The organism is Nonomuraea muscovyensis, assembly GCF_014207745.1.
Lineage (GTDB): Bacteria > Actinomycetota > Actinomycetes > Streptosporangiales > Streptosporangiaceae > Nonomuraea > Nonomuraea muscovyensis.
The window spans coordinates 1918817-2030057 of the sequence record NZ_JACHJB010000002.1 but is presented as its reverse complement, the minus strand read 5'-3'; the positions used below and the strand labels follow the sequence as shown (position 1 = coordinate 2030057).

Below are 111241 nucleotides of genomic sequence, written 5' to 3'. Positions count from 1 at the left end.
CAGCGCCCGCACGCTGTCCAGCCCGGCCCCCGACACGAGCATCGCGCCGGCCGCCACCGCCCACACCACCAGCACGGCGGCGACCGGCCGGAACAGCCGCACGGTCCGGTCGCGCAGCCACCGCCCGTACGTCTGGCCCCCGGCCCGGGCGGCGGCCTGCCCGCGCGCCCCCACCCAGCCGCCCACCAGGAAGAACACGGCCAGCGTCTGGAACACCCACGAGACGGGGGCGAGCTGCGGCAGGTGGCGCAGCGGGCTGGCGGCCCGCACCGTGCCGCTGTCGGCGACCAGCGCGGTCACCAGCCAGTGCCCCAGCACCACCCCGCCGATCGCCAGCGCGCGCAGCGCGTCCAGCCCCCGGTCCCGGTCCGCCGGGGTGGCCGCCTCGATCCGCCGGACGGCGTCCCGGCCGAGCGCCCGGAGCGCGCCGGCGTCCCGGCGCGTCCTCTCCCCGCGCGCGCCGGGGATCGCGCGCGGGTCAGCCACGGTGGCCTGCCGCGACGGGCGGTGCTTCCAGGATGATCCGGGCGACGTTCTCCAGCGCCACGGAACCGGGCCTCAGGTAGTCGCTGTGGCCGCCGTCGCCCGCCGCGAACACCCGGGCACCGAACTCCGGGGACACCGGGTCCGTCCCGAACCCCAAGGTGGTGAAGGGCAGCCGCACCCGCGTGTGCGGCACGGCCGAGACCCAGTCGCCCGTGGCCCGGCCCGTCCACACGGTGGCCCGGGTCCCCAGCCCGGCGACGTGGTCCACGCCGGTGCCCGGGCTGCCGTACAGGACGACGTCCGAGACCCCCGGCTCCGACGCCACCCGGGCGCACACCACGGACCCGTAGGAGTGGCACACGAGGGAGATCCGGGCGGCCGGCCGCAGCGCGCGAAGCTCACGCACGAAACGGCGCAGCCCCGGCGCGGCCTCGGCGGCGCGTCCCGAGGTCAGCACCTCCGGACCGAACAGGCTCGGCGTCCGGTACCCCAGCCACGCGACGACGACGGACGCGCCGTCCCCGCCGCGCTCCCGTAACTCCCGCTGGAGCGAGGCCGCGCCCCCGTGCAGGCGGCCGTACCGGTCGAGATCGGTGTCCGTGCCGGGGACCAGGACGGCGATCCGCCCGGCCCGCGCCAGGTCGCCGAACACCTCGACGGTACGGCCCCCGTCGCGGCCGTCGAAGGACAGCAAGGCGCGCGACGGGCCGGCCATGGCGCGCAGAGAGCCGGCCCGCCGCAGGTGACCGTGTTCGGCGGCCATCCGCTCCGCGTCCGCGATGGCCGCGCGGGAGGCGGCGTACCGCTCGGCGAGCGCGGCCTGCGTGGCGGTACGCAGCGGCCTCACGGGGGCCGGAACGGGGGCGGGCACGGCCGGGGGCTTGGCCGCCCCCGACACCGGCACGACCACCGACGCGGTGACGAGCACGCACAGCAGCGCCCGCCGCAGCCGCCCCGGCCGCGCCGCTCCCCGCCTCGGTTCACCGCCCCGCGACCGGCCTCGCTCGGCAGGGCCGCCCGGGGGCTGTTCGCCGGTCGTGCGACCCTCCTGCGACGGGCCTTCGGGGGCCGTGGGGTGAGCCGTGGGAGGGAGGGGAGCGCGGGAGGCGTCGCGCGGCCGGGGCGCCATCGGTGGGGTCCTTCCGTACCGGAGGTGGTCGTGATGGCCAAGCTAGGGATCACGCCTTGTCACCGGCGTCCCGCCGCGGGCCCCACCTGCGGCCTGGCTCTCAGGTACTACGCGGTCGGGTTAATCGATTGACGCGCGGCCACCCGGACACCCACGATGATCGGCGGCATACGAGGGACGAAGGGGCGCCAGTGACGGAAGAGACACGCACCGACCAACCGGCCCAGAGTCCCCCACCCGAGAACCCGCCGGAGGACCCGGGCACTTCGCCCACCGACACCCCGCCCACCGACACCCCGCCCACCGACACCCCGCCCACCGACACCCCGCCCGGCAGCGCCCGTTCGCTGTGGCGCGACCGCAACTTCTCGATCTTCTGGGCGGCGCAGACCCTCTCGGTGGCCGGCGACTCGTTCGCGCTCATCGCCGTCCCCCTGCTCATCCTCCACACCACGGGCTCCGTCGCCCAGATGGGCCTGCTCACCGGCGTGTCCGGCGCGGCGTCGGTGGCCGCGGGCGTCTTCGCCGGGGTGCTCGTCGACAGGTTCGACCGGCGCCGGCTGCTCATCGGCTGCGACCTCGCCCGGTGCGTCCTCTACGCGCTGATCCCGCTGGCCTGGCTCACCGGCCCGCACATCTGGCTGCTGTACGCGGTGCTGCCGCTCGCCGCGGCCGTCGGCATGCTCTTCCAGGTCACCTACGTCTCCACGGTCCGCAGCCTCGTCGGTGACCGGCACGTCACCGAGGCCAACGGCCGGCTCTACGCGACCGCCGCCGCGGCGGGCATCCTCGGCCCGATGCTGGCCGGCGTGGTCGCGGGCGTGTGGGGGGCGAGCGCGGCGATCGCCGTCAACGCCGGCAGCTTCGCGGTGTCCGCGATCGGCGTCTACCTGGTCCGCATTCCCCGCCACGCGCCCGCCGCCGGGCAGGCGGGGGAGCGGTCCTGGCGCGACCTGGTGGCCGGGGCCGTGTTCCTGTGGCGGCACCCGGTGCTGCGCGTGCTGACGGTCCTGCTGTCGTTCTTCATCTTCCTGACGCTCGGGCTCACCGACATCGTGATCTTCCGGCTCAAGCACGACCTGGGCCAGTCCGACGCGGTCATCGGCGGGGTCCTCGGCGGCGCCGCCGTCGGCACGATGATCGGCTCGCTCGTGGTGGCGCGGGTGCGCAAGCGGGCCGGGTTCGGGCCCACCTGGATCGGCGCCCAGACCGTGGGCGGGCTCGCCATCATCGCCATCGGCTTCACCGGCGGCGTGTGGGGGGTGGCCGTGGCGATGGCCGGCTACCTCGCCTGCGTCAGCGTCGCCGGGATCTGCTCGATGTCGCTGCGCCAGCAGGTGACCCCCGACCACCTGCTCGGCCGGGTCACCTCGGCGTTCTGGACCATCCACTTCTCGCTCGGCCCGGTCGGCGCCGCGGCCCTGGGATGGGGCGCGGCGCGGTTCGGCACGAGTGCGGTGTTCGTGTTCGCGGGCTGCTGCTGCCTGCTCCTCGCGGCCGCCGCCCTGTGCACGCCGGTACGCCTCAGGCACCCGGAGGCCGCCGGAGCGGCTGTCAGCGGCCCGAGATGAGGTCGGCCAGGCGGGCGTAGGCCGAGGTCGTCGTGCCCCGGTCGTTCTCGTGCCGGTCGGCCGCCCGGTACAGCGTGTAGATGAGCCGCACCCCGGCCCACCGCAGCGGCTCCGGCTCCCACTGGCGCACCTGGCGGCCCACCCATGGCAGCGCGGTCAGCGCGGTGTCGCGCCGCAGCACCAGGTCGCGCAGGGTGCGCCCGGCCAGGTTGGTGGTGGTCACGCCGCTGCCCACGTAGCCGCCCGCCCAGCCGAGCCCGGTGGCGTGGTCGAGGTGCACGGTCGAGCACCAGTCGCGCGGCACTCCGAGCACCCCGCACCACGAGTGCTGCACCCGCGCGTCCGCCGCCGCCGGGAACAGCTTGACCAGCATCCGCCACAGCAGCGCGACCGTGGACGCCTGGGTGGCGCCCCGGCGGTCGGTCCGCGAGCCGAACCGGTACGGCACGCCGCGCCCGCCGATCGCGATGCGGTCGTCGGCGGTGCGCTGGGCGTAGACGTAGGCGTGGGCGGTGTCGCCGAGCAGTTCGCTCTGCGCCCAGCCGATGTGCTTCCACACCTCGGCGGGCAGCGGCTCGGTGACGATCATGGAGCTGTTCATCGGCAGCCACTGGCGGCGCTGCCCGGCCAGGCCCGCGGTGAACCCCTCGGTGGCCCGGATGACGTACTCGGCCGACACGACGCCCCGCGTGGTGACGGCCTCGGCGGGCCGGCCGTTCCCGCGCGGGCGGATCTCGGTCACGGTGGTGTCCTCGAAGACGTCCACCCCCAGTCCGGCCACGACCCGGGCCAGCCCGACGGCGAGCTTGGCCGGCTGGACGCGGGCGCAGTGCGGGGAGTAGGCGGCCTCCAGCGCGCCCGCGACCTGCAGGCGCTCCCGCTGCTCGTCGCGGCCCAGGAGCCGCATGTCGTCCTCGCCGTAGCCCCAGGCGCGCAGGTCGGCCACCTCGGCGCGCAGCCGGCGGCGCTGCGCCGGGTTGGTGGCGACGTGCAGCACGCCGCCCTTGTGCACGTCGGCGTCGACGCCCTCCTGCCGGACGACGTCGATGACCTCGTCCACCGCGCCGAACATCGCGTGCTGCAGGTCGATCATGGCCTGCCGGCCGCGCGCCTTGGCGTGCCGCTCGCGCGAGCCGGCGAACTCGGCCGAAAGCCAGCCGCCGTTGCGGCCCGACGCCCCGAACCCGGCGAACTCCTTCTCCAGCACCGCCACGCGCAGGCCGGGGTCGGCCTTCTTCAGGTAGTAGGCCGTCCACAGGCCGGTGTAGCCGCCGCCGACGATGGCCACGTCGTACGCGCGGGAGCCCGGAAGCGCCGGCCGCCGGTCCGGCAGGCCGATCTGCCGGTACCAGAAGGAGACCCCGCCATTGGCGAAGTCCCCGCTCAGCGGGATGCCTCGTGTCACGTCAGGAACCTTCCCCATCCGGTTCATCGGAAAAGCGTACGAAATAGGACAAAAGACTAAGGTGTCGGCGGGCTGACCACCCACAGCACCTCGGCTGTCTCGTCGCCGTCGTTGACCGCCCGGTGGGGGACGGAGGTGCGGTACTCGACGCTGTCTCCCGGCCCCAGCGCGTGCGGCTCGGCCTCGCCGGGCGGGCCGAGCCAGACCGCGACCCTGCCGCGCAGCACCAGGAAGATCTCCTGGGAGTCGCCGTGCGTGTACGGCTCGTCTCCGGTGGAGGCGCCAGGATCGAGCTCGCCGGCGTACACCTCCACGTCGCGCAGCGGGCGCTGGGAGACGAGGAACTTGCGCGCGCCGGGTCCGGCGGGCAGGGCGGGACGCTCAGCGCGGCGCACCACCCGGTGGCCCACCTCGGCGTCGTCGCTGAACAGCTCGGCCACCGTCAGGCCGAGTGCCTGCGCGATCCGGCGCAGCATCCCCACGCTCGCGCTGGTCTGCCCGCGTTCGAGCTGGCTGATGAAGCTGGGACTGGCCTGGGCCGCGCCGGCGAGCGCGCGCACGGTCAGCCGGCGCATGGTCCGGTATGCCCGGATGCGGGCGCCCAGACGTGCGGTCTCCGACTCGGCCATCGAACCCCTTGATCGCCTCTACTGAACAGCTTGTTCAGTGACAACGAGGGGACCGTACACCCATTCGATAACGGCGCGATAACGTGCCTGGCAGGCGGCCTCGGCCGCTCAGGCGGGCTGCCACCCGGGGGTGTCGCCGTGCAGGCTGCGGTAGAACGGGTCACCCGGCCCGATCTCGCCCGCGCGGACCGTCCGGCCGGTCAGCGCCGCCTTGTACATCGCGGTGACCAGCTCCAGCGAGCGCCGCCCGTCCTCGCCGCTGCCCCGCGGTCGCCGGCCGGCCCGCAGGTCGTCGAGCAGGCCGCGCAACTGGGCCGCGTGCGAGCTGGGCACGTCCTCCGGCGGCGGCCAGGCGATCTCGGCCGCGTCCCGGGCCGGGGTGTAGGTCCAGTCGGCGTTGGAGTAGCCGTACAGGTGGGTCAGCTCCAGCGTCGCGCCGGCCAGGTCGATGCGCAGGTGGCTCACCTGGCGCGGCGACAGGGCGCTGTTGACCACAGTGGCCAGCGCGCCCGAGGAGAAGCGGACCAGGGCCGTGGTGACGTCGTCGGTCTCCACGTCGCGGGCCAGCCGGGCCGCCATCGCCCGCACCTCGCTCCAGTCGCCGAGCAGCTCCAGCATCAGGTCCATCTGGTGGATGCCGAGCCCCATCGCCGGCCCGCCGCCCTCGCTCTCCCAGCGCCCGCGCCACGGCACGGCGTAGTAGGCGTCGTCGCGGAACCAGGTCGTCTGGCAGTGCGCCACGTACGGGTCGCCGAGCGCGCCCTCGGCGATCAGCCGCCGCAGGTGCTGGGAGCTGGAGCCGAACCGCTGCTGGAAGACGATCGCCGCGAACGGCCCGCCCTCCCGCTCGGCGGCGAGCATCGCGTCGTACTCGGCCAGCGACAGGCACGGCGGCTTCTCGCACCACACCCACGCGCCGGCCCGCAGCGCGGCCACCGCCTGCGCGCTGTGCAGCGCGGGCGGGCTGGTGATGACGACCAGGCCCGGCCGCACCTCGGCGAGCGTCCGGTCGAGGTCGGCCGAGGCGTGCGCCAGCCCGAACTCGTCGGCGAACGCCCGGGCCAGCTCCTCCGTCGCGTCCACGACGGCCACCACCTCCACCTCCTCGGCCAGCTCGCGGAAGAGGGGCAGGTGGGCGTGTCGGGCGATCTGCCCGCCGCCGACGACGGCGACGCGGAGCGGGGACGGCACGGGACGGAGCCTCCAATGGAAAGCGCTTGCCGAAGCACCGTAACGTGCCCTGACGACCCCGGCAAGCGACCTCACTGCCGGGCCACCGGCTCCACCCCCTCGCGGGCGGCCCGCGCGATCTGCTCCGCCGCCCCGCGCAGCGGCTCGACCAGCCGGTGCAGCTCGCGGGCCCGCCGGGAGGCGATCACGATGCCCAGCGCGGCGACCGGCCGCCCGTCCACCAGCACCGGCGCGGCGGCCGAGCAGCTCCCGAGCGTCATCTCCTCGTACGTCAGCGCGTAGCCCTGGGCCCGCACGGCGGCCAGCTCGCGCGCCAGCCGGCCCGGCTCGGTGATCGTGTGCGGGGTCGGCCGTTCCAGCTTGCGCGCCAGATACGCCTGCACGAACCAGTCGGGCTCGTAGGCCAGCAGCGCCTTGCCCACCCCGGTCGGGTGCATCGGCAGCCGCCCGCCGGTCCGGGACACGATCGGCACGGCCCGCCGGCCGTGCACCTTGTCCACGTACAGCACCTCCAGGCCGTCGCGGACGGCCAGATGGACGTTCTCCCCGGTGCTCGCGAACACCTCCTGCAGCCATGGATGGGCCACGTCCTGCAGCCGGGCGGGCGCGAGCTGGCCCAGCTCCCACAGCCGCATCCCGATCCGCAGCCGGCCGTCGGGCGTGCGGCTGAGCGCCTGCCACCCCTCCAGCTCCGCCACCAGCCGGTGCGCCGTGCTCAGCGCCACCCCGCTGCGGCGCGCCAGGTCGCTCAGCGTGAGCTGCTGATGGGCGGAGTCGAACGCGCCCAGGATGGCGAGCACCTTGGACGTCACCGAACGCCCGCCCTCCCGCGCTCCACCGGCCATGCGCCCCATCCTGCCCCCTGTCTTCCACTCAGCGGAAGAGGCGCCTCGGCGCGGCCGCCGCCGGGCGGGATGCTGGCCCCATGCGAACTCAGGTCGGGATCATCGGGGCGGGCCCAGCGGGCCTGCTCCTGTCTCACCTGCTCCACCAGCGCGGCATCTCCTCCGTGGTCCTGGAGAAACACAGCCGGGAGCACGTCGAACGGCGCGTGCGCGCCGGCGTCCTGGAGCAGGGCACGGTCGACACGCTGGTGCGGGCGGGCGTCGGCGACAGGCTGCTGCGCGAGGGGCTGCCGCACCAGGGCATCGAGCTCCGGTACGGCGCCGAGAGCCACCGCATCGCGTTCGACAAGCTCGTACCGGGCAGGTCCATCACCGTGTACGGGCAGCAGGAGGTCGTCAAGGACCTCATCGCCGCCAGGATCGAGGCGGGCGGCGACATCCGGTTCGAGGTCGACGACGTGGCGCTGCACTCGCTGCGGGAGCGCCCCTACCTGACCTTCGGCGACGGCGAGCGGCTCGACTGCGACGTCATCGCCGGCTGTGACGGCTTCCACGGCGTGTCACGGCCGTCCGTCCCCGACGGCGTGCTGACCGTCTACGAGCGCGCCTACCCCTTCGCCTGGCTCGGCGTCCTCGCCCGGGTCGCGCCCTCGGCGGACGAACTCGTCTACGCCAGGAGCGAGCGCGGCTTCGCCCTGCACAGCATGCGCTCGCCCGAGATCAGCCGCTTCTACCTGCAGGTGCCGCCCGGCACCGACCCCGGCGACTGGCCGGACGAGCGGATCTGGGCCGAGCTGAAGACCCGGCTGGAGACCGTGCCCGGCTTCACCCTGGCCACCGGCGAGATCTTCGAGAAGAGCGTCACGCCGATGCGCGGGTTCGTCACCGAACCCATGCAGTACGGCAGGCTCTACCTCGCCGGCGACGCCGCCCACATCGTGCCGCCCACCGGCGCCAAGGGGCTCAACCTGGCCGTCGCCGACGTGCGCGTGCTGACCGAGGCGCTCGACAGCTTCTTCGCGACGGGCTCGGCCGACCTGCTCGACGGCTACTCGCGGGCGTGCCTGAAGCGGGTGTGGCGGGCGCAGCACTTCTCCTGGTGGATGACGACCCTGCTGCACACCTTCGACACCGACGACGACTACGGCCGGCGGCTGCAGGTGTCCCACCTCGACCACGTCACCTCCTCGGAGGCGGCGGCGACGACCCTGGCGGAGAACTACGTGGGCCTGCCGTGACGACCCTGACCCCCGTCCCATCACGCCACCACCGAGGACCGACATGACCGCCCCGCACCCGCCCTACCTGAGCCCCGGCTACCGCAGCACGATCCTGCGGGCCCCCTCCCAGCCGCCGGTGCCGTTCCGGGCCGACCCCGACACGATCGAGCTGACCAGCCCCGTCTTCGGGCACGAGGAGGTCGGCGAGCTCGACGCCGACCTGACCCGCGGGCACGCGGGCGAGCCGATCGGCGAGCGCATCATCGTCACCGGCCGCGTCCTCGACGACACCGGCCGGCCGCTGCGCGGCACGCTGCTGGAGCTGTGGCAGGCCAACTCGGCCGGCCGGTACGCGCACGACCTCGACCGGCACCCGGCCCCGCTGGATCCCAACTTCACCGGCGCCGGCCGCTGCCTCACCGACGACGAGGGCCGCTACCGGTTCGTCAGCGTCAAGCCCGGCGCCTACCCCTGGCGCAACCACCCCAACGCCTGGCGGCCCGCCCACCTTCACTTCTCCGTGTTCGGGACGGCGTTCACCCAGCGGCTCGTCACCCAGATGTACTTCCCGGGCGACCCCCTCATTCCGTTCGACCCGGTCATGCAGTCCATCCCCGACGCCGCCGCCCGCGAACGGCTCGTCTCGTCCTTCTCACTCGACGTGACCGAGCCGGAGTGGGCGCTGGGGTACACCTTCGACATCGTGCTCGGCCGTACGCCCGTGGAGAACCCATGACCATCACACCGTCGCAGACCGTCGGGCCGTTCTTCGCCCACGCGCTGCCGTACCCGCATGACTGGGAACTCGTGCCGCCCGGTCACCCCGGCGCCATCACCCTGGAGGGGCGGGTGCTCGACGGGGCGGGCGACCCGGTGCCCGACGCGCTGCTGGAGCTGTGGCTCGGCCGGACCGGCGACCGGGGCGCGCTGCGGCGCGGCGACGGCGGGGTCTCGGGGTTCGGCCGGTGCGCCACGGCGCCCGACGGCACGTACCGGTTCCGCACGGCGCCGCCTGCCGGGCCGTACCTGTCGCTGCAGATCTTCGCCCGCGGGCTGCTGCGGTCGGTGCTCACCCGCGTCTACCTGGCCGACGTGCCCGACCCGCTGCTCGACGGCCTCGACCCCGCGCGGCGCGCCACCCTGCTCGCCACCCCGCTCGACACCCGCTCGGGCGACGCCTACCAATTCGACGTGCGGCTGCAGGGGGAGGGGGAGACGGTCTTCCTTGACTTCTGACCACACTCCGGCCGGAACGCCCGGCGGCGTGTCCGGTGAGGCGTTCGGCGGGGCCGCCGACGATCGCGCCCCGGACGGCGGGCTGCTCGCCCCGGTGCGCGCGGGCACCCGCGTGGAGCGGCTCACGTCCGACGCGGCGTGGGTGCGCGCCATGCTGGACGCCGAGGCGGCCCTCGCCCGCGCCGAGGCCCGCGCCGGCCTCATCCCCGAACGGGCCGCGACGCTCATCACCCGGGCGGCGGCGGACCTCACCGTGGACCCCTCGGGCCTGGCCCGCCGCGCCCGTGACTCGGCCACCCCGGTGGTCCCCCTGGTCGCCGACCTGCGCGCCGCCCTGCGAGCCACGGCACCCGAGGCCGCCGCCCACGTGCACAAGGGCGCGACCAGCCAGGACATCGTCGACAGCGCCGCCATGCTGGTCGCCTCCCGCGCGGTGACCGCGATCACGGCCTTTCTGGAGGCGGCGATGCGCCCGCTGGCCGCGCTCGCGGACCGGCACCGCGACACCGTGATGGCCGCCCGCACCCTCGGGCAGCAGGCCGCCCCCACGACGTTCGGCCTGAAGGCGGCCGGCTGGCTGGCCGGACTGCTGCACGCCCGAGACCGGCTGCTGGCCCTCCGGCTGCCCGCCCAGCTCGGCGGCGCAGCCGGCACGCTCGCAGCCCTCGTCGAGACAGCCGGCACCGAAACAGTCAGCACCGAAACAGTCAGCACCGGGACCGGCGGCACCGAGACCAGTGGGACCGGGGCGGGTGGGACCGGGGCGGGTGGCGTGCGCGTGCCGCAGGCGCTGGCCCTCGCCCTCGTGGACCTGTACGCCCAGGAACTGGGGCTGGCCGCACCGCTGGTGCCCTGGCACACCGACCGGGCGGTGGTCGGCGAGCTGGGAGCCGCCCTCGCGGGCACCGCCGAAGCGCTCGGCAAGGTGGCGACGGACGTCATCCTGCTGGCCCAGACGGAGGTGGGCGAGGTCGCCGAGGCCACCCCCGGTGCTTCGTCGGCCATGCCGCACAAGCGCAACCCCGCCCGGTCCGTGCTGATCCGCTCGGCCGCGATCCAGGTGCCGGTGTACGCCCAGTTGCTGGGCCGCGCCGGCGAGCACGAGCGCGCCGCCGGGGCGTGGCAGGCGGAATGGGCGCCCCTGCGCGAGTGCCTGCGGCTGACCGGCGGCGCCGCCGAAACGGCCGCCGAGCTGCTGGCGGGCCTGCGGGTGTTCCCCGAGCGGATGCGCGCGAACCTCGCCCTCACCGGCGGTCGCGTCGTCTCCGAACGCCTGGCCGCACACCTGCCGAAAGACGAACTGGCCGAAATGCTGCGCGGCGATGACCCGCTCCGAGCCCCGGACGAACTGCTCGACCCGTCCGCCTACCTCGGCGCCGCCCGCGAACTCGTCGACCGCGTCCTCGCCGCCTACCACGACCGGTGCCCGTGACACCCACTCCGACACCGCGCACGGGGCGCTACCGACGCCTGTCCGGCACCGAGCACCGGAGACCCCGACGCCGCTCAGCACCGCACCACCAGGACGGACCATGACAACACCGCTCACCCTGCACCACCGCGTCGACGGCCCCGCCGACGGGCCGCTGCTCGTCCTCGGGCCGTCGCTCGGCACCACGATGGACGTCTGGCTGCCCCAGCTCCCCGTGCTGACCGCGTCCTGGCGGGTGCTCAGGTACGACCTGCCCGGCCACGGCGGCTCCCCGGCCGCGTCCGCCGGGTTCACGATCGACACCCTGGCCCGGGCCGTCCTGGAGCTCGTGCCGGACGAGCCCTTCGTCGTCGGAGGCGTCTCCCTCGGCGGCGCCATCGCCACCGCCATCGCCGGCGCGCTCGGCGCCACAGATGGTGACGCGGACGGCGGCACGACCAGTGGCACGGACGGCGGCACGACCAGTGGCACGGACGGCGGCAGGGCCAGTGGCACGGGCGGTGGCACGGACGGCGGCAGGACCAGCGGCACGGGCGGTGGCACCGGCGGTACGGGTGCCGCGCGGGGACACCGCCGGGTACGCGGCCTGGTGCTCTGCTGCACCGCCGCCCGCTTCGGCGATCCCGGGCCCTGGCGGGAACGGGCCGCCGCCGTCCGCGCCGGAGGGGTGGCGGCCCTCGCCCCGGTGCTCGGGCCCCGCTGGTTCACCCCGGGTTTCGACGGCGGCTGGGTGCTGGACATGCCGGCCGGGGTGGACGCCGAGTCGTACGCGGCCTGCTGCGAGGCGCTCGCCGCCTGCGACCTCACCCGCAGCCTGCCCGCGATCACCGTCCCCACCCTGGTCGTGGCCGGAGCGGAGGACCCCGCGACCACGCTGGAGCAGGCCCTCGTCCTCGCCGGCGGCATCCCGGACGCCCAACTCACGGTCGTCCCGCACGCCGCCCACCTGGCCAACGTGGAACGCGCGGACGCCGTCACCCTGGCGATCACCGGCCACCTGCGCCGCCTTGAGCCCGGGGACCGCCCAGAGAGCGACCCTCGGGACCGCGACCGTCCGGACCGCGACCGTCCGGACCGCGACCGTCCGGACCGCGACCGTCCGGCCCGCAACCGTCCGGCCCGCGACCGGGAGGAGCAGGACCGGGAGGAGCAGGGCCGGGAGAATCGCCGCCGGGAGGATCGGAGCCGGGAGGAGAGCTGGGCGGCCGGGATGAAGACGCGGCGCCAGGTGCTGGGCGACGACCACGTGGACCGGGCGGTCGCCACCACCACCGGCTTCACCCACGACTTCCAGCACCTCATCACCCGCTACGCCTGGGACGAGATCTGGAACCGCCCCGGCCTCGACCGCCGCACCCGCAGCTGCGTCACCCTCACCGCCCTCGCCGCCCGCGGTCACCTGGACGAGCTGGCCATGCACGTCCGGGCGGCGCTGCGCAACGGCCTCACCCCGGACGAGATCGGTGAGGTGTTGCTGCAGACGGCGATCTACTGCGGGGTCCCGGCCGCCAACGCCGCCTTCGCCGTCGCCCAGCGCGTCCTCGCCGACGACTGATCCCGAACCGGGTTGCGCCTGCGCGGGAACGCGGGAGGATGCCTGGCATGGCGAGAGTCGTGGTGAGTGAGGAGCTGATCCGGCACTGCGCGGACGGGCGTTCGTTCGACCGTGGCAAGGCCTACTTCGCGCAAGGGGTGGTGCGAAGGATGGCCGTCGACGGCACGTCGGTGACGGCGACGGTGGACGGCACCCGTCCCTACCGGGTGCGGCTGCGCGTGACAGCGGCGGGTCTGGAGGGGGAGTGCAGCTGCCCGTACGGCGCCGACGGGATGTTCTGCAAGCACTGCGTCGCGGCCGGGCTGGCCTGGCTGGCGAGCGAGGAGCCGACGCCCGCGCCGGCCGGTGTCCCGGCGAAGGTCACCGACGCGGCGCTGCGTGACTTCCTCCACCGGCAGGACACGCGCTGGCTGGCCGCCGAGCTGCTGCGTGTCGCGCGGGCCGATCCGCTGCTGCGGGCACGGTTGGAGGTGGCGGCGGGCGCCGACCCCCGCCATGCCTTCGACGACCGGGTCCTGCGCCGCCGGCTGGAGGACGCGATCGAGCTCGACGAGCACGTCCCCTACGGTGGCCTCGGCCGCATCGAGGACGTGCTGGGCGAGGTGGCCGAGCTGATCGGTGAAGGCTTCGCCGATCAGGCGGTGACCCTGGCCGAGTACGCGATGGGGCTGATCGAGGACGCGGCGGGCTACGTGGACGACTCCGACGGAGAGTTGGGCGACGCGCTCGCCGCGGCGGAACGCGTCCATCTCGACGCCTGCAGGGCCGGCCGCCCCGACCCGGAGGCTCTCGCGGACCGGCTGGTGGACACGGCGCTGGCCAGCGAGTACGAGGTGTTCCTCGACGCCATGCCCGACTACGCCGAGGTCCTCGGCGAGGCGGGCATGGCCCGCTACCGGCAGCGGGTGGAGGCGGCCTGGCAGGCGCTGCCGCCCAAGCGGCCGGGCAGATACGACAGCAACCGCTTCACCGTCACTCATCTGATGGAGAGGCTGGCCGCCTGCGAGGGTGGCACCGACGCGCTGGTCGAGGTCCTCGCGCGGGACGCCGGATCCGCCTACGACATGCTGCGGGTGGCGCAGACGCTGGCCGCCGACGCCAGGCCCGAGGAGGCGCTGCACTGGATCCGGCGCGGCCTGGACGACACCGGCGACGACGACTGGCCGGGCGGCAGGCACGGCGAAGGGCTGCGCGCCCTGGGCGCCGAGTGCCTGCTGCGTCTCGGTCGCCGCGCCGAGGCGGCCGAGCTGCTGTGGGCGAACTTCGAGGCGGCTCCGACGTTGACGGCCTACCAGGCGTTACGCGCCGCCACCGCCGAGGACTCCACCATGTGGCGGGACCGGGCGCTGGACCTGCTGACCGACCGGCCCGCCGCCGAGGCCCGCGACGGCGTCGGACGCCCGCGGGGTGCCGGGCCCTCGGCCCTGGTGGAGATCCTGCTGTGGGAGGGGGACGCCGACGGCGCATGGCAGGCCGCGCGGCAGGGGGACTGCCGCCAGGACCTGTTGCTCCGGGTGGCCAGGGCCCGCGCGGCGACACATCCGGCCGACGCCCTGCCGGTCCTGTGGCAGGTCGCCGAACGACTGATCGAGCAGCGGAACCGGTCGGCCTACCGGGAGGCGGCGGGCCTGCTGGCCGAGTCCGAGTCCGTGGCCGGCAGGTGCGGGCGCACCGACGACTTCCAGGCGCACCTGACGACACTGCGCGCCGCGCACAGGGCCAAGCGGGCCCTTCGCGACGAACTCGACCGAGCCCGTCTCCCCGGCGGGTAGGGCGTTCGCCCCCGTCTCCGGTCACGTCACAGATGCGGTGTGTGGGTCGTCCGGCGCGTCCTGCCCGACGGATGATCCGGCTCCACCACAGGCTCCACCGGCCCGGGCCGCGAGGCGTGCCAGGGCCGGCGGTGTCAGGAGCCGGGTGGGGTCCGGAAGTGGTGGTCGGCCTGGTGCCGGTCGTCGTACACGGTGAACGGGGTGGGGCTCAGGGCGTCCAGTCGCTGCCGGAACCCGGCGGTGAGCCCGGTGAGGACCAGCGCCCCGGAGGCGGCCTCGACCCGCTGCTTCGCCGTGATCAGCGCGGCGACGCCCACCGCGTCCCAGAACGTCACCCCGCTCAGGTCGAGCACCAGCCGCGGCCGTGCCCGGTCGCCGGCCACGATGTCGCCCACCACGGTGGTGACCTGCTCGGCGGCCTGCTCGCTCAGGGTGCCGGTGAGTTCGAGCAGGACGTACGAGCCGCGTTCGTGCCGTCCGAGAGCGAACGGCGAGTCGCCCGCCGGGCCGGCGGGCACGGTGAAGTCGACGGTGGCGACGGTCCCGTCGGGCCCGGTGGCGAGCGTGAACCCGTCGGTCAGGTAGCGCGCGATCCACAGCCCGTGCCCGTGCCGGACCGGCCACCGGTCACCCGCGCCGCCGCCGGTGCCTTCACCCGCGCTGTCGATCGAGCCGGGGTCCGCGCCATCGCGTGGGCCGCCGCCCACGATGTGGCCGGTGCCGTCGTCCGTGCCCGTGCCGGCGCGCGGGTCGGCCGCGGACGGGCCCGCGTCGCGGACCTCGCAGCGCAGCGTGCCGCCCACGCGCCAGAGCCGCACCGTCCCGCGTCCCGCGCCGTGCAGGACCGCGTTCGTGGCCAGTTCGTGCACGGTCATGACCAGGTCCATGACCCGCCCGTCGGGGAACCCGGCCTGCGAGGCGTGCGCCTCCAGCGTGGCCCGCAGCGCGTACAGCGAGTCGCCGTCGAAGGGCTGCTCCAGCAGTGGTTCGGCCGGTGCCGGGCCGGAACGGGCCGGCACTCCCGAGGCGGTCGGCGGGCCGCCCACGGGCCCCTCACCCGCCATGACCGGTCACCAGTCTGACTCCGGGAACGCCACCGGCGCCCAGCAGGACGAACCTGGAGGCGATCGGGGGGCCGCACCGTAGCGCCACCGAACGGTCGGCAGCCATGCTGCGCGCCGCGTCCAGGATCATCCGCGTGCACGACAGGTCGATGAAGGAAAGCTCGGACATGTTGATCGTGATGTCGCCGTCCACCCGGATCGCCTCGGACAGGGCCAGCGCCAGGGAGTCCTCGGCCGTCCGGTCGAGTTGGCCGGCCAGCCGGACCCCCGGTGGCGCGTACTGACGGCAGATGCGCAACAGCGGATCGCTGTGGTAGGTCGCCGCGGTCACCGAACGGGTGTGGAAGGAGGCCACCGACGCCAGCGTGACCGGGTCGAACCGATCACGGTCGTACTGGCACAACACCGACACACCGGTGTCCGACAACGCCGTCGCGATCTCCTCCTCGAATGCCGGCAACTGCTCGATCCCGCTGATCGGCCGCAGCGCCCACCCCATGTCGAGCGCCACCCGCAGGCCGGCGTAGCCCCCGCGCGAGGTCAGCTCCCGCTGCCGGTGCAGCCACTCCATCGCGTGCGCCACCGTGAACGACGGCCCGGACAGCAGCCCGTCCTGGGAGGCCACCACGTCCATGCTCCCCGCCGCGGTGGCGGACCGCACGGCCACCCCCCGGCGGTCGAGCTCGGTCAGCGCCCCCTGCGGCTCCTCACACAGCCACACTACCCGCAGCCCGCCGGACAGTCCGTCACGGACGTACGCCGCGGTCAGGTCGAGCAGCTCTTCCGGCTCGCCGAAGGTCAGACACGCGTGATCATTGAGCTTCAAGTCAGTGATCTGCACCTCAGCGTTGATCGTCACCGCGTCACCCGTCCCACCCGAGAGTCCTCCACAGGACCACCCAGAGTAGTGATCGCCCGTGATCGCGCCCACCTCCTTTCTCGACCTTCGCCGCCCGGACCGGCCCTCAGGCCGGAGCGCAGGCTCCTTGCCGGTGGACGGCTCGCCCGCCCGCGAACCTCGCCCGCCGAACCCACCCGCATTCCTGTGCCCCGGCGACGGGCGGGCTCACCTCGGCGGCGACACGAACTTCCCGATCGCGGTTCGGGCCCCGGCAACACGAAAGCCCAGCCGCGCGGGGTTGCCGCGAGCTGGGCCTGGGTGATGGTGGACGATACTGGGATTGAACCAGTGACCTCTTCCGTGTCAGGGAAGCGCTCTCCCGCTGAGCTAATCGTCCTTGTTGAGTTGTCACTCAGAGCGGAAGACGGGATTCGAACCCGCGACCCTCACCTTGGCAAGGTGATGCTCTACCACTGAGCCACTTCCGCGTGGCGCCGCACTTTACTTTAGCGGATCCTGGAAGGGCCCGCCGACAAGCCGAGGTGGAGACGGGATTTGAACCCGTGTGGACGGCTTTGCAGGCCGCTGCCTCGCCTCTCGGCCACTCCACCATGGAGTCTCGCGCTCCGAGCGGAAGACGGGATTCGAACCCGCGACCCTCACCTTGGCAAGGTGATGCTCTACCACTGAGCCACTTCCGCGTGCTCCCGGCGATCGCCGGGCCACGGGAAAACCATATCGTCTCCGCGGAGTGCCCGTGCGCAGCAAACGGGGGGTGGGCGGAAATTCGTGACCCGAATCGTCAGCGGATCACCCGGACGTCCTTGGCCTTGACGTACACGACCCGGTGGCCGAGCTGGATCTGGTGGTAGCGCTGCTCGCCGGTGACCGTGACGTGCCGGTCCGGGTCGAACGAGCCGGCCGACAGGTAGGAACTGCGCACCGTGTGCCCGAGCGCGTACGCCTGACCGGAGCGGATGACGTACGGCAGGGGCACCCGCTCCTGGAAGTCGACCCCGGTGCCGCGGTAGGCGGGCCGGCCGGGGAAGGCGCGGCCGTACACCTTGACGTCGTCGCGCAGCGGCATGACCACCGGCCCTCCGGCCGGCACGGCGGCGGGGCCCTCCGGCGGGTTGTGGAACCACGCCCGGCGGCCGAGGTACCAGATGGCGGTCCAGTCGCCACGGGCGCCGGCCACGGCGAACCGCTGCCCGGTGGAGACCCGCGCGCTGTGGTCGTACACGCTGGACGTGCTCGGCTTGCCCACCCGCTTGCCGACGTCGTCGACCAGCGGGGCGTCCTCGCGCGGCTCCGTGCGCAGCCACACCGTCGAGGCGCCGTGCGGCTCGCACGCCCTGGCCGGGTGCGCCTTGACGCAGCCGGTGAACCGTGGCTGGTTCGCCCCGTAGTCGGGCAGGATGACGACCGACGCGGGGGTGTCCCCGTCGTCGCGTCCGGTCCGCACGGCGGTCCGTCGCGCCGCCCGTGCCTTGCCGGGGCCCGGGGGAGCGGCGTACCGGCGCGCGAGGTCCCGGCCGTCCTGTGCGGGGCCGTCCTGCGCAGGGTCGCCGTCGCCGCGCAGGGGGCTGCCCATCAGGTCGAAGTAGTGGGCCCAGTCCCAGTAGGGGCCGGGGTCGTCGTGCATGCCCGGCAGCGTCTGCGGCGTGGTGCCCGGCACGTTGTCGTGCCCGAGGATGTGCGCCCGGTCGAGCGGGATGTCGTGGAGGTCGGCGAGGTGTCGCACGAGCCGGGCCGAGGCCCGGTACATCGCCTCGGTGTACCAGGTGCCGCCCCTGGCGAGGTAGCCCTCGTGCTCGACGCCGATCGAGCGGGTGTTGACGTCCCAGTTGCCGGCGTGCCAGGCGACGTCCTTCGTGCGCACGTGCTGGGCGACGTGGCCGTCGCGGGAGCGGACCGTGTAGTGCCAGCTCACGTAGTCGGGGTCGGCCACCATCGACTTGATGCCGTCGTAGCCGCCCTCGGTGTCGTGGATGACGATGTAGTCCACGCGCCGCTCGCCCGCGATCCGGTCGTGGTTGCCGTAGTCGCCCGGGCCGGTCCGCTTGTAGGCGGCGGGCATCCACTCGCACGCCAGCGTGGCCGGGCACTCGGCGCCCTGTGCCCTGCGCAGCGGGGGCGCGGCCGGTGGGCGCAGGCCGGGGGCCGGGGTGAGCCGCACCGCGAAGCCGTCGTCGGTCCGGCGGGCGGCGCCCTCCCGGATCACCGCGAACACCTCGTCGGCGAAGCTTCTGGCGGTGAACGGGTCGCGCGCGCCCGAGTAGCGGGCGACCGCCTGGTACCAGCCGGCCGGATCGCCGGTGGGGTGCGCCTGGTAGGCGGCGAGGAGCGCGGCCCCGCCCCGGATGTTCGCGGCCGGGTCGGTGCGCAGCCGTTCGGCGGGAAGCCCGCTCAGCCGCGCCGCGCGCCCGAGTGACGGCCCCGTGACGTCGGCCTCCCACGGCGCGGGCGCCCCGGCGGTGCCGCCCCGGTGGCCGGCGGACGGGTCGGAGGCCGCCTCCGGCCGCTCCGCCTCCGGCCGCTCCGGCGTCGGCCTGGCGCCGTCCCCCCGGGCGTCCCCGCCGTGTCCCTCGTGCCCGTCGTGGCCCTTGTGCCCGTCGTGCCCGCCGCCGTGGCGCCGGGGCTGTGGGTGCGCGGCCGTCTCCAGGTCCACGAGGTGCATCGGGCCGTACCCGCCGTCCGTGCTGGGCCGGCCGTCGTGGGTGTCCCAGCGCGACTGCAGGTAGGACACGCCGAGCAGGACGCTCACCGGAACCCCGTACTCCCGCGCCGCCTCGGCGAAGTCTCCCTGGCGGCCGTGGTCCTGGACCGGCCCCACCAGAGCACCGGCGGCGAGACCGGCGACGACCCACTGCAGCATGGCAACCCCCCCACGGATCGGTTCCGTCAGACTACTGTCCGTAGTCAGGTCGAGAAGGGAAGGGCGGTGCGCCGGTGCGTCGGCCGCCGTCCGACGCGGCGAAGTGGGTCCACCGCGCGATTCCTGCCCGATTGCGGGCAGGATGTTGGCGTGTCCAGTCACTTGTGCGTAGTGTCCTCGTCTGTGTCCACGACGCGGCATCCCCATGAGGAGCTCATCGCGCACCTCACCAGGACCAGCGGGTTAGGTCCCGGCGAGGCGGCCCGTGTGGTGGCCGACGTGCTGTCGTACTTCTCGGAGCCGGTCGAGGAGTTCGTCCGGCGGCGCCACGCCGAGCTGAAGGGCCGTGGCCTCACCAACGACGAGATCTTCCCCCGGGTCGCCGCCGAGCTCCGGGCCCGCCGGGTGGCGGCGCCCGACCTGTCCCTGCGCCAGTTGCGTCGCATCGTCTACGGATGAGCGACCTGCGGTCCCCTGCCACCTGTCCCATGTCCCGTGTCGCGGACATCACCATCGTTCACGGAAGAGGAGAACCCCGGATGTGCGGAATCGTCGCCTATATCGGGCCCAAGGACGCTGCCCCGATCCTGCTGGAGGGGCTGCAGCGGCTGGAGTACCGCGGCTATGACTCGGCCGGAGTCGTGGTGTCCAGCAAGGGGCTGAAGGTACGCAAGGTCAAGGGCCGGGTGGCCGACCTGGCCAAGGTCATGCCGGCCCGGTTCAAGGGCGGCCTCGGCATCGGCCACACGCGGTGGGCCACCCACGGCGTGCCCAGTGACGTCAACGCCCACCCGCACCTGTCGGCGGACGAGCGCATCGCCGTCGTGCACAACGGCATCATCGAGAACGCCGACGAGCTGCGCGCCAAGCTGACCGCCGACGGCGCCGTCTTCCTCTCCGAGACCGACACCGAGGTGCTCGCCCACCTGATCGCCCGCACCGTCCAGGAGACCGAGTCGCTGGAGGAGGCCGTGCGCAAGGCGCTCAAGAGCGTCGTCGGCACGTACGGCATCGCCGTCATCGACGCCGAGCGGTCCGGCGAGGTCGTCGTGGCGCGCAACGGCAGCCCGATCGTGCTCGGCATCGGCGAGAAGGAGATGTTCGCCGCCTCCGACGTGTCGGCGCTGGTCCGCTACACCCGCCAGGTGGTGCACCTGGAGGACGGCGAGCTGGCCGTGCTCAAGGCCGACGGCTTCCACACCTTCGCCAGCGACGCCCGCGAGACCGCCAAGGAGCCGCTGACCGTCGACTGGGACGCCGGCCACTACGACACGGGCGGCTACGAGCACTACCTGCTCAAGGAGATCTCCGAGCAGCCCGAGACGGTCTCGCGCACGCTGCGCGGCCGTCTGGACGAGCGCTTCCACATCGCCCACCTCGGCGGCCTGAACATGGACGCCCGGGAGACCCGCTCCTTCCGCCGGGTGAAGATCATCGGCTGTGGTTCGGCCTACTACTCCGGCCAGATCGGCGCCCAGCTCATCGAGGAGCTGGCCCGCATCCCGGCCGACGCCGAGCCGGCCAGCGAGTTCCGCTACCGCAACCCGGTGGTCGACCCCGACACGCTGTACGTGGCGATCAGCCAGTCGGGCGAGACGTACGACACCCTGGCCGCGGTGCAGGAGCTCAAGCGCAAGGGCGGCCGGGTGATCGGCATCGTCAACGCCGTCGGCAGCGCCATCGCCCGCGAGGTCGACGGCGGCGTCTACCTGCACGCCGGGCCCGAGGTGTCGGTGGCCTCGACCAAGGCGTTCACCTCCACGTCGCTGGCGTTCGCGCTGCTCGCGGTGCACTTCGGCCGCGTGCACGACCTGTCGCCCGCCGACGGCCGCCGCATCTGCGAGGGCCTGCGCCGGCTGCCCGGCCAGATCGAGGAGATCCTGGCCCAGGGCGACAAGATCGCCGAGCTGGCGAAGAAGTACGCCCACCACCCGAGCATGATGTTCGTCGGCCGGGTGCGCGGCTACCCGGTGGCCCGCGAGGGCGCGCAGAAGCTCAAGGAGATCTCGTACGTGCACGCCGAGGCGTACCCGGCCAGCGAGCTCAAGCACGGGCCGCTCGCGCTGATCGGCCCCGAGATGCCCACGGTCGCGATCGTCCCCGACGACGAGTTGCTCGACAAGAACCTCACCACGCTCGGCGAGATCCGCGCCCGCGGCGGGCAGGTGCTCATGGTCGGCCACCGCGAGCCCGACGCCAAGCTGGCCGACGACGTGATCGTGGTGCCGAAGAACGAGATCGAGCTGGACCCGATCCTGCTGACGATCCCGCTCCAGCTCTTCGCCTACCACGCGGCGGTCGCCCTCGGCCGCGATGTGGACAAGCCTCGCAATCTGGCCAAGAGTGTCACAGTCGAATGAGTCCAGGCTGCACTATGGCCACAATCGCACAGAGCTCGTGTAATTAGCGCAATCTCGACCTAAGATCCGTTTGTGGTCGAGTTCGATCCGCGCACGCCCAACCTCGCACGCATGTACGACTACATGCTCGGCGGTGTGACGAACTACGCCGTCGATCGCGAGGCCACCGACCGGCTCGCCGAGCTGGTCCCGCACACCGTGCCGCTGGCACGGGTCAACCGGGGCTTCCAGCAGCGGGCGGTGCGCCACCTGGCGGGTTCGGGCGTGCGCCAGTTCCTCGACCTCGGCAGCGGGCTGCCGACCCAGGGCAGCGTTCACCAGATCGTCCCCGGTGCCCGGGTGGTCTACGTGGACCGCGATCCCGTGGTCGCCGCGCACGCCACGGCCCTGCTCCGCGACGAGAGCAGGGCCGCTTTCGTCCGGGCGGATCTGCTCGACGCCGCCGGGGTGCTGGAGCGCGCCGCGGCCTTCCTCGACCTGGACCGGCCGGTCGGCGTGCTGCTGATCTCGATCCTGCACTTCATCCCCGACGCCGGCACGGACGACGCGGGCGGCCCGCACGCCGCCGTGGCCGCGCTGCGGGAGGCACTGGCGCCCGGCAGTCATCTGGTGCTCACGCACTCCACCACTCCGGGCCCCTCTCCGGGGCGGGCGAAGCCGGCCGCCCGCCGCGGCGCCGCCCGGACGCCCGCCCGGATCAGGGCGTTCTTCGGTGACTTCACGCTGGTCGAGCCCGGCCTGGTGCACGCCGCCGACTGGCGGCCCGACCGGCCCCGGCTGGCCGCCGAACCGTCCACGGCCTCGTACCTGATGGCCGGAGTCGGATGGAAGGCACCCGATCCACAGGTGTAACCGACGGTGATGTGTCAATAACCTCAGGTAGTGGGAGGTACCCGCGCGCCCGGGGGAGGCACGCATGCGGCGACGGCAGTTCTTCGCGCTGGGACTCGGCATGGCGGGGCTCGGCATGGCGGCGGCCGCGTGCGGCGCCGACAAGGGCACCACCGCGGGAGCGGTGCGGCTGCCGTTCGCCATCGCGCCGGGCGCCGAGCGGTGGGCGGGGGTGACGCGGGCGCTCACCCGGGCCGCGTGGCAGTCGGGGTTCATGCTGGCCGGCCACCGGCAGGCCACCACGATCACCGTCACCGGACTGCCGGCCCTGGCCGCCGCCGAGATCGACGCCGGGCCCAGGCTGCTCGAGACCGCGACGCCGCTGGCGAGGCTGGCCGGGGAGATCGAGGTCGTGGTCGTGCCGGCTGCTTCGCCGTTCAGGGACTTCGAGGACTTCGGCGCCCAGTTGCTCGCCAGGCCCGAGGAGACGCCGCTCGCCGGGGGGCCGCAGGGCGAGCCCGACCACCTGCTGTTCGGGCTGGTCGCGCGGGGGCTCGGCGCCGACGCCCGCCGGATCGCCTACACCGGCCACCCGACCACGGCGGAGGCCACCGACGCCCTGCGAGGCGGCCGGGCGGTGGCCGCCGCCGGTCCCCTGCGCGCCTGGCGGGCCGACCTGCGCAAGGGACGGGTCAGGGCGCTGGCCGTCTCCAGCGCCCGCCGCGTCGACGGGCTCGACGTGCCCAGCCTCCTGGAGTCGGGCGTGCGCATCGACTTCGCCGACTGGTGCGCGGCGGTCGGCCCGCAGGACATGGCCGAGGACCTGCGCGCCACGGCCGTCGAGATGTGCGAGCGGGTCGCCGGCTCCGCGCCGTGGCACAAGGCCTGCCGCGCCGGGGGCTGGCAGCCGATCCCGCTCAGCGGCGGCGACTTCGAGCAGTGGCTCGCCTCGGAGACCGCGCGCACCCGCGCCGTGCTCCGCGACCTCGGACTGGTCGACACGCCCGGCACAACATGATGGGGCGAGTTGCGGCCGTGGCCACTAGATGTAGGATCCTGCTCGTCGCTGGTTCGCCCCTCGGGGCGGAGTGAAAGGGAACCCGGTGCGATTCCGGGGCTGCCCCGCAGCGGTGAGCGGGAACGACCGCCGTCACGAGCACTGGAGAGATCCGGGAAGCGACGGCCAGTAGGACCGGCCTGACCGTCATGGTCAGGCGCGCCCGCGAGCCCGAAGACCTGCCAGTGACGCCGGGGTCCCGGCCGGAGCGCGCACGACCACGCGGGCCGGCCCGGCACGCCCGGCTGACCTGTCCAGGGCCTCGAGGGAGGGCCCGGGGGCCGACGCGGCCGGGCACGCCCCGCGCCGCCGTGCTCTCGCGCGCCCTCACGGGGCAGAGCTCGCGAGGAGAGCACGTGACGCAGATCGTTGAGGTTGACCGGCGGCTGGCCATCGAGGAGGCCGCCGCCCGGGTGATCGCCGATCCGGCCAACTCCCGGGTCGCCGCCCGGCTGCTGGCCGAGGAGATCGCCGACGAGGCGGCCGGGCACGGCGTGCGGACCTTCTCCGAGTCGGTCGCGGCCACCCACGCGGCCGGGCTGGTCCAGGACTCCCTCGCGGCGTTCGTCGCGGCCCACGCCGCCGAGCTGGACGCGCTCGTCCACGACGAGGCCGACGACCGGTTCGAGTACTTCGGCCTGCGCACCGTCTACGACCGCTACCTGCTGCGCCACCCGCAGACGCGGGCGGTGCTGGAGCGCCCGCAGCACTTCTTCCTGCGGGTGGCCTGCGGACTGTCGTCCTCGGTGGCCGAGGCCGCCGAGCTGTACGGGCTGATGTCCGCGCTGGCCTACCTGCCCAGCTCGCCGACGCTGTTCAACTCCGGCGCGCGCCGCCCGCAGCTCTCGTCGTGCTTTCTGCTCGACTCGCCGCGCGACGAGCTGGAGGCCATCTACGACAGGTACGGCCAGGTGGCCCGGCTGTCGAAGTACGCCGGAGGCATCGGCATCTCCTGGACCCGGGTCCGCTCGCGCGGCTCGCTCATCCGCGGCACCAACGGGCACTCCAACGGCATCGTCCCGTGGCTGCGCACCCTCGACTCCTCGGTCGCCGCGGTGAACCAGGGCGGCCGTCGCAAGGGAGCGGCCTGCGTCTACCTGGAGACCTGGCACGCCGACATCGAGGAGTTCCTGGAGCTGCGCGACAACACGGGCGAGGACGCCCGCCGCACGCACAACCTGAACCTGGCCAACTGGGTGCCGGACGAGTTCATGCGGCGGGTCGAGGCCGACGGGACGTGGTCGCTGTTCGACCCCAAGGACGTCCCCGACCTCACCGACCTGTACGGCGACGCCTTCGACCGCGCCTACCGCGCCTACGAGGCGCAGGGCCGCTTCGTCCGCCAGATCCCGGCCCGCACCCTGTACGGCCGGATGATGCGCACGCTCGCGCAGACCGGCAACGGCTGGATGACGTTCAAGGACGCGGCCAACCGGACCTCCAACCAGACGGCCCGCCCGGAGAACGTCATCCACCTGTCCAACCTGTGCACCGAGATCCTGGAGGTCACCAGCGACGCCGAGACCGCGGTGTGCAACCTCGGCTCGGTCAACCTGGCCGCCCACCTGCGCGACGGCGCGGACCTCGACTGGGACCGGCTGCGCGCCACCGTGCGGACCGCCGTGCGCTTCCTCGACCGGACCATCGACCTGGGCTTCTACCCGACACCCGAGGCCGAGGCGGCCAACCGGCGCTGGCGGCCGATCGGGCTCGGCGTGATGGGGCTGGCCGACGTGTTCTTCGCGCTGCGCCTGCCGTTCGACTCGCCCGAGGCGCGGGAGCTGTCCACGCGGATCGCCGAGGAGATCGCGCTGGCCGCCTACGACACCTCCGCCGACCTGGCCGCCGAGCGCGGCCGGCACCCGTCGTACGGCGACACCCGCGCCGCCCTCGGGATGCTGCACCCCGACCACTACGCCGGGGCGGCCGGCTCGCCGCGCTGGGAGGCGCTGCGTGCCAAGGTCGCCGCCACCGGGCTGCGCAACTCCCTCATGATCGCCATCGCGCCGACGGCCACCATCGCCTCCATCGCCGGCTGCTACGAGTGCATCGAGCCGCAGGTGTCCAACGTCTTCAAGCGCGAGACCCTGTCCGGCGAGTTCCTTCAGGTCAACCGCTACCTGGTGGCCGACCTGCAGGCGCGCGGGCTGTGGACGCAGACCATGCGCGACGCGATCAAGCGGGCCGACGGCTCGGTCCAGGACGTCCCCGGCATCCCGGCCGACCTCAAGACGCTCTACCGCACCGCGTGGGAACTGCCGCAGAAGGCGCTGATCGACCTGGCCGCGGCCCGCCAGCCGTACATCGACCAGTCGCAGTCGCTCAACCTCTTCATGGCCAGCCCCACCATCGGCAAGCTCTCCTCGATGTACGCCTACGCCTGGAAGCGCGGCCTGAAGACCACGTACTACCTGCGCTCCCGCCCCGCCACCCGGATCGCCCAGACCACCGTGACGGCGGCGCCCGCCCCTTCGGCCGCGGAGGCCGTCGCCTGCTCGCTGGAGAACCCGGAAGTCTGCGAAGCCTGCCAGTAATCCGCCCCACCACGTACGGAGACATCCCCAGACATGCTGCTCGACCCTGGAATGGACCTGACCCTGCGGCCCATGCGCTACCCGGACTTCTACGAGCGCTACCGGGCGGCCATCCGCAACACCTGGACCGTCGAGGAGGTGGACCTGCACACCGACCTCGCCGACCTGGCCAGGATGACCGCGCAGGAACGCCACCTGATCAACCGGCTGGTCGCCTTCTTCGCCACCGGCGACTCGATCGTCGCCAACAACCTGGTGCTCAACCTCTACCAGCACGTCAACGCCCCCGAGGCGCGCCTGTACCTCAGCAGGCAGCTCTTCGAGGAGGCCGTGCACGTGCAGTTCTACCTGACGCTGCTCGACACGTACCTGCCCGACCCGGACGAACGTGTCAAGGCGTTCGCCGCGATCGAGCACATCCCGTCGATCCGCGACAAGGCCGAGTTCTGCTTCCGGTGGATCGACTCGATCAACGGGCTGCGGCAACTGGAGACGGCCGACCAGCGGCGGCAGTTCCTGCTGAACCTCATCTGCTTCGCCGCCTGCATCGAGGGGCTGTTCTTCTACGGGGCCTTCGCCTACGTCTACTGGTTCCGCTCGCGCGGGCTGCTCAGCGGCCTCGCCACGGGGACGAACTGGGTCTTCCGTGACGAGTCCATGCACATGGAGTTCGCCTTCAGCGTGGTGGACACCGTGCGGGCCGAGGAGCCGGAACTGTTCGACGACAAGCTGGGCGCGCAGGTCACCGCGATGCTGGAGGAGGCCGTGGCGGCCGAGCTGGCCTTCGCCCGCGACCTGTGCGGCGACGGCATGCCCGGGATGAGCGCCGAGCAGATGCGCGAGTACCTTGAGTACGTGGCCGACCAGCGGCTGGCCAGGCTCGGCCTGCCGGCGAGGTACGGCACGGCCAACCCGTTCGCGTTCATGGAGTTGCAGGACGTGCAGGAGCTCGCGAACTTCTTCGAGCGGCGGGTGTCGGCTTATCAGGTGGCTGTTGAGGGCAATGTGACGTTCGATGAGACGTTCTAGGCTTATTTGATAGGACATTTGGGGGCATTACTCGTGCAGACGCCAGCCGGCTGGCTCGTCCTCGCCATCGCGGTGGCCGGGGCCGTTCTCTGCGTGGAGATCTTCCGACGGCTGCTGTCCAGGGCCGGTCGCAAGTGGGCGCTCGCCCGGCACCTGGTCGAGCACTGCACCTGGGCCGGGTTCACGGTGGCGGCCGTGGTGGCCTTCAACCTGGTGTTCGGGCCCGGGATGTTCGGCCAGAGCCCGGGGGAGCTGGCCCTCGCCCAGACGGTGGAGCGGGCGCTGGGGCTGGTCACCATCGGCGCGGTGACCTGGCTGATCGTCCAGGCCACCTACGCGCTGACGGACGTGGTGCTCGACCGGCTGGTGAAGGTCGAGGGGGAGCGCAACCGGCGGGCCCGGCGCATCATGACCCAGATCGGGCTGGTCCGCCGGATCGCCGCCGCGGTCATCATCGTGATCGCGGTGGGCGCGATGCTCTTCTCCTTCCCCCAGGTGCGGGCGCTGGGCGCGGGTCTGCTCGCCTCCGCCGGCATCGCGGGCGCGATCGTCGGCATCGCCGCCCAGCCGACGATCGGCAACGCCCTGGCGGGCCTCCAGCTCGCCTTCAGCGACGCGCTGCGGCTGGACGACGTGGTCGTGGTGGACAACGAGTGGGGCAGGATCGAGGAGCTGACGCTGACCTACGTGGTGGTGCGCCTGTGGGACGAGCGCCGCCTCGTCCTGCCCGTCTCCTACTTCACCCAGAACCCGTTCGAGAACTGGACCCGGCACGGCAGCCGGGTCATCGCCGTGGTGCTCCTGCGGGTCGACTGGTCGGTGCCGGTCGACAAGCTGCGCGACGAGCTCTACACCTTCATCCAGTCCAACCCGCTGTGGGACCAGAAGGACTGGACCCTCCAGGTGACCGACGTGCTGCCGAACGGGCTGATCGAGCTGCGGGCCCTGATGAGCGCCGCCGACTCGCCGTCCGCCTGGGACCTCAAGTGCGACGTCCGCGAGCACCTGGTCACCTTCATCAGGACGAACTTCCCCGACGCGCTGCCGCGCTTCCGCGTGGAGACCCCGGAGACCCGGGCCGGGGTGCCGTGGACGGCCGACCTGGGCGCCGATCCCGGCCCGCCGCCCGGCTCGTCGTCGGGCCCCTCCTTCTCGTCCGGTCCCCCGGCCGGCCCTTCGTTCGGCCCCTCGTCCGGCCCCGGGCGGGCCTGACGGCGCGCGGCCGTTCCGGCTGTCAGCGGCGGGTCGCCAGGAGGACCCCTGCCCCGCCGACCGCCAGCCCCGCCACCGCGAGCGGGTGCAGCGACTGGCCGGCGAGCAGCCAGGCCATGACGGCCGTCACGGCCGGCGTCAGGAAGAACAGCGTGCTCACCCGGCTCGCCGGCGCGTCCCGCAGCATGGTGTTGAGCAGCAGGAACGCCCCGATCGAGTTCACCAGGACGAGCCAGCCCACGGCCCCGGCGAACGCCGCCCCGTCGGTCACCCGCGGCGTCTCCAGCAGCAGCGAGGCCAGGCCCACGAGCGGCGCGCTGACCAGGAACTGCACGGCCGTGCCCGATCGCACGTCCATGTCGCCGGCGAAACGCTTCTGGTAGACCGTGCCCAGGCTCAGCGCGAGCAGCCCCACCACGGCGAGCGCGATTCCGGCCGAGGAGAAGCTCAGCCGGTCGGCCACGGCCAGCCCGACACCGGCCGCGCCCAGGGCGAAGCCGAGCCACTGCCGCGGGGTCAGCCGCTCGCCGAGCGCCCGCCCGGCCACCAGCGCGACGACCACCGGGTTCAGCCCCTGCACCAGCGCCAGCACCGCCGCGGGCACGTGCATGCCGAGCGCCGTGTAGAAGGCGCCGAACTGCACCGCCTGCACCAGCACCCCCGCCACCGCCACGTGCGCGAGCCGCCGGCCCCGCGGCCAGGAGGACCGGGCCGCCAGCGCGATGCCGGTGAGCAGCACTCCGGCGAAGGCGAACCTCGCGAACGTCAGCAACAGCGGCGGCGCGGCGCCCACCCCGATCACCCCGGCCACGAAGGCGCTGCTCCACATCACCACGAACAGGGGCGGCAGCAGCGCCGGCCCCTTCGCCTGCTCCCGGCTCCCCGCCGGCCGGACCACCTGGACCGCCATGCCACCCTCCACATAACCACTCAAATCGGTTACTTCACTGTTCCGTGATCCCGCCTAACCTGTCAAGGCGGTTAGGTATGCTGGGGGCGTGTTCGCCTTCGTCAGCGGGAACCTCGCCCTCGACCTGGCCGGTACGGTCCAGCACCGCACGACCGACCGGCGTGACGTGCTGCGCGAGCCGGATGACATGGCCCGCTGGATGGTCGAGGCGGGCGTCCTCGACACGCCGTGCGAGGTCACGCCCGCCGGGCTGGAGGCGGCCAAGGAACTGCGGGAGGCCCTCTACCGGCTGGCCTCCGCCGCGGCCGAGCCGCACCCCCACGAGCCGCACCCCCACGAGTCGCACCTCACCGGGCCGCGGCCCGCCGAGTCGCAGGCCGATCGCGAGGTCGTCAACAGGTTCGCCGCCGCCCCGCCCGTAGGGGTGCGGCTGGACGCGGCCGGCCGGGTCGAGCGCGCCGGAGACCTGGCCGCCGCCCTGTCCACCGTCGCCCGTCAGGCGGTCGAACTCCTCGGCGGGACGCAGGCCGTACGGATCAAGGAGTGCGGCGCCGAGGCCTGCACCCGGCTGTACGTCGACACCTCGCGCGGGGGCGCCCGGCGCTGGTGCGACATGCAGGAGTGCGGCAACCGCGCCAAGGCGGCGGGCTTCCGGGCCCGCCACCGCGCGCTTTAATCGCTGGCATCGGCGTCGATCGTCCGGCTACCGTGGACAGCGTCCAGCACGACCAGGAAGGCCTGCCACGTGACCACCCCGATCTCCCGCGGACCGCGCGCCATGCGACTCGCGGCCGGTGAGGCTCCCGGATAGTCCCGCCACGGACTCCAGGAGCCGCCCGGGGATGTCGCCCAGGCGGCTTTCTTCTTGCCGTGCCACACGACGACGGCCCTGACAGGGGATCAGGGCCGCGGGCCATGGTCTAGCCGACGGGAGTGGCGCCCCTCGGCCGGACACAGCCCTCGCCCCGGGCGGCGCCCACGCCAGCCCGTCCCGGGGCCCACATCCCACCTCTCCCCGGGCACGCCCCGGGGGGCGCGGCCGGGACGAGCGGCATCGCGGTGGTGGCCGCCCAGCCGGGCGTCAGCGCTCGACGATCTCGTTCTTGCCGACGACGACCACGCCGCCGCGGGTGATGGCGAAGCGGGTGCGGTCGTGGTCGAGGTCGAAGCCGATCCGCGCGCCGTCGGGGATCACGACGTTCTTGTCGATGATCGCCTTGCGCACGATCGCGCCGCGGCCGATCTTGACGTTGTCCATCAGCACCGAGTCCTCCACCAGCGAGTGCGAGTGGAGCATCACCCTCGGCGACAGGATCGACCGGATGGCGGTGCCGCCCGAGACGATCACGCCGGGGGAGACCAGTGAGTCGATCGCCCGGCCCACCCGGTCGCCGTCGTTGTGCACGAACTTGGCCGGCGGCAACGGGTCGTGGCCGGTGTGGATGGGCCACTTGTCGTTGTAGAGGTTGAAGACGGGGTGCGCCGAGATGAGGTCCATGTGGGCCTCGTAGTAGGCGTCCAGGGTTCCCACGTCGCGCCAGTAGCCACGGTCGCGCTCGGTGGAGCCAGGCACGACGTTGTTCGCGAAGTCGTAGACGTCGGCGCCGCCCGACTTGACCAGCATGGGGATGATGTTGCCGCCGAGGTCGTGCTTGCTCGTGGGGTCGAGGGCGTCCTCGCGCAGGGCGTCGATCATCGCCTGCGTCCTGAACACGTAGTTGCCCATCGAGGCGTAGATCTCGTCGGGTGAGTCGGCCAGGCCGACGGCGTCCTTCGGCTTCTCCCGGAAGGCCACGATGCGCCGCCCCTGCGGGTCGGTCTCGATCACCCCGAACTGGTCGGCGAGCGCCAGCGGCTGCCTGATCGCCGCGACCGTCACGTCGGCGCCCGACTCCTCGTGCTGGGCGACCATCTGCCGGGGGTCCATGCGGTAGATGTGGTCGGCGCCGAACACGATGACGTGCTCGGGCATCTCGTCGTAGATCAGGTTCAGGTTCTGGAAGAGGGCGTCGGCGGACCCGGAGAACCACCGGGGCCCCAGCCGCTGCTGCGCGGGCACCGGCGTCACGTAGTTGCCCAGCATGGCCGACAACCGCCAGGTGCGCGACACGTGCCGGTCGAGGCTGTGGTTCTTGTACTGCGTCAGCACGACGATCTGCAGGTAGTTGCCGTTGGCCAGATTGGACAGCACGAAGTCGATAAGCCGATATATCCCGCCGAACGGCACGGCAGGTTTGGCCCTGTCCGCCGTCAGAGGCATGAGCCTCTTGCCCTCGCCACCTGCCAGCACGACCGCAAGCACCCTCTGGGACCTCATGTCCAGACGCTACCCCCATTTGGCCGATCTATCGACGAAAGCCCGCATGATGCCCCTGCGAAAGTCGCCGGTTCCTTATTGTTCGTCCGGATCGGCGCAAGACGGCTTGTCGAGGTGTCCCCGACGGGCCGGTTGCTCGTAAGGTCGTCTCATGCGTGTCGATCTGCTCAGCCGGGAGTATCCGCCCGAGGTGTACGGCGGTGCCGGGGTTCACATGGAGTACCTGGCCAGCCGCCTGCGACGGCTGGCCGACGTCCGGGTGCGCTGCTTCGGCGCGGACCGCGACGAGCCGGGGGTGTCCGCCTACCGGGTCCCCGGCGGGCTGGAGTCGGCCAACGCGGCGCTGCAGGTGCTCGGGGTGGACCTGGAGATGGCCGCCGCCTGCGAGGGCGCCGACGTGGTCCACTCGCACACCTGGTACGCCAACTTCGCCGGACACGTCGCGAAGATGCTCCACGGTGTCCCGCACGTGGTCACCACGCACAGCCTCGAACCGCTGCGCCCCTGGAAGGCCGAGCAGCTCGGCGGCGGCTACACGATCTCCTCCTGGGCCGAGCGGACCGCCCTGGCCGCCGCCGACGCCGTGATCGCGGTGTCGGAGGGCATGCGGCGCGACGTGCTCGCCGCCTACCCCGAGATCGCGCCGGAGCGGGTCAGCGTCATCCACAACGGCATCGACACCGCCGAGTACACCCCCGACCGCGGCGACGACGTGCTGAAGAGGCACGGGGTCGACCCCGGCAGGCCGTACGTGATCTTCGTCGGGCGCATCACCCGGCAGAAGGGGCTGGTCCACCTCCTGCACGCGGCACGGGCCTTCGACCGTGACGCCCAGCTCGTGCTCTGCGCGGGCGCGCCCGACACGCCGGAGATCGCCGCCGAGGTGACCGGCCTGGTGCGCGAGCTGGAGCGCGAGCGCGAGGGCGTGTTGTGGATCTCCGAGATGCTGCCCAAGCCCGAGGTCATCCAGTTGCTCACGCACGCGAGCGTCTTCGTGTGCCCGTCGGTGTACGAGCCGATGGGCATCGTCAACCTGGAGGCGATGGCCTGCGAGACGGCCGTGGTCGCCACGGCCACGGGCGGCATCCCCGAGGTGGTCGCCGACCGCGAGACGGGCCTGCTGGTGCCGATCGACCAGGGCGCCGACGGCACTCCGCACGACCCCGGCCGCTTCGCCGCCGACCTGGCCGAGCGGGTCAACACCCTGCTGGGCGATCCCGCCAGGGCTCGCGCGATGGGGCAGGCGGGCCGGGTCAGGGCCGTCGAGCACTTCTCCTGGGAGCGCATCGCCGACCGCACCCTCGACCTCTACACCTCGCTCCGCGGCTGACCGGTTTTGCTGCTCTTGAGGTGCTTTTCCCCTGCTCAGGGGAATGCTAGGTCCTGACGGGGGAACGGCGGGCCGTCGCTCCCCGGCCGATTGGGTCTTGTGGTCCCCAGTGACGTGGATCACATTGAGCGTCAGGAGGCCAGACATGACGCACCCGCTTGGAGTAAGCCGCCCCGACCTGGTCGTCACCGACCTGCCCACGCCCGAAGAGGTGTTCAAGATCTCGCGGATCGGACCGCGGGAGCTGGTCAAGTACGTCGTCGGCCCGAGCCTCATCGCGCTCGGCATCTCCATCGGCAGCGGTGAGTGGCTGCTCGGCCCGCTCAGCGTCGGTCAGTACGGCTTCGTCGGCGTCGGCTGGGTCATCCTGATCTCCGCGCTGCTCCAGACGTTCTACAACGTCGAGTGCGCCCGCTACGTCGTCGCCACCGGCGAGGTCCCGGTCGTCGGCTGGGGCCGTGTCCCGCCGGGGTGGCGGTTGTGGGTGCCGCTCTCCGTGCTCGTCGTCATCTTCGCGTTCATCGCGGGCGGCTGGGCGGCCTCGGCCGGCCAGGGCGTGTACGCGCTCGTGCACGGCACCATCGCGCCCGCCGGGGCCGAGGAGCCGCGCCTGTGGGCGATCGCGCTGCTCGTCGTCGTCTTCCTGATCACGGCCGGCGCGCGGCGGATCAGCCGGGCGCTGGAGCTGGCCAACTGGATGCTCGTCGGGTCCATCCTCGTCACGCTGCTGCTGCTGTGCGTCTTCGTGGTGCCGTGGAGCATGTGGTGGGAGGGCTTGCGCGGCTTCGTCACGCCGGCCGCCCCGCCGAAGGGCATCACCGCCACCCAGCTCGGCGGCCTGGCCGGGTTCACCGCTCTCGCCTCCGGCCTCAACTGGTACGTGATGGGGCACTACCGGGACAAGGGCTACGGCATGGGCTACCGGGCCGGGTTCATCTCGGGCATGCGCGGCGAGCGCCGGGAGATCCTGGCCAGCGGCGTCACCTTCCCCGACGACGACCTCAACAGGGGGCTGTGGCGCCGGTGGTACCGGCTGTTGCTGACGGACATGTGGGGCGTGTTCTTCGTCGGCGCCATGCTGGGCATGCTGCTGCCGACGATCCTCATGTCGCAGGCCGTCGCCATGTCCGGCGAGCGGCCGACGCGCGCCGACGTGCCGACCTTCATCGCCAGCGTGCTGGGCCAGGAGTACGGGCCGGCCCTGTTCTACGTGGCTCTGGTGCTCGGCGTGCTGATCCTGTTCTCCACGCAGCTCGGCATCTTCGAGGCCATGGTCCGGGTGACCACGGACGCCGCGCACGGCACCAGCCCGCGACTGCGCGCGCTGATCGAGGGCGACCCGCGCCGGTTCTACTACCCGTTCATGATCGTGCTGCTGGTCGTCATCTCGGTCGTCATCCACCTGAGCCTGCCGGTGGCGCTCGTCGAGTGGTCGGCCAACATGTCCAACCTGGGCGCGCTGCTCTACCCGTTCCTGCTCATCTACCTCAACAGCAGGCTGCCGCGGCCCGCCCGGCCGCGGCCGTGGCACTACGTCATCCTGGTGCTCAACTTCCTGTTCTTCGGCTTCTTCTTCGTCAACTTCATCGCCGACTTCCTCGGCGACCCGCTGGTGACGTTCTAGCCGTCGGCGGAAGCGGAGGCCGGGACGGGCTGGAGCACGACCACCGGGATCTCCCGGTCGGTCTGCGTCTGGTAGTCGTCGTACTGGGGCCAGGCGCGCGTCATCAGCTTCCACAGCTCCGGCTTCTCCTCCTCGATCGCCGTGTGCGCGAGGGCCTTGAACCGGTCGCCCTTGACCTGCACCCCGACCTCGGGATCGGCTTCGAGGTTCTTGTACCAGTCGGGATGGTCGGGATCGCCGCCCTTGGAGGCGACCACCACGTAGGCGTCGCCGTGCCGCTGGTAGATGAGCGGCGTCGTGTACGGCCGGCCGGACCTGCGGCCTTTCGTGGTCAGCAGGAGCACGGTGGTGTTGTTCCAGTCGTGCCCCTCCTCGCCGTCGGTCTGCTGGTAGCGCTGTACGTGTTCCTTGCCGAAGAGCATGAGTGCACGAATACCCCGGATGGGCGCCACGTCACCGCCCCGCCGGGGCCTGTACGAGATGTTGACCCGCGGGCGGGACGGCCGCGGGCTAGAGGTAGGAGCGGGTGACCGTGACCAGCTCCGGCATCGCGTCGCGGGTGTCGACGTAGACGGCCGTCTCGGGGGTGCGCTCGCGGACGTCGCGGTCGCGGATGGCGAACACCGCCGGCGCCGCCCCCACGTCGCCGTAGCGGGCCGTGACGGCCGCGGAGATCGCCCGCCGCACGTCGGCCACGACGCCGCGGGTGGTGTGGCCGGGCCCCCGGGCGGCTAGGTAGCCCAGCATGCCCGCGAACCGCAGCTCCGCCTCCGACGGCCCCGCCGCCGGCCGCTGCCGGGCGGGGGCCGGCCGGTCGAGCCAGAACACCTTGCCGGCCAGGAACGCCTCGTAGCTCTCGCCGCCATGGTCGAGCGTGCGCGCCGTCTCGGCGAGCAGCCCCCCGAACTCGGCCAGGTCCGCCCGGGGCGGCAGGTCCGTCGTGACGAACAGGGGCACGATCAGAGAGTCGAGCATGAGTGAGATCCCTCCACGTGAGGAGCCTCATCGTAGGGGGCGCCACCGACAATCTCCGGAGAAGACGCACCGGGACCTCCGGCCGGGCCGGGCTTCGCGGCGCAGCGGCCCCCGACGCCCGTGGCCGAGACGGTCAGCGGTCGGTCCACTCGTCCTGGAGGGCTGAGTGGACGATCGAGTCGCGCCAGCCCTCCGGTGTGTGCACGTGGTGGCGGATGCGCCCCTCCTCGACCATGCCGGCCGTCAGCATCGCGAGCTGCGCCGGCAGGTTGTCGGGGGAGCGGGCGCCCCAGATGCGGTGCAGCCCGAGCTGCTTGAAGCCGAACGCCAGCAGCAGCCGGATCAGGTCGGTGCCCATGCCCCGGCCCCACTGGTCGGGGCGCAGCCCCACGCCGATCTCGGCGCTGTGCGGGTGGTCGGCCTCGATGTGCAGGCGCGCCACCCCGATCACGTCGCGGTGGTCGGTGTCGACCACCGCGAGCATGTAGAGGCGGCGCGGCTCGGCGGTGGCCGCCGCCAGCGCCTCCTGGACGAGATCGGCCACCTGCTCGTTGGTGCGGGGACCGAACGGCATGTACTGGGTGGCCGTCCGGTCGCCGTAGACGGCGTGCAGAGCCGCCACGTCGGCCTCCGTCACGTCACGGAGGGACAGACGGGCACCATTGCATTGCACGCGGCGCATGCGCAGAAGTAAACGCGACTTTTGTGATCTCCACAAGTGCTTGTCAAGTGGCGAGTTGACTTCCGTAAGCTCGTGCGACAAGTTCGGCGATCGAGCCGTGGGCGCCGAGCGGCTCGGCATACCCCGCGTCGATGCCGGCGGCGGCCCGTTCGACCAGGTCGGCGGGCGCCTCGTGGCCGATCAGGCAGGGCGCGACGGCCAGCCGCTCGGCCCCGGCGGCGCGCAGCCGCTCGGCGGCCATCGGCACGCCGGGCTCGCTGTCGAGTGAGGCGGCCACCACGGGCAGGGTCAGGCGGGAGGCGAGCAGCACCGCCGTGGGCTGCACGGCCTGCACGGCCCGCGTGCCGCCCACGGTGGCGAGGATGACGGCGTCCACGGGGCTGGAGACGTTCAGCAGGCGCACCCGGTCGGCCCGGGCGAGGCCGCGCTCGGCCAGCCTGATGTGCAGGGCCTCGGCGAGCAACGGGTGCGGGCCGAGCGCCTCCGTGACGACCGCGCCCGTGCCGGCGGCCTCGACCGTCTTGGCGATGTCGGCCAGGACCTCCGGGTCGTCCCAGGTCAGCAGGGGCACCACGACGGCCTCGCGGCCCTGCGGAAGGGACTCGCCCAGGTCGGTGACCGTGGTCAGGCGCACCTCGATCTGCGGATGGTCGACCCGTACGACGCCGGCGATCTCGGCGGCCACGCCGGAGGCGTCGCCGGGGGCGGCGAGCACGAGCACAGGGGCGTCCGGCGGCAGGGAGGTGGGCACGGGGCGGCGGTGGCGGCCGCCACCCGGCCGGCGGGAACGTTCGCGTACAGGGAGGCTCACAGGCGCGCAGTTTATGCCCATCGGACCACCCGCGTTCTGCGAATCGGTGGCGATTCAATCACAACCGTTACCTATGTCCGGAAGCGCGGCGCGGCGTGCCGCTCGGGGGTCAGCGGGCCGGGACGACGACCGACTGCGGATTGCCGGGGGCGTAGACAGTGATGCCCTGGGGGAGCGACTTGAGCTTCTCGATCTCGGCGCAGGCCGGGCACTTGTCGTAGCCGTCCTGCCTGGCCCGGTTGGCGTCGGCCTCCGCCCTGGCCTGGGCGACCTTGGCCTGCGCCTCCGAGACGGCGGCGTTCGCGGCCAGGGAGCGGTCCACCGCCTGCTGCACCTCGGCCGGCAGCGTCACCTTGGCCAGCGTGAACCGTAGCCCGGTGAAGAAGTCGCCGCCCAGCGTGACCGGGAGGTCGCGGGCGAGGGAGGCGTTCACGGCGCTCTGCACCCGGGTGATCGTGGTGTTGCTGTCCTGCGGCCGCAGCTTCGCGCTCTCCAGCAGCGAGCACGACGGGACCAGCTCGGCGCAGCGCATGGCGCCGATCTGGCTGCGCAGGGCGTTGTCGATGATCGGGCGGACGGCCTGGCCGAAGAACGCGGTCCAGCCCTCGTCGCCGTCCCACGGATGGAGCGAGGCGTCGTCCTGGCCACGGAAGGTCCGCGTGCCGTACTTGTCGTCGAACGTCTTGAGCGCGGCGTGGTCGAGGTTGAGCGTGAAGTAGAGGGTGCCCTCGATGCCCAGGTTCACGCCGTCGCCGCTCGGCACGGTGACCACGTCCACGCCGAGCGTGGTCGCCCGCCTGGCGTCGGCGGTGATCGTGTAGAAGCGCTGCTGGGCGGGGTAGACGTGGCTGGAGGACCACATGCCGGTCCAGGTCACGCCCGAGCCGGGGTCGATGACCTGGCGGACCTTGTTGTCGTCCAGCGGGCCCCCGTCGCGGATGACGGCGACCTCGCCGCCCCCGGTCCGTTCCAGGCCGGAGACCAGGCCGACGGCCAGGGGCAGTGCGACGAGCGCGGCGATGACGAGCAGGGCGATGCGCACGGTGACCTCCCGCGCGGGCGGCGGTGGCAGCCGCCGCCCGCGGTTCTTCGCGGCGGGCTTGCGGGGGACGTCCGGCCTCGGAGGCCGGTCAGGTCCGCTGGGGCAGCGGGCCGGCCGTGACGTCGAGGTCGCGGGTCTCCGGCGCGATGGCCAGGCCCACGGCGGTGACGGCCAGTGCGGCCACCACGTAGATCGACACGGCGAGCGTCGTGCCGTACACGTCGAACAGCTTGAGCGCGATGATCGGGGCGAGCGCGCCGCCGACGATCCCGGCCACCTGGTAGCCCATGGAGGCGCCGCTGTAGCGCAGCCGGGTGGTGAACAGTTCGGCGATGAACGCCGCCTGCGGGCCGTACATGGCGGCGTGGGTGACCAGCGCCACGACGGTGGCGAGCGCGATGAACGGGAACGACCCGGTGTCGAGCAGGGGGAAGAACACGAACACCCAGATCGCCGCGCCGACCACGCCCGCCAGGTAGACCGGACGCCTGCCCAGGCGGTCGGACAGCGCGCCGAACAGCGGGATCAGCACCAGTTGCAGCGCCGACCCGATCAGGACCGCGTTCAGCCCGACCGAGCGCTCCAGGCCGAGCGTGCCGGTGAGGTAGACCAGGATGTACGCGGTGAAGGTGTAGAAGGCCACGTCCACCCCGATGCGCGCGGTGAAGGCCGACAGCAGGGCGCGCGGGTGCGTACGCAGCACCTCGACCAGCGGCATCCTCGCCTTGGTCCCCGCCTGCTCCACCCGCGCGAACAGCGGCGACTCGGTGATCCTCACGCGCACCCAGAGGCCGACGAGGACGAGCACCCCGGACAGCAGGAACGGCACCCGCCACCCCCACGACAGGAACGCCGCGTCCGACAGGGTGAACGACAGGATCGTCAGCAATCCGGTGGCCAGCACGAATCCCGCCGGGACGCCCACCTGCGGCCAGCTCGCGTTGAAGCCGCGCCGGCGGTCGTCGCCGTGCTCCAGCGACATGATCACCGCTCCACCCCACTCGCCGCCGAGTCCCAGTCCCTGGACGAACCGCAGCAGCGCCAGCAGGATCGGCGCGGCGACCCCGATGCTGTCGTAGCCGGGCAGCAGGCCGATGAGGAACGTGGAGATCCCCATCACCAGGAGCGTCACCACGAGCACGGTCTTGCGCCCGGTGCGGTCGCCGAAGTGGCCGAAGACGATCCCGCCGAGGGGCCGGGCGACGAACGCGACGGCGTTCGTGGTCAGGGCCAGGAGCGTGGCGTTGAGCGGGTCGAACGTCGGGAAGAACAGCTTGCCGAAGACGAGGGTCGCGGCCGTCGTGTAGAGGAAGAAGTCGTACCACTCCAGCGACGTCCCGATCAGGCTGGCGACGATGACCCGCCGTGTCTGTTGCGTGGAGCCTGACATGTGGCCGCTCCTATCATGCTTGGGGGGACTTCTCTTCAACATAAGGATCGTTGAACAACTCGACAAGGGTTTTGTTCGATGATTGTCTGGCCCTTGTGAACGACGCTGTTGCCGATCTCGAGCGCGACCGCACCCGGCTGGGGCGCAGCAGCACCGCCGAACGGGTGGCCGACATCCTCCGCGACCGCATCAGCGAGGGGTTCTTCACCCCAGGCCAGCGCCTGTCCGAGGAGTCGATCTCCGAGGCGCTCGGGGTGTCGCGCAACACGCTGCGCGAGGCGTTCCGGCTCCTCGGCCACGAACGGCTCCTGGAGCACCGGCTCAACCGCGGCGTGTTCGTGCGGATTCTGTCCGCCGAGGACGTCGCCGACCTCTACCGGGTGCGCCGCGTCCTGGAAGGCGCGGCCGTGCGCCGCGTCCCCACCGCCGAGCAGCTCACGCTGATCAAGGAGGCCCTCGCGGACGCCGAGCGGGCCGCCGAGCAGGACGACTGGCAGGGCGTCGGCACCGCCAACATCCGCTTCCACCAGGCGCTGGTGACGCTCAACCAGAGCCCGCGGCTGGACGAGGCGATGCGGCAGCTCCTGGCGGAGCTGCGCCTGGTGTTCCACGTCATGCACAACCCGCGCGCCTTCCACGAGCCGTTCGTCGAGCGCAACCGCCGCCTGCTGGCGATGCTGGAGTCCGGCCGGACGGAGGAGGCCGCCGCCTACCTCGACGGCTACCTCGACGAGGCCGAGAAGCTGCTGCTGCACGCCTACGAGCCGAACGGGTAGCGATGGACAGACTGTTCACCCTGGACGAGGCGCGCGCGCTGCTGCCGTCGATCGTCGAGGACTCCCGCGCGCTGGTCGCCGCCCGCGCCGACATGGCGGAGATCGCCCACGACCGGCGCACCGCCGGCGCCTCCTCGCTGGGCGGCGTCCCCGAGCTGAAGGCGCTGGAGGCCCGCATCGAGCACCTCCTCGGCGGCTGGGCGGGGCAGGGGATCGAGGTGAAGGGCTTCGCGCCCGTCCTGCTCGACTTCCCGTCCGTGCTCGACGGGGTCTCGGTCCGGCTGTGCTGGATCGAGGGCGAGACCGCGCTGGGCTGGTACCACCGCACCGACCTGGGCTTCGCGGGCCGCCGCCCCCTCCGTTAGCCCCGCCCGTCGGGCGCGCCCGCCGCCGGTCGGCACGGAATACGCTGCGGTGGTGAACGTGCACTCGACCCGGGCGATGGCCGAGCGGGCCGTCGACCTGTGCGTGGCCCTGCTGTACGAGGAGCCGTCGGCCGAGTCGGTGGCCCGGGTGCTCCGCGCCCACGGCGAGCGGGCCGGGGCCGGCGCGGACCCGCCGGGCGGGGGCGCGGCCGAGGACGTGGGTGCCCGCGATGTCGCGGCGATGCGGGAGGCGGCGGGCCGGCTGGTCGAGGTGCTGGCCGCCCCAGGCGTCGACGCCGCCGCCGCGCTGCTCAACCGGATCCTCGCCGACACGGCCCGCCCGCCCCGGCTGACCAGCCACGGCGGCACGTCCACCTGGCACCTGCACGTGGACGCCCACGACGACGTGCCGTGGGCGGAGTGGTTCCTCGCCTCGTCGGCCATGGCGCTGGCCGTCCTGCTGGCCGACCACCAGCGGGTGCCCGGCGGGCTGTGCGCCTCGGCCGGATGCCGTCGGCCGTACCTCGACCTGGGAGGAGGCAGCCCGCGCCGCTACTGCAGCACCCGCTGCGCCACCCGCGAACGCGTCGCCGCCCACCGGGCCCGCACCTGACCATGAGTGCGAGGCGGCCCGGTGGGCGGCACGGGGACCGGACTAGCGAGGCAGCCCGGTGGGCGGCACGGGGACCGGACTAGCGGCGCGACAGCAGCCCGTACGCCAGCGCGGCCAGGATCTGCAGGGCCGCCCCGGCGAGCAGGGCGACCCCGAGGTCGTACGCGGCGAGCGGTCCGGCCAGGGCGGCGCCTCCGGCGTACGAGGTGATCTTGAGGCTGGCGCCGGTGGTGAAGATCTGGCCGCGCAGCCGCGGCGGGGCCTCGCGGTGGCGTACCGCCAGCAGGGCCGTGAGCTGGGGTCCCTCCGCCAGCCCGGCCAGGGCCGCGGCGAGCACGGCGAGCTCGAACGGGCCGCCGGTGCGCGCCGCCACGGCCGCCAGCGCCAGGGCCGCGCCGAGGAGCAGCGTGGAGACCGCGAGGACGGTGTCCGGCCGCGGCGTCCAGCGCCGCAGCCGCGCCACGGCCGCGTTCGCGGTGAGCGCGGCGGCGGCCGTCACCGCGAGCAGCAGGGCACCGTAGGAGACCTCGCCCGTCAGCTCGGCGCCGAGCAGCGGCGCGCCGACCACCAGCACGGCGACGCCGCAGAAGGAGATCACCGAGGTCACGGTCGCCCGCCTGAGTGACGCGTTGCGCGCGATGGCGCCGAACCCGGCGGCGAGTTCCCGGCGTAACGCCGCCTCACCCGAGGGGCCGGGAACCACGCCGTCCGTGCCGTGCGTGCCGGTCGGTCGCGCCGGGACGGCAGGCCGGGCCGGGTCCGGCCGGCGGGTGGGGAGCGTCCAGGCCGAAGGGGCCGCCGCGAGCAGCAGGACGGCCGAGACCACCACGGCCGTCCGGCCGCTCGTGGCGGCGGCGACCGCGGCCACCGCCGCCGGGCCCACGAGGCCGGCCACGTTGTAGCTGATCGCGTCCAGGGCGTTGGCCCGTGCCAGCCGATCGGGCGGGACGACGAGGGGCAGTTGGGACGTCCAGCCACCGGTGAGCGCCGGCCCCAGCAGCCCGGCCAGTGCGGCGACGGCGACCAGCGCGGCGTCGGGCAGCCGTCCCAGCCCCAGCAGCACGGCGAGCAGGCCGGCGGTGTAGCCGAGCAGGCACCAGCCGACCATCCGGCCCGGCCGTTCGGCCCGGTCGAGCAGTGCCCCGAGCAGCGGCCCGCCGACGGCCGCCGAGGCGGTGAGCCCCGCCAGCAGCCACGACCCCGGCACGGGGGAGCCGCTCAGGGCCAGCCCCGCGAGGAGAAGGGCGGGCCCGGACATCTCGTCGCCGGTGCGCGCGGCGACCGCACCGGCCATGTAACGGCTCAACACGGTCTAGACGTTACATGGGTCGGCGGGTTGACGTCACCGAGTGCCCGGCGCAGTTGCCCGCGCGCCCGGCTCAGCCGGGACCCGACGGTGCCGGCGGGATGCCGAGGGCCTCGCCCACCTCGGCGTGGCTGAGCCCGCCCAGCGCGACCAGGAGCACCACGTCCCGGTCGCGCCGCTTCACCGGCCCGCCAGCGCCCCCGCCGGCGGGCCGGTGAAGCGCGCCGCCGTCACCCGGTCGAGCACCTCGTCCTCGTGGCCGCCGCCGTCGCGCTCGGCCGTCCGGCTGATCGCCTTCCACCGCCTGACCTCCGTTCGCCGGTGCCGTGCGACGAGATGGGTGGCGATGCCGTACAGCCAGGGCCGGACCGCGCCGATCGCCGGGTCGTAGGCGCCCTGCAGGGCCACCACGAACACCTCGGCCGCCAGGTCGTCGGCCACGTCCTCGGACAACCGCCGCGCGATGTAGCGGTGGATCTCGGCGAAATGCGCGTCGAAGAGATCGGGTGGCACCCCTAAGCGGCGCCCTGCCTCGTTGCGCGTGTTGTGCACTGTCACGCCCGTACTTGCCCGGTCGGCCGAAGTGCTTTCACGCCAGGTCCTCGGCGGCGGCCACGGCTGCTCAGCCCCCCTGAGTCGAATGGGTGTTTGAAGCCTCGCATACACTCGGCCTCATGAAGGCAGTTTTCCAGCCGTCACTGCTCGACCTCGACCTTGACGGCGGCCTCGGCCCGCTCAGCGACACGGTCCAGCGGACGGTCCTCGGCCACGGGGCGTGGATCGACGTCCGGCCGGGCTGGATGGCGGGCGCCGACGCGCTGTTCGAGCGGCTGGCCGACGGCGTGCCGTGGAAGGAGGAGCGCCGGCGGATGTACGACAGGGTCGTCGACGTTCCCCGGTTGCTCAAGTTCTACGACGAGGGGGAGCGGCTGCCCGACCCGGCCCTCGACGACGCCCTGCGCGCGCTCAACGCCCACTACCACGACGAGCTGGGCGAGCCGTTCCGCACGGCCGGGCTGTGCTTCTACCGCGACGGTCGTGACAGCGTCGCCTGGCACGGCGACACCATCGGACGGGGGAGCACCGAGGACACCATGGTCGCGATCCTCTCGGTCGGCGCCCCGCGCTCGCTGCTCCTGCGCCCGCGCGGCGGCGGCGAGTCGATCCGCCGCGACCTCGGCCACGGCGACCTGCTCGTCATGGGCGGCAGTTGCCAGCGCACCTGGGAGCACGCCGTCCCCAAGACCAGCCGGCCGGCCGGGCCGCGCATCAGCGTCCAGTTCAGGCCGCGCGGCGTGCGCTGAGGCCCGCGCTGAGGCCCGCGCGACGCGGCCTGCACGGACGCGGCCTGCGCATGGGCGCGGGCCGCGCACGGGCTCGGCCTGCGCACGGGCGGCGGCCGTCAGCCGCCCGAGACGTCGGACTCGGCGTCGGCCGGCACGACGCAGTCCCAGGGGTCGTCCAGCCAGCCGTCGGGCAGCAGCACCTTGGTGCGCTCGCCCGACTTGCCGCGCGGGGTGTCGGTGTTGGGCGGCCACGGCTGGTCGTGCTCCAGCTTCGCCAGCCCCGCCCGCAGCCCGTCGAGCGACTCGGCGGTGGCCAGCTCGCGCCGCAGCTCGGCGCCCACCGTGAAGCCCTTGAGATACCACCCCACATGCTTGCGGAAGTCGGCCACCGCGTAGCGCTCGATGTCGAAGCACGCGGTCAGCCCTTCGGCATGGCGGGCCATCACCGCCGCCACCTCGCCCAGCGTCGGCCGGGCCCGCTCCGGGTCGCCGTCGAACGCGCGCTCCAGATCGGCGAACAGCCACGGCCGGCCCAGGCAGCCCCGGCCCACGACGACGCCGTCACAGCCGGTCTCGGCCATCATCCGCAGCGCGTCGTCGGCGCACCAGACGTCGCCGTTGCCGAGCACCGGGATCTCGGGCACGGACTCCTTCAGCCTGGCGATGGCGTCCCAGTCGGCCACGCCGCCGTAGTGCTGCCGGGCCGTACGGGCGTGCAGGGCGACGGCCGCGATCCCCTCCTCGGCCGCGATGCGGCCGGCGTCGAGATAGGTCAGGTGGTCGTCGTCGATGCCCTTGCGCATCTTCATCGTCACCGGCAGCGGGCCCGCGTGGGCCACCGCCTCGCGCAGGATCCGCCGCAGCAGGTGTCGCTTGTACGGCAGGGCCGAGCCGCCGCCCCGCCGGGTCACCTTGGGCACCGGGCAGCCGAAGTTGAGGTCGATGTGGTCGGCCAGGTCCTCCTCGGCGATCATCCTGACCGCCCGGCCCACCGTCACGGGATCGACCCCGTACAGCTGGATGCTCCGCGGCGTCTCCGACTCGGCGAACCTGATCATGCGCATCGTCTTCGGATTGCGCTCGACCAGCGCCCGCGTCGTGATCATCTCGCACACGAACAACCCGGCGCCCTGCTCACGGCAGAGCACCCGGAACGGCGCGTTCGTGATGCCCGCCATCGGCGCCAGCACCACCGGCGGCCACACCTCGATCGGCCCAATCTTCACCCTGTCAGTTGTAGCGCAGGTCCGGCTGCGACCGGTATTCGCCGATAGGCTGGGAACGGCATCTTCGCAGGGAGGGATGGATGCTCCTTCGTGTCCGCATCACGCTGCCCGACCGCCCGGGGTCGCTGGCCCAGGTGACCCGGGTCCTCGGCACGGCCGGAGCCGACATCACCCAGGTCACCGTGCTCGACAGGGGCGACGGCCGGGCGGTCGACGACCTCACCGTCTACTGCCCCGAGGGCACCCCCAAGGAGACGCTCGTCAAGGGCCTGCACGGCGTCGAGGGCGTGACGGTCGAGGGTGTCTGGAGCACCCGCGAGGCGCCCGGCACCTATCCCGAGCTGGAGATACTCAAGTACATCACCACGGCTGGCGACCGGGCGCTGACCACGCTGGTCGACTCGCTGCCGGTGCTGTTCAGCGCCGACTGGGCCGCCACGGCCGCCGAGCACGGCGTCGTCTACGCGAGCTGGCGCGCCCCCCAGAAGGTGCCGCTGCCCGACAGCGTGCCGGCCCGGCCCACGGCCGCCACGCTGGAGGGGGGCCTGCACGTCATCCACGCCCCGCTGCCGCCGCTCGCGCTCACCCTGCTGCTGGCCCGCTCCGACGGGCCCGCCTTCCACCGCATCGAGGTCCACCGGCTCACCCGCATCCTGGAGATCTTCCTCAGCCTGCCCGCGACCGAACGCAGCGTGGCGCGACAGCTCCGCAAGTGAGCATCCACTCGGAAAACCCGCTAGAGTGGACGGGCGACAACGCGGAAGTGGCTCAGTGGTAGAGCATCACCTTGCCAAGGTGAGGGTCGCGGGTTCGAATCCCGTCTTCCGCTCGGAGTTCGGCACGGTGGAGTGGCCGAGAGGCGAGGCAGCGGCCTGCAAAGCCGTCCACACGGGTTCAAATCCCGTCTCCACCTCCAAGGACGATTAGCTCAGCGGGAGAGCGCTTCCCTGACACGGAAGAGGTCACTGGTTCAATCCCAGTATCGTCCACCACACTCCCTGGTAGATCAGGTCTGACCTGGTCAAACAGAAGTTATCGCCCCAGCTCACGGCACCCGCCAGGAGTCTGGGGCTTCTTGTTGTTCGGGATTGATCAGCACAACGTCAGCACCCGTGCTGACGTTGTGCTGATGCGATCTGAGGACAATCGCTTGACGGTGACCCCTGGGCGGTTCAGGCTCGCGTGTGCAAGTCCGCGCACGTCTACACCACGGGAGGGGACCATGGCGCTACGGTTCATCGGCATCGACGGCACGAGCGAGCATGGCGGCTGCCCCTCGGTCTGGGTCGATGACAGAGACGGAAGCTTCGTGATTCAGGGAGTCGTGGTCACGGACCAAGCCGAGGTGGACCAAGTAGTGGCACGGAGCCCGCTCGCGCCCAACGAAATGATCGTTAGGTTTCCTGCGCACATGCGTGGTTACCTCTTGGAGGCGTGCGGTGAACGCGAGCCCGACGTTGGATGAGTTGCTGGGGCGCTGCACGCGCTCCGCTCTGCACCTGGAGATGCGTGATGGTTACGGCTACTCAAGTCCCGGCTTCCGTGCCTGGCGTGACGGCAAGCCATTCGACCGGACCGACTTCGACGCTCCCTGGGTGAATCTGATCAGGGCAACCGTAGACCGGGGAGTCGTGGTCCGCCGCGCTCGAATCGTTTCCGAGCCCGTCAGCGACTACATCCGATATGAGCACTCCGCTACGCCCCATGCCAACCTTGCCGGTGGGGAACTGGTTCGCTGGCTACCCCGCCAAAGAGCATCCGATCTAGCGCTACCCGGCAATGACTTCTGGTTGTTCGACGGGGAACTGGTGCGCTTCGGCCTTCACTCAGGGGACGGCGAGGCCACAGGCTACGACTTTTCCGAAGATGCTGCGGTGGTGAAGCTGTGCGCGACAGCGTTCGAGGCTGTTTGGCAGCGCGGCATCGACCACACGGAGTACCGGCCTACCTAATCACGGCACGTGGCAACATCACCGTCATCCAGCGCCCAGCAGGCCCGTCTTGCCGTCGGCAAGCGGCTTCGGGAAATCCTTCGCGACTCCGGCCTCACCGCCAGGGCTCTGGCCCTGGCGGCTGGTTGGGACGAGTCCAAGTGCTCCCGGCTCGTCAACGGCCGCACCCTGCCGTCTGACGACGACATACGCGCCTGGTGCCGGATCTGCGGCGCTGAGGAAGAGATCCCTGACCTGATCGCTGCGAGCCGCGACGCCGACAGCATGTATGTCGAGTGGAAGCGATTGCAACGCAGCGGCATGAAGCGACTGCAAGAGACGCGAGTCTCGTTGTACGAGGAAACCCGCCTGTTCCGCTTCTACTGCTCACAGTTCATGCCCTGGCCCCTTCAAACGCCCGGATACATGCGAGCCGTCCTCACTGCCTTTGCTGAGTTCCACGATGCTCCTCGCGACATCGAGGAAGCGGTCACAACACGGGCAGCCCGAAACCGCCTGCTCTACGAAGGCGACCACCGGTTCGCCATCCTCATGGAAGAGTCCGTCCTGCACGATCGGGTCGCTGATGACGAGGTGATGGCCGGGCAGCTTGGCCAGCTTCTGGAAGGCATGTCTCTGCCATCCATCTCCCTCGGGATCATCCCTTCCGGCGTCCCTCGCAAGCTGTGGACGATGGAGACCTTCTCCATCTACGACGACAAGCGGGTGTTCGTAGAGTTGCTGTCCGCGGGCGTGACCGTCACCCAACCGCGCGAGATCGCGCTCTACATCAAGGGCTTCACCGAACTGGCGTCCAGCGCTGTATACGGCAACCAGGCACGCGCTCTGATCACGGGAGCACTCGCGGCCCTAGGCTGATCGTGCAAGTTCGTGCAAGTTCATTGAGGCAGTGAATCACCCGCTCCTACCGTCGGATCATGCCTCCCCGACAGACATCCCCCGCCATCCCGGCCATGCCGAAGGTCTTCGTTGGCGAGCTGGCGCCCGAGGAGCTTGCCGAGATCGGCCCTGATGCGACGCCTTCGGCTCCCGACTCGTGGACTCGGAATGAGTACCGGGCGTACCTGCTGGAGCGCGGTGTGCAGAACTGCACGGCTCCGAACGTCTTGGGCATCGAGGGCCTTCTCGACCTGGCAGAGGTGTACGGCTTGCTGGAGAAGCGGCCGAACATGATGAACGTGCTCGGCGAGGAGAGTGCTCGGTGACCGCCCCCGCGTTGAACAAGGTCATTCACCTGCTGGAAGGCTCCGGCATCAACGCCCAACTCATCAAGCGCGTTCCGGGTGAGGTGAACACCGCGTCTGACCAGTTCTCGTCGTCGCGGCTCATGGTCTACGCGGACGGCGGTTGGCGGGTGGCCACGATCAGTGTGGCGGCTCGCTCGGGTGCCTACCGGGTGGAGCCGGCGCGTACCGGCCGGGACAACGAGAAGTTGCCCGACCGTGTGGAGATGGTGCCCGTCCATCGCCCCGCGCGGGTGGCCCTGCTGGTCGCCGCGAATGAGGGCCGAGCATGACCGGCCTTCCTGCCGAATCGCGTGACCCTCGACGCTGCAACCACTGGTGTGGAGCTCCCAACTGCACGGCTTCGTGCAACCTCGACTGCGGGATCTGCCATCCGTCAGTGAATGCATGGCGGCACGGGGCGTGGCATGAGTACACGCCGGCACCCTGGCATCAGGCTCAAGGCCCCGGCAGAGAAGCCCCGGAAGAGTACGAGCCGCCCCAGTGGCGGCCGACGACGCTGCGAGAGTTCGCGTCCGTCCTGCTCGACGCACTGCGGAACCCCAGCTCAAGACACCCCCGGAAGTAGCTGCCACGGGCCGACTTCCGGGGCGGCGCCGGCTGATCCCCACACCGCTCCAGCTCAGCCGGGCGGCCCCCGCCAAGCCACGGAATCGCAGTCCAGGCGGGGGCCACATCAACCAACGCGCATAGACGCGCGGCCGGCGGCTGCAAGACCGTCGCCGGTCGTGGCACCACCTCGGGTCATCCGGCCCGAGCGAAGGAGGGCAGATGGATGGATCTGTACGCCAAGGATGTCGGCCCGCTGGAGTTCCGCCGCATGTGCGGCGGCAACCAGCAGGAAGAGGAGATGGACACCTGCGTGGAGATCGCGCCGATTCCCGGTGTGACCGACGCGTTCGCCCTGCGGGACTCCAAGAACCCGGATGCCGGGACACTCCGGTTCACGGGTGACGAGCTTCGCGCCGCCGGTGTGAGCACCATCTAGTACCGCCACCCGATGACGGCCCCTGCCCGCCTGAACCAGGCAGGGGCCGTCTCTCCTTCGACTGTACGGGGAACGATGCACTGGCACGCCTACACCTGGCTCGGCCACGGCCCCGACCTCAGGCACGAGGCCGAGCGCCGTCCCAGCTCACCGGACTTCGCCACCTCGCCCCTACCGCCGATGCGGACGGGTGACTGGCTGGCCAGACCACGTACGAGGATCGCCGAGACCTTCGAGGACGTGGACAAGGCCGCGAACTGGATGGCGGGTGAGTATGCGCCGCTCCGCCCGCCGGGCGACACGATTCCGCTGGAGCACCGTCTGGCGGTGGCCGCCGATCTGCTGCCCCGTGGTGTGGATGTCCAGTGGGGCGAATGGCTCCACGGTGGGCGCTTCGTCACCGTGGGCATGATCTGTTGCCCCAACCGGCACGTGAACCATCCGTGCCCGATGCTCCGCTGACGGCCGAAGGCCTCCTGCCTCGCCGGTCGTGCGGCGGCTCATGCGGACGGCACACCTCGCGAACACCCGCGATCCTCGTCACGTTCCGAGGGCGCCCGCACCTGGCCGTCGCACCATGTAGACGTCGATCGGGTCCTGGGCCTCCACGGTGAACCCGTGACGCTCGTACAGCCGCCGGGCGGCACTGCCCTGCAGGACGTTCAGGCGGACGAGCACGCCGTCGGCGTCGATCCGCGCCAGCAGTGTCCGCAGGACAGCCGACCCGATCCCCCGGCCCTGGAGGCCCGGAGCGAGATAGAAATGCTCAAGCCACCGCCCGTCCTCGGCCGGGCGCACAGTGACGCAGCCGGCGAAGGCGCCGGCGGCCACGATGACCGAGGTGTGCTGCGGGGAGAAGGAATCGCGCAGCCGCTGCCGGACCCGATGCTCGTCGAACCGTCCCAACCGCTCCAGGTCCGGGCGCATCACCGTCGCCCTCAGCTCCGCGATCGCCTCGACATCCGCCGGCTCCGCGGAGCGCAGCGCCCATTCCACGGGGCGGCCCGGCTCGATCCCCGGCGCCGCCTGTCGCGGCCGTCCGGGGTCCGTCTTCGCACTCGTATCCACGGTCGAAGTATCTCAGCGGCCCGGTGCGACCACGCGCGCGGCAAGATCGGTCACCGGCCTGGCCCACCGTGCCCGGCCGCGATCAGGACCCGTCCGCCCACACGTCGACCGGGCCGCCGCTGCGCCAGTAGAAGCCGTCCTCCCGTGACAGCAGCAGCTCGTCCACCAGGTAGCGGCGCAGCGCCGCGTGATCGTCGTGGAAGGCGCGCAAGGTCACGTTCACGTCCTTCTCCGCGTAGCGCACGCCCGGCTCGAACGCCCGCGAGATGTAGCGCAGCACCACGAGCCGCTTCTCGCGCCGCGTCGGGATCGCCCGCAGCCGCCCGTCGACGAGGAACGTGCGCAGCAGCCGTTCCTCCTCGCTCACCGGAGCGGCCGGCTCGGCCAGCTCCTTCAGCAGCTCGCGGAACCGCTCGGGCCGCGCCCGCCAGGTGCCGTCCGCGCCGCGCTCCGCCAGCCCGCCGCCGGCCAGCCGGTCGAGGACCTTCGCGGGCGGCTCGCCGTCCACCCCGAGCAGCAGCCCGGCGAACGCCCGCGCCGTGTCGTCCTGGGACAACAGGCCGAGGACCCGCCTGATCTCCTCATCGCTCATTCGTACTATTTTGGACCATGGTCATCACACTCCTGTTAGCCGTCGCCACCGCCGTCCCCAACGGCTTCCTGCTGTACGACAAGGCCGCCTCGGTCAAGGACGACGATCCCGAGACCTCCTGGACGGTGAGCCGCAAGACGAACGCCCCGCTCGTGGTCAACCCCTGCGAACGCCCCCGGCTCGGCCAGAGCGGCCGCGCCTCGGCCCGCACCATCGTCTACACGGCGGTGCCCGACTTCTCCAAGTCCGAGCAGGTCATCCTCTACGCGTCGCCGTCCGCCGCCCGCAAGGCCGTCAAGGAGCTGCGCGCGGCCGTGGCCGCCTGCCGCATCAGCGGCTACAAGTACGGCGCCGCCACCGTCAGGCTCGGCGACGAGGCGCTGACCGTCACCGGCCAGAGCTACCAGGGCCGCAGGCCCGCCATCGGCGGCGAGCGCGCCGTCGTGGCCCGCCGCGCCAACGCGCTCGTCGTCTACACGCAGGCGGGGGAGTGGGGCAAGCCCGCCAAGGGCGACTTCGCCCGGCAGACCCGGGACGCGCGCCGCATGCTCGGCAAGATCTGCGACATCGCCGCCTGCTGAATGTCTCGATCTTGAGACATGCCCATGACGTGACGTGGACGTTGCGTGGACAGCATGAATGGAGACAGCCGCGTGCCGGAACGCCCTTGCCAGTCCGTTCCGGCACACGGCTATCATCTTTTCTCCGGGACCTACAGCCGGTTGAGGCCGGTGACGTGCAGGACCGCCCGCCCCTCCTCGTCGGAGGCGGCCAGGTCCACCTGCGCGTCGATGCCCCAGTCGCCGTCGCCGGCCGGATCCTTGATCGTCTGGCGGACCCGCCACAGGCCGCTCTCCTCGCCGATGCGCAGCAGCGCCGGCCCGCGCGCGTCGGCGCCGGTGAGGATCTCCTCGTGCTCGTCGTAGTAGGCGTCGAGCGCCGCCCCCCAGTCGACGTCGGGGGCCAGCTCGGCCAGCTCCTCCTCCTTCTCCAGCGCGCACAGCTCGACCAGCCGGAACATCGCGTTGCGCACCAGCACCCGAAAGGCCCGCGCGTTGCCGGTGACCGGCCGCACCCTGGCCTCCAGCTCCTCCTGGCGCTCCAGCGCCTCGGCCGGGTTGGCGAGCTTCTCCCACTCGTCGATCAGCGAGGAGTCGACCTGCCGGACCAGCTCGCCCAGCCACTCGATCAGGTCGACCAGGTCGTCGGTCTTGCGGTGCTCGGGCACCGTCCGCGACAGCGTCCGGTAGGCGTCGGCCAGGTAGCGCAGCACCGTGCCCTCCGAGCGGGCCAGCTCGTAGAACTGGATGTACTCGCTGAACGTCATCGCCCGCTCGTACATGTCGCGCACCACCGACTTGGGGCTCACCGTGTAGTCGCCCACCCACGGATGGCCCCGCCGGTACGTCTCGTACGCGCCGAGCAGCAGGCTCTCCAGCGGCATCGGGTACATGACCTCCGCCAGCGCCTCCATGCGCTCCTCGTACTCGATCCCGTCGGCCTTCATCTGCGCGACGGCCTCGCCGCGGGCCTTCTTCAGCTGGGCCGACAGGATCTGGCGCGGGTCGTCGAGGATGGACTCGACGATCGACACCATGTCCAGGGCGTAGCTCGGCGCCTCCATGTCGAGCAGATCGAAGGCGGCCAGCGCGAACGTCGACAGCGCCTGGTTGAGCGCGAAGTCCTCCTGCAGATCGATGGTGAGCCTGGCCCGGCGGCCCTGCTCGTCGGGCTCCCGGAGCTGCTCCACGATGCCGCCCGCGAGCAGCGACCGGTAGATGGCGATGGCCTGGCTGATGTGCCGCCGCTGCCACTTGCGGTCCTCGTGGTTGTCGGTCAGCAGGTGCCTCATCGCCTGGAAGCAGTCGCCCGGCCGGTTGATCACCGCGAGCAGCATCGCGTTGCTCACCTTGAACCGGGAGTTGAGCGGCTCGGGCTCGGCGGTCTGCAGTTTCTCGAACGTCTCGTGGCTCCAGCCGACGAACCCCTCCGGCGGCTTCTTGCGGGCGTAGCCACGCCGCCGCTTGGGGTCGTCGCCGATCTTGGCGAGGGCCTTGGCGTTCTCGATGTCGTGCTCCGGCGCCTGGCAGGCGACGTAGCCGATCGTGTCGAAGCCGGCCCGCCCGGCCCGGCCGGCGATCTGGTGGAACTCGCGGGCCCGCAGCCGGCGCACCTTGTTGCCGTCGTACTTCGACAGGGCGGTGAACAGCACGGTCCTGATCGGCACGTTGACGCCGACGCCCAGCGTGTCGGTGCCGCAGATCACCTTCAGCAGCCCCGCCTGGGCCAGCCGCTCCACCAGGCGCCGGTACTTCGGCAGCATGCCGGCGTGGTGCACGCCGATGCCGTGGCGGACCAGCCGGGACAGGGCGCGGCCGAAGCGGGTGGTGAACCGGAACCCGCCGATCATCGTGGCGATGGCCTCCTTCTCGGCCTTCGTCGCCATGTTGATGCTCATCAGCGACTGTGCCCGCTCCATCGCGGCGGCCTGTGTGAAGTGCACCACGTACACCGGCGCCTGGCCGGTGCTCAGCATCTCCTCCAGCGTCTCGTGCAGCGGGGTCATGCGGTAGGAGTAGACCAGCGGCACCGGCCGCTCGGCGTGCTTGACCACCGCGGTCGTCCGCCCGGTGCGGCGGCTCAGGTCACGCTCGAACATGCTGACGTCGCCCAGCGTGGCCGACATCAGCACGAACTGCACCCCAGGCAGCTCCAGCAGCGGCACCTGCCACGCCCAGCCCCGGTCTGGCTCGGCGTAGAAGTGGAACTCGTCCATGACGACCTGGCCGATGTCGGCCTGCGCGCCGTCGCGCAGCGCCACGTTCGCCAGGATCTCGGCGGTGCAGCAGATGATCGGCGCACCCGGGTTGACGCTCGCGTCGCCCGTCATCATGCCGACGTTCTCGGTGCCGAAGATCGCGCACAGGTCGAAGAACTTCTCCGAGACGAGGGCCTTGATCGGCGCGGTGTAGAAGGTGCGCACGTCTCTCGTCAGCGCCGCGAAGTGCGCGCCGGCGGCCACCAGGCTCTTGCCCGAGCCGGTGGGCGTGGCGAGGATCAGGTTGCTGCCGGAGAGCACCTCGATGAGGGCCTCCTCCTGGGCGGGATAGAGCGTGAGCCCCCGCTCGGAGTTCCAGGCGACGAACGCGTCGAAGATGGCGTCCGGATCGGCGTCGATCTCTTCTGGCAGGCGGTCGATGAGAAGGCTCACATGCCTATCCTGCCGAAGAATGAGACGTGGTCGAACCGCTTCTACTCCAGGGCGCGCTGCAGGAGGACGGTGTCGATCCACCGGCCGTGCTTGAAGCCGACGCTCCTCAGCCGTCCCACCTCCCCGAACCCGAAGGACGTGTGGAGCCGTAGCGACGCCGGGTCGCCGCTGTCGGCGACCACCGCGACCATCTGGCGGGCGCCGGCCCGTGCGGCCCGGTCGATCACCTCGCCGAGCAGCACCCGCCCCAGCCCTCGTCCGGTCGCGCCGGGGGCGAGGTAGAGGGTGTCCTCCACGGTGTGCCGGTAGGCGGGCTTGGGCCGGTACGGGCCCGCGTAGGCGAACCCCGCCACCTCGCCGTCGTCCTCGACCACCAGGAACGGCAGGCCCGCGCCGGCGATCACGGCCCGCTTGGCCCTCCACTCCTCGACCCCGGGCGGCGTCTCGTCGAAGGTGGCCACGCTGGTCTCGACGTAGTGGGCGTAGATCTGCGCGACGCCGGGCAGGTCGGCGTCGCGCACGGGGCGGAGCTTCGTCATGTCACCCCATTGTGGCCGAGACCGGGTGACGGGCGTGTTTCCGGCCCCTCGCCGTCCCGGCCCCCCGGGGCAGCGTCAGCAGCAGGCCCCCGGCGAGCGCGGCGACCCCGGCGACCGGCGCCACCCCCGGCGCGAACCCCGCCACGGTGAGCGTCAGCAGGCCCCCGCCGGTCAGCCCGGCCGCGACCAGCGCACCCGGCCACCCGATCCGCCCGTACGGCAGCGCCGGCGGCTCCTCGAACCGGGCGAAGGCCCGCAGCAGCGGCCACATCACCAGGCACAGCGCCCCGAACCAGAGCGGCCACCCGGCGAACCAGGCGGGCCCGAGCGGCTCGGGTGTGCCGGCCCCCAGCCCCACCACGACCACCCCGGCGACCGCGAACAGCGCCGGCATGTGCCACAGGTACACCGTCATGATCCGCGGCCCCGCCCAGCCCAGCAGCCCACTCAGCGGCAGGCGCAGCAGCCACGGCCGCAGCAGCGTGGCCAGGCCGATCTGCCCGGCCGCCACGGCCAGCATGGCGAGCGTGGGCGGCGCCATGTTGGACAGCTCCGCGCCGGGCAGGCCGATCATGCTGCCCGGGTACGGGCCGGCCCACACCAGCAGGGCGGCCGCGCCGAACCCGCCGGCCGCCATCGCCCCCGGCCGGGTCACGCGCCCCTCGGCGTACAGGAAGCCCACCTGGTGCACCGCCAGCCAGACGAACACGATGTTGAGATAGCCGAGCGCGTCCCAGCCCGCCGCGAACCGCACCACGTCCGTCGCCACCGCGCCGGCGGCCAGCACGCCGGGGACCCGCCAGCCGTAGCGGATGTGCAGGCCCGTCATCCACGGCGTGGCCACCACGGCGATCAGGTAGACGGCGAGGAACCACAGGAGCTGGCCGGTCAGCCGTGCCCCTGTCTCCAGCGGCTGCGCCGGCACGCCCAGCGCGGCCAGCGCGTGGGGGAGCGGGATCCACACCGCCGCCAGCGGCAGCAACGGCCACGTCAGGCGGCGCAGCCGCGCCAGCACCCAGTGCGGCGCGCCGTCCCGGGACCGGCCGAAGCTGATCGCGCCCGCCGCCCCGCCCGCGAAGAACACCAGCGGCATCACCTGGCTGACCCACGTCACCACCCACACCCCGGGCGTCGCCAGGGCGTTGCCCGTGGTCAGCACGGCGCCGTCGAAGGCCAGCACCGGGATCGTCCAGTGCTGCACCACCACGAGCACCATGCCGAACACCCGCAGCAGGTCGATGAACGGGTCCCTGGTCGCTCCCGGCGAGGGGGGCCGGGGCGCCCGGCGGACCGGCGGCGGCGGAGCGAGCAGGGCGGTCATGGGGGCCTCGATTTCGTGGGGAACGCGGTGAGTCCAGGCTCCCGCCGTGGCCGCCGCAGCACACTGCCGTACGCCGCCGTCTTGTGGTCAAGATCACACCACCGCGCCCGGTAGGGCAGGCCCTACCACCGCAGACCGGTGGACCGGCTCGAACCGGGCGGCTGAGGGCCATACCGTTGAGGCCATGCGCTCCCTGACCCGGCGTGTCCTGCTCGACACGCGCTACACGCTCGTGGGTTTCCCCACCGCCGTCATCGGCTTCGTGCTCATGGTCGCCGGCGTCGCGGCCGGGGCGGGCACCGTCGTCGTGTGGGTGGGGGTGCCGGTCCTGGCCGGGACACTCATGATGGCCCGGGGCTTCGCCGACGCCGAACGCGGCTGGCTGGCGGACGTGCTGCGCCGGCCGCCCGTGCGCCCCCGCTACAAGCCGGCTCCCGAGGGGGCCGGCCGGTTCCGCAGGCTGGTCAACCCCCTCACCAGCGGGCAGTCATGGCTGGACCTCCTCCACTGCCTGCTGAACTTCCCGATCGCGGTCGCGTCGTTCTCGCTGACCGTGACGTTCTGGGCGGTGCCGCTGCTGGCGCTGACGTACCCGCTCTACGGCCTGGTCACCTCACGCATCCCGAACAACGTGGAGCTGCCCGAGCTGCTCGGGTTCGGCGACGGCTACGTGACCAACGCGGTCTTCTACGTGCTGCTCGGGCTGGTCTTCCTGCTCATCCTGCCGTTCGCGACGCGGATGTCCGCGCTGCTGCGCGCCGGACTCGGCCGGGCGCTGCTGACCGGGGTCGCCGAGCTCCAGGAACGCATCGACGACCTGGCCGAGGGCCGCGCCGCCGCCGTGTCGGCCGAGGCCAACGCGCTGCGCAAGCTGGAGCGCGACATCCACGACGGCCCCCAGCAGCGGCTCGTCTCCCTCGCCATGGAACTGTCCCGGGCCCAGCGCCAGCTCGGCAAGGATCCCGAGGCGGCGCAGCAGACGATCAGCTCCGCCATCACCGCCACCCGCGAGACGCTCGACGAGCTGCGCGCCCTGTCGCGCGGCATCGCCCCGCCCATCCTGTCGGACCGGGGGCTCGCGCCCGCGCTGGCCGCGCTGGCCGGCCGCTGCACGATCCCCGTCGAGCTGGACGTGCAGATCACCGGACGCTTCCAGGCGGCCGTGGAGAACGCCGTCTACTTCGTCGTCGCCGAGACCCTCACGAACGTCGCCAAGCACAGCCGCGCCACCGTCTGCACCATCCAGCTCACCCGTACCGGTAACACGCTGATGCTGACGATCGGGGATGATGGGGTCGGCGGCGCCCATGTCGCCAAGGGACACGGTCTCGCCGGGCTTGCCGACCGGCTCCGCGCGGTCGACGGGGAGCTCACGGTCGACTCGCCCGACGGCGGGCCGACAGTGATCGTGGCGGAGGTGCCGTGCGCGTAGTGGTGGCCGATGACGCGGTTCTGATCAGGGAAGGTCTGGTCAGGCTGCTGGAGGAGTTCGGCTGCGAGGTGGTGGCGACCGTCGGTGACGGCGACGCCCTCGTCTCCGCCGTGGCCGAGCATCGGCCCGACGTGTCGGTCGTGGACGTGCGGATGCCTCCGTCGTTCACCGACGAGGGGCTCAGGGCGGCCGTCGAGGCGCGGCGCCGGGTGCCGGGTGCGCCCGTGCTCATCCTGTCCCAGTACGTCGAGGTGTCCTACGCCGACGACCTGCTCGCCGACGCCCGTGGTGCGGTCGGCTACCTGCTGAAGGACCGGGTCGTGGACGTGGAGGAGTTCCTGGAGGGCCTGCGGCGCGTCGCCGCGGGCGGCACCGTCTTCGATCCTCAGGTGGTGTCCCAGCTCATGGTCCGCAGACGCAAGGACGACCCGCTCGCCCAGCTCACCCCGCGCGAGCGGGAGGTGCTCGGGCTGATGGCCGAGGGCAGGTCCAACCCGGCCATCGGCAGGCAACTCGTGATCAGCGACGGGGCCGTGGAGAAGCACATCAGGAGCATCTTCAGCAAGCTCGGCCTCTACGCCGACGACAGCGACCAGCACCGCCGGGTGCTCGCCGTCCTCGCCTACCTCCGCTCCTGAGCCACCCGCCCGTGGGGAGTGCCCGGCGCGCCCGGCCGGCCGGTCCGCGCGGTAGGCCCGCGCGGACCCGGCCGCTCACGTCCTAGCCGAGCGCCTCGACCAGCTTCTTGCGCTGCTGGGCGCCCAGGCCGCCGAGGCGGCGCTTCTCGTCGACGCCCGCCTCCTCCATCAGCGCGGTGGCCTTGGCCGGCCCGACGCCCTTGACCGCGCGCAGGGCCTGGGACACCTTGATCTTCTTGGCGATGTCGTCGTCGCGCTCCAGGAGCTGGCTGAAGGACAGCTCGCCGGCCTTGACCTTGGCCAGCAGGGCCGTGCGGGCCGCACGCGCCTCGGCCGCCTTCTCCAGAGCCGCCTTGCGCTGCTCGGGGGTGAGAGTGGGAAGTGCCATCTGTCTCTCCTCGGGGAGTTAACGTTCGGGATTCTGTTACCCGTAGTGCAGTGGCTAATCATGGCGGATACCAGCGGTTCTTGGTGCGGAAAGCGATGCTCAGCGCGTGCGCCACACCGAGGCCGCCGCCTCGGCGCACGACACGTCCTGCGCGACCGTCCCTCCGCTGACCCCGACGCCGCCGACCACGCATTCCCCTTCACCGTAATCCGCCCAGAGCGGGATGCCCCCTCCGAAACACACAAAACGGTCACCCGCCAGGCCGTGCAGCTCCCCTCCGGGCGCCGCCAGCCTCCCCAGGTCGGCCGTGGTCATGCCGTGGGCCACGGCGGTGTAGGCCTTGGCCGGCGCCAGCACCGGCCCGGCCAGCCGCGCACCCGCCATACGCTGGAAAGACACCAGATGGCCGCCCTCGTCGACGACGGCGACGGAGATCGACGCGCCTTCGCGCGCCGCCTGCCGGAGCGCCGCCTCGCACATGCGCAGAGCGAGTTCGAGATCCACGGGACATCCTTCGCGTCGGGGTGACTCCCCGCCTTCTGGACGCCTCCATCCGTACGCCCGTCCGGGCGGCACCGCAAGATCGCCTGGTGGGACCGGTATGGGCCTGCCGAGCGGCTGCTTGGGGTGTTTCGCCCTAGAAGGGTGGAATGCATCACATTCTGGATTTCGGGCGTGTCGCGCCCCTGGTGCAGGCCCGTTCCGTGCCCCGCACGGGCGGAGGAGGGCTCGCGGGTCAGGCGGGCGCGGCCGTGCGGGCGCGGCGCCACGCCTGTACGCCCTCGACCGTGAGGAACGCGTCGAACACCGACTCCATCGCCCCGATCAGCGTCCCCCGCCAGCCGAGCGCGGAGGGGGCAAGCCGGGGCGGCCGCTCGCGGCGGATCGTCATCAGGCCCCACGCGAACGGCTCCGTGAGCGCGTCCAGGGCCCGCGCGTGCAGATCCACCCCGAAGCCCGACAGTGACACCACCTCCGGATCGTGCGCGTTCGCCAGGGCGGCTATGCCCCTGCCGAGCGCGCGGGCGTTCGCCGCCAGCGCCCGCGCCGCGTCGGCGTCCCCGGCCGCCGCGTCGGCGAAGACGCGTTCGGCCCGGTCGCGGCCCCGGCCGCCGCCGTGGGCCAGGCCCAGATGGCGGAGCAGCGCGTTCGTGCCCACCTCGCGCCCCCAGCAGCCGCGCGCCCCGCACGCGCACGGCTCGGCGCCGCCGGTCAGCGGCATGTGCCCGAACTCGGCGCCGATCCCGCCCGCCCCCGCCAGCGGCCGCCCGTCCACCACCAGGACGCCGCCCAGGTCGAAGTCCACGTGCAGGTGCAGTCCCACGCCGACGCCCCGCAGCACGCCCCGCCGCGCCTCGGCCAGCGCCGCGAACGCCGTGTCGTTCCCCACCAGCGCAACCCCGTGCGGCGTCCTGCCTCCCGCGGGCGGAACCCCGTGTGGCGGGAGGCCGAGCAGGGCCGGGACGTCGACCGAGCGCCAGCCGAGGTGTGACACGTCCACCAGGCCCCCGGCGCGCACCGGCCCGGCCACGGCCAGCCCGACTCCCACCACGCGGGAACCGAGCCGCTCCAGGTGCCTCGTGAGGGCCTCGCCGAGGGGCACGAGCGCCCCCTCCGGAGTCCCGTCGTGGCGGCGCACCTCCAGCACCGTCGCCTGACCGCCCAGTGCGCACTCGGCGACCTCCCAAGCGTCCTCGCGCACGTCCACCGCCAGCGCGAGCGGCCCGTCCGGATGCGGGCCGGGCACCTGGGTCGGGCGGCCCCGGCCGTGCTCGGGCGCGGGCTCCTCGTGCAGCAGCGCGCTGTCGGCCAGCTCGGCGACCAGCACCGACGCGGTGCCGCGGGCCAGCTCCAGGTCGCGGGTGAGCTGGGAGCGGGTGAGCGTGGCGCCGCAGTCGTGCACGGCGCGCAGCAGCCGCACGCGGTTGTGGGCGCGCAGCTCGCCACTCGTCGTCGCCCCGTTCGTCGCCATTGTGCGATTGTCACATCCTTGAATATGCTCTAGGCGTGAACATAAGTATCGCAGAGGCCAGGCGCGCCCGCATCGCGGTGTTCGGCTACTTCTTCCTGGCCGGGTTCGTGATGGGGCTGTGGGCGTCGGGCCTGCCGTCGCTGAACGACCGGCTGGACCTCGGCCCGGCCCGGCTCGGCACCGTCCTGCTGCTCATCTCGGGGGGCGCCCTGGTGTCGATGCTGGCGACCGGGCCGCTCGTGGACAGATGGTCGAGCCGGACCGTCTGCTGGTTCAGCGGACCCGTCTCGGCCCTGGTGCTGCTCGGGCCGGCCGTCGCCCCCGGCTTCCTGGAACTGGCGATCCTCGCCGTGGTCTTCGGGCTCGGCCTCGGGGTGACCGAGGTCGCCATGAACGCCCACTCCGTCGAGGTCGAACGCGCCTACGGGCGGCCGGTCATCTCGGCGTTTCACGGCACCTGGAGCCTCGGCGGGGCGGCGGGCGGCGCGCTGACCGCCCTCGTGCTGCGGGCCGGTCTGGATGCCCAGATGCTGCTCGTCGTGGCGGCCGTGGTCGTGCCGTTCCTGTACGTGCCGCTGGCCCGGCTGCTGCTGCCCGCCGCCCCCCAACAGCCCGCCGGCGACGCCGCCACCGGCCGGCGCGCGGGCGCGGGACTGAAGTGGGGCCTCATCGCGCTGCTCGGCCTCGCGGCGTTCGCCGGTCACCTCGCCGAAGGCGCGGCCATCGACTGGGCCGCCCTGCACGCGCGCTGGATCCTCGACACCGACCCCGCCGCCGCCCCGCTCGCCTACACGATCTTCGCCGTGGCCATGACGACCATCCGCCTGCTCGGCGACCCCATCCGGGCCCGGCTCGGCTCCGTACGGACCATCCAGCTCGCCGGGCTGCTCGCCACGCTCGGCTACGTCCTGGTGCTGGCCGCCCCCCTGGCCGGCGAGCCCCTGCGCGTGGCCTGCGCCTGGGCCGGCTGGGCGCTCGCCGGGGTCGGCCTGGCCACGGTGGTGCCCGTCATCTTCAGCGCGGTCGGCGCGTCCGGCGGGCCGGTCGGGCGGGCGCTGGCGATGGTGACGGCGTTCGGGTACAGCGGGCTGCTGGTGGGCCCGGCCGTCCTCGGCTACGTCGCGGAGGCGTCGTCCCTGCCGGTCGCGTTGATCATCCCGGCCGTGCTGTCCGCCGTCGTCGCCCTCACGGGCGCCCCCGCCATCCGAGTTCTCACCACTCGCCCGACCGCGCCCGTCACGTCCGACGTGGCGGCCTGAGATCCGGCCCTGACGGCAGGCACGGGAGGGCCGCGGGAGGTCTGCCGGAGGCCGGCGTCGTGGTTCAGGCGAGGGAGTGGCCCGTGGTCGCGTCGAGGTGGTCGGGGAGGTGGTCGTGGCGGTCCCCGACGCTCAGCGTGCCGGTCGGCTCGAACATCAGGATCGACGCCCCCGCCGCCGAGGACGGCCGGTGCTCCACGCCGCGCGGCACGACGAACACCTCGCCCTGCGCCAGTGTGACGGCACGCTCGCCCGGACCGGTGCCCCCACCGGCGGCGGCGCCCTCGCCGATGGCGCCGCCGTCGCGCAGGGCGATCGTCAGCTCGCCCGCCAGCACCAGGAAGAACTCGTCGGTGTCCGCGTGGGCGTGCCAGACGTGTTCACCGGCCACCTTGGCGATCCGGACGTCGTAGTCGTTCACCCGGGTGACGATCCGCGGGCTCCACAAGCGGTCGAACCGGGCCAGCGCGGCCCGCAGGGAGATCGGCTCATTGGTCATGCGTTCATCGTGGCGGGTGGCGCCAGGACGGCGTGAGTGCTAGGAATCGCACATGTCGCGCGAATCCTCGCAGAGCACTGCGAACCGCCCGCACCGGGTGACGATGATCGTCGACGAGGGGTCCAACCCGTTCGAGATGGGCGTGGCGACGGAACTGTTCGGGCTGCGGCGGCCCGAGCTGGACCGGCCCTGGTACGACTTCACGCTCAGCGCCGCGGCGCCCGCCCTGCGCATGCACGCCGGGCTGTTCACGCTGTCCGGGGTGAACGGGCTGGAGGCGGTCGACGACGCCGACACCGTGATCGTGCCGAACCGGCCCGACCCGCTGGTGCGGCCGCCCCAGGCCGTCCTGGACGCCGTCCGCCGCAGCGCGGGGCGCGGCGCCCGGCTGGTGAGCTTCTGCACCGGAGCCTTCGTGCTGGCCGAGGCGGGGGTCCTCGACGGTCGCCGGGCGACCACGCACTGGCGCTGGGCGGACACGTTCGCCGCCCGCCACCCGGGCGTCCGGCTCGAACCGGACGTGCTGTTCGTGGACGACGGCGACGTGCTGACCGCGGCGGGCAGCGCCGCCGCGCTGGACCTCGGCCTCCACCTGATCCGCCGCGACCACGGCGCCGACGTGGTCAACGCGGTGAGCCGGCGGCTGGTGTTCGCGGCGCACCGGGACGGCGGCCAGCGCCAGTTCATCGAGCGTCCCGTCCCGGACGCCCCGGACACGTCGCTGGCGCCGTTGCTCGCCTGGGCGCAGGAACGGCTGGACCGGCCGCTGACCGTCGCCGACCTCGCCGCCCAGGCGGCGGTCAGCCCCGCCACGCTGCACCGGCGGTTCGCGGCCCAGCTCGGCACCACCCCGCTGGCCTGGCTCACGACGGAACGCGTGGTGCTGGCCTGCCGGCTCATCGAGCGGGGCGAGCAGGGGCTCGACCGGGTGGCGCGGCTCACCGGGCTCGGGACCGCCGCCAACCTGCGGACCCGGCTACGACGGCAGACGGGGCTGACGCCGACGGCCTACCGCCGGCGCTTCGGCCCGCCCCCCGAGGCCCGGGGGCACGGACCGCAGGGCGCTGGTGAAGGCCCCGAGGGGGAGCGGGGCGCAATACGTCACGCCGGAAACCGGGCCGAGGGCGTGCGGGAACGTCACGACGGTAGTCGGGCCGGGGGCGTGCGGGAACGTCACGACGGTAGCCGGATCGAACGGTAGTCGATCACCGTGGCGGAGGTGATCCGGGCCATCGGCCCGGCCAGGCCCGACCTGACCTTCTCGGCGGCCGGGGGCAGCCACACCGGCGTCCCGGCGTCGATGGGATGGATCAGGATCTCGACCTCGACCGGCTCGCCGTCCTGCGCCGGGGTGACGTCGATGTCCCACAGGTCCTGGGTGCGGTCGCCGGTGCGGGCGACCGCCACGTCCCCCACGAGCTCGACCCGCAGCAACGACCGGTCACCGGCCGCCCTGGCCGGGACGGTGAGCGTGTAGCGGGCCGCGTGGGCGAGGAACGTCTCCTGGTCGGGAGCCGACGCCCGGCCGGGCACGGTGACGGGCCGGGCGGGCGGCGCGGACGCCTCGGCGGTCTGGACGATCGAGACGGGCACGGGCTCCTGCGGCAGGCCCACCTCGTACCGCCCGAAGAGCGACCCGGGGGCGGGGGCGCGGAGGGGTGGACAGACCTCGACCGTGGCGGGGCCCCCGGCGGTGACGGCCACCAGAGTCCCGCCGTCGGAGACGATGTCGGCGTCGGACAGGACGAGCCTGCGGATCCCGCCCACCACGGGCGACCAGGCGCGCAGGGCCTCCGCCTCGTCGAGCACCAGCAGCCGCAGGCGGTCCCCGGAGGGCGCCTCCACCGTGACGAGCGCGCGGGACGCGGGCACGTCCTCCAGGACCAGCTCACCGTCATGATCGAGGGCGGTGTGCCCGCACACCCGGTGGCCCGCCGGGACGGCCAGGTGGCCCGGCACGCCGCCCGTCCTGGCCAGCACGAGGACGGGATCGTCGCCCGGCACGTCCAGCACGGTGAGCGGGACGAGCGTCGCCCAGGCGATCGTGACGCCCGCGACGTCCAGGTTGACCGGCCACCACAGCATCGCCCCGGACGGGATGGTGACCGGGCGGTGCGGGAAGCGGACGCGGGCCGCCGCCAGTTCCACCTCGAAGCGCACGTCCCGGTGCTCCGGCAGCGGCTCGTACGGCTGGTGGCCGTTGACGAACACGAACCCGGAGCGCCCGTCCGAGCGCAGCGACCACCGCAGCGACGCGCGGTCCCGCACGTCGGGCAGACCTGGCAGACCGGACGGGCCGGCGGTGGGGATGGTGGCGTTCATCGCCGCCAGCCGGTCCCCGAACGCGGCGAGGAACAGGTGCTGGGCGCGCAGCAGGTGGAAGGAGTCACGGGTCTGCAACTGGGCGCCGATCGGCGCGTTGAAGTCGTAGTCGAGGACCGGCAGGTCGTTGGGGTAGCCGATGGCCTGCGACTCCCGCAGCCCGGGCCGCGGGTTGGCGCCGCCCGCGTACATGTAGTAGCCCTGCCAGGCCGAGCCGCTGCCGAGCTTGGCCAGCGCCACCGAGGCCACGTCGGCGCCCGACGGCAGCGGGCGGCGGTGGTAGGCGCCGGCCATGCCGCCGCCCAGCTCGCAGGTCGCCGGCGGGAAGTCCGGGTGCAGGGTGCCGGCGAGGCCGGGGGAGCCGGCCAGGTCCCGGCCGATGCCCGGGTCGTCCCACTGGTGGGAGAAGAAGAAGTGCGCCCGGAACGTGTCGTCCCAGCCTTCGCCGGTGTCCACCCAGAACCCGTCGCCGTAGCCGCCGTAGAGCGGGAAGACGTCGCCGGCGGGCAGGTCGGCGCCGCCCCACGCGGTGGCCGTCCACAGCGGGGCCGACAGGCCGCACGCGCGGGCGATCCCCTTGAGCGTGCGCAGGTGGCCGGGCTGGTCGTACAGTTCGTTGTCGAGCTGGATGCCGATGACCGGCCCGTCCGGCCCGCACAGCGGGCCCGCCTGCCGGCCCACGTGGCCGAACCAGGTCCGCACGTCCGCCAGGTACGCCGGGTCGTCGGTGCGCGTCCGGTAGCCGGCGTGCGTCACCCAGTCCGGCAGGCCGCCGTTGCGGACCTCGCCGTGGCACCACGGCCCGATCCTGAGGATCACCTCCAGCCCGACGTCCTGGGCGAGCCGGACGAACGCCGCCAGGTCGAGGTCCCCGCCGAACACCGGCTCCCGCTCGCGCCGCTCCTGGTGGTGGATCCAGAAGACGTACGTGGACACGATGGTCACCCCGCCGGCCCGCATCAGCAGCAGGGCGTCGCGCCAGCGGCTCCTCGGCACCCGGCTGTAGTGCAGCTCGCCGGTCACCGGGATCCACGGGCGGCCGTCACGCAGCAGTGAGCGGCTGGTGAGGGCCAGCCCCGGCCGCGGGTCCTCGGTGCCGGCCATGGCCGGCCGGGTCTCGGGCCGGTCCCAGGGGGTGTGGCGGACATGATGGATCACGGGCCGATCCTCTCAGGGTGCCCACGGCCCGGCTCCGGAAGGGGGCCGCCCGCGCCGTGCCCGGCGGATGCGGCGGTGCGTACCTGCGTGCGGGGCTCTGTCCCGGTCTCGGCGCGGGACTCGGCGCGGGTCTCCGTGCGGGCGCCGGTGCGTTCGGCGCCGATGCCGGCGACGACCACGAACGCGATCCCGACGACGGGGGCCCACCCCGGCACCTGGTGCAGGAGGACCAGGCCGATGACGACGGCCATGGCCGGTTCCAGGCTCATCAGGGTGCCGAAGGCGGCGGTGGTGAGCCGGCGCAGGGCGAGCAGTTCGAGGATGAAGGGGACCACCGGCAGGAGCACCGCGAGGCCGAGCCCGACGAGGAGCAGCTCCCAGGTGAGCCGGCCGAGCACGAACGGTCCGACGGCCGCCGTGGACACGAGGGCGGCGACCGGCATGGAGACGGCGAGCCCGCGCAGGCCGGCGACCTCGTCGCCGACGCGCTGGGTCAGCAGGATGTAGGCGGCCCAGCAGACCGCGGCGGCCAGGGCGTAGGCGACCCCGGCCGGGTCGGTGCCGCCGTGCCAGGGTTCGGTGAGCAGGAGGACGCCCACGGCGGCCAGCAGCGGCCACAGCTTCCGCCCGCCGTGGCCGCGCGCCACGGCGACGCCGAGCGGGCCGAGGAACTCCAGCGCGCTGGCGGTGCCCAGCGGCAGCCGGGCGGCCGCGGCCATGAAGAACATGGTGACGCCCGCCGTCACCACGCCGAGTGCCGCACAGGTGAGCAGGCCGGTGCGGGTGAAGGCGGACGGCCGGGGCCGCACCAGGACCGGCAGCAGCACCCCGGCCCAGGCCAGCCGCAGCCATGCCGCGCCTTCGGCGCCGACCTGGTCGATCATGGCGACGGAGGCGGCGAGGCCCAGCTGCACGCAGACCATCGACGTCAGCGCGAGGGCCGTGCCGGCGCGGGCGGCGGTGACGGGGAGATTCGGCGTTCGGGTCGTCATCGCTCCAGTAGACGGGACCCGAATCATTCGTGTCCACGTGAGAATACTTGACGTACCGTTCATAATTCATGAATGGATGTCCGCCGTCTGCAGATGCTGCTGCAGCTCTCCCGGCTCGGGTCGATGCGCGAGGTCGCCGACGAGCTGGGGACCACCACGTCGACGGTGTCGCAGCAGATCGCCGCGCTGGCCCGGGAGGCGGGCACGGCCCTGGTCGAGCCGGACGGCCGGCGGGTCCGGCTGACGCCCGCCGGCCGGCGCCTGGCGCAGCACGCCGTGACGATTCTCGCCGCGGTGGAGGCCGCCCGGCTGGACCTGGACCCGGAGGCCGAACCGGCCGGCACCCTGCGGGTCGCCGGGTTCGCCTCGGCCGTGCGCCGCTCGTTGCTGCCGGTCGCGGCGGACCTGGCGGCCGGGCACCCGAAGGTGCGGTTGCACATCTACGAGCACGAGCCCATGGAGTCGCTGGCGCTGCTCGCCTCGGACGACGTCGACCTCGCCCTGACCTACGACTACAACCTCGCCCCCGCCGCCGGAGACCCGGCCGTCGAGTCGAGGCCGCTGTGGTCGACGGGCTGGAGCCTCGCGGTGCCGCGCACGGTGCCGGCGGCGCGTGACGACGCCCCCGCGGTCTTCGCGATCTTCCGCGACCATGACTGGATCGCGAACTCCCGCAGCACCGCCGACGAGCACGTCGTGCGCACCATCGCCTCGATGGCCGGCTTCGAGCCGCGGATCGCCCATCGGGCCGACAGCCTCGAACTGGTGCAGGACCTCATCGTCGCCGGGCTCGGCGTCGGGCTGTTGCCGACGGACCAGCCCACCCTGCCCGGGATCCGCCTCCTGCCGCTGGCCGCCCCGGAGGTGAGGTTGCGCTCGTACGCCGTCGTCCGGCGCGGCCGGGCGCAGTGGCCCCCGCTGGCGCTCGTCCTCGACCTGCTGGCCGCCCGTGCGGCGTCGACGGGAACGATGTAGTTTGCCGGACAAGTCGCTGACCTGGCGTTATGTGATCGTGACTTGACCCTGGGAGTTACGTGAGTGTTTCATGTGCCCCACGCGGTAAACGTTTACAGAAGCAAGGGCGAAACGTTTGCCTTGGCGGAAGGAAAGCCTTGGCCCAGGGACCCACGATCACCACGATCGCGCAGCGAGCGGGTGTCTCCATCGCCTCGGTCTCGCGGGTGCTGAACGGCCTGCCGACCAGGCAGGACACCGTGAGCAAGGTGATGGCCGCGGCCGAGGAGCTCGGCTACGTGCGCAACGCCGTGGCCCGCTCGCTCAAGTCGAGCCGCACCCACCAGGTCGCGTTCGCGATGGCGGACGTCGGCAACCCGGCCTACCTGGCCATGCTGCGCGAGATCCAGCCCGTGCTCAAGGCGGCCGGCTACCGGCTCGTCCTGCATTCCACCGGCGCGGACGTCGCCGACGAGATCGACGTGCTGCACAGCCTCGGCGAGCGCTACGTGGACGGGCTGATCATGGTGCCGCTGCGGGTCACCGAGGCGCACCTGCGGATGCTCGCCGGCGCCCGGGCGCCCGTCGTCGTCATCGGCTCGGTGCCGGAGGGCACCCCGGTCGACAACGTGCGCGCCGACTCGCGCACCGGCGTCCGGCTGGCCCTCGACCACCTCCACACGCTCGGCAGGCGGCGCGTCGGGCTGGTCAACGGCCCGCCCGACACCGTCCCCGGCGCGGCCCGCGGCGCCGGTTACCGGGAGGCGCTGGAGGCGCTCGGCCTGCCGTACGACGAGGAGCTGGTGGAGATCGGCGACTTCTACCGGGCGGACGGCCGCCGCGCGGTGGCCGCCCTGCTCGACAGGCGGCCCGACATCGACGCGCTCATGTGCGCCAACGACCTGATCGCGCTCGGCGCGCTGGACGTGCTGCGGGCCGCCGGGCGGCGGGTGCCGCAGGACGTGGCGGTGGTCGGCATGGACGACACCGACCTGGCCGCGGCGTCCTGGCCGTCGCTCACCAGCGTCTCCCTCGGTTCGGCCGAGCGTGGCCGGACCGCCGCCGAGCTGCTGCTGGACCGGCTGCAGGACGGCGACGTCACGCCTCGCCTGGTCACCGTGCCGCCGCGGCTCGTGGTGCGCGCCTCCACCGCCGGCGAGCAGGCGCCGCCGTCCGGCGACGCCGACCGGCTCGGCGCGGGGGGAGGTGCGGCATGACGGCCACCGTGACCAAACCACCCGCGCCTCCCGCCAGGCACGTGCGGCGCGCCCGCCGCTCGCGGCGGTCCCGCGAGATGTGGCTGCTCATGCTGCCCGCCCTCGTGCCCGTCGTGCTCTTCAGCGTCGGCCCGCTGCTGTACGGGATCGGGCTGGCGTTCACCGACGCCAAGAACACCCGCAACCACGAGACGACCTTCGTCGGCCTGGAGAACTTCGTCCAGCTCATGGGCGACGACGACTTCTGGTCCTCCTTCCGGATCGGGATCATCTGGTCGGTCTCCGTGACCGTCCTGCAGTTCCTCGCCGCGCTCGGCCTGGCGCTGCTGCTCAACGAGAACCTCCGCTTCCGGGGCGTGGCCAGGGTGCTGGCGGTGGTGCCGTGGGCGATGCCGCCCGTGGTCATCGGACTGATGTGGAAGCTCGTCTACCACCCCGACGCTGGCATCCTGAACAGCCTGCTCGGGACCGACATCAACTGGCTCGCCGACTTCTCGCTCGCGCTGCCCGCCATCATCGTGGTCGGCGTCTGGACCGGCATGCCGCAGACGACGGTCGTGCTGCTGGCCGGCCTGCAGGGCGTCCCGAGAGAGCTGTACGAGGCCGTCGAGGTCGACGGGGCCGGCCGCTGGCGCAGGTTCTGGAACATCACGCTGCCGCAGCTCAAGCCCGTCATCGTGGCGATCACCTCGCTCGACTTCGTGTGGAACTTCAACCAGTTCGGCCTGGTCTACGTGCTCACCCAGGGCGGGCCGGGCGGCCGGACGAGGCTGCCCATGCTGTTCGCGTACGAGGAGGCGTTCCGCTACCGCTACGCCGGCTACGCCTCGATGCTCGGCCTGGCCATGGCGATCGTCGTGCTGACGGTCCTCGGCCTGTACCTGTGGCGGCAGATGAGGGAGACGAGATGAACGGCAAGAAAGCGGGCGGGGTGCGGCGCGCGCCGCAGTACCTCGCGCTGGCCGCCTACATCGTCTTCCTGGCCTTCCCGCTGGTGTGGCTGCTGTCCACGGCGCTGAAGACGCCGCAGGAGATGGCGCAGGCCGACCCCACGTGGATCCCGCGCGAGCCGACCCTGGCCAACTTCGCCGACGCGTTCGGCGAGCAGGACCTGGTGGGCGCCGCCACCCGCAGCCTCGTCGTGGCGCTGCTCGCCAGCGTCATCACCGTGGTGATCGCGCTGCCCGCCGCGTACGCGATGGCCCGCTACCGCAGCCTGGTCAACCGGATCGCGATCGGCTGGGTGCTGGTCAGCCAGGTGTTCCCGTTCATCCTCATCATCATCCCGCTGTTCATGATCCTGCGGGACATGGACCTGGTGAACACGCTGCCCGGCCTGGTCATCGTGCACGTGACGTTCACGCTGCCGTTCGCGCTGTGGATGCTCCAGGGGTACGTGCGCGCGGTGCCGCCCGAACTGGAGGAGGCGGCGGCCGTGGACGGCGCGACCCGGCTGCGCTCGATCACCAGCGTGGTCGCGCCCCTGCTCGCGCCGGGCGTGGTGGCGACGCTGCTGTTCGCGTTCATCTCGTCGTGGAACGAGTTCCTCTTCGCGCTGGTGATCCTGCAGGACCCGGACGTGATGACGCTCCCGCTCACCCTGGCCAGGTTCGTCGGCCCGGAGGGGGTCGCCCGGCTCGGCCCGCTGGCGGCGGCGTCCCTCATGGCCACGATCCCCAGCCTGATCTTTTTCGCAATCATCCAGCGGCGCCTGAAGTCCGGCCTGATGGCCGGCGCCGTGAAGGGCTAGGAGGCACATATGCGAATGAAGTCCGCTCTGGCGGCGGCCGCGATCGTCGCGCTGGCTGCCGCATGCGGCAGCGGTGGAGGCGGCGGCGACGAGGCGGCCAAGCCCGGCGAACCCGTCAAGCTCAACTTCCTCAGCCTGGCCTGGCAGAAGGAGTCCCTCGCCGCCAACAAGCAACTCGTCGAGGAGTGGAACAAGGCCAACCCCGGCATCCAGGTCACCTATGTCCAGGGGAGCTGGGACAACGTCAACGACCAGCTCGTCACCCAGTTCGCGGGCGGCAGCGCCCCGGACGTGATCCACAACGACTCGCCGGCGCTGGCCGGGTTCGCCGCCGACGGCTACCTGCTGGACCTGTCGGACAAGCTGCCCGCCGACCTCAAGGCCGACATCCCGCAGCCCGCCTGGGACACCGTCACCTTCGACGACGGCAAGGGCAAGCAGGGCGTGTACGGCGTGCCGTTCCTGCAGGAGTCGCAGGTCATCATCGCCAACAAGAAGCTGCTCGACGCGGCCGGCGTGCGCGTGCCCACCCCCGGCCAGCCGTGGACGTGGGACGAGTTCTCCGAGGCGGCCAAGAAGATGACGAAGGACGGCACGTTCGGCGTCGCCTGGCCGATGAAGTCGCCGGTCAACAAGACGCTCAACCTGGCACTCAACTTCGGCGGCACGTTCTTCCAGACGGCCGAGGGCAAGACCACGGTCAAGGTCGGGCCCGAGGAGAAGGAGGTCCTGCAGCGCATTCACGACCAGCTCCACAAGGACAAGTCGGCCGACCCGGCCGCGCTCGGCCAGGGCACCGCCGACCCGCTGCCGGCCTTCTACAAGGGCAAGTTCGCCATGCTGCCCGCCGGCGTCTACCTGCGCCAGCAGGTCGCCGAGCAGGCGCCCGACGGGTTCGAGTGGGTGACGCTGCCGCCGCTGAAGGGCACCACCACCCAGCAGGGCGCGGTCTCCCAGACCCTGTCGATCGCGCAGGACAGCAAGCACCCGGACGAGGCGATGAAGTTCATCTCGTTCTTCCTCAACGGCCCCAACCAGGCCAAGCTCGCCAAGGGCGACTGGCTGCTGCCCACCTCCGTCAAGGCGGCCGCCGACCCGTCCATCACCACCAAGGAGGACGGCTGGGACGTCGCCACCGCCTCCGCTAAGGACCTCGTCGTGGCGCCGTTCCTCAAGGTGAACGGGTTCGACGAGTGGAAGAGCAAGGTGGCCACGCCGGTGCTGCAGGAGTACTACGCCAACAAGATCACCATCGACGAGGCGGCCAAGCGGCTCGTCGAGGACGGCAACCAGGTGCTGGAGCGGTACCAGCGGTGACGCATCGAGACAGGGCCCGGGGGTGTCTGCTCGGCCTGGCGGCCGGCGACGCCCTCGGGGCGCCCGCGGAGAACCTCACGCCGGCCGAGATCCGGCGGCGCTGGGGGCGGCTCACCGAGATCGAGCGCGGCGGCACGGACGACACCGAGTACGCGATCTTCGCCGCGTCGCTGCTGACGCGGCACGGGCACGGGCTCACCCCGGCCGACGTGGCCGCCGCCTACCGGGCCGAGGTCATCCCCCGGGTGACCGGGCCGATGAAGGGGGCGGGGTTCTCCGAGCTGGGCACGGTGGAGGCGCTGCGCCGCGGGCTGGAGCCCCCGCTGACCGGGCTGGTGCACCAGCACGGCTGGTCCGACGGGCTGGCCATGCGGGCCGCGCCGTACGGGGTGTTCTGCCCCGGCGACCCGGCCGAGGCGGCCCGGCTCGCCGAGCAGGACGGTCAGGTGAGCCACTCCGGTGAGGGAGTGCTCGGCGGGCGGGCCGTCGCCGGCGCCGTGGCCGCCGCCATGGCGGGGCTGCCGCCGGACGAGGTGGTGCGGGCCGCCCTGTCGGTCGTCCCGGCCGACTCCTGGACCTCCCGCGCCCTCGTCCGCGCCCGCGCCGCCGTCGAGGCCGGCACCGAGGCCGGCACTGAGGCCGGCACTGCGGCCGGCACTGTGGGAGACGCCTCCGGCGAGGCGGCGCTCGTGGCGGCGCTGCACGAGGCCGTCGTGGTCCCGCACTACCCGTGGACCGATCTGGCCCCCGAGGCCGTGGCGCTGGCGCTGGCCGCGTACCTGGTGGGCGGGGGAGAGGTGGAGGCGTCCGTGACGTTCGCCGTGAGCCTGGGCCGCGACGCCGACACCATCGGCGCCATCGCCGGTGCCGTGGCCGGGGCGGGACAGGGAGAGAGCGGCGTGCCCGCGCGGTGGGCCGCGCGGATCGGCCCGGTCGCGGGCGCCTGCCTGCCGGTCGTGGCCGGAAGGCACGTGCTGGACGTGGCGGACGAGCTGTCCGCCCTGGTGCAACGCGGAGACCCGGTGCGCGAGGACCTGGTGACGGAGCCGTCCCGGGGCCGCGCGGGCGGTCCGCCCGAAGGACTGTAGGAGACGCATGTCGGGGGACAGAATCCAGGGGGCCTTCGTCGGCCTCGCCGTGGGCGACGCCGCCGGCTGGCCGGCCGCCAGGCACCGCGCCGCCCTGCACGCCCCGTGGAGCAGGCGGCTCCACCGTGAGCTCGACGCCTTCGCCGAGGAACACCGGGTCACCACGCTGCCGGTGCCGTTCGCGCTCAACCAGCCCGTCGCCCCGCTCGCCCTCGGGCCGTCCGACGACGCCGAGTGGCTGGCCTGGACGGCGCTCACCATCGACCGGCCGCGGGCCGAGGCGTTCAGGGAACTCGGCGACGGCGTGCGGGCCCGCGTCTCGGTGACCACCGCGCTCGGCAACCTGGCCCGGGGCGTCGAGCCGCCCGCCAGCGGCCACGACAACCCGCACCACTTCGACGACGCCGCCGCCGTGCGGGCCGTCGCCTTCGGCGCGCTCGGCCGGGACCCCACCGAGGACGCCCAGGTCACGAACTCCGGCGACGGCGTCCTCGGCGCCCAGGCCATGGCCCGGGCGGTGGCCGAGGCGGTCGCGTCCGGCTCGGCGACCGCGGCGGTGCGGGCGGCGTTGGACGTGCTGCCCGCCGACACCGCGATCGGGCACAACGCCCGCCTCGCGCTCGACGTGGCCCGCGCCGCCGCAGACCCGTTCGCCGCGGTGCCCGCGCTCGACGCCGCGCTGCTCGACCACGTCTACAGCTACGCGGTCGGCGCGGCGCAGACGGTGCCGGTGGCGCTGGCGCTCACCGAGGCGGCCGGCGGCTCGCTCGCCGCCGCCGTGCCCGCCGCGGCCTGCCTGGCGCTGCTCGCCGACTCGGCGCCCGCGCTCACCGGAGCGCTCACGGGCGCCTGCGGCGGACTCGCCTCGATTGCGGAAGGATGGATCAGCACGGCCCGCACGCTCGCCGGGTGCTGCCTGCCGCACCTGGCGGGCCAGGACCTCATCGCACTCACCGCACCACTGATACCGGCACTGACCCCGACACTGACGGAGGAACTCGCATGACGCTCGCAGACCAGCCTTCCGACCTGCTGACCGACAAGGCCGTGGGCTGCGTCGCGGGGGCGGCGGTCGGAGACGCGCTGGGCGGCGCCACCGAGGGCTGGACCCCCGAGCAGATCGTGGACAGGTACGGCGGGCCCGTCGAGGGGATCGTGCCGCCGTACAACGAGGACTGGCGCAACGCCCGCCCCATCGCGCCGTACCACAAGGGCGACGGGCACATCACCGACGACACCCTGATGACGCACGCCCTGATCCGCGTGTACGAGAAGGTGCGCGGGCACCTCGGGGCGTACGCGATGGCCGAGCACCTCGTGCCGGAGCTGATGGGGGAGCGGCGGTGGATCCCCGAGCTGGAGGCGGAGGCGCTGCCGCTGCAACGGATCTTCCTGGCCGAGAAATGGATCGTTGCACGCCTGCACTACGGGCACGTGGACCCGCGTGAGGCCGGGGTCGGCAACATCGTCAACTGCGGCGCCGCCATGTACGTGGCGCCGGTCGGCATCGTGAACGCCGCCGACCCCGACGCCGCCTACGCCGAGGCGATCGACCTGACGGGCGCCCACCAGTCGAGCTACGGGCGGGAGGCGGCCGGCGTGATGGCCGCCGCCGTGGCCGAGGCGATGCGCCCGGACGCCACCGTCGACTCCGTGGTGGCCGCCTGCCTGCGGCTGGCCAAGGACGGCACCCGGGCCGCCATCGAGGCGGTGTGCGAGACCGCGCAGGGCATCGGCCACTGGGACGGCTCGTTCGCCGCGCTGCGCGCCGCCGTGCGGCCGTACGACACGGTCGCCGACACCTACCGCGACCAGGGGCTCGGCGCGCGGCGGCCGAGCCGGGTGCACAGCATCGAGGAGCTGCCGCTGGCGCTGGCGTTCCTGGTGGTGGCCAAGGGCGACTTCCGCGACACCGTGCTGGGCGGGGTCAACTACGGGCGCGACGCCGACTCGATCGCCTCCATGGGCGGCGCGATCGCCGGTGCGCTCGGCGGGCTGGCGGCGGTGCCGCAGGAGTGGACGACGCGGGTGGCCGAGGCCAGCCGGACCGACCTGGTGACGCCCGGCCGCGCGATCGCCCAGGTGGCGCGGCAGATCCACGCCGACGACCGGGCGCGTCGCCGCACCCACGAGTCCGCCTTCGCCGCCCTCGTCGACGGGGCCGGAGCGGGCGCGTGATCAGGCTCACGTGGGTCCAGCCGGAGGACCTGGTGGGGCACGAGCTCCGGCAGGCCGCCGAGGACGGCAGGGACGTGGGCGCCATCGCGGCCCGGTGGCGCGCGGCCGGCGGGCACGACGCGCCGCCCCGCGCGGGCGCCTCCGAGCCGCGCGCGCGGGCGCTGCGGCCACTGGCGGAGAGCCTGCTCGACGAGCTGGCCGCCATGCCGTCCCCGCTCCCCGAGCCGACCGACCTCGACGCGATCATCGCCGCCACCCCCACCTGGCCCGCCCCCGCGCCCGCCTCGGCGGTGGATCCCGCCCGCGTGCTCGGCGCCTGGCAGGGCCGGGCGGCCGGGTGCGTGCTGGGCAAACCCGTGGAGAAGATCCCCCGCCAGGGCGTCAGGGAGATCGCCGAGTCCACCGGCAACTGGCCCATCCGCGGCTGGTTCACCGCCGAGGGCCTGCCGCGCGAGGTCGCGGCGCGGTGGCCGTGGAACCGGCGCAGCGCCGTCAACTCGCTGGCCGAGAACATCGACGGCATTCCCGAGGACGACGACCTCAACTACCCGCTGCTCGCCCTGACCGTCCTCGAACGCCACGGCCGCGGCTTCACCACCGACGACGTGGCCGCGGTCTGGCTGGACGAGCTGCCCGCGGGCCGCACGTTCACCGCCGAGCGCGTCGCGTACCGCAACCTGCTGTCCGGCGTCGAGCCGCCCGAGACCGCCACCCACCGCAATCCCTTCCGCGAGTGGATCGGCGCGCTGATCAGGGCCGACGTGTACGGGTGGGTCAACCCGGGCGACCCGGCCACCGCGGCCGGGTACGCCTGGCGGGACGCCCGGCTCACGCACACCGCCAACGGCGTGTACGGGGCGATGTTCGCCGCCGCCATGTGCGCCCAGTCGCTCGTCGCGACCTCGGCGGAGGAGGTGGTGGCCGCCGGGCTGTCGGTGGTGCCGCCCGGCTCGCGCCTGCACGAGGCGGTCCGGCGGGCGGCCGAGGACGCCGCGGCCGAGCGTGACTTCGAGCGGGTCGTCGACCGGCTGTACGAGCGGCACGGGCGCCTGCACTGGGTGCACACGATCAACAACGCCGCCCTGGTCGCCGCCGCCCTCGTCCACGGCGACGGCGACGTCACCGCCTCCATCGCCGGGGCGGTCGCCGGAGGCTGGGACACCGACTCGGCCGGCGCCACCGCCGGATCGGTCGCCGGGGCGCTCAACGGCGGCGTACCCGACCAGTGGATCACGAAGAACACCCTGGCCAGCAGCCTGACGGGCTTCGACGGCATCGGGCTGGACGAGCTGGCCCGCCGCACGCAGGAGATGATGGAGCCATGATCTCGGTCTTCGGCAGCGCCAACATGGACCTGGTCGCCTACGTGGCCCAGGCCCCCAAGCAGGGCGAGACGGTCACCGGCCGGGCGTTCCGCACCATCCCCGGCGGGAAGGGGGCCAACCAGGCGATCGCGGCGGCCCGCGCGGGCGCCGAGGTGACCTTCCTCGGCGCCGTCGGCGACGACGGGTTCGGCGCGGAGATCCGCGACACGCTCGCGGTGGCCGGGGTCAACGTCGAGCACCTGCGCCGGGTGCCGGGCCCGAGCGGCATCGCGCACATCGTGGTGGACGACGCGGGCGGCAACTCGATCATCGTGGTGCCCGGCGCGAACGGCGCCGTCACCGCGCCGGACGCCGCCGACCGCGCGGTCATCGCGGCTTCCCGCGCCGTGCTGCTCCAGCTCGAACTCCCCCTGGACGCGGTGACGGGCGCCGCGCGGGCGGCGAAGGAGGCGGGCGTGCCGGCGATCCTCACCCCGGCCCCGGCCCGGCCGCTGCCGGACGAACTGCTCGACGCCGTCACCCTCATCGTCCCCAACGAGCACGAGGCCGCGGCCGTGACCGGCCGGAACGAGCCGGAGGCCGCCCTGGAGGCACTGCTGGAGCGGGTGCCGGAGGCCGTGATCACGCTGGGCTCCGACGGAGCCCTGTACGGGTCGCGATCGGGGGAGCGGCTGCGCGTGCCCGCCGTACGGGTGGCCGCGGTGGACACCACGGCGGCGGGCGACACGTTCGCCGGGGCCCTGGCGGTGGCGCGGTCGGAGGGTCTCCCGGCGGCCGAGGCGCTGCGGTTCGCCTCGGTGGCGGCTGCCCTGTCGGTGCAGCGGCAGGGCGCGAGCACCTCGATGCCCGCCCGCGCCGAGATCGACGCCGCCCTGGGCTGAGCCGCTCCTCGCCGCGGGGGCCGCAGGGCCGTCTGTCCGGCGGCCCGGCCGGGTCGCGACATCACCGCCCGTCCCCGGGGCAGAGGGGCACCATGAGCGAGAACCACGAGGACACGCCCGACGCCGTGCGCGGGCTGAACGCCGAGAGCGATGTGGTCGCCCGGAGGTCGGGCGCCGAGACGTCCACGTCCGGCCGCCCGATCCCCGCCGACCCGCCCGAGGCCCAGGCCGGACCCTCGCCCGCAGACGCCGAAGAGGGCGGGCGGTCCGACCGGCCGCGAGAGCCCGAGCAGGCCGAGCAGGCCGAGGAGACGGAACAGGGCACGGAGCCCGAGGACGCCGTCACCGAGAAGGAGGTCCGCCCGGACGTCGGCCCCACCGGCTGACAGCGCAGCCCAGGGCGGCAGCGGCCGCTCAGGGCGGCGGCGGCCGCTCAGGTCGCCGCAGTCCGAGCAGGGGTCTGCTACGCCTCGGTCGCTGCCGTCGTCTGCGTCGACGTCCTGCTGTTCGCGGCGGAATACGCCCGCGTACTGCGCGGTGACGGGCTGCTGATCCGGGCCAACCGGCTCGCCGTCGATGGGCCGCTGTTCCTGGACACCCACCGTCATGACCGCCCTGGGCGGCGTCCGGAGCGCGGTGCAGGCCGAGGCCGGCTGGGGCAGCTGGGCGGCGCTGCGCCGTACCTCCACTCCGGCCTGACCGAGCGGCTGATCACCTCCAAGCCAGCAGAGTGTAACGGCTGCTACATTCACCGCTGTGACGACTGCTGACATGCGGTGGCTGGTGTTGGTGATCAAGCTGCCCGCCGAACCGTCCCGCCATCGGGTGGCGGTCTGGCGCGAGCTGCGCAAGGCCGGTGCGATCTCTTTGGGACAGGGCATCTGGGCGGTCCCGGATGTGCCCGCCTTCGCCGATGGCGTCGCTCGCGCGGTCGAGCTCACCGATTCGGCCGGTGGCCAGGCCATGACGCTGACCGCCGCCGGGCGCGCGACCGAGGACGCGGCCCGCTTCCAGCGATTGTTCACCGACGCGCGCTCGGCCGACTGGGCCGAGTTCCTGGCCGACTGCGCCACGTTCGAGGCCGAGATCGCCAAGGAGACCCGGATCGCCAAGTTCACCCTGGCCGAACTGGAGGAAGAGGAGCAGAGCCTGGAACGGCTGCGGCGCCGGCACCGGGATCTGAGCGCCCGCGACGTCTTCACCGCACCCGAGGCGGCCCAGGCCGCCGAGCGGCTCAAAGACTGCGAACGCCGCTGCGCGGACTACGCCGAGCGCGTCTTCGAAGAGCTGCATCGCATGCTCCCCGAGCAGCCATGAGCGTCCCGGTGTCCCGGGCAGCGATGTGGCCGCTGTATGCGACAGGGTTCACCACCGCGTTCGGCGCGCACGCCATCGCGGCCAACCTCGGCGGCTTCTCCGCCGACGCGGTCACCTCGCTGCTGGTGCTCGGCGGCCTGCTGGCCCTTTATGACGGGGCGGAGGTGCTGCTCAAGCCCGTCTTCGGCAGCCTGGCCGACCGCATCGGCGCCCGGCCCGTGCTGCTGGGTGGGCTGGTCGCCTTCGCCGCGGCCTCCGCGCTGTACGCACTCGCCGACAGCCCCGGCTGGCTGTGGGCGGCCCGCCTCGGCCAGGGCGCGGCCGCGTCGGCGTTCTCCCCCTCGGCCTCCGCGCTGGTCGCCCGGCTCAACCCGGCCGCGAGGCGCGGGCGCGCCTTCGGCAGCTACGGCTTCTACAAGTCCATCGGCTACACCCTCGGCCCATTGCTCGGCGGCGTCTTGGTGTGGGCCGGCGGGCTGCGCCTGCTGTTCACGGTGATGGCCGTGCTCGCCGCATGCGTGGCCGTGTGGGCGGCGCTGGCCGTACCCGCCGTGCCACCACTGCCGCGCGCCCGCCAGACCGTCCTGGACCTGGCCCGCCGCCTGAGCGCACCCGCCTTCCTGACCCCCACCGCAGCCCTGGCCGGGGCGACCGCCGCGCTGTCGGTCGGCGTCGGCTTCCTGCCCGTCTCCGGCGCGGCCGCAGGACTCGGCACCGTGGCCACCGGCGCCGCCGTCTCCGTCCTGGCCGCCAGCGCCGCCCTCATCCAGCCACTCGCCGGACGAGCCCTGGACGCCGGCCGCCTCAGCACCCGGACCGGGCTCGCGACCGGCCTGCTGGTCACCGCCGCCGGTCTCGGGGCCGCCGTCCTTCCCGGCCTGGGCGGCATCCTGGCCGTCGCACTGCTGATCGGCGCCGGCACCGGGCTGATCACCCCGCTCGGCTTCGCCGCCCTGGCCGCCTCCACCCCGCCCGAACGTCTGGGCCAGACCATGGGCTCGGCCGAACTCGGCCGCGAACTCGGCGACGCCGGCGGCCCACTCCTGGTCGCCGGCGTCGCGACCCTGTTCACCCTGACGTACGGCTTCGCCGCACTCGCCGTCCTGCTGGCCATCGGCCCGCTGGCGACCGTGATCACCACCCTGAACGCCCGCCGCCGCTCGACTCACACACCGCCATGACCACCGGCCGCTCACGCCCCGGGTAGCCGCGGATGCCACGGGCCGCCGGGCGGGAGCGGTGGCGGCCTGTGGCGGCCAGGAAAGCGCGGGTAGCGACGCCAAGCTCGACTCAGGGCTGCGGCGACGGACTCACCCGCCCGCACAGGCTTGCATCCGGTACCCAGGTACAGGCTTACCGTCGAGGCATGAGCCAGAACATCGCCTTTGACCAGGAGTGGGTGCCCTCGGCGTGCACGCTGCCCACCGCCGAGCAGCCACTACGAGCGTCCGAGTTCGACACCTTGTTCGCCGACACGGTGCGGGCAGTGACGCGGCCGGAGCGCACACGGCTGCGGCTGGAGCTCGCCTTCAGCCCCGAGCACGCCGGCCGGGCCGCCGAACTGACAGCGCGGGAGAACGGCTGCTGCTCCTTCTTCACCTTCACCCTCACCATCGCCGACGGAAGCCTGACGCTGGAGGTGACGGTCCCAGCGCGGCAGGCCGAGATCCTGGACGCGCTGCAGGCCCGCGCCGTGGCGGCGGCCGCGCCCCCATCGGCATGAGCCAGGACCTCGAAGGGCCGTACCTGTCCCCGACTGCCCGCTGCCGCTCGCCGACCTGGCCGCAGCTCACGCCCCGGAGGAGAACTGATCATGTGAGCACCGATCACGACCACCGTGCACCTACCGACCTACCCCTGGCCACCTCGGCCAGCGTGCCGAGCCACGACATCCCGGTCGATGGCAGGCCACCGCCGCGCTGGCGGTGCTTGCCTGCGCGGCCTGCTGCGCCCTGCCGCTGCTGATCGGGGCCGGGCTGCTCACCGGCGCCGGCGCCGCGCTGGCCGAACGGATGCTGCTGGCCATCGCCGGTGTGCTGATCGCCGCGGCCGCGGGCATGTGGTGGCTGTATCGCCGGGATGCGCTGTACTGCCTGCCATGACGATCATCCGCTCGCTGCTGTTGTTCGCCCTGGCCGCGCTTGCCGAGATCGGCGGCGCATGGCTGGTCTGGCAGGGTGTTCGCGAGCAGCGAGGACTGGCCTGGATCGGCGCCGGCATCATGACGCGGGAGCGACCCGATAGCTCCCGCCCGGCCCGCACTCGCCGTGACCTGCGCCTTTCACGGCGACTCGAAGCCGTGTCAGCGCGATATCAGGTCCGTGTTAGGTCGCGGGGCCACACTTCCCGGCATGGATACAGCAATGCGGCCCCCGGCCGACACCCAAGGCGCCCAGCCGAAAGGCTTCGTCGCGAAGCTCCTCGCCGACCGTCACTCCGTCCCGTTCTCCATCGCGCTGCACCTGGTGCCTGGCGCCGTCATCGTCGCCGTGTACGCGTTCATCGCCGCCCCCCTGGTCCGGGCGATGGACTTCCCGATCTTCCTGGCCTGGGCCATCGCCCTCGCGGTCGTGCTCTTCCCGCTCCAACTGTTCCTGCTGTGGCTGGGCAAGAAGCAGACCGGCCGCTGCACGATGAAGGGCGTCGTCCACTACCGCGACAGGCCGCTCTCGCGCGGCAAGGTCTTCTGGCTCGGGGCCGCGTGCCTCGTGTGGATGACTGTGGTCTCGCTCTCGCTGACCCCGCTGGACAACGTCGTCTACGACTGGTTCTTCACCTGGGTGGACTACCAGGGCGCCGGCCCCGACGGCACCGCCTACCTCCAGGGCTATTCGCAGGAGCTCGTGCTCACCACGCTGCTCATTTGCGCGCCGTTCACCGGCTTCACTCTGCCCCTGCTCGAGGAGTACTACTTCCGCGGCTTCCTGCTGCCCCGCCTCCCGCAGCTCGGCAAGTGGGCCCCGTTCTTCAACACCTTCTTCTTCTCGGTGTACCACTTCTGGGCCCCTTGGACGGTCCTGTCGAAGCTCGTCTTCCTCTACCCGGGCGTCTGGCTCGCCTGGAAGAAGCAGGACATCCGCATCTCGATCGCCATGCACCCCGGCTCGGCGCTGCTGATGACCGTGGTCGGCGTCATCGCCCTCGCCTCCGGCGCCTACTCGATGTAAGACCGCTCTGGGTCAGGACGCGTTTCATCGTGTCGACCTCTACGCCTGCGAGAGCTGCCAGGTCTTCGGGAGGGTACAGCCCAGCACCGTGGCGCTCGGGGGGCCCATAGTCCCGGGGAAATTCCGGTCGGACATCGCTCGATCTTGTTCCACCGATCGTCTATCGCTTACGAGCAGTCCACGGCTGCACGGCTCCGCTGTAATGCGGTCGCGGTCGAAGCGGATGTAAGCCGAGGATGAGCACCTCTTCGGGAGAGGCGGGCGGCTATGGCGAGGGCCGGGGCGAAGTGGGCTGGTGGGGTGGCAGCAGGGCTCGCAGTCCTGCTGATGCTCCTGGCGTCGCCGTTCGCGCTCGATCGGCTCGCCAGCGCGACGGGTGTCGACTGGGCCTCGCTCGCCGACGTCGGTGACGCCTACGGCTCCGCCGTCGCGCTGCTGACCGCAGTGTCGCTCGTGGTGCTGGCCGTTTCGGTGGCCTTCCAGGCGCGGACAGCACGGATCTCGTCGGAGACCACCGTGCGGATGCTCCATGTCGAGATGACGCGTTTCGTGATGGATGACGCGTCCCTCATCCAGCTGAACGGCGCCGAGTGGGACGGCACAGCGGAATCGTACGAGGAGATGCGATGGTGGGCGTACGCCAACATGCAGCTCGCACTCCTCCGGTCGTTTTACGCGCTCAAGGAGACGACGACAGCCGAACTGCGGATGCAGATGGCCGCCAGATTCAGGTTGCGGATCGGCCGGGAGCACTGGGAGTTCAACCGGACCTGGTATCAGGCGAGCGAGCGCAACCGTCATGATCGGCGGTTCAACGAGATCGTCGAGGAGGAGTACCAGAAGGCCGTCCAGGCAGGCGAGGCGGTGGCCGAACGTTCGCGCCTGTCCCGTGGCAGGCTGTCTCGAGGGCTCGTAGTGGGCGGGATGGCGGCGGTCGTCGCCGTCGGGGCCGGAGTGCTCCTCGGCAAGAAGAGGGGCGGCCGGAATGTGGCAGAAAGACACCGCGGGGCCTGACCGGCGCTCGTTAGGGTGATCGTCGTCGTGATGGTGGCAGTCTTCGATTCACGCTGAGGATCATGTCAGCGGCCGCCATACGGAACCGCGTGGCACCGGCCGTTGCGAGGGTCGAGCAGCCTACGAACGAAAAGTCGCGTCAGCAGACCGGGTGGAAGCGGCCGTTCCGGATCTGGCGTCCGAAGGGTTGGACCGGATTTGGGCGCTACGAAGCGTCCAGGTAATAGCTTGTCGGAACAGCCCGGATCAGTGTCGGCGCCGGGGCGGAGCAAGGTGCTCGGTGACGGCGGCGAGTGGTTTCGGCGCCGGGTTTGACATAGCGCATGGCGGTGCGGGCGTTCTGGTTGCCGTCGGCGGTGCCCTTGCGGGGCCGGCGCTGAAGGACGCGCCAGGCGAGCCTCCTCAGGTGACTGGAGTTCTGTCACGTCAGGAGGTGGCGCCAGCGGTCGGCGGACTCGATGATGTCCAGGCTGACGCGTTCCAGGAACGCCGCTGTTTTGGCCAGCCGTTGCCCGACAGGGCCGTCGAGCCCGTAGGTCTCGGCCACCGCCATCGTGGCCCGTACCGTCTCTAGGGTCTGCTGCCTGCTGATCACGACGGCGTGGTACCAGGCGCCGTCGTCGATCACGTAGATGTCGCGCCGGCGCCGCGGATCGCGCTCGCGACGGGCGTACCCCTGCTGGACCAGGAAGTTCACAGCCACGGAGACGGAGGCCGGGCTGACGTTCAGCCGGCGGGCCAGCTCGGCCGCGGTGCGCCTGCCGTCCTCGGCCAGCGCCAGGTCGTGGTGCACGCGCGCGGCTGTCCTCGGCATCCCGGCTCTGACCGCCATCTCGATGATCTCCTGTTCCATCGTGGCGATGGGCGGTGTGGCTGCGTTCGGGGGTGCCGGCGTGCCGCGCCGGGCCCGCTGGATCGTCGCCTGGTGCGCCTGCTGGGGCAGGTATCCGGCGGGGCCGCCGTTGCGGGCGATCTCCCGGGTGATCGTTGAGGTCGGCCGGTCGAGTCGCCTGGCGATCTCGCGGTAGGAGAGTCCGGCGGTGAGTCCGGCCGCGATGCGCTGACGGTCCTGCTGGCTCAATCGTCGTCGTGGCATGCCGTCAGTGTTGCCTTAGCCGCCATTCATTGCAACAGGGTGTTGCTTTCGGGTGCAGCGTCGTTGCGCCAATTTGCGGGCATTTACCAGGGACAACGCTCTTCGAGATATTGACGCGATTCCGAATGCAACATAGCTTTCGAGTTGCATAAAACACGTACTATCGCGAGACGAAGGATCAACCATGAGTGCATCCCCCCACAGGGTCAGGAACAACAGAGGCCGGGCGCCGAGGGTGTTCCGGCCGGTGGCGGTGACGGCGCTGGCGGCCGCGCTGCTGGCCGGGGCGGCCGCACCCGCTTTGGCCACCGCGGACGGCAAGGCCGTGCCGAAGGCCGCTGCCGGGCAGAACCGCCCGGAGCTGCAGAAGGCCATCCAGGCGATCGTCGATGCCGGTTTCCTCGGCGTGCAGGCGCGCGTGAACGATGAGCGGGGCGAGTGGGTCGGCAGCGCCGGGCGGCGCAAGCTCGGTGCGGACGCGAAGCCGCCGGCGAACGGGCGGTTCCGGATCGGCAGCAGCACCAAGCCCTTCGTCGCGACCCTGGTGCTGCAACTGGTGGCCGACGGCAAGATCAAGCTGGACGCCCCGGTGGCCGACTACCTGCCCACGTTCAAGCTGGACCGGCGGATCACGGTGCGGATGCTGCTGCAGCACACCAGCGGGCTGTACAACTACACCGGCGAGTTTCGCCCTGACGGGTCGGTCGAGCCGGGGATCCCCGCGATGGGCAAGGAGTGGGCGGACGTCCGCTTCAAGACCTACCAGCCGGAGGAACTGGTGCGATTTGGGTTGTCCAAGGAGCTACGGTTCACGCCGGGCGAGAAGTGGAGCTATTCCAACACCGGCTACACGCTGGCCCAGCTGCTGGTCGAGAAGGTCACCGGCCACTCGATCACCGAGGAGATGAAGCGGCGGATCCTGGGCCCGCTCAAGCTGCGAGGCACTGTGCTGCCGGGTACCTCGCCGGAGCTACCCAGGCCGCACCCCCACGGCTACTTCCGCTACCAAGACGATGCCGGCCAGTGGAAGGTGATCGACGTCACCCGTCAAAACCCCTCCATGACGGCCGCCGCCGGTGACATGATCTCGACCACCCGGGATCTGGCCACGTTCTTCTCCGCTCTGAACGGCGGCAAGCTCCTGCCGGCCAAGCTGCTGGCCGAGATGCGCAAGACGCACCCGAAGAGCGCCGGCCCCTTCGGCGGCTACGGCCTCGGAACATACGTGCAGGACATGGGACCGAACTGCGGCACCGTCCTGCATCACAACGGCAGCACCGCGGGAGGCTACGTGTCGGTGCTGTACGGCACGCCCGACGGCAAGAAGACCCTGACCGCCTCGATCACCTACGGCGACGCCGCACCCGACCTGGCAGAGGCATTCCCGAATGCGCGGGACAACCTGCTCAAGCAGGTGTTCTGCGACGGGCGGACCGGGTCAGCCAACGAGGCCAAGCCGACTCAGTAGACGGGGCCGAGCACCGGACCCGTACACCTTGAAAGTAGACCCTTGCGGTCCAGGAAGAGCGCGAATAGGCCACGCCGAGCTCGTTGAGCGCGGCGTGGCCGGTCCAAGAGGCGCGGACACCGAGCAGGCGCAACCGGTCGACAAACCCCTGCGCTCAGGATTTCACCTTCTCGGGACCCGCTCCTTCGAACACGTTGCCGCTCCCTTCCGGGGACCACCGGAGATCGGGCACGCCCTCGGACACATCGCCACGTGCTCGCACCTGCGGGGAGCAGAATCACATGTCACCCGGGCGGGAGTTGGTCCGTCCAGTCAGCGTTGATCTTCACCATGCCGTCCTGGGTATGAGCTGTTCCTCCTATGAGGGGAGCCCATACGGAAGTTTCGCGGATGCGCGCGGTGACCGGGTCGACGACCATGGTGCCCTTGCCGAAAGCCACCGGGATCTGCAGGCGTCGCCCGCCATCGGTCTCGCCGAGATCGACGACTCCCGGTCGTGAGGCGAGCGCTCGGTAGGCGGCGGCGCGGACCTGGGGCGAGACCGGCGCCTCACTGATCAGCGAGAGTAGCGCCTGCATGGCGAGGCCGTCCTGTTCGGCGGCTGTGATCGGCCCTTCGCCGGGGCGGACACCGCTTCCGGGGACGGCCGACCAGAGCCGGGTGTACAGGGCGTTCTCGTTGGTGGGCAGCGACCGCAGTTCTTCGAAGGTCATGCGCAACGGCCCCACCGCGAAAGGCTGAGGCCGCCCAGGCCACTCGAAGAGCTTGCCTCCACCCTTCAGCCTCTTGCCTTTGATCCAGAAACGACCGTCGCGCCGATACCAGTACTCCTCGGTCGCAGACCCCTCTTCCGTGATGGTGATGTGCCAGTACGTCCCGGCGCCCTCAGAAGTATGTTCCGCCGTGTCGGCGGCGACGAGCAGGACGTCGCGCGAACTCATGACCGGCGGCCGGGAGTCGCCGACACGGCCCGGCACGATCACGAGCGCGGCAGCGATGGCCGCCGTGACCGCTGGGATCAGGATCCATCGCGCCCGCCGCCAGGGGGTGCGCCGGCGCGCCGTGGGCGACGGGCTGCCGGCGCGTTCCAGCAGGGCCGCGCGGGCGGCCGTATGGGCGGCGGGTGAGGGGGCGTCGGGCTGCGGGCGTACAGCGTGCAGCATCTCGATGTCGTCCATGATCAACCGTCCTTTGCGACCGTTGTCGGCTCGGCGCCGTTCAGTGAGGCGCGCAGGGTCTTGCGGGCCCGGTGCAGCCGGGTCCGGACGGCGGCACCGGTGATGCCAAGTGCCTCGGCCGCCTCCTCGGAGCTCAGCCCGCCCCAGGCGATGAGCAGGAGCACCTCACGGTGGGCGTGAGGTATTTTCGCGAGCGCCGACATCAGGAGCGCCTGTTGCACCTGGGCGTCGACGCGGCCTGCAACCTGGTCGGCGTGGCCGTCGTCGGCCTGCGCGAGAGGTGTCCGGGAAAGCGCTCGATACCGCCTGGCCTCCGCCCGGTGATGCCGGGCGATCATGTTGGCGACGATCCCGTACAGCCAGGGCCGTGCATCCTCACGCGACAGGTCGTAGCGGTCGCGTCGGTCGAACGCGACCAGGAACGTCTCCGCGGCCACGTCGTCCGCAAGGCTCGGCCCCAACCGCTGTGCGGCGAACCCGTGGATCTGGAAGTAGTAGCGGTCGAAGACCGCGGCGAAGCGTTCCGGCTCTTGCCAGGATTGCTCGATGATCGCCGCGTCACTGACCTCCTGGTCCGGAAGCGCCCGGGTCATTGCGGCCATATCCAGATCTTTCGTGTCATTGTCTGCCTTCCGTAGCTTGCGCGGTTGCCCTCCTTCGCCGATGGACGGACAAGTGTTTCACCAGCTGTCGTGGAGGACATTGCGACACCCCTTCAGGCGAAGCGCAGCTGCAGGTCCGTCAGCGCCGGCCCCTTGCCCGCCGCCCAGTCCGCGCCGTCCAGCAGGTGGCCGCGCGGATCCCGCCAGCGGGCCGAGGCCTCGGCGTATACGTCGCGTCGCTTGAGGCGGCGGTGGAACTGGGTCAGTACGCACATGGTGTAGGCGTTCTTGTCCACCGTGCTGCCGTGCGATCCGGCCCTGAACACCAGGCGCCTCCACGACTCGGTCACCGGCGCGACGTCGATGTCGTCCTCGGTCACCTTCTTCTTACGGCCATCCAGCAGGCGCGGCAGCGTCTTCATCGCCACCGGCACCTGCTGCGCTTCGGCGTTCGCGCCGAACTCGATCACCGTGGTCAGCGTCTTGAGGACCCCTGACACGGTGGCGTTCCGCTCGGCCGGCAGCGCCCGCATCTGCCCATCGGCATCGGCGTCCGGCGGCGGCACCATGCCGGTCACCGCGGCCATCGCTCCTTCAGCTCCCGGCGCGGCACGATCGCGTCAATCGCCTCCCACACCTGCTCCAGCCACAGTTCCTCGCCGTATTCGGTGACCTCCAGCAGTGTCTCCACCGCGACCGCGAGCGTGGCCGAGTGGCAGGCGAGCTTGGGGTGCTGGCGGGCGCGCTCTCGTCGGTGGCGGTTTCGGCCTTGCCGATCAGCTCGGTGGTCGCCGTGGCGCTCATCCCGTATCGGGCCAAGTCCACTATCCTCCAGCTCGGTCCGCGTCGGTTTCCCTACGTACCGGCCGTACGCGGCCGCCTCATCATCGCTCAAGAACTCAACCGGCAGCATGGGTCCAGAAATCCGCACGTCAAACGCGTCGGAACGGTCGTTCGGGCCGCTGCAGTAGCTCACCAACGAGACTCGGGCCCCGTCCCTGTTCCTGCGGGGGGAGACCGGGCGGGTTGCTCGCCAACAAGCCGTCCGGGAACGCCTGGCTACTCTCAGCTACTTTGCGGCTGGTGACGCGGACCCGAGCGCCGGGCTTTCTACAACAGGTTGTCTCGCCGCCCTGGCAGCGTCGCGCTGGTACTTGAGCGCGACCAGGGACACCACGAATGCTGTGAAGGAGAACATGAGAGAGCGGTGATGACCCCGACCCAGGAGGCAAGATCTCCACCATGATCACACCGAAGGCGTTCGCGCGGCGTTGCACCGTGACCGGTGACGGCTCCGGCACCGGCGGCGGCCCGGCCGGGCGAGCACCGCGCAACTGCGGGCACTTGGCCCAGATCAGCGGGTTCGGCCGGACCCGCAGCAGTTGCCGGGACTCAGCGTCGAGGAACATCAGCGCTGCTCAGGGCGGCGGGGTGGCAGCGGCCGTTCAGGGTGACAGGTGGTCGGCGCACTCGTCGCGGTAGCGCAACGTCAGGTCGCGCACCCGGTCCGGGTCGGCGAGCACCGCCCCCGACACCGACGGCACCACCGCCTGCCGTACCCCGGCGAACAGGCGCGCGAGGTCGGCCGGGGAGGCGCCCTGCGCGCCCAGCCCCGGGGCCAGGATCGCGCCACCGAGCCGGTCGAGCGGAAGGTTGGGCGACAGGTCGGGCGGCAGGTCGGGCGGCGGCGGCGTGGTGCCGATCACCACGCCCACCGGCCCGAGCGGGGCGTGCCCCGCGTTCGCCGCCTCGGCCCCCGCGAGCACCTCACCGGCGTTCGCCGCCCGGAGCCGGTCCGCCTCCGGGTCGCGGGCGCGCGTGGAGCCGCCCGCCGGCACGAACACGCCCGCCGGCACGAACACGCCGGCGTCGTTGGCCACCGCCTTGGTGATCGCCACCTCCAGCGACCCGAACCCGAGGTGGGGGCTGAGCGTCACCGCGTCCACGGCCAGTGGGCTGCCCTGGTCGAGGTAGGCCTCGGCGTAGGCGGCCATCGCGCTGCCGGTGTCGCCCCGCTTGACGTCGAGCAGCACCATCGTGCCCGCCTCCCGCAGGTCGGCGATCACCCGCTCCAGGACGGCGATGCCGCGGCTGCCCCAGCGCTCGAAGAACGCCGACTGCGGCTTGACCACCGCCGCCACGTCACCCACGGCGGCGACGACCGTACGGGCGAAGCGTTCGAGCCCGGCCGGCGAGTCGTCGAGGCCCCACGCCCCGAGCAGCTCCGGGCTCGGGTCGATGCCCACGCAGAGCGGTCCGTACTTGTCGAGCCTGGCCCGCAGCCGGGTCCCGAACGGCTCATTCCACACATGGCCCCCCTCGCGACGACCGTAGGCACACTAGCCGCCGCCGGCGTCGCCCTGGAAGGCTTTCTGCCGTGCCGGTATGGCGGCGGCCAGCGGGACCGGCGCCGAGGCGGCGCCAGTCTTGCGGGCCGCGCGACGGGGTAGATCACCCTGCATGTACGAGATCGCCCACCGCACGCTGACCCTTCGCGGCGAACCACTCAGCGAGGTCGTCGTCACCGTCGGCCTCCCCACGGAGGACGCGGCGGGGGAGTGGTCGTGCCCGTACCGGATCGACGGCCTGGCCGGCTGGGAGCACGAGCGCAAGGTCACCGGCGTGGACGCGATGGAGGCGCTGGAGAACGTCCTCGACGTGGTGCGGGCCGCGCTCGCGCGCTCCCACGAGGCCCGCGAAGGGCTGCTGAGCTGGGACGACGAGCTGCCGGGCCGCCGCCGGCACACGGTCTACCTCACCCGAGATCCCGGCCAGGACGCCGCCTACCTCGCCATGAAGCACGAGATCGCGCCCGGCGAGGCCGTCCGTCAGGTCGTCGCCGACGGGGTGTCGCTCGACTTCGGCGCGTCGGGCGAGCTGCTCGGGCTCGAACTGAGACGCGCCTCCAAACGGCTGCCGTCCGAGATGCGTCTCTAGCCCATCCTCGGCCCGGCCGCCGTCAGCCCCGGCGCGACAGCAGCCATCGCCAGCGCGGCAGCTCGAAGGCGACCGTGACCGCGGCGAGCAGCGCGATGGCGACGCCCGCGACCGCGGACCAGGCGGCCCACGCCGCGGCGACGGCCGCGACGAGCTGCAGCAGCACCAGCAGGATCGTCACGAACCCCGGCACGGCCACGATGACGTGCCGCTTGTCACCCGGTGTCGCGAACAGCGTCGGCAGGCCGATCAACACGACCGGCGACAGCACGGCCAGCGGCACCGAATACGGCCACAGCGCCCAGGGGGTGGCGACCCAGGCGACGAGCTCGGTGGCGAACCGCAGCGCGGAGCCGACGGGGTGGTCCTGGCGGACTTCGGGAGGCACCCGCGCAGCGTACCGCCGGCTCGGCGCCGGCCGGAGCAGGAGGTCATAATCGGTGCGTGAACCCTCCCCGCATCGTGGCGACCGACCTCGACGGCACCCTGCTCGACTCCGCCGGCGCGGTGTCGCCGCGCACCCGCCGGGCGCTGCGGCTGGCGCGCGAGGCGGGGGCGGAGATCGTGTTCGTCACCGCCCGCGCGCCTCGCGGCGTCGACCCGATCGCGGAGAATGCCGGAGTCGGCGGCCTCGCCGTCTGCAGCAACGGCGCCATCGTCTACGACCTGGGCAGCCGCGAGATCGTCGCCCGCCACGACCTCGCTCCCGGCACCGCGGCCCACGTCGTGGAAACGCTGGCCGAGGCGCTGCCCGGGGTGGCGTTCGCCGGCGAGACGGGCACGGGGCTGCTGGCCGAGCCCGGCTACGGCGTCGCCCACGCTCACGACGCGCGCCACCGCCGCGAGGTCGCCTCGCTGCGCGAGTGCGCCGATCCCGTCGTCAAGCTGCTCGTCTGGTCGCGCGACCATCTGGTGGACGACATGTTCACCGCGGCCGTGGCCGCCGTGGACGGCCAGGCGGAGGTGACCCATTCGGGGGTGGGCGGGCTGCTGGAGATCAGCGCGGCCGGGGTGACGAAGGCCGGCACGCTGGCCGGGCTGTGCGCGGAGCGCGGGGTGGACCCGGCCGAGGTGGCGGCGTTCGGCGACATGCCGAACGACCTCGCGGTGCTCGCCTTCGCCGGGGCGGGCTACGCCATGGCCAACGCGCACCATCTGGTGCTCGCGGCGGTCGAGCGGCGCACCCTGTCGAACGACGAGCACGGGGTGGCCGTGGTGCTGGAGCGCTACTACTCCTGACCGGGCACACTGGCCCGGCTGCTCGCGAGGGCATCCCGTTCGTGTCGGTGGGGCCGTGACGACGCGGGCGCGCCTGTGCCGTACGTGGGAGCCGACTACCCGGCGGCGGTGGACGCCCTCGTCGGGCGGGCGGGCGCCGAGGTGAGACTTCTTCGTCCTATTTGTACCGGAGTGACGGGTCATGCGCTTTGTTACTGTGGAAGGACGGCGAGATGCGGAGAGGGCGCCCCCGAGGGCACAACCTGAGCGTCACGCCGATCCCCCGATGACGAGAAGCGGTTCATGGCAGATCCCACCACAGTCGACCGGCTCCTCCCCGGGGACCACGTCTGCTGGACCTTCGACGACCACGAACGTCATCTACGGGCCCTGGTCCGATTCCTGCGCAAAGGTCTGGAGCACCACCAGAAGGTCCTCTACTTCACCGACACCTTCCTCCCCACGGCCTTCCTGGCCGCCGCGCAGGCGTACGGGGCGGAGGTGCGACAGCCGCTGAGCGCGGGCCAGTTGCACGTCACCACCGCGGAGGAGTCCTTCCTCTCCAGCGGGTCCTTCGAGCCCGAACGTGCCCTCAAGGGCTGGACGGCCGCCATCGACCAGGCGCGAGCCGAGGGCTACGCGGGGCTCCGGGTGGCCGCCGACATGGGCTGGACGGTCCGCCCGCTCGTCGACATGGACGAGCTGGCCTGGTACGAGGCGCAGGCCAACCAGATCTTCTCCGCCGGCTACGCGATGGCGCTGTGCTGCTACGACCGGCGGCTGTTCACCCACGCGGAGCTGGAGCGGGTCAGCGCCGCGCACCCGGGGGCCGCAAGGGCCGGGGCCGGCAGCGCCGAGGAGTGGGAGCCCCTGCTCCGCATTCGCCGCACCTCCAACGGGCTGTCGCTCGAGGGCGCCGCCGACCGCACCAACCGCGACGCCCTGGCCGCCGTGCTCGGCCCGCTGGTGGCCGCGGCCGACGACGGCCCCGAGCCCGTCGTCATCGACGTGGCCAGTCTCACCTTCGCCGACGTCGCCACCGCTCGCCTGCTGGCCGGCGCGATCGCCGCCGGCCGCGGCCGCATCCTGCTGCGGGGCGCGCGCCCCGCTTTGACGGAGCTGCTGGCCGTCATCGACTCCATCAAGGCCCCCCGCTCCGCCCCCGACCGGTTGCCCGCCGTGGAGGGGACTCCGGCATGACCGGTCCCGGCACCACCCGCGGGCCGTTCGAGCGGGGCGTCCCGTCGCCCGGCGGCCGTGCGGCGGTCGCCGGCACCGTGCGTGAGGTGACCCGCCCGAACCCGTTCGACACCCCGGCCCTGACCGAGCAGGCCGGAGCAGACCCGCTCAGGAGCCATCCGCCCATGGCGGATGCCGCGACGGTCCGGGGCCGCGCCCGGTATGCCGACCCCTGGAAGACACGAAGATGTTCGACCAGCCGCTGACCTCACCTCCCGCCGGGGCGCACCGGCGGACCTTCAGGACCGTCGGGGAACTGGCGGGCGTGCGCTCCTTCGCCGAGAGCGAGGCCCGCGCCGCCGGCCTGAGCGACCAGGGGGTCGCGCGGGTCGTGCTGGCGGTCAACGAGGTGGCCACCAACGCCTTCGAGCACACCGCCGCCGGCTGCACCGTCACGATCTGGGCGCCGCCCGGCACGCTCGTCTGCCAGATCGACGACGACGGCCACTTCGCCGACCCCTGGGCGGGCCGCGTCCGCCCCGACACCTCCGCCGAGCGCGGGCACGGGCTCCTCCTGGTCAACGAGCTCACCGATCTGGTCCGCCGCCACAGTCACACCGGCGGCACCACCACCCGGCTCCACTTCGACCGGTCGTGACGAGGCGTGACCCCGCACCCGGCTCCTCGCGCGCGTCCGGCCGGTCCCGGCCGAGCCTCGACGGCGCCGTGAACCCCGGCGCCCCTTCCTTTCACGGTCACCCGCCGTCATGGCTCTCCGCATGGTGGCGACCGCGACCCCACCGTCGCGAAACCGGTGACCGGTCCCGACCTCATTGAGGAGCGGGCCTGGCAGCCGTTTCGGACCTGGTGTAATGGGCTGGTGGCCGCTGTGATCTCGTACCCCGCCTCCGTGGAGACCCGTCCGTGCGCCCCGGACGAGAAGGTGGGACGGCGATGAGATCACGCCTGAGCGCCCGCTTCACCTCGCACGTCACCCTTCAGGCGCTGCCCTTCGCCGCGATCGCCGCCGTCACCGTGATCGACCTCATGGCGGGCACGACGCTGGGGTTCCTGCCGCTGCTGACGCTCGGGCCCACGTTCGCCTCCGTGTACGGCGGCGTCCGGCGCACCTTCGTCGTCGGCGGCGTCGCCATCCTCGTCTGCCTGCCGCTGTCGCTCTACAACGACGTGCTGGGCCGGTGGCAGGGCTACGTGATCCTCGCCACCATCGCCGCGGTGACGGGCGCCAGCATGCTCGCCGCCCGGCTGCGGCTGCGCCGCGAGCGGGAGCTGGCCGACGTCCGCCGGGTGGCCGAGGCCGCCCAGCGGGTGCTGCTGCGCCCCGTCCCGCGCCGGGCGGGTGATCTGGCCATCGCCCTCTCCTACACCTCCGCCGTGGCCGAGGCCCGGATCGGCGGGGACCTGTACGAGGTGGTCACCACCCCCTACGGCGTGCGCCTGCTGATCGGCGACGTCCAGGGCAAGGGGCTGGAGGCCGTGGAGACGGCCGCCTGGGTGCTGGGCGCGTTCCGCGAGGCCGCCTACGACGAGCCCGGGCTGCTCGCCGTGAGCGCCCGGCTGGAGGCCACGCTGGAGCGGCAGCTCGACGAGGAGGCGTTCGTCACCGCCATCCTCGCCGAGGTCGACGACGGCGGCATCCACCTGCTCAACCACGGCCACCCGCCGCCGCTGCTGCTGGGCCACGACGGGAGCGTCCAGAAGGTGGAGCCGCCGGAGGAGGGACTCGCGCTCGGCCTGGCCTCCCTCGGCCCGGGCGAGCCGAAACCGCAGCGCGTGCCGTTCGTGGACGGCGACCAGCTCCTGTTCTACACCGACGGCGTCATCGAGGCCCGCGACCCCGGCGGCGCCTTCTACCCGCTGGACGAACGTGTCCAGGTGCTGCTGTCCCGCGACCCGCAGGACGCACTGGACGACCTGCGGGCCGACCTGGTCGAGCACGTCGGCGGCCCGCTGCTCGACGACGCCGCGATGCTCCTCCTGCACCGGCAGCAGGCCGCCTGACCCAGGGGTGACATCCGCGATCAGGCGAGGACCGGCCTCGCCCAGGCCGGGGCCGGCCGCCGATCGGGAACGCCTCCAGCGCTACCCGTTGCGCGACCTGCCGCCCATCACTCGGCCGTGCACCGCGCCCGGTCCGAGACGGCCTGCTCCGCGACGCACTTCTGGTCGATCACGGCGGCCACCCCAGGCATGTCCTTCACGGCGTCGGTCACCGCCCCCCAGTCCGTGTCCGGCTTCATCGTCAGCCGGAAGGACTCGGGGACGTCGCCGACGGCGAGGGCGTCGGCCAGCTTGCGGTCGCCGGAGTCCAGCAGGTGCCGCCGGACGTTCGCGTAGGCCGTCCGCCTGTCCTCGAACGTGATCGATTTCACCTCGGGTCTCGCGCGCAGGACCTGCTCCAGCTCGCTCTGCTGCGCGGCCGTGATGCCCGTTCCCGGAGTGGCGGGCGCCGGACGCACCCCATCGCTCCCGCCCCCGTCCGGCTCGGTGACGGCCCCGCACGCGGGCAGGGGCGAGCCGTCGTGACACAGGAAGACGGCCATCTCCGGTTGGCCCTTCGTCCACCCTCCTGACAGAAGACTGGACGCCCCCGTCGCCACCATGACCGTTTCCCGCTCGGACGGGGCGAGAAGGACGGCGCCGACGGCCCCCGCGAGCGCCAGCCCCAGGCCCACCGCCACGAACCGCACGCGCGGCCGGAACCCGCGCCGCTTCGGTGGGATCAGCGGCCGCAACCTCGCCGGCTCGACCGTCGTCCCCACCGCGGCGAGTGCGTCGCGCAGCCGGCTTTCCACACGGTTGTTCGCCTGTCCTACGTTCACTTGTTCTCCCCAAGCGCTCGGCCGAGAGCCTTCAGCCCTCTGGCGATCGTGGACCGCACGGTGCTTTCACCGATGCGCATGACCTCGGCGACCTCCGCGTCGGAGAGGTCGAGGTAGTAGCGCAGCGACAGCGCCTCGCGCTGCCTGCGCGGCAGCCGGCTCAGGGCCAGCAGCACCTCCTGGCGATCCTGGTCCACCAGCGCGGCGCTCTCGGCAGACCGGACCGGCGGCTCGTACGGCAGGGCCCTCCTCAGCCGGACCGCCCTGCGCCGCAGCACCGATCGGCTGCCGTTGAGCACGGCCGACCGGACGTAGGCGAGGGCACTGCCGGGATCGCGGAGCGTGGACCTCCCGGCATGGGTGCTGGTGAACGCCTCCTGGACGATGTCCTCGGCCGTCGCCTGATCACCCACCATGACCACGGCGAGACGGACGAGACCGACGTGATGCTCGGCGAAGATCGTCGCGACGTCCACACGTTCCCGAGCTCGTGGCTCCCTGTCGGGGAGCAGCTCTACTTCCATACCTCAGAGACGCCCGGCGCCCCGATCCGCTGCTCGCCCCGCGCGACGAGTCTCATCGGCCTTCCACCGGCCCGGGGCCGGCCGGTGTACCGCGCGGGACGGGCTGACCCGCGTCACGGGCCGGCCAGGCTCTCCTCCCAGCGGTCCTGGGCCGCCAGGACGTCCTCCGCGTGGTCGAGCGCCCACGTCCCGACCGCCTGGATCGGGCCCAGGAGCGACTGTCCCAGTTCGGTCAGCTCGTACTCGACCCGCGGCGGAGCCTCGGCGTACGCCCGCCGGACGACCAGGCCGTTGAACTCCAGCCGGCGCAACGTCTCCGTCAGCACCTTGGGACTGATCCCGCCGATCTGCGCCCGCAGCTCGCCCGGCCGGCGCGGGCCGTGCCGCAGCGCGCACACCACGACGGCGTTCCAGGTGTTGGCCAGCAGATCGAAGGCGAGTCTGGCCTGACAGTCGGCGAGCAACAACGTAGATCCTCCGTTAGGCACCGAATGGTGTGCGACGCGATTCCTACGATCCTTCCGTAAGCAAATTTCTCACACGAACGGAGAACGGCATGCGGATCGGCATTCTCGGGGCCGGCAACATGGCGGACGCCCTCGGCACGCAGTGGTCGCGGGCCGGCCACGAGGTCATGGTCAGCGGGCGCGACCAGATGAGGCTGGCGGCGCTCGCCGACCGGATGACCGCCGCCGCTGGCGGCTCGCCGGTGCTGCACGGGACGTGGGCGGAGGCGGCCGAGTTCGGCGACGTCGTCATGGCGGCGGTGCTGGCGGAGGGTCTGACGGAGGTGCTCACCGCCGCCGGCCCGGCCCTGCGGGGCAAGCCCCTCATCGACGTGACCAACCAGTTGCCGGGCTTCGACGTCACGCGTCCCATCTCCCGCCTGGCCGCGGACCTCACAGGCGCACACGTCGTGAAGGCCTTCAACCTGGCGCACGTGGACGTGTGGCGGATGACGCCGCCGGTCTTCGACGGCCGCCCCCTCGCGGTGCCGCTGTGCGGCGACGACCCAGACGCCCTGTCGCGGGTCCGCACCCTCGTCACGGACCTGGGCTGCACCCCCGTGGACGGCGGCGGGCTCGACCGGGCCGTGCTGCTGGAGGCGACGGCGGTGTTCGTCATCGGCCTGTGGTTCGGCGGAGCCGACGCGCAGGCCATCCTGACGCCCAGGGAGTTCGCCGGCGGCTGAGAGTTCCGGCCGTGGCCGCGGAAAACGCGGTGCGGCATGAGGATCGCCGCCCTACGATCTGCTGCATCGTCAACGAGAGGGCAATCATGACCTGCAAAGTTCGCCTCGTCCGGAGCCCCGAGCTGGCGCAGACGGTGGAGTACGCGTACGCGGCCGTGGCGGACGTGCCGATGCGGGCCGTCTGGGTGGCGGGCGCGTGTCCCCTGGACGGCGACGGCGCGACCGTGGCCGTGGGTGACGTGGCCGGCCAGACGCACCAGGTGATGCGCAACCTGGTCACCGCGCTGCGCAGTGCCGGTGCCGAGTTGACGGACGTGGCCAAGACCACCGTGTACGTGGCGTCCTCCCGCCAGAAAGATCTTGGCGAGGCCTGGCGGGTCTATCGGGAGTACATGGGCGATCACGACGTGCCCAGCACGTTGCTCGGCGTGGCGGTCCTCGGCTACGACGACCAACTCGTCGAGGTGGAGGCCGTCGCGCTCCTGCCCGGCGAAGGGGATTGAGAGGCGGGTCGCGAAGACGCGGCCCGGATGGCGGGGGAGACCTCAGGCCGGGTGGCGGGCGAGGTGGTCGGCCCGGCGGATGGGTTCGGGGAGGCGGAACCGGGGCGACAGGCGCAGCACCTGTTCCGCGGCCGTCTCCAGGTCGATGCGGTGCCCCTGTGACACGTACACCGGCTTCACCCCGTCCCGCGTGCGCAGCGCCCGGCCCACCGTCGCGCCGGCCAGCACGATCGGTGTCCACGCCCCTCGCTCCGGAGCCGGGGCGGTGTGGGCGCCGACGAACGGTGTCTTGCCGACCCCCAGGGCGGGCAGGCCGGTGAGGACGCCGAGGTGACAGGCCAGGCCGAACCCTCGGGGGTGCGCCAGCCCGTAGCCGTCGCACACCAGCAGGTCGGGCGTCACCGTGAGCCGTTCGAGCGCCGCCACCAGCGCGGGCAGCTCGCGGAAGGCGAACAGTCCGGCCACATAGGGGAACTCGGCCTTGCCGGGCACCGTCACCTGCTCCACGACGGACAGCGTGGCGGCGTCGAGCACCACCACGGCGGCGGTCAGCCGCTCGTCGTCGACGTAGTGCACGTCGAGTCCCGCCACCAGCGTGAACGCACGCGGCCCGGTCAGCTCCACGTGAAGCCGTAGTCGGTCCTGGATGGCCTCTGCCTCGGCGACAGTGGTCGGCCACGGGTGAAGCTGGTTTACACGCACGCGATCAATGTACGCCGTCTCCACACGGGTCAACCGCAGTCGCGTGCTATGCGGGCAGGCCCCTCTCGTCGGGAACGCAGTGCGTCATCTGCAGGCCGGTGACGTCGCGCGGGCCGTTCTTGCCGAGCTGGGACAGCCGCTGGCGCTCCTCGTCCGTCAGCACCTGGCCCGGCAGCGGCTCCAGGTGCGCGACGTCGGCGGCCGTGATGCCGAGGCCCTGGCCGACCCGCAGGCCGAGCTCGTCCTCGGCCATGAGGAAGTGCCAGACCATCCGCTCCTGCACCGGGCGGGCGCACTGGCTGATCAGCGTGACGAGGTTGTGCACCAGGTCGTCGCGCTCCCACTGGTGCATCAGCAGGTAGCGCTGGCCCGCCTGCTTGTAGTCGTTCGTCCGGGGGATGCGCCGGCGCGTCAACCGGCCTGTGATGACCGGCCCCACCTCCTGGCCGGGTGAAGGCGCTTCACGCAGCCCGCCGGTGATCGACGGCTCGTAGTTGACGTGCGGGTTCTCGCCGGCTCCGTCGACGTGGTACGCCATCATGCCGTCGCGCTGGTTGGTCCGGACGTCGGCGTTCTTGGCCTGGTTGACGGGCAGCTGCAGGTAGTTCGGGCCCACCCGGTAGCGCTGGGTGTCGCTGTAGGAGAACGTCCGGCCGACGAGCATCTTGTCGTCGGAGAAGTCCAGCCCGTCGACCAGCACGCCGGTGCCGAACGAGATCTGCTCGTTCTCGGCGAAGATGTTGGACACGTTCCGGTCGAGCACGAGGCGGCCGACCGGCCTGGGCGGGAAGTCGTTCTCCGGCCAGACCTTCGTGTCGTCCAGCGGGTCGAAGTCCAGCTCCTCGTGCTCGTCGTCGGACATGACCTGCACCAGCAGCTCCCACTCGGGGTAGTCGCCGCGGTCGATGGCGTCCATCAGGTCCTTGGTCGCGTGGCCCAGGTCGCCGGCCTGGATCGCGGCGGCGTCCTGCGCGGTGAGGCTGCGGACGCCCTGCTTGGGCATCCAGTGGTACTTCACCAGCAGGGTCTCGTTCCGGTCGTTGACCCACTTGTAGGTGTTGACCCCGAACCCCTGCATGAACCGGTACGTCGCCGGGATGCCGCGCGGGCTGAACAGGTTGACCAGCATGTGCGTCGACTCCGGAGTCTGCGACATGAAGTCGAAGATCCGGGCCGGCTCCTGGCGGAACGTGACGGGGTCGGGCTTGAGCGAGTGGATCACGTCGGGGAACTTGATGGCGTCCCTGATGAAGAACACGCCCAGGTTGTTGCCGACCAGGTCCCAGTTGCCGTCCTCGGTGTAGAACTTCACCGCGAACCCGCGCGGGTCACGCGCCGTCTCGGCCGAGTCGCGGCCGCCGATCACGGTCGAGAAGCGGACGGCCACGTCGGTGCGCTTACCGGGCTCCTGGAACAGCTTCGCCCTGGTGAACCTGGAGATCGGCTCGTCGCCCAGCTTGCCGTACGCCTCGAAGTATCCGTACGACGTCGTGCCCCGCGCGTGGACGACCCGCTCGGGGATGCGTTCGCGGTCGAAATGGCTGATCTTCTCCAGGAAGTGGTAGTTCTCGAGCGTGGCCGGGCCGCGGGCGCCCACGGTTCGCTGGTTCTGGTTGTCGTAGACGGGTTGTCCCTGCCTGGTGGTCAGCATGGGCCGGTCGTCGCCGGTGGTCATGGGTTCCGGCTCCCTCCTTGTGACGGCGTTCCGCGCATACGTATCCCGTCTGAAGGTCGCTAAAGGTCGCGTTGGGAGATCTTCTGTAGGGTCGGGGCCATGAGGCATGCCGTGGTGGTCGTCGGGCCCGGTCTGGCCGCCGATCCGGCCCTGCTCGACGAGACGGCCGGACGCGAGTTCGCGGCCCTCGGGGTCCGCGGCACGGTCGCGCACGCCGCCGACGGGGCTCAGTTCCTGGCGCACGTCCGCGCCGCCACGTCCCCGGACCCGGCGACGACCCCCGGCGGTCCGGGGGGCGAGCGGGGCCGGGCGGTGGTGGTCGTCCCCGGGCCCGATCCCGGGGCGCGGTCCCTCATGACGGCGGCGATGGGCCCGGTCGTGTGGCTGGACCTGGCCCGGGTGGACCACGCCGAGGTGGGGGAGGGCGGCTCCCACCTGCACGGGCGCGGCATCGAGGGGCTGCCCTGGGCGATCAGGCACGCCGTCGGCCGCCTCGCCTGGCCGCGCCGCCGCGTCCCGTACGGTCCGCACCACGACCAGTGGGCCGAGCTGTACCTTCCCCGGACACCGCCCGGCGGGTCCCCGCCACCGGTCGTGGCGCTCGTGCACGGCGGCAACTGGCGGTCGGTCTGGGCCGCCGACCTCATGGACGCGCTCGCCCTCGACCTCGTACGCCGCGGCCTGGCCGTCTGGAACCTCGAATACCGCCGCCCCGACCTGCACGGCTGGCAGGCCACCACCGCCGACGTGGCCGCGGGACTGCGCGCCCTGGACGGCCTGGACGTCCCCGTGGACCGGGCCCGGACGGTGCTGGCCGGCCACTCGGCGGGGGCGCAGCTCGTCCTGCGCGCCGCCGCCGACGGGGCCCGCGCCTCGCTGGTCGTCTCGCTCGCGGGGATGCTCGACCTGGTGGAGGCGGCCCGGCGATGGCTCGGCGCGGGCGCGGTCGCCGGCGCGCTGGGCGCCGCTCCGGACGAGGCGGCCCAAGTGTACGGCTCGGCCAGCCCGCTGCACCGGCTGCCGATCGGGGTGCCCCAGCTCGTCGTGCAGGGGACGGGCGACGAACTGGACCTGGTGGATTTCGGCCGCCGGTACGCCCGCGCCGCCCAGGCAGCCGGGGATGATGTGACATTTCTGGAAATGTCCGGCGACCACTTCGCCGTGATCGACCCTCGCACCCCCATCTGGCACGCCACCGCCCGAGCCGTCCTCGGCGAAACCCCCGACTCCCCACGCTGACCACCCCCGCAAGGGAGTTCCGCCGCGCGCCCGGGATCCGCGCGTGACACCGTCCTCCGGCTATGATCATCAGATTTCGGACGCGCGTACAGGGACGGGGACAGCCGTGGGCATTCGCGCCGGCGCGGGCGGCGCCGCCGGGCGGTCTCCGCCGCCCGGCCGCCGGTCAGGGCGCGGACCCGGCCGCCGCGTACGGCTCGCCCGCGTGCAGGACGACCTGGGCGAAGCGGGCGGCCACCTCCCGCCAGATGGGCGTCGAGACGGGCTCGTCCGCCACCGCCCGCGCGTACACCTCGTCCGGGTCGAACCCGTTCACCTCCCAGGTGCGGATGCGCTCGGGCAGCACCTCCGGGTGGAACTGCACCCCCCAGGCCCGCGAGCCGACCCGGAACGCCTGGTAAGGGCAGGCGGCCGTCTCGGCCAGCCACACCGCCCCCGGCGGCAGCGCGGTGATCGCGTCGACGTGGTGCTCGATGGCCGGCACCACCCCCGGCAGGTCGCGGAACAGCGGGTCGCCCGCCGCCTCGGGCCGGAGCGTGACCGGCACGCTGCCGTTCTCGGGCGCGCCCACGTCGCCCGTCACCTCGCCGCCCGCCACCTCGGCGACCATCTGCCCGCCCAGGCAGATGCCGAAGAACGGGACGTCCCGCTCCAGCGCCTCGGCCACCAGGCTCCGGGTGGGCGCCAGCCAGGGCGCGCGGTCGTCCTCGCCGGGCAGGTAGCCGCCGCCCATCATGATCATGGCGTCGTGCCGGAGGGCGTCGGGCACGGCCGCGCCGTCGTAGGCGTGGACCACGTCCAGCCGCAGCCCCGCCTCCTCCAGCCAGCCGCCGAACCGGCCGGGGCCGCCGCTGCGGCTGTTCTGCACGACCAGGACCTCACCCATCACAGCTCTCCAACCGGCCGGCATCCGCGCCGGCCCTCGTCGCGGGTACCGCTCCCGTGGTGAACCACTGGGGAACCACTGGTGGACCATGCCGGGGCGGGGGAGCGAAACCGCCGTCCGGCCGTGCCCCCGGCGGGTCACGTGAGACCGGCCGCCTGGGCGGTGTGGCGCAGCAGGATCGCGGTGGTGACCGGGCCGACCCCGCCGGGCACCGGCGTCAGCGCCGCCGCCCGGCCGATGACCGCGTCGAAGTCCACGTCGCCGGTCAGCCCGCCGTCGGGCGTGGGGTTGGTGCCGACGTCGATCACCACCGCGCCCGGGGCCACGTGCTCGGCGCCGATGAGGCCCGCCCGGCCCACGGCGGCCACCAGCACCTCGGCGGTGGAGGTGACGGCCGCCAGGTCGCGCGTGCGGGAGTGGCAGACGGTGACGGTGCAGTGCCGGTCGAGCAGCAGGTGCGCCAGCGGCTTGCCGACGACCGTGGACCGGCCGACGACCACGGCCCTGGCCCCTCGCAGTTCGACGCCGTGCCGGTCGAGCAGCGCCAGCACCGCCGCCGCCGTGGCCGGCGCGAACGCGGCCAGCCCCGCGGCGAGCCGGCCGAGCGAGAGCGGGTTGGCGCCGTCGACGTCCTTGGCCGGGTCGATGGCGGCGGCCAGCTCCTGCGCGGAGGCGCCCTCGGGGAGAGGCGTCTGCAGCATGACGCCGTGCACGTCCGGATCGGCGCCGAGCCGCTCCAGCGTGGCCCGGATCTCCTGCGGGCGGGCGGCCGGGCCCAGGTCCACGAGGTCGCAGGCGATGCCCACGCCCTCCGCCGCCTTGGCGATCGACCGCACGTACCACAGGGTCGCCTCGTCGGCGGTGGCCACCACCACGGCCAGCCTCGGCCGGGGACGCCCGGAACGCCGCCCGGCGGACACCCGCTCGGCGGTCTCGGCCCTGATCGCCGCCGCCAGTTCCCTGCCGCGCAGCTCCACGCCCGCCGGTGCGGTCCCGCTCGTGTGTTCCGTCACGACGTGATCTCCTCGCGCACCGCCGCCGTCACCCGTTCGGCCCTGGCGACGGCCGCATCCACCCCGGCCAGCCGCTCGCGCAGCGCGCCGGCCACGGCCTCGTCCTTGATGCCGCCCACGTTGACCTCGACGTTCACCCGTCCGGTGGTGAGCGCGGCGCGCGCCGCCTCGGCGGCGGCGGCGACATCGGTGACGACGTTGCGGTTGCCGATCGGCAGCAGCGCCTCGCTCAGCTCGACCAGCCGGGCGGCCGTCTCCACGACGGCGGCGGGCGGCTCGGCGGCGCCGGCGAGGGCCGCCGCGATGGCCGCGCCGCGGTCCTCGCCCTTGGGCAGCCGGTAGGCGTCGGTGACCGCGGTGAACGCCGCGGAGTCCTCCTCGGCGAGCCGCAGCGCCCGCTCCCGCAGCGTGTCGGTCTCTGCCGTCACGGCGGCGATGGTCTCGGCGTGCGCGGCGTACCTCTCGCCGGTGCTGTAGCGGGCCACCATGCCCAGCAGGGCCGCCGCCTGCGCCGCGTGCAGCGCCGCGCTCGCCCCGCCGCCGGGTGCGGGCACCCGGTCGGCCAGCCGGTCCAGGAAGTCGCCGATCTTCGTCTCGCGCATGGCGGCATTCTGCCAGCCCGCGTCCCCGTCACTCGCGGTGCATCGGCCGGGTGACGTCCTGGGATCCCGGCGAGGGGTACCGCGGAGGAGGCGCGGCCTCGGGAGCGCCGGGCCGGTCGCCCTGGTGACCGCCCTGGTGGCCGCTCACGTAACCGCCGTGCGGGCTCGGGCCGGGGCCGGGGCCGGGCGGGTAGGGAGCTCCGTACCCGTGGCCGGGCGTGACGACCGCGGGCGGCCGCGCGGCCCGCCAGCGCGACGGGAACGCCGACGCCACCAGCATGGCCACCCCGAGCACCAGGAGCATCCACGTGTAGAGCATGGTCCGGAACCCGAGCCCGAGGACGCCGTCGAGCAGGCCGTCGGGCAGGACGCGCACGCCCGACAGCTCCACCACGGGCACCAGCCCGACCGCGGTGTAGAGCAGCCCGCCGAGGAGCGAGGCGACCGGCGACAGGCGCGAGCCCAGCAGGAACGCCAGCAGCACCCCGGCGACCACGAGCGCGCCCAGGCCGGGCACCGACGCCTGGAGGTAGCGCTGGAAGCCCACGGTGATCTCGCCGACCCCGTACGCCAGCGCGAGGGCGGCCGGCGGCGGGAGCAGGAGGCCGGCGACCAGCCCGAGCAGGTGACGCACAGTGTTGGACATCCTGGCCGACCCCCGTCATCCGGTTAGGGCCACAACCTACCTCGTGGACTCCCGCACGACGAGATCGGGCTGGAACATGATCTGCTGGTGCGCGTGGGTGTCGGGGTTGTCGCACTCGTCGAGGAGCAGCTCCGTGGCCACCCGCCCGAGCTTGTACGTCGGCTGGCGCACCGACGACAGCGACACGGTCGAGGCGGAGGCGAAGTCGATGTCGTCGTACCCGATCAGCGAGACGTCGTCGGGCACCCTGACCCCGGCGTGCAGCAGGCCCCGCAGCATGCCCAGCGCCAGCAGGTCGTTGGCGCAGAACAGCGCGTCGGGCAGCGAGCCGTCGGCGAGCAGCTTCTCGGCGGCCTGCTGGCCGGCCCTGGCCGTCATCGCCGGCATCGCGATCTCGACGAGGCTGCCGGGGTCGCGCCCGGCTGTGGCGAGCGCCTGCTCGGCGCCGCGCCGCCGGTCCTGGCACTGCCGGATCGTGGCCGGGCCGGTGACGTAACCGAGGCGCTCGGCCCCGCCGCCCAGCAGGTGGGCGACCGCCATGGCGCCGCCGGTCACGTCGTTGACCGCCACCGCGCACTGGCCCGACTGCTCGGCCGGGTGGTCCACCAGCACCATGCTGATGCCGCGCTCGCGCAGCCGGTCGAGCCGGGAGGCGTCCTCGTCGGACGGCGTGATCAGCACGCCGCGCACCCGTTGCTCGGCGAAGACGAGCAGGTTGCGCTCCTCCTTCGCCCGGCTGCCGGAGGAGTTGCCCAGGATGACGGCGTAGCCGCGCTCGCTGGCCACGTCCTCGACGCCGGCCGCGACGTCGGTGAAGAACGGGTTGCCGATGTCGATCACCGACAGGCCGATGGTGCGGCTGTGGCCGGCCCGAAGCGTGGAGGCCGAGCCGTGCCGGACGAAGCCGAGGTCCTTGATGGCCGCCTCGACGCGGGTGCGGGTGTCGCCGGCGACCTTCTCGGGGCGGTTGAGCACGTTGGACACGGTGCCGGGGGACACCCCGGCCCTGGCCGCGACGTCCTTGATGCTCACTGTCCCCATGGCCGTTCCCGTGGCTCGTAGGTGCGCACGTCAGCGCTCCGCCGTACCAGATCCCGCATCTGCGCCAGGTCGCCGACCAGGCCGCGTGCCCGCGCCTGCACGAGCGCGTTGCCGAGCGCGGTCGCCTCGACGGGCCCGGCGACCACCGGGAGCCCTGTCGCGTCGGCCGTCAACCGGCACAGCAGTTCGTTGCGCGATCCACCACCGACCAGATGGACGACCTCCACCTTCCGCCCGCTCAGGCGGGTGGCGTCGGCGACGGCCCGCTGGTAGGCGAGAGCGAGGCTCTGCAGGATGCATCGTACGGCCTGCGCCGGACCCTCCGGCGCGCGCTGCCCGGTACGGGCGCAGTAGGCGGCGATCCGGGCCGGCATGTCGCCGGGCGGCAGGAACGTCGGGTCGTCGGGGTCGACGACTATGTCGATCCGGACCCGCTCGGCCTCGGCCAGCAGGGGCGCGAGGTCGGGGGAGCCCCAGACGCGCAGGCACTCCTGCAAGATCCACAGGCCCATGACGTTGCGCAGGTAGCGGGTCGTGCCGTCGACGCCCGCCTCGTTGGTGAAGTTCGCCAGGCGGCTCTCCTCGGTGAGCACCGGGGCCGGCAACTCCACGCCGACCAGCGACCACGTGCCGCAGGAGATGTAGGCGAAGGCGGGCGCGGCGGCGGGCACCGCCACGACGGCCGAGGCGGTGTCGTGCGAGGCGACCCGCGTCACCGTGGTGGTGTGGCCGATCTCCTCGGCCACGTCCGGGCGCAGTGGCCCGGCCGGGTCCTCGGTGACCGGCGGCAGGACGCGGCGGGGCAGGCCGAGCCGGTCGACGAGGTCCCACGCCCAGTCGCGGCGCGTCACGTCGTACAGGCCGGTCGTCGAGGCGTTGGTGCGCTCGGCCCCGATGTCGCCGGTCAGCCAGTACGCGAGCAGGTCGGGGATCAGCAGCATCGTGGCGGCCCGGTCGAGCAGCCCGTCGCGGCCGTCGCAGCGGAGCTGGTTGACGGTGTTGAACGGCAGGAACTGCAGCCCGGTCACCCCGTACGGGTCCACCCGCTCGGTGAGCCCGGCGGTGCGGCCGTCGCGGTAGTGCACGGGGTTGCCGATCAGCCTGCCGTCGCCGTCGAGCAGCCCGTAGTCCACGGCCCAGGAGTCGATGCCGATCGACTCGGCCGGCCCCGCCCGGCGCAGCCCGTCGAGGATCTCCCGGTACAGGCCGAGCACGTCCCAGTGCAGGGTGCCCGACACCCGCACCGGCCGGTTGGCGAAGCGGTGCGCCTCGGTGAGCTCGACCTTCTCGTGCGTGATGTCGGCGGTCATCACCCGCCCGCTCGAAGCGCCCAGGTCCACAGCGGTGAATCGCATCCTCCGATTAAAACGTATCAATCACGATCCCGCCATATCGCCGAGGCGCCCATTGACGCCCGCAGGCCGAAGCCCCTAGATTCCGGGACCATCCCTTTAAAACGTTTGTTGCGCGGAGGACGGATGAGTGCACTCTCCACACGCGCTCTCGCGCACGCGGGCAAGCCCTTCGGAGCCGCTCTCGCCACGAACGCCCGCCGGTGTCCACCCTCCCGGCGGCGGCGCGGACCCCACACCACCGAAGATCATCCAGTGACCGGAAGCGAGGGAAGGTCGCCATGCAACGCGTGTGCTTCCTGCTGAAAGTGCGCAGTGAGCGACTCGACGAGTACCGCGAACGCCACCGGGCCGTGTGGCCCGACATGATCGAGGCCCTGCGGAAGGCGGGCTGGGGCAACTACTCGCTGTTCCTGCGCGAGGACGGCCTGCTCGTCGGCTACCTGGAGACCGACGACTTCGAGGCCGCCCAGCGGCGGATGGCGCAGACGGACGTCAACGACAGGTGGCAGGCCGAGATGGCGCCCTTCTTCGAGGCGGGACGGCCTGACGAGGGGTTCCTCACCCTGGAGGAAGTGTTCCACATTGACTGAATCGGGGAAGAACTTGATCAAGGAAGAGCTCCGGCGGCAACGCATCGAGACGCCGTCCTGGGCCTACGGGAACTCAGGCACCAGGTTCAAGGTGTTCGCGCAGAAGGGGGTGCCGCGCGACCCGTACGAGAAACTGGCCGACGCCGCCCAGGTGCACCGCTTCACGGGCGTCGCGCCGACCGTGGCGCTGCACATCCCGTGGGACAAGGTCGACGACTACGCCGACCTGGCCCGGCACGCCGCCGAGCAGGGCGTGCGCATCGGCGCGATCAACTCCAACGTCTTCCAGGACGACGACTACATGCTCGGCAGCGTCACCCACCCCGACCCGGTGGTCCGCAAGAAGGCGCTGGCCCACCTGATCGAGTGCGTGGACATCATGGACCAGACCGGGTCCGACACGCTCAAGCTGTGGTTCTCCGACGGCACCAACTACCCGGGCCAGGACGACATCCGCGCCCGGCAGGACCGGCTGGCCGAGGCGCTGGCCGCCGTGTACGAGCGGCTCGGCGACGACCAGAGGTTCCTGCTGGAGTACAAGCTGTTCGAGCCGGCCTTCTACACGACCGACGTGCCCGACTGGGGCACCGCCTACGCCCACTGCCTCAAGCTCGGCCCCAAGGCCCAGGTCGTGGTCGACACCGGCCACCACGCCCCCGGCACGAACATCGAGTTCATCGTGGCGTTCCTGCTGCGCGAGGGCAAGCTCGGCGGGTTCGACTTCAACTCGCGCTTCTACGCCGACGACGACCTCATGGTGGGCGCGGCCGACCCGTTCCAGCTCTTCCGCATCATGTACGAGGTGATCAGGGGCGGCGGGTACACCGAGGACACGGCGTTCATGCTCGACCAGTGCCACAACATCGAGCCCAAGATCCCCGGCCAGATCCGGTCGGTGATGAACGTCCAGGAGGCCACCGCCAAGGCGCTGCTCGTGGACCGCGAGGCGCTGGCCGCCGCCCAGCGCGCGGGCGACGTGCTCGCCGCGAACGCCGCGTTCATGGACGCCTACAACACCGACGTGCGCCCGCTGCTCGCCGAGCTGCGCGAGGAGATGGGCCTCGACCCGGACCCGATGGCCGCCTACGCCAGGTCCGGATACTTCGACAAGATCGCCACCGAGCGGATCGGTGGCGCGCAGGCAGGATGGGGAGCCTGATGCAAGCCGCACGACCGCAGGCCGTACAGGAACTGCTGGACCGATCGCACGCGCTCGGCGCCGACCCGCGCAACACCAACTACGCGGGCGGCAACACCTCCGCCAAGGCCGCCGCGACCGACCCGGTGACGGGCGACGACGTCGAGCTGATGTGGGTGAAGGGCTCCGGCGGCGACCTCGGCACGCTCACCGCCGCTGGCCTCGCCGTGCTCCGCATCGACCGGCTGCGCGCCCTGACCGGCGTCTACCCCGGCGAGGAGCGCGAGGACGAGATGGTCGCCGCGTTCGACTACTGCCTGCACGGCAAGGGCGGCGCCGCGCCGTCCATCGACACCGCCATGCACGGCCTCGTGGACGCCGCCCACGTCGACCACCTCCACCCCGACTCCGGCATCGCCATCGCCACCGCGGCCGACGGCCCCGCGCTGACCGAGCGGATCTTCGGCGACCGGGTCGTGTGGGTGCCCTGGCGGCGCCCCGGCTTCCAGCTCGGCCTCGACATCTCCGCCATCAAGGCGGCCAACCCCCAGGCCGTCGGCTGCATCCTGGGCGGCCACGGCATCACCGCCTGGGGCGCCACCAGCGAGGAGTGCCGGGCCAACTCCCTGGAGATCATCCGCACCGCCGAGCGGTACATCGCCGAGCACGGCCGGTCCGACCCGTTCGGCCCCGTGATCCACGAGCCGCTGCCCGAGGAGGCCCGCCGCCGCCGCGCAGCCGAGCTGTTCCCGGTGGTCCGCGGCCTGGCGAGCACCGACGTCCGCCAGGTCGGCCACTACACCGACTCGCCGGAGGTCCTCGACTTCCTCGCCCGCGCCGAGCACCCCCGCCTGGCCGCGCTCGGCACGTCCTGCCCGGACCACTTCCTGCGCACCAAGGTCGCCCCGCTCGTGCTGGACCTGGCTCCGAACGCGCCGCTGGAGGAGGCCGTGGCCCGGCTGCGGGAGCTGCACGCCCGCTACCGCGAGGAGTACGCCGCCTACTACGACCGGCACGCCACGCCCGACTCGCCGCCGATGCGCGGCGCGGACCCGGCGATCGTGCTGGTGCCCGGCGTCGGCATGTTCAGCTTCGGCAAGGACAAGCAGACCGCGCGGGTGGCCGGCGAGTTCTACGTCAACGCCGTCAACGTGATGCGCGGCGCCGAGGCGCTGTCCAGCTACCAGCCGATCGCGGAGTCGGAGAAGTTCCGCATCGAGTACTGGGAGTTGGAGGAGGCCAAGCTGCGGCGCCTGCCCGCGCCCAAGCCGCTGGCCGGGCGCGTCGCCCTGATCACCGGCGGCGGCTCCGGCATCGGCGCGGCCACCGCCCGCAAGCTGGCCGCCGAGGGAGCCTGCGTGGTCGTCGCCGACCGCGACGTCGCCGCCGCCGGCAAGGTCGCCGCCGAGCTCGGCGCCAAGGCGCTGCGGGCCGCGGACGTCGCGATCGCCGCCGAGGTGGACGTCACCTCCGAGGAACAGGTCGCCGAGGCCGTACGGCAGGCGGTCCTCGCCTTCGGCGGCGTCGACCTGGTGGTCAACAACGCCGGCCTGTCGCTGTCGCGCTCCCTGCTGGAGACCACGCTCGCCGACTGGGACCTGCAGCACGACGTGATGGCCCGCGGCTCGTTCCTCGTCTCGCGCGAGAGCGCGCGCGTGCTGATCGACCAGGCGATGGGCGGCGACATCGTCTACATCTCCTCCAAGAACGCCGTCTTCGCCGGCCCCAACAACGTCGCCTACGGCGCCGCCAAGGCCGACCAGGCCCACCAGGTGCGGCTGCTCGCGGCCGAGCTGGGCGGCCACGGCATCCGCGTCAACGGCATCAACCCCGACGGCGTGGTGCGCGGCTCCGGCATCTTCGCCTCCGGCTGGGGCGCCAACCGCGCGGCGGTGTACGGGGTCGAGGAGGAGCGGCTCGGCGAGTTCTACGCCCAGCGCACGCTGCTCAAGCGCGAGGTGCTGCCGGAGCACGTGGCGGCCGCGGTGTTCGCCCTCACGGGCGGCGAGCTGTCGCACACGACCGGCCTGCACATCCCGGTGGACGCCGGCGTGGCCGCCGCCTTCCTCCGCTAGCCGCCCCCGCGGTGCCGATGCCGTGCCGCACGAGCGGCGATCTTGTCGGTGCGGTACGGCATGATCCGGCACCGTGGACGACGCGGACAAGCGCGCGCTGCGCGCCCGGGTGCTCCGCGCCGAGCACCCGGACCTCACCGAGCTGACGGAGCTGGTCACCGGCGCGGCCGAGAGTGACCTCCACTGGCGCGAGGAGCGCTGGCTGGCTCACCTCGCCGACCTGGCGCTGCGGCTCGGGCCGGACGACCGGCTCGCGCTGTGGCCGGCGGTCGAGCGGCTGGCCGGGGCCGTGGAGGAGAGTCAGGTCGATCCGGACGAGCGACGGCGGCTGCTGCGGCGGTTCGCCGAGGTCCATCCGCGGCCGCTGAAGCTGCCGCTCGGGCCGGGCGGCTGGGCCGCGGCCGTCCGCGCCCACCTGGGCGACGCGCCGGCTCCGGAGGTGGTGGAGCTGATGCGTCACCTGACCACGGTGGGCGGGCCGCGGCCGTCGAAGACCTGGCGCTCCCGCTGCCTCGACCTCCTCGCGCCGGACGAGGCGCGGCGGGCGGCCCGGTTCGCCTTCGACGCGCTCGTCACCGCCTCGGAGTCGATCGGCTCCGGCTTCGCCTTCCGGGTCTTCGTCTCGGAGGCCGACTCCGACCTGGCCCGCGGCCTGGTCTGGGCGGCGGCCCTGAGCGACGGCGCCACAGCCCGGGAGGCACGCCACCGCGATGACGCCCGCGCGGCAGGCGGCGGAGAGCCCGCGGCCGGTGGTGGCGACCTGGAGACCGGTGGTGACCTTGCGACCGGTGGTGGCGACCTGGAGACCGGTGGTGACCTCGCGACC

The 111241-nt window shown here is 72.7% G+C and carries 113 protein-coding genes, 7 tRNA genes, 2 pseudogenes and 1 riboswitch (2 of these 123 cut by a window edge); of the genes and pseudogenes, 68 read left to right on the top strand and 54 right to left on the bottom strand.

Going from position 1 to position 111241, the window contains the following annotated elements:
• A protein-coding gene (locus FHU36_RS26265) for an acyltransferase family protein (RefSeq protein ID WP_312891832.1) crosses the window boundary here: on the bottom strand, positions 1–486 show its 5' portion. 747 nt of this gene lie to the left of the window's left edge; the window shows 486 of its 1233 coding nt (coding positions 1–486); it begins with the start codon at positions 484–486; the stop codon falls past the left edge of the window.
• A complete protein-coding gene (locus FHU36_RS26260; protein WP_312891831.1) occupies positions 479–1414 on the bottom strand; it encodes an alpha/beta hydrolase in 936 nt (311 codons plus the stop codon). Before FHU36_RS26260 ends, FHU36_RS26265 begins: the two co-directional genes overlap by 8 nt.
• Before the next feature lie 392 nt (positions 1415–1806).
• On the opposite strand from FHU36_RS26260, the gene FHU36_RS26255 reads away from it, so the two are divergent.
• Positions 1807–3186, top strand: a complete 1380-nt coding sequence (locus tag FHU36_RS26255) for an MFS transporter (protein ID WP_221496581.1) — start codon at positions 1807–1809, stop codon at positions 3184–3186.
• On the opposite strand, the gene FHU36_RS26250 is transcribed toward FHU36_RS26255, so the two are convergent.
• From FHU36_RS26250 to FHU36_RS26235, 4 genes are all read right to left on the bottom strand, one after another.
• Entirely contained in the window at positions 3170–4591 is a 1422-nt protein-coding gene (locus FHU36_RS26250) for an NAD(P)/FAD-dependent oxidoreductase (protein ID WP_376774155.1), read from the bottom strand. The genes FHU36_RS26255 and FHU36_RS26250 overlap by 17 nt on opposite strands.
• Positions 4592–4647: 56 nt before the next feature.
• Positions 4648–5220 carry a helix-turn-helix domain-containing protein gene (locus tag FHU36_RS26245; RefSeq protein ID WP_185086484.1) on the bottom strand — a complete coding sequence of 191 codons (573 nt, stop codon included), beginning with the start codon at positions 5218–5220 and terminating at the stop codon, positions 4648–4650.
• A 108-nt stretch (positions 5221–5328) separates the two neighbouring features.
• Positions 5329–6411: a Gfo/Idh/MocA family protein gene (locus tag FHU36_RS26240; protein ID WP_185086483.1), complete on the bottom strand. Its 1083-nt coding sequence runs from the start codon at positions 6409–6411 to the stop codon at positions 5329–5331.
• A 71-nt stretch (positions 6412–6482) separates the two neighbouring features.
• The gene (locus FHU36_RS26235) at positions 6483–7256 is read right to left on the bottom strand and encodes an IclR family transcriptional regulator (protein WP_185086482.1); all 774 of its coding nucleotides are present in this window, start codon (positions 7254–7256) and stop codon (positions 6483–6485) included.
• Positions 7257–7336: 80 nt separating this feature from the next.
• On the opposite strand from FHU36_RS26235, the gene FHU36_RS26230 reads away from it, so the two are divergent.
• The 6 genes from FHU36_RS26230 to FHU36_RS26200 all read left to right on the top strand — a co-directional run bounded on the left by FHU36_RS26230 (position 7337) and on the right by FHU36_RS26200 (position 14471).
• Positions 7337–8494 carry a 4-hydroxybenzoate 3-monooxygenase gene (locus tag FHU36_RS26230; protein ID WP_185086481.1) on the top strand — a complete coding sequence of 386 codons (1158 nt, stop codon included), beginning with the start codon at positions 7337–7339 and terminating at the stop codon, positions 8492–8494.
• Positions 8495–8537: 43 nt separating this feature from the next.
• Complete coding sequence (gene pcaH / locus FHU36_RS26225; protein ID WP_185086480.1) at positions 8538–9212, top strand: protocatechuate 3,4-dioxygenase subunit beta; 675 nt, start codon at positions 8538–8540, stop codon at positions 9210–9212.
• Positions 9209–9712 carry a dioxygenase family protein gene (locus FHU36_RS26220; protein ID WP_185086479.1) on the top strand — a complete coding sequence of 168 codons (504 nt, stop codon included), beginning with the start codon at positions 9209–9211 and terminating at the stop codon, positions 9710–9712. The genes pcaH and FHU36_RS26220 overlap by 4 nt, the downstream gene beginning before the upstream one ends.
• Positions 9702–11144 (top strand): lyase family protein, encoded by a 1443-nt coding sequence (locus FHU36_RS26215; RefSeq protein WP_246502571.1) that lies wholly within the window; start codon positions 9702–9704, stop codon positions 11142–11144. The genes FHU36_RS26220 and FHU36_RS26215 overlap by 11 nt, the downstream gene beginning before the upstream one ends.
• Positions 11145–11244: 100 nt before the next feature.
• Positions 11245–12699, top strand: a complete 1455-nt coding sequence (pcaC, locus tag FHU36_RS44875; protein WP_246502570.1) for a 4-carboxymuconolactone decarboxylase — start codon at positions 11245–11247, stop codon at positions 12697–12699.
• Positions 12700–12746: 47 nt separating this feature from the next.
• Positions 12747–14471, top strand: a complete 1725-nt coding sequence (locus tag FHU36_RS26200) for an SWIM zinc finger family protein (protein WP_185086478.1) — start codon at positions 12747–12749, stop codon at positions 14469–14471.
• 134 nt (positions 14472–14605) lie between these two features.
• Here FHU36_RS26200 and FHU36_RS26195 read toward each other — a convergent pair whose 3' ends face one another.
• The 7 genes from FHU36_RS26195 to FHU36_RS44870 form a co-directional block, all read right to left on the bottom strand.
• Entirely contained in the window at positions 14606–15535 is a 930-nt protein-coding gene (locus FHU36_RS26195; RefSeq protein ID WP_185086477.1) for an ATP-binding protein, read from the bottom strand.
• A complete protein-coding gene (locus FHU36_RS26190) occupies positions 15525–16394 on the bottom strand; it encodes an MEDS and STAS domain-containing protein (RefSeq protein WP_185086476.1) in 870 nt (289 codons plus the stop codon). The genes FHU36_RS26195 and FHU36_RS26190 overlap by 11 nt, the downstream gene beginning before the upstream one ends.
• Positions 16395–16698: 304 nt before the next feature.
• A tRNA-Val gene (locus tag FHU36_RS26185) sits at positions 16699–16773 on the bottom strand.
• A 19-nt stretch (positions 16774–16792) separates the two neighbouring features.
• Positions 16793–16864: transfer RNA gene (locus FHU36_RS26180), tRNA-Gly, on the bottom strand.
• 52 nt (positions 16865–16916) lie between these two features.
• Positions 16917–16987, bottom strand: a tRNA-Cys gene (locus FHU36_RS26175).
• A gap of 18 nt (positions 16988–17005) precedes the next feature.
• Positions 17006–17077 (bottom strand) — tRNA-Gly (locus FHU36_RS26170).
• Between the two features lie 101 nt (positions 17078–17178).
• Entirely contained in the window at positions 17179–19254 is a 2076-nt protein-coding gene (locus FHU36_RS44870; RefSeq protein WP_185086475.1) for an N-acetylmuramoyl-L-alanine amidase, read from the bottom strand.
• A 183-nt stretch (positions 19255–19437) separates the two neighbouring features.
• Here FHU36_RS44870 and FHU36_RS26160 point away from each other — a divergent pair, with 183 nt between their 5' ends.
• The 7 genes from FHU36_RS26160 to FHU36_RS44865 all read left to right on the top strand — a co-directional run bounded on the left by FHU36_RS26160 (position 19438) and on the right by FHU36_RS44865 (position 28277).
• Positions 19438–19713: a hypothetical protein gene (locus tag FHU36_RS26160; RefSeq protein ID WP_185086474.1), complete on the top strand. Its 276-nt coding sequence runs from the start codon at positions 19438–19440 to the stop codon at positions 19711–19713.
• A gap of 80 nt (positions 19714–19793) precedes the next feature.
• On the top strand, positions 19794–21614 hold the full coding sequence (glmS, locus tag FHU36_RS26155; RefSeq protein ID WP_185086473.1) for a glutamine--fructose-6-phosphate transaminase (isomerizing): 1821 nt from the start codon (positions 19794–19796) through the stop codon (positions 21612–21614).
• Between the two features lie 72 nt (positions 21615–21686).
• Positions 21687–22466 carry an SAM-dependent methyltransferase gene (locus tag FHU36_RS26150; protein WP_312891830.1) on the top strand — a complete coding sequence of 260 codons (780 nt, stop codon included), beginning with the start codon at positions 21687–21689 and terminating at the stop codon, positions 22464–22466.
• Positions 22467–22530: 64 nt separating this feature from the next.
• The gene (locus FHU36_RS26145) at positions 22531–23463 is read left to right on the top strand and encodes a tripartite tricarboxylate transporter substrate-binding protein (RefSeq protein ID WP_185086472.1); all 933 of its coding nucleotides are present in this window, start codon (positions 22531–22533) and stop codon (positions 23461–23463) included.
• Positions 23464–23495: 32 nt separating this feature from the next.
• Positions 23496–23703: riboswitch (cobalamin riboswitch) on the top strand.
• A gap of 155 nt (positions 23704–23858) precedes the next feature.
• Positions 23859–26036, top strand: a complete 2178-nt coding sequence (locus tag FHU36_RS26140; RefSeq protein WP_312891829.1) for a ribonucleoside-diphosphate reductase subunit alpha — start codon at positions 23859–23861, stop codon at positions 26034–26036.
• 33 nt (positions 26037–26069) lie between these two features.
• Entirely contained in the window at positions 26070–27065 is a 996-nt protein-coding gene (locus FHU36_RS26135; protein WP_185086471.1) for a ribonucleotide-diphosphate reductase subunit beta, read from the top strand.
• A 33-nt stretch (positions 27066–27098) separates the two neighbouring features.
• Positions 27099–28277, top strand: coding sequence for a mechanosensitive ion channel family protein (locus FHU36_RS44865; protein ID WP_185086470.1), 1179 nt, complete (start codon positions 27099–27101; stop codon positions 28275–28277).
• 22 nt (positions 28278–28299) lie between these two features.
• Here FHU36_RS44865 and FHU36_RS26125 read toward each other — a convergent pair whose 3' ends face one another.
• Positions 28300–29187, bottom strand: coding sequence for a DMT family transporter (locus FHU36_RS26125; RefSeq protein ID WP_185086469.1), 888 nt, complete (start codon positions 29185–29187; stop codon positions 28300–28302).
• Positions 29188–29275: 88 nt separating this feature from the next.
• Between FHU36_RS26125 and FHU36_RS26120 the strand changes: the two genes are divergently transcribed.
• A complete protein-coding gene (locus tag FHU36_RS26120; RefSeq protein ID WP_185086468.1) occupies positions 29276–29863 on the top strand; it encodes a CGNR zinc finger domain-containing protein in 588 nt (195 codons plus the stop codon).
• Between the two features lie 405 nt (positions 29864–30268).
• Here FHU36_RS26120 and glgC read toward each other — a convergent pair whose 3' ends face one another.
• Positions 30269–31504: a glucose-1-phosphate adenylyltransferase gene (glgC, locus tag FHU36_RS26115; protein WP_185086467.1), complete on the bottom strand. Its 1236-nt coding sequence runs from the start codon at positions 31502–31504 to the stop codon at positions 30269–30271.
• Between the two features lie 151 nt (positions 31505–31655).
• Between glgC and glgA the strand changes: the two genes are divergently transcribed.
• Both glgA and FHU36_RS26105 read left to right on the top strand, forming a co-directional pair.
• Positions 31656–32834: a glycogen synthase gene (gene glgA, locus FHU36_RS26110; protein ID WP_185086466.1), complete on the top strand. Its 1179-nt coding sequence runs from the start codon at positions 31656–31658 to the stop codon at positions 32832–32834.
• 145 nt (positions 32835–32979) lie between these two features.
• Positions 32980–34458 (top strand): Nramp family divalent metal transporter, encoded by a 1479-nt coding sequence (locus FHU36_RS26105; RefSeq protein WP_185086465.1) that lies wholly within the window; start codon positions 32980–32982, stop codon positions 34456–34458.
• On the opposite strand, the gene FHU36_RS26100 is transcribed toward FHU36_RS26105, so the two are convergent.
• From FHU36_RS26100 to FHU36_RS26075, 6 genes are all read right to left on the bottom strand, one after another.
• Entirely contained in the window at positions 34455–34880 is a 426-nt protein-coding gene (locus tag FHU36_RS26100) for a nitroreductase family deazaflavin-dependent oxidoreductase (protein ID WP_185086464.1), read from the bottom strand. The two genes, FHU36_RS26105 and FHU36_RS26100, sit on opposite strands and share 4 nt — an antisense overlap.
• 88 nt (positions 34881–34968) lie before the next feature.
• A complete protein-coding gene (locus tag FHU36_RS26095; protein ID WP_185086463.1) occupies positions 34969–35433 on the bottom strand; it encodes a hypothetical protein in 465 nt (154 codons plus the stop codon).
• Positions 35434–35566: 133 nt separating this feature from the next.
• On the bottom strand, positions 35567–36115 hold the full coding sequence (locus FHU36_RS26090; RefSeq protein ID WP_185086462.1) for a GNAT family N-acetyltransferase: 549 nt from the start codon (positions 36113–36115) through the stop codon (positions 35567–35569).
• A gap of 43 nt (positions 36116–36158) precedes the next feature.
• Positions 36159–36926, bottom strand: a complete 768-nt coding sequence (locus tag FHU36_RS26085; RefSeq protein ID WP_312891828.1) for a sirohydrochlorin chelatase — start codon at positions 36924–36926, stop codon at positions 36159–36161.
• 109 nt (positions 36927–37035) lie between these two features.
• Complete coding sequence (locus tag FHU36_RS26080) at positions 37036–37968, bottom strand: SPFH domain-containing protein (protein WP_312891827.1); 933 nt, start codon at positions 37966–37968, stop codon at positions 37036–37038.
• 88 nt (positions 37969–38056) lie between these two features.
• Complete coding sequence (locus tag FHU36_RS26075; RefSeq protein ID WP_185086461.1) at positions 38057–39358, bottom strand: MFS transporter; 1302 nt, start codon at positions 39356–39358, stop codon at positions 38057–38059.
• Positions 39359–39453: 95 nt separating this feature from the next.
• On the opposite strand from FHU36_RS26075, the gene FHU36_RS26070 reads away from it, so the two are divergent.
• From FHU36_RS26070 to FHU36_RS26060, 3 genes are read left to right on the top strand one after another with little or no spacing between them, the layout of a single operon-like run.
• Positions 39454–40134: a GntR family transcriptional regulator gene (locus FHU36_RS26070; protein WP_185086460.1), complete on the top strand. Its 681-nt coding sequence runs from the start codon at positions 39454–39456 to the stop codon at positions 40132–40134.
• A 2-nt stretch (positions 40135–40136) separates the two neighbouring features.
• Complete coding sequence (locus FHU36_RS26065; protein ID WP_185086459.1) at positions 40137–40499, top strand: DUF2203 domain-containing protein; 363 nt, start codon at positions 40137–40139, stop codon at positions 40497–40499.
• 52 nt (positions 40500–40551) lie between these two features.
• Complete coding sequence (locus FHU36_RS26060) at positions 40552–41112, top strand: CGNR zinc finger domain-containing protein (RefSeq protein WP_312891825.1); 561 nt, start codon at positions 40552–40554, stop codon at positions 41110–41112.
• A gap of 79 nt (positions 41113–41191) precedes the next feature.
• On the opposite strand, the gene FHU36_RS26055 is transcribed toward FHU36_RS26060, so the two are convergent.
• The 3 genes from FHU36_RS26055 to FHU36_RS44855 form a co-directional block, all read right to left on the bottom strand.
• Positions 41192–42421 (bottom strand): MFS transporter, encoded by a 1230-nt coding sequence (locus FHU36_RS26055; RefSeq protein WP_312891824.1) that lies wholly within the window; start codon positions 42419–42421, stop codon positions 41192–41194.
• Between the two features lie 70 nt (positions 42422–42491).
• On the bottom strand, positions 42492–42602 hold the full coding sequence (locus FHU36_RS44860; RefSeq protein WP_246502568.1) for a sigma factor-like helix-turn-helix DNA-binding protein: 111 nt from the start codon (positions 42600–42602) through the stop codon (positions 42492–42494).
• Complete coding sequence (locus FHU36_RS44855) at positions 42599–42976, bottom strand: RNA polymerase sigma factor (protein WP_312891823.1); 378 nt, start codon at positions 42974–42976, stop codon at positions 42599–42601. The genes FHU36_RS44860 and FHU36_RS44855 overlap by 4 nt, the downstream gene beginning before the upstream one ends.
• Positions 42977–43092: 116 nt before the next feature.
• Between FHU36_RS44855 and FHU36_RS26045 the strand changes: the two genes are divergently transcribed.
• Complete coding sequence (locus FHU36_RS26045) at positions 43093–43722, top strand: alpha-ketoglutarate-dependent dioxygenase AlkB (protein ID WP_185086458.1); 630 nt, start codon at positions 43093–43095, stop codon at positions 43720–43722.
• A gap of 98 nt (positions 43723–43820) precedes the next feature.
• On the opposite strand, the gene dusB is transcribed toward FHU36_RS26045, so the two are convergent.
• Positions 43821–44930 carry a tRNA dihydrouridine synthase DusB gene (gene dusB / locus FHU36_RS26040; protein ID WP_312891822.1) on the bottom strand — a complete coding sequence of 370 codons (1110 nt, stop codon included), beginning with the start codon at positions 44928–44930 and terminating at the stop codon, positions 43821–43823.
• 80 nt (positions 44931–45010) lie between these two features.
• On the opposite strand from dusB, the gene FHU36_RS26035 reads away from it, so the two are divergent.
• From FHU36_RS26035 to FHU36_RS25990, 10 genes are all read left to right on the top strand, one after another.
• Positions 45011–45646 carry an ACT domain-containing protein gene (locus FHU36_RS26035; RefSeq protein ID WP_185086457.1) on the top strand — a complete coding sequence of 212 codons (636 nt, stop codon included), beginning with the start codon at positions 45011–45013 and terminating at the stop codon, positions 45644–45646.
• A gap of 41 nt (positions 45647–45687) precedes the next feature.
• A tRNA-Gly gene (locus tag FHU36_RS26030) sits at positions 45688–45759 on the top strand.
• 13 nt (positions 45760–45772) lie between these two features.
• Positions 45773–45846, top strand: a tRNA-Cys gene (locus tag FHU36_RS26025).
• Position 45847: 1 nt separating this feature from the next.
• Positions 45848–45922: transfer RNA gene (locus tag FHU36_RS26020), tRNA-Val, on the top strand.
• A 447-nt stretch (positions 45923–46369) separates the two neighbouring features.
• Complete coding sequence (locus FHU36_RS26015; RefSeq protein WP_185086456.1) at positions 46370–46882, top strand: DUF6879 family protein; 513 nt, start codon at positions 46370–46372, stop codon at positions 46880–46882.
• Positions 46883–46891: 9 nt separating this feature from the next.
• Complete coding sequence (locus tag FHU36_RS26010) at positions 46892–47740, top strand: DUF5753 domain-containing protein (RefSeq protein WP_185086455.1); 849 nt, start codon at positions 46892–46894, stop codon at positions 47738–47740.
• Between the two features lie 95 nt (positions 47741–47835).
• Positions 47836–48087, top strand: a complete 252-nt coding sequence (locus tag FHU36_RS26005; RefSeq protein WP_185086454.1) for a hypothetical protein — start codon at positions 47836–47838, stop codon at positions 48085–48087.
• On the top strand, positions 48084–48398 hold the full coding sequence (locus tag FHU36_RS26000; RefSeq protein ID WP_185086453.1) for a hypothetical protein: 315 nt from the start codon (positions 48084–48086) through the stop codon (positions 48396–48398). Before FHU36_RS26005 ends, FHU36_RS26000 begins: the two co-directional genes overlap by 4 nt.
• A 503-nt stretch (positions 48399–48901) precedes the next feature.
• Complete coding sequence (locus FHU36_RS25995) at positions 48902–49114, top strand: DUF397 domain-containing protein (RefSeq protein ID WP_185086452.1); 213 nt, start codon at positions 48902–48904, stop codon at positions 49112–49114.
• Between the two features lie 75 nt (positions 49115–49189).
• Positions 49190–49576, top strand: coding sequence for a hypothetical protein (locus FHU36_RS25990; protein ID WP_185086451.1), 387 nt, complete (start codon positions 49190–49192; stop codon positions 49574–49576).
• Positions 49577–49654: 78 nt separating this feature from the next.
• Here the strand turns inward: FHU36_RS25990 and FHU36_RS25985 are convergent, their stop codons facing one another.
• Complete coding sequence (locus FHU36_RS25985; RefSeq protein ID WP_312891821.1) at positions 49655–50182, bottom strand: GNAT family N-acetyltransferase; 528 nt, start codon at positions 50180–50182, stop codon at positions 49655–49657.
• Positions 50183–50264: 82 nt separating this feature from the next.
• A complete protein-coding gene (locus FHU36_RS25980; protein WP_185086450.1) occupies positions 50265–50774 on the bottom strand; it encodes a DUF2087 domain-containing protein in 510 nt (169 codons plus the stop codon).
• Between the two features lie 17 nt (positions 50775–50791).
• Here FHU36_RS25980 and FHU36_RS25975 point away from each other — a divergent pair, with 17 nt between their 5' ends.
• Positions 50792–51355, top strand: a complete 564-nt coding sequence (locus FHU36_RS25975) for a hypothetical protein (protein ID WP_185086449.1) — start codon at positions 50792–50794, stop codon at positions 51353–51355.
• A 131-nt stretch (positions 51356–51486) separates the two neighbouring features.
• On the opposite strand, the gene FHU36_RS25970 is transcribed toward FHU36_RS25975, so the two are convergent.
• From FHU36_RS25970 to FHU36_RS25960, 3 genes are read right to left on the bottom strand one after another with little or no spacing between them, the layout of a single operon-like run.
• The gene (locus FHU36_RS25970) at positions 51487–53985 is read right to left on the bottom strand and encodes a DEAD/DEAH box helicase (protein WP_312891820.1); all 2499 of its coding nucleotides are present in this window, start codon (positions 53983–53985) and stop codon (positions 51487–51489) included.
• 41 nt (positions 53986–54026) lie between these two features.
• Entirely contained in the window at positions 54027–54524 is a 498-nt protein-coding gene (locus FHU36_RS25965; protein ID WP_185086448.1) for a GNAT family N-acetyltransferase, read from the bottom strand.
• A gap of 1 nt (position 54525) precedes the next feature.
• Positions 54526–55845, bottom strand: coding sequence for an acyltransferase family protein (locus FHU36_RS25960; RefSeq protein ID WP_221496579.1), 1320 nt, complete (start codon positions 55843–55845; stop codon positions 54526–54528).
• 184 nt (positions 55846–56029) lie between these two features.
• On the opposite strand from FHU36_RS25960, the gene FHU36_RS25955 reads away from it, so the two are divergent.
• Complete coding sequence (locus FHU36_RS25955; protein ID WP_185086447.1) at positions 56030–57277, top strand: sensor histidine kinase; 1248 nt, start codon at positions 56030–56032, stop codon at positions 57275–57277.
• Positions 57268–57915, top strand: a complete 648-nt coding sequence (locus FHU36_RS25950) for a response regulator transcription factor (protein WP_185086446.1) — start codon at positions 57268–57270, stop codon at positions 57913–57915. Before FHU36_RS25955 ends, FHU36_RS25950 begins: the two co-directional genes overlap by 10 nt.
• A gap of 82 nt (positions 57916–57997) precedes the next feature.
• Here the strand turns inward: FHU36_RS25950 and mihF are convergent, their stop codons facing one another.
• The 3 genes from mihF to FHU36_RS25935 all read right to left on the bottom strand — a co-directional run bounded on the left by mihF (position 57998) and on the right by FHU36_RS25935 (position 60275).
• Complete coding sequence (mihF, locus tag FHU36_RS25945) at positions 57998–58303, bottom strand: integration host factor, actinobacterial type (protein ID WP_101784984.1); 306 nt, start codon at positions 58301–58303, stop codon at positions 57998–58000.
• Between the two features lie 99 nt (positions 58304–58402).
• Entirely contained in the window at positions 58403–58807 is a 405-nt protein-coding gene (locus FHU36_RS25940; protein WP_185086445.1) for a GlcG/HbpS family heme-binding protein, read from the bottom strand.
• Between the two features lie 232 nt (positions 58808–59039).
• The gene (locus FHU36_RS25935) at positions 59040–60275 is read right to left on the bottom strand and encodes an ROK family protein (RefSeq protein ID WP_185086444.1); all 1236 of its coding nucleotides are present in this window, start codon (positions 60273–60275) and stop codon (positions 59040–59042) included.
• 35 nt (positions 60276–60310) lie between these two features.
• On the opposite strand from FHU36_RS25935, the gene FHU36_RS25930 reads away from it, so the two are divergent.
• Positions 60311–61534 carry an MFS transporter gene (locus tag FHU36_RS25930; RefSeq protein ID WP_312891818.1) on the top strand — a complete coding sequence of 408 codons (1224 nt, stop codon included), beginning with the start codon at positions 60311–60313 and terminating at the stop codon, positions 61532–61534.
• A 64-nt stretch (positions 61535–61598) separates the two neighbouring features.
• Here the strand turns inward: FHU36_RS25930 and FHU36_RS25925 are convergent, their stop codons facing one another.
• Entirely contained in the window at positions 61599–62033 is a 435-nt protein-coding gene (locus FHU36_RS25925) for a cupin domain-containing protein (protein WP_185086443.1), read from the bottom strand.
• A gap of 52 nt (positions 62034–62085) precedes the next feature.
• On the opposite strand from FHU36_RS25925, the gene FHU36_RS25920 reads away from it, so the two are divergent.
• Positions 62086–63234 carry a helix-turn-helix domain-containing protein gene (locus FHU36_RS25920; protein WP_185086442.1) on the top strand — a complete coding sequence of 383 codons (1149 nt, stop codon included), beginning with the start codon at positions 62086–62088 and terminating at the stop codon, positions 63232–63234.
• Here FHU36_RS25920 and FHU36_RS43745 read toward each other — a convergent pair.
• Both FHU36_RS43745 and FHU36_RS25910 read right to left on the bottom strand, forming a co-directional pair.
• Positions 63207–65513 carry a beta-galactosidase gene (locus FHU36_RS43745; protein ID WP_221496578.1) on the bottom strand — a complete coding sequence of 769 codons (2307 nt, stop codon included), beginning with the start codon at positions 65511–65513 and terminating at the stop codon, positions 63207–63209. The two genes, FHU36_RS25920 and FHU36_RS43745, sit on opposite strands and share 28 nt — an antisense overlap.
• Entirely contained in the window at positions 65510–66505 is a 996-nt protein-coding gene (locus tag FHU36_RS25910; protein ID WP_221496577.1) for an EamA family transporter, read from the bottom strand. The genes FHU36_RS43745 and FHU36_RS25910 overlap by 4 nt, the downstream gene beginning before the upstream one ends.
• Before the next feature lie 72 nt (positions 66506–66577).
• Here FHU36_RS25910 and FHU36_RS25905 point away from each other — a divergent pair, with 72 nt between their 5' ends.
• The 18 genes and pseudogenes from FHU36_RS25905 (at position 66578) to FHU36_RS25820 (ending at position 82713) form a co-directional block, all read left to right on the top strand.
• Positions 66578–67480 (top strand): LysR family transcriptional regulator, encoded by a 903-nt coding sequence (locus FHU36_RS25905; RefSeq protein WP_185086441.1) that lies wholly within the window; start codon positions 66578–66580, stop codon positions 67478–67480.
• Positions 67481–67617: 137 nt separating this feature from the next.
• Positions 67618–68676, top strand: a complete 1059-nt coding sequence (locus FHU36_RS25900; protein WP_185086440.1) for a LacI family DNA-binding transcriptional regulator — start codon at positions 67618–67620, stop codon at positions 68674–68676.
• Positions 68673–69587: a carbohydrate ABC transporter permease gene (locus FHU36_RS25895; RefSeq protein WP_185086439.1), complete on the top strand. Its 915-nt coding sequence runs from the start codon at positions 68673–68675 to the stop codon at positions 69585–69587. The genes FHU36_RS25900 and FHU36_RS25895 overlap by 4 nt, the downstream gene beginning before the upstream one ends.
• On the top strand, positions 69584–70426 hold the full coding sequence (locus tag FHU36_RS25890) for a carbohydrate ABC transporter permease (RefSeq protein WP_185086438.1): 843 nt from the start codon (positions 69584–69586) through the stop codon (positions 70424–70426). The genes FHU36_RS25895 and FHU36_RS25890 overlap by 4 nt, the downstream gene beginning before the upstream one ends.
• A gap of 9 nt (positions 70427–70435) precedes the next feature.
• On the top strand, positions 70436–71743 hold the full coding sequence (locus tag FHU36_RS25885; protein WP_185086437.1) for an ABC transporter substrate-binding protein: 1308 nt from the start codon (positions 70436–70438) through the stop codon (positions 71741–71743).
• Entirely contained in the window at positions 71740–72831 is a 1092-nt protein-coding gene (locus FHU36_RS25880) for an ADP-ribosylglycohydrolase family protein (protein WP_185086436.1), read from the top strand. Before FHU36_RS25885 ends, FHU36_RS25880 begins: the two co-directional genes overlap by 4 nt.
• 7 nt (positions 72832–72838) lie before the next feature.
• Complete coding sequence (locus tag FHU36_RS25875) at positions 72839–73837, top strand: ADP-ribosylglycohydrolase family protein (protein WP_185086435.1); 999 nt, start codon at positions 72839–72841, stop codon at positions 73835–73837.
• Positions 73834–75009, top strand: coding sequence for an ADP-ribosylglycohydrolase family protein (locus FHU36_RS25870; protein ID WP_185086434.1), 1176 nt, complete (start codon positions 73834–73836; stop codon positions 75007–75009). Before FHU36_RS25875 ends, FHU36_RS25870 begins: the two co-directional genes overlap by 4 nt.
• Positions 75006–76334: an ADP-ribosylglycohydrolase family protein gene (locus FHU36_RS25865; RefSeq protein WP_185086433.1), complete on the top strand. Its 1329-nt coding sequence runs from the start codon at positions 75006–75008 to the stop codon at positions 76332–76334. The genes FHU36_RS25870 and FHU36_RS25865 overlap by 4 nt, the downstream gene beginning before the upstream one ends.
• The gene (rbsK, locus tag FHU36_RS25860; protein ID WP_185086432.1) at positions 76331–77215 is read left to right on the top strand and encodes a ribokinase; all 885 of its coding nucleotides are present in this window, start codon (positions 76331–76333) and stop codon (positions 77213–77215) included. Before FHU36_RS25865 ends, rbsK begins: the two co-directional genes overlap by 4 nt.
• A gap of 92 nt (positions 77216–77307) precedes the next feature.
• Complete coding sequence (locus tag FHU36_RS25855; RefSeq protein WP_185086431.1) at positions 77308–77601, top strand: hypothetical protein; 294 nt, start codon at positions 77308–77310, stop codon at positions 77599–77601.
• 370 nt (positions 77602–77971) lie between these two features.
• A complete protein-coding gene (locus FHU36_RS25850) occupies positions 77972–78532 on the top strand; it encodes a Chromate resistance protein ChrB (protein WP_312891816.1) in 561 nt (186 codons plus the stop codon).
• Entirely contained in the window at positions 78529–79713 is a 1185-nt protein-coding gene (locus FHU36_RS25845) for an MFS transporter (protein ID WP_221496576.1), read from the top strand. The genes FHU36_RS25850 and FHU36_RS25845 overlap by 4 nt, the downstream gene beginning before the upstream one ends.
• A 185-nt stretch (positions 79714–79898) precedes the next feature.
• Positions 79899–80255 carry a hypothetical protein gene (locus tag FHU36_RS25840; RefSeq protein ID WP_185086430.1) on the top strand — a complete coding sequence of 119 codons (357 nt, stop codon included), beginning with the start codon at positions 79899–79901 and terminating at the stop codon, positions 80253–80255.
• Between the two features lie 169 nt (positions 80256–80424).
• Positions 80425–80634 (top strand): annotated as a pseudogene (gene merT / locus FHU36_RS25835) (mercuric ion transporter MerT); the annotation flags it as partial.
• Positions 80631–80756: pseudogene (locus FHU36_RS45845) on the top strand (YnfA family protein); the annotation flags it as partial. The pseudogenes merT and FHU36_RS45845, both read left to right, overlap by 4 nt.
• A gap of 127 nt (positions 80757–80883) precedes the next feature.
• Entirely contained in the window at positions 80884–81699 is an 816-nt protein-coding gene (locus FHU36_RS25825) for a CPBP family intramembrane glutamic endopeptidase (protein ID WP_185086428.1), read from the top strand.
• A gap of 267 nt (positions 81700–81966) precedes the next feature.
• Positions 81967–82713, top strand: a complete 747-nt coding sequence (locus FHU36_RS25820) for a DUF6082 family protein (RefSeq protein WP_185086427.1) — start codon at positions 81967–81969, stop codon at positions 82711–82713.
• Between the two features lie 421 nt (positions 82714–83134).
• On the opposite strand, the gene FHU36_RS25815 is transcribed toward FHU36_RS25820, so the two are convergent.
• Positions 83135–83809, bottom strand: coding sequence for a GbsR/MarR family transcriptional regulator (locus FHU36_RS25815; protein WP_246502567.1), 675 nt, complete (start codon positions 83807–83809; stop codon positions 83135–83137).
• Between the two features lie 247 nt (positions 83810–84056).
• On the opposite strand from FHU36_RS25815, the gene FHU36_RS25810 reads away from it, so the two are divergent.
• Complete coding sequence (locus FHU36_RS25810) at positions 84057–85277, top strand: serine hydrolase domain-containing protein (RefSeq protein ID WP_312891814.1); 1221 nt, start codon at positions 84057–84059, stop codon at positions 85275–85277.
• Positions 85278–85561: 284 nt separating this feature from the next.
• Here FHU36_RS25810 and FHU36_RS25805 read toward each other — a convergent pair whose 3' ends face one another.
• From FHU36_RS25805 to pyrF, 5 genes are all read right to left on the bottom strand, one after another.
• Positions 85562–86455, bottom strand: coding sequence for a CU044_5270 family protein (locus tag FHU36_RS25805; protein WP_185086425.1), 894 nt, complete (start codon positions 86453–86455; stop codon positions 85562–85564).
• 2 nt (positions 86456–86457) lie between these two features.
• The gene (locus FHU36_RS25800) at positions 86458–87057 is read right to left on the bottom strand and encodes an RNA polymerase sigma factor (protein ID WP_246502566.1); all 600 of its coding nucleotides are present in this window, start codon (positions 87055–87057) and stop codon (positions 86458–86460) included.
• Positions 87058–87170: 113 nt separating this feature from the next.
• The gene (locus FHU36_RS25795) at positions 87171–87644 is read right to left on the bottom strand and encodes a hypothetical protein (protein WP_185086424.1); all 474 of its coding nucleotides are present in this window, start codon (positions 87642–87644) and stop codon (positions 87171–87173) included.
• Positions 87632–88033, bottom strand: coding sequence for a hypothetical protein (locus FHU36_RS25790; protein WP_185086423.1), 402 nt, complete (start codon positions 88031–88033; stop codon positions 87632–87634). Before FHU36_RS25790 ends, FHU36_RS25795 begins: the two co-directional genes overlap by 13 nt.
• Positions 88034–88502: 469 nt before the next feature.
• Positions 88503–89366, bottom strand: a complete 864-nt coding sequence (gene pyrF / locus FHU36_RS25785; RefSeq protein ID WP_185086422.1) for an orotidine-5'-phosphate decarboxylase — start codon at positions 89364–89366, stop codon at positions 88503–88505.
• A gap of 151 nt (positions 89367–89517) precedes the next feature.
• Here pyrF and FHU36_RS43740 point away from each other — a divergent pair, with 151 nt between their 5' ends.
• Positions 89518–89994, top strand: coding sequence for a DUF6968 family protein (locus FHU36_RS43740; RefSeq protein WP_221496575.1), 477 nt, complete (start codon positions 89518–89520; stop codon positions 89992–89994).
• Between the two features lie 22 nt (positions 89995–90016).
• Here FHU36_RS43740 and FHU36_RS25775 read toward each other — a convergent pair whose 3' ends face one another.
• Complete coding sequence (locus FHU36_RS25775; RefSeq protein WP_185086421.1) at positions 90017–90382, bottom strand: hypothetical protein; 366 nt, start codon at positions 90380–90382, stop codon at positions 90017–90019.
• Between the two features lie 56 nt (positions 90383–90438).
• Here FHU36_RS25775 and FHU36_RS25770 point away from each other — a divergent pair, with 56 nt between their 5' ends.
• From FHU36_RS25770 to FHU36_RS25750, 5 genes are all read left to right on the top strand, one after another.
• Positions 90439–91233 carry an HAD-IIB family hydrolase gene (locus tag FHU36_RS25770; protein ID WP_185086420.1) on the top strand — a complete coding sequence of 265 codons (795 nt, stop codon included), beginning with the start codon at positions 90439–90441 and terminating at the stop codon, positions 91231–91233.
• Positions 91234–91515: 282 nt separating this feature from the next.
• Complete coding sequence (locus FHU36_RS25765) at positions 91516–92412, top strand: MEDS domain-containing protein (RefSeq protein ID WP_185086419.1); 897 nt, start codon at positions 91516–91518, stop codon at positions 92410–92412.
• A complete protein-coding gene (locus tag FHU36_RS25760; protein ID WP_185086418.1) occupies positions 92409–92657 on the top strand; it encodes a hypothetical protein in 249 nt (82 codons plus the stop codon). The genes FHU36_RS25765 and FHU36_RS25760 overlap by 4 nt, the downstream gene beginning before the upstream one ends.
• The gene (locus tag FHU36_RS25755) at positions 92639–93049 is read left to right on the top strand and encodes an ATP-binding protein (protein WP_185086417.1); all 411 of its coding nucleotides are present in this window, start codon (positions 92639–92641) and stop codon (positions 93047–93049) included. The genes FHU36_RS25760 and FHU36_RS25755 overlap by 19 nt, the downstream gene beginning before the upstream one ends.
• A 296-nt stretch (positions 93050–93345) precedes the next feature.
• Positions 93346–94413 (top strand): PP2C family protein-serine/threonine phosphatase, encoded by a 1068-nt coding sequence (locus FHU36_RS25750; protein ID WP_185086416.1) that lies wholly within the window; start codon positions 93346–93348, stop codon positions 94411–94413.
• 107 nt (positions 94414–94520) lie between these two features.
• Here FHU36_RS25750 and FHU36_RS46525 read toward each other — a convergent pair whose 3' ends face one another.
• The 3 genes from FHU36_RS46525 to FHU36_RS25735 all read right to left on the bottom strand — a co-directional run bounded on the left by FHU36_RS46525 (position 94521) and on the right by FHU36_RS25735 (position 96225).
• Positions 94521–95234, bottom strand: a complete 714-nt coding sequence (locus tag FHU36_RS46525) for a permease-like cell division protein FtsX (protein WP_185086415.1) — start codon at positions 95232–95234, stop codon at positions 94521–94523.
• Positions 95231–95758: a sigma-70 family RNA polymerase sigma factor gene (locus tag FHU36_RS25740; protein ID WP_185086414.1), complete on the bottom strand. Its 528-nt coding sequence runs from the start codon at positions 95756–95758 to the stop codon at positions 95231–95233. Before FHU36_RS25740 ends, FHU36_RS46525 begins: the two co-directional genes overlap by 4 nt.
• Before the next feature lie 113 nt (positions 95759–95871).
• Positions 95872–96225, bottom strand: coding sequence for a winged helix-turn-helix transcriptional regulator (locus FHU36_RS25735; RefSeq protein ID WP_185086413.1), 354 nt, complete (start codon positions 96223–96225; stop codon positions 95872–95874).
• 89 nt (positions 96226–96314) lie between these two features.
• On the opposite strand from FHU36_RS25735, the gene FHU36_RS25730 reads away from it, so the two are divergent.
• Together FHU36_RS25730 and FHU36_RS25725 are read left to right on the top strand one after the other, a co-directional pair.
• A complete protein-coding gene (locus FHU36_RS25730; RefSeq protein WP_185086412.1) occupies positions 96315–96950 on the top strand; it encodes an NADPH-dependent F420 reductase in 636 nt (211 codons plus the stop codon).
• A gap of 86 nt (positions 96951–97036) precedes the next feature.
• A complete protein-coding gene (locus FHU36_RS25725; RefSeq protein ID WP_185086411.1) occupies positions 97037–97453 on the top strand; it encodes a RidA family protein in 417 nt (138 codons plus the stop codon).
• A 42-nt stretch (positions 97454–97495) separates the two neighbouring features.
• Here the strand turns inward: FHU36_RS25725 and FHU36_RS25720 are convergent, their stop codons facing one another.
• Together FHU36_RS25720 and FHU36_RS25715 are read right to left on the bottom strand one after the other, a co-directional pair.
• Entirely contained in the window at positions 97496–98155 is a 660-nt protein-coding gene (locus tag FHU36_RS25720) for an endonuclease V (RefSeq protein WP_185086410.1), read from the bottom strand.
• Positions 98156–98201: 46 nt separating this feature from the next.
• Positions 98202–99830, bottom strand: coding sequence for a catalase (locus FHU36_RS25715; protein ID WP_185086409.1), 1629 nt, complete (start codon positions 99828–99830; stop codon positions 98202–98204).
• 99 nt (positions 99831–99929) lie between these two features.
• On the opposite strand from FHU36_RS25715, the gene FHU36_RS25710 reads away from it, so the two are divergent.
• On the top strand, positions 99930–101069 hold the full coding sequence (locus FHU36_RS25710; RefSeq protein WP_185086408.1) for an alpha/beta hydrolase family protein: 1140 nt from the start codon (positions 99930–99932) through the stop codon (positions 101067–101069).
• Positions 101070–101235: 166 nt separating this feature from the next.
• On the opposite strand, the gene FHU36_RS25705 is transcribed toward FHU36_RS25710, so the two are convergent.
• From FHU36_RS25705 to FHU36_RS25680, 6 genes are all read right to left on the bottom strand, one after another.
• The gene (locus FHU36_RS25705) at positions 101236–101955 is read right to left on the bottom strand and encodes a type 1 glutamine amidotransferase (RefSeq protein WP_185086407.1); all 720 of its coding nucleotides are present in this window, start codon (positions 101953–101955) and stop codon (positions 101236–101238) included.
• 137 nt (positions 101956–102092) lie between these two features.
• Positions 102093–102968, bottom strand: coding sequence for a bifunctional 5,10-methylenetetrahydrofolate dehydrogenase/5,10-methenyltetrahydrofolate cyclohydrolase (locus FHU36_RS25700; RefSeq protein ID WP_312891812.1), 876 nt, complete (start codon positions 102966–102968; stop codon positions 102093–102095).
• The gene (locus tag FHU36_RS25695) at positions 102965–103570 is read right to left on the bottom strand and encodes a cyclodeaminase/cyclohydrolase family protein (protein ID WP_185086406.1); all 606 of its coding nucleotides are present in this window, start codon (positions 103568–103570) and stop codon (positions 102965–102967) included. The genes FHU36_RS25700 and FHU36_RS25695 overlap by 4 nt, the downstream gene beginning before the upstream one ends.
• 28 nt (positions 103571–103598) lie before the next feature.
• Positions 103599–104216: a hypothetical protein gene (locus FHU36_RS25690; protein WP_185086405.1), complete on the bottom strand. Its 618-nt coding sequence runs from the start codon at positions 104214–104216 to the stop codon at positions 103599–103601.
• Between the two features lie 36 nt (positions 104217–104252).
• On the bottom strand, positions 104253–105257 hold the full coding sequence (locus tag FHU36_RS25685) for a LacI family DNA-binding transcriptional regulator (RefSeq protein ID WP_185086404.1): 1005 nt from the start codon (positions 105255–105257) through the stop codon (positions 104253–104255).
• Entirely contained in the window at positions 105245–106612 is a 1368-nt protein-coding gene (locus FHU36_RS25680; protein WP_185086403.1) for a rhamnulokinase, read from the bottom strand. Before FHU36_RS25680 ends, FHU36_RS25685 begins: the two co-directional genes overlap by 13 nt.
• Before the next feature lie 278 nt (positions 106613–106890).
• Between FHU36_RS25680 and FHU36_RS25675 the strand changes: the two genes are divergently transcribed.
• From FHU36_RS25675 to FHU36_RS46520, 4 genes are all read left to right on the top strand, one after another.
• Positions 106891–107202 (top strand): L-rhamnose mutarotase, encoded by a 312-nt coding sequence (locus tag FHU36_RS25675; protein WP_185086402.1) that lies wholly within the window; start codon positions 106891–106893, stop codon positions 107200–107202.
• 13 nt (positions 107203–107215) lie between these two features.
• A complete protein-coding gene (gene rhaI / locus FHU36_RS25670; RefSeq protein ID WP_185086401.1) occupies positions 107216–108361 on the top strand; it encodes an L-rhamnose isomerase in 1146 nt (381 codons plus the stop codon).
• A complete protein-coding gene (locus FHU36_RS25665) occupies positions 108361–110415 on the top strand; it encodes a bifunctional aldolase/short-chain dehydrogenase (RefSeq protein ID WP_185086400.1) in 2055 nt (684 codons plus the stop codon). The genes rhaI and FHU36_RS25665 overlap by 1 nt, the downstream gene beginning before the upstream one ends.
• Before the next feature lie 73 nt (positions 110416–110488).
• Positions 110489–111241: the 5' portion of a DUF4132 domain-containing protein gene (locus tag FHU36_RS46520; protein ID WP_185086399.1), read on the top strand. Its footprint extends 1533 nt past the window's final position; 753 of the gene's 2286 nt are visible here — the first part of the coding sequence; it begins with the start codon at positions 110489–110491; the stop codon falls past the right edge of the window.

Bases quoted from the DNA above. Each gene is read 5' to 3' on its own strand.
- FHU36_RS26245 (WP_185086484.1), bottom strand. From the start codon at position 5,220: ATGGCCGAGTCGGAGACCGCACGTCTGGGCGCCCGCATCCGGGCATAC.
- FHU36_RS26235 (WP_185086482.1), bottom strand. From the start codon at position 7,256: ATGGCCGGTGGAGCGCGGGAGGGCGGGCGTTCGGTGACGTCCAAGGTG.
- FHU36_RS26230 (WP_185086481.1), top strand. From the start codon at position 7,337: ATGCGAACTCAGGTCGGGATCATCGGGGCGGGCCCAGCGGGCCTGCTC.
- pcaH (WP_185086480.1), top strand. From the start codon at position 8,538: ATGACCGCCCCGCACCCGCCCTACCTGAGCCCCGGCTACCGCAGCACG.
- FHU36_RS26220 (WP_185086479.1), top strand. From the start codon at position 9,209: ATGACCATCACACCGTCGCAGACCGTCGGGCCGTTCTTCGCCCACGCG.
- pcaC (WP_246502570.1), top strand. From the start codon at position 11,245: ATGACAACACCGCTCACCCTGCACCACCGCGTCGACGGCCCCGCCGAC.
- FHU36_RS26200 (WP_185086478.1), top strand. From the start codon at position 12,747: ATGGCGAGAGTCGTGGTGAGTGAGGAGCTGATCCGGCACTGCGCGGAC.
- FHU36_RS26195 (WP_185086477.1), bottom strand. From the start codon at position 15,535: ATGGCGGGTGAGGGGCCCGTGGGCGGCCCGCCGACCGCCTCGGGAGTG.
- FHU36_RS44870 (WP_185086475.1), bottom strand. From the start codon at position 19,254: ATGCTGCAGTGGGTCGTCGCCGGTCTCGCCGCCGGTGCTCTGGTGGGG.
- glmS (WP_185086473.1), top strand. From the start codon at position 19,794: ATGTGCGGAATCGTCGCCTATATCGGGCCCAAGGACGCTGCCCCGATC.
- FHU36_RS26145 (WP_185086472.1), top strand. From the start codon at position 22,531: ATGCGGCGACGGCAGTTCTTCGCGCTGGGACTCGGCATGGCGGGGCTC.
- FHU36_RS26135 (WP_185086471.1), top strand. From the start codon at position 26,070: ATGCTGCTCGACCCTGGAATGGACCTGACCCTGCGGCCCATGCGCTAC.
- FHU36_RS26125 (WP_185086469.1), bottom strand. From the start codon at position 29,187: ATGGCGGTCCAGGTGGTCCGGCCGGCGGGGAGCCGGGAGCAGGCGAAG.
- glgC (WP_185086467.1), bottom strand. From the start codon at position 31,504: ATGAGGTCCCAGAGGGTGCTTGCGGTCGTGCTGGCAGGTGGCGAGGGC.
- glgA (WP_185086466.1), top strand. From the start codon at position 31,656: ATGCGTGTCGATCTGCTCAGCCGGGAGTATCCGCCCGAGGTGTACGGC.
- FHU36_RS26105 (WP_185086465.1), top strand. From the start codon at position 32,980: ATGACGCACCCGCTTGGAGTAAGCCGCCCCGACCTGGTCGTCACCGAC.
- FHU36_RS26100 (WP_185086464.1), bottom strand. From the start codon at position 34,880: ATGCTCTTCGGCAAGGAACACGTACAGCGCTACCAGCAGACCGACGGC.
- FHU36_RS26095 (WP_185086463.1), bottom strand. From the start codon at position 35,433: ATGCTCGACTCTCTGATCGTGCCCCTGTTCGTCACGACGGACCTGCCG.
- FHU36_RS26090 (WP_185086462.1), bottom strand. From the start codon at position 36,115: ATGCGCCGCGTGCAATGCAATGGTGCCCGTCTGTCCCTCCGTGACGTG.
- FHU36_RS26075 (WP_185086461.1), bottom strand. From the start codon at position 39,358: ATGTCAGGCTCCACGCAACAGACACGGCGGGTCATCGTCGCCAGCCTG.
- FHU36_RS26065 (WP_185086459.1), top strand. From the start codon at position 40,137: ATGGACAGACTGTTCACCCTGGACGAGGCGCGCGCGCTGCTGCCGTCG.
- FHU36_RS26045 (WP_185086458.1), top strand. From the start codon at position 43,093: ATGAAGGCAGTTTTCCAGCCGTCACTGCTCGACCTCGACCTTGACGGC.
- FHU36_RS26035 (WP_185086457.1), top strand. From the start codon at position 45,011: ATGCTCCTTCGTGTCCGCATCACGCTGCCCGACCGCCCGGGGTCGCTG.
- FHU36_RS26005 (WP_185086454.1), top strand. From the start codon at position 47,836: ATGCCGAAGGTCTTCGTTGGCGAGCTGGCGCCCGAGGAGCTTGCCGAG.
- FHU36_RS25995 (WP_185086452.1), top strand. From the start codon at position 48,902: ATGGATCTGTACGCCAAGGATGTCGGCCCGCTGGAGTTCCGCCGCATG.
- FHU36_RS25990 (WP_185086451.1), top strand. From the start codon at position 49,190: ATGCACTGGCACGCCTACACCTGGCTCGGCCACGGCCCCGACCTCAGG.
- FHU36_RS25980 (WP_185086450.1), bottom strand. From the start codon at position 50,774: ATGAGCGATGAGGAGATCAGGCGGGTCCTCGGCCTGTTGTCCCAGGAC.
- FHU36_RS25975 (WP_185086449.1), top strand. From the start codon at position 50,792: ATGGTCATCACACTCCTGTTAGCCGTCGCCACCGCCGTCCCCAACGGC.
- FHU36_RS25965 (WP_185086448.1), bottom strand. From the start codon at position 54,524: ATGACGAAGCTCCGCCCCGTGCGCGACGCCGACCTGCCCGGCGTCGCG.
- FHU36_RS25960 (WP_221496579.1), bottom strand. From the start codon at position 55,845: ATGACCGCCCTGCTCGCTCCGCCGCCGCCGGTCCGCCGGGCGCCCCGG.
- FHU36_RS25955 (WP_185086447.1), top strand. From the start codon at position 56,030: ATGCGCTCCCTGACCCGGCGTGTCCTGCTCGACACGCGCTACACGCTC.
- mihF (WP_101784984.1), bottom strand. From the start codon at position 58,303: ATGGCACTTCCCACTCTCACCCCCGAGCAGCGCAAGGCGGCTCTGGAG.
- FHU36_RS25935 (WP_185086444.1), bottom strand. From the start codon at position 60,275: ATGGCGACGAACGGGGCGACGACGAGTGGCGAGCTGCGCGCCCACAAC.
- FHU36_RS25925 (WP_185086443.1), bottom strand. From the start codon at position 62,033: ATGACCAATGAGCCGATCTCCCTGCGGGCCGCGCTGGCCCGGTTCGAC.
- FHU36_RS25920 (WP_185086442.1), top strand. From the start codon at position 62,086: ATGTCGCGCGAATCCTCGCAGAGCACTGCGAACCGCCCGCACCGGGTG.
- FHU36_RS25910 (WP_221496577.1), bottom strand. From the start codon at position 66,505: ATGACGACCCGAACGCCGAATCTCCCCGTCACCGCCGCCCGCGCCGGC.
- FHU36_RS25905 (WP_185086441.1), top strand. From the start codon at position 66,578: ATGGATGTCCGCCGTCTGCAGATGCTGCTGCAGCTCTCCCGGCTCGGG.
- FHU36_RS25895 (WP_185086439.1), top strand. From the start codon at position 68,673: ATGACGGCCACCGTGACCAAACCACCCGCGCCTCCCGCCAGGCACGTG.
- FHU36_RS25890 (WP_185086438.1), top strand. From the start codon at position 69,584: ATGAACGGCAAGAAAGCGGGCGGGGTGCGGCGCGCGCCGCAGTACCTC.
- FHU36_RS25885 (WP_185086437.1), top strand. From the start codon at position 70,436: ATGCGAATGAAGTCCGCTCTGGCGGCGGCCGCGATCGTCGCGCTGGCT.
- FHU36_RS25875 (WP_185086435.1), top strand. From the start codon at position 72,839: ATGTCGGGGGACAGAATCCAGGGGGCCTTCGTCGGCCTCGCCGTGGGC.
- FHU36_RS25870 (WP_185086434.1), top strand. From the start codon at position 73,834: ATGACGCTCGCAGACCAGCCTTCCGACCTGCTGACCGACAAGGCCGTG.
- rbsK (WP_185086432.1), top strand. From the start codon at position 76,331: ATGATCTCGGTCTTCGGCAGCGCCAACATGGACCTGGTCGCCTACGTG.
- FHU36_RS25855 (WP_185086431.1), top strand. From the start codon at position 77,308: ATGAGCGAGAACCACGAGGACACGCCCGACGCCGTGCGCGGGCTGAAC.
- FHU36_RS25845 (WP_221496576.1), top strand. From the start codon at position 78,529: ATGAGCGTCCCGGTGTCCCGGGCAGCGATGTGGCCGCTGTATGCGACA.
- FHU36_RS25840 (WP_185086430.1), top strand. From the start codon at position 79,899: ATGAGCCAGAACATCGCCTTTGACCAGGAGTGGGTGCCCTCGGCGTGC.
- FHU36_RS25825 (WP_185086428.1), top strand. From the start codon at position 80,884: ATGGATACAGCAATGCGGCCCCCGGCCGACACCCAAGGCGCCCAGCCG.
- FHU36_RS25820 (WP_185086427.1), top strand. From the start codon at position 81,967: ATGGCGAGGGCCGGGGCGAAGTGGGCTGGTGGGGTGGCAGCAGGGCTC.
- FHU36_RS25815 (WP_246502567.1), bottom strand. From the start codon at position 83,809: ATGCCACGACGACGATTGAGCCAGCAGGACCGTCAGCGCATCGCGGCC.
- FHU36_RS25805 (WP_185086425.1), bottom strand. From the start codon at position 86,455: ATGGACGACATCGAGATGCTGCACGCTGTACGCCCGCAGCCCGACGCC.
- FHU36_RS25800 (WP_246502566.1), bottom strand. From the start codon at position 87,057: ATGGCCGCAATGACCCGGGCGCTTCCGGACCAGGAGGTCAGTGACGCG.
- FHU36_RS25795 (WP_185086424.1), bottom strand. From the start codon at position 87,644: ATGGCCGCGGTGACCGGCATGGTGCCGCCGCCGGACGCCGATGCCGAT.
- FHU36_RS43740 (WP_221496575.1), top strand. From the start codon at position 89,518: ATGTACGAGATCGCCCACCGCACGCTGACCCTTCGCGGCGAACCACTC.
- FHU36_RS25765 (WP_185086419.1), top strand. From the start codon at position 91,516: ATGGCAGATCCCACCACAGTCGACCGGCTCCTCCCCGGGGACCACGTC.
- FHU36_RS25760 (WP_185086418.1), top strand. From the start codon at position 92,409: ATGACCGGTCCCGGCACCACCCGCGGGCCGTTCGAGCGGGGCGTCCCG.
- FHU36_RS25755 (WP_185086417.1), top strand. From the start codon at position 92,639: ATGTTCGACCAGCCGCTGACCTCACCTCCCGCCGGGGCGCACCGGCGG.
- FHU36_RS25750 (WP_185086416.1), top strand. From the start codon at position 93,346: ATGAGATCACGCCTGAGCGCCCGCTTCACCTCGCACGTCACCCTTCAG.
- FHU36_RS25740 (WP_185086414.1), bottom strand. From the start codon at position 95,758: ATGGAAGTAGAGCTGCTCCCCGACAGGGAGCCACGAGCTCGGGAACGT.
- FHU36_RS25730 (WP_185086412.1), top strand. From the start codon at position 96,315: ATGCGGATCGGCATTCTCGGGGCCGGCAACATGGCGGACGCCCTCGGC.
- FHU36_RS25725 (WP_185086411.1), top strand. From the start codon at position 97,037: ATGACCTGCAAAGTTCGCCTCGTCCGGAGCCCCGAGCTGGCGCAGACG.
- FHU36_RS25715 (WP_185086409.1), bottom strand. From the start codon at position 99,830: ATGACCACCGGCGACGACCGGCCCATGCTGACCACCAGGCAGGGACAA.
- FHU36_RS25710 (WP_185086408.1), top strand. From the start codon at position 99,930: ATGAGGCATGCCGTGGTGGTCGTCGGGCCCGGTCTGGCCGCCGATCCG.
- FHU36_RS25705 (WP_185086407.1), bottom strand. From the start codon at position 101,955: ATGGGTGAGGTCCTGGTCGTGCAGAACAGCCGCAGCGGCGGCCCCGGC.
- FHU36_RS25695 (WP_185086406.1), bottom strand. From the start codon at position 103,570: ATGCGCGAGACGAAGATCGGCGACTTCCTGGACCGGCTGGCCGACCGG.
- FHU36_RS25690 (WP_185086405.1), bottom strand. From the start codon at position 104,216: ATGTCCAACACTGTGCGTCACCTGCTCGGGCTGGTCGCCGGCCTCCTG.
- FHU36_RS25685 (WP_185086404.1), bottom strand. From the start codon at position 105,257: ATGGGGACAGTGAGCATCAAGGACGTCGCGGCCAGGGCCGGGGTGTCC.
- FHU36_RS25680 (WP_185086403.1), bottom strand. From the start codon at position 106,612: ATGCGATTCACCGCTGTGGACCTGGGCGCTTCGAGCGGGCGGGTGATG.
- FHU36_RS25675 (WP_185086402.1), top strand. From the start codon at position 106,891: ATGCAACGCGTGTGCTTCCTGCTGAAAGTGCGCAGTGAGCGACTCGAC.
- FHU36_RS25665 (WP_185086400.1), top strand. From the start codon at position 108,361: ATGCAAGCCGCACGACCGCAGGCCGTACAGGAACTGCTGGACCGATCG.